This is a genomic window from Streptomyces sp. LBL (genome assembly GCF_029893585.1).
Classification (GTDB): Bacteria; Actinomycetota; Actinomycetes; order Streptomycetales; family Streptomycetaceae; genus Streptomyces.
In genome coordinates, this window is the sequence record NZ_JARXYX010000016.1 from 1 (window position 1) to 114,490 (window position 114,490).

Sequence of the window (114,490 nt, forward strand, 5' to 3'; positions counted from 1 at the left end):
TATCGAGCGGGTATGGCGCTCGGCGAAGTACGAGGACTACCCCGAGCGCGTCCACACCACCGCCGAAGCGGTCGGCACCGCAGTCGATCAGGCCCTGGAACGTCAGCGGGCACGAATCAAAGGATCAGCAGCACACTTCACCAAAGCCGCTTAGTCGGTGACCGCCTCGTGCACCAGCCGCTTGAGGTCCGGGAAGAGGGAGAGGGAGCGCTTCGGCCGCAGTTGCGTCATGAACTGCACGGTCAGATCATGGCTCGGGTCGACCCAGAACGTCGTCGTGGCCACGCCGCTCCAGCCGAACGTGCCGGGGCCGGAGGGTGCCGTGGTGCGGGACGGGTCGGTCACCACGGAGACGCTGAGTCCGAAGCCGACGCCGTCGTTGCCGGGTTCGTCGTGCGCGGGTTTGCTGCCGACGGCGCGCAGGTCGGCGCCGCCTGGAAGGTGGTTGGAGGTCATCAGTTCCACCGTCTCGGGGGCGAGGAGACGGACGCCGTCGAGTTCGCCGCGGCGGCGCAGCAACTCCATGAACCGGTGTACGTCGTGCGCCGAGGCCACCATCCCGCCGCTGCCGGACAGGAAGCGGGGCCGTTTGTGCAGCGGGAGTCCGGGGATCGGCTCGATACCGCCGCCGTCGGCGTCGCCGTACAACTCGGCAAGCCGGCCTGTCTGTTCGGCTGGGACCTGGAAGCCGGCGTCGGTCATCCCGAGTGGCCCGAAGATCCGCTCGGCGAAGAACGTGTCGAGCGGCTGCCCGGACACCACCTCGATGATCCGGCCCAGCACGTTGGAGGCGACCGAGTAGTTCCACTGCGTGCCCGGCTCGAACTGCAGCGGCAGACTCGCGTACACGGCCACCGTCTCCGCCAGGTTGGAGCCCGGCACCACCGACGACTCCAGACCGGCCTGACGGTAGAGGGCGTCGACGGGGTGGCTGTGGTAGAAGGCGAAGGTCAGGCCCGCGGTGTGGCTCATCAGATGCCGCACTCGTATCGGCCCTTCGGCCGGGCGGGTCACCATGTCGGCGCCGGAGCCGCTGACGTACACCCGGGGCTCGGCGAAGTCCGGCAGGTACCGCTCGACCGGGTCGTCCAGTGACAGCCGGCCCTCCTCGACCAGGAGCAGCGCGGCGACCGCGGTGACCGGCTTGGTCATGGAGTAGATCCGCCACAGCGTGTCCGGTTCTACCGGCAGCCCGGCAGCGATGTCCCGGCGGCCGTGCGTGGTGAGGTGGGCGACGCGTCCACCGCGGGCTACGGACAGGAGGAAACCGGGCAGCCGCCCTTCGTCCACGTAGTGGGAGACGTGCTGGTCGAGGCGGTCCAGCGCCTTCGCGTCCAGCCCGGCCTCACCAGGGTCCACCTCTTGCCGCAGCTGTGCCATCGTTCTCCTCCGTCACCGTTCGTCGAGGTGCGGTCCGGCCTACCCAGCCGGGACAACCTCAGACATCATCGTCCCGCAGGAACAGATGAACGGGACCCCGGATCCACATGATCGTCGGCAGTGTCACAGTGATCGCCGACCGTTGCCCGTCACGGTGGGAACAGCCCGAAGCACGTCCAACCGTCCCGGTGCATACTGTCCACGGGGAATGGGTGAGGCCTTGGCTCAGGTTGAACGAGGTATGACTCAGGACGCGAAGGACAACGAAGGCGCGAAGGACGCGACGGATCCTGCGCAGGACGCACTCCTCCGGCTGCTCTCCCAGGGCCACGGCGGGGTGCTGGTCACCCTCAAGAGCGATGGCCGGCCCCAGCTGTCGAACGTCAGCCACGCCTACGATCGGGACGAGCGGATCATCCGGGTCTCGATCACCGACGACCGTGCCAAGACCCGCAACCTGCGGCGCGACCCGCGCGCGTCGTACCACGTCACCAGCGCCGACCGGTGGACGTACACGGTCGCCGAGGGCACGGCCGACCTCTCGCCCGTGGCACAGGACCCGCACGACGAGACGGTGGACGAACTCGTCCGGCTCTACCGTGAGGTTCTGGGCGAGCACCCGGACTGGGACGACTACCGCGCCGCCATGGTCCGCGACCGACGGCTGGTGCTCCGGCTGAGGGTGGAGCGGGCGTACGGGATTCCCGGGAGTTCCGGCAAGGGCTGAAGGCCTGCCCGCCTGATGCTCCTATTGCCTGTCAGTGGTGCGCGGTACGGTCCTGACATGGCATCCGTCATCGATCTCACCCTTGACTGCGCGGACGCGCAGCTCCTCGCCGCGTTCTGGAAGACCGCCCTGGGATACGTCGACGAGCCGCCACTGGCTCCCTTCAAGAACCGCGAGGAGTGGTTCGCGAGCTTCGACCTGCCGGAGGACGACTCGGCGGACGACGGCGCCTGGCTCTGCGACCCCGACGGCGTCGGCCCCCGCCTGTCCGTCCTCAAGGTTCCCGAGCCCAAGACGGCCAAGAACCGACTCCTTATCGACATCCGGGTACCAGGCCACGGCAGTCCCGAGGAGCGGTGGGCGCGCATCACAGCGGAGTCCGAGCGGCTGGTGAAGGCGGGCGGTGTCGTCCTGGAGAAGTTCGACGGGCACCACATCGTGATGGCCGACCCCAGCACTTCTGACTACCAGTTCTGAGTAAATCGGCTGGTCAGGCAACACAGAAGCCCCGCACGGCACTTGGGCCGCACGGCACTTGGGCCGCACGGGGCGTTTTCATGTGCGCGGACGGGGCTTGTCCGGCGATTGCCTCAGGGCATCAGTTCTCGTCTGTCTCCAGACAGGCGGGGCACGTGGCGGCTCTCTGCCACTCGGTCACCTTGCCGCTGGCGCCGCATACCGGCTTTCCCTCGCTGAGCCTGTGAACGGTCAGCACGTCATCCCCGACCGTGCCCGTGAGTTCGGCGGTGGGCGCCAGGAAGTCTCGGTCGTCGGTCATGGTCACTGGCTGGTCTCCCTGGTGGCGTTGCGGAGGTCGTTCGGGTGGCCGGAGAAGGTGTGGGTGTGCATGTCGATCACGACTTGGCGGGCCATCGCGGGCAGGGAGGGGAGTTGGGGCCAGGAAGGTAGACGACCCCGGACTCTGTGTCGAGCCCCCCGCCGTACTCCGTCCACCAGCCCTCGGGCGAACCCGCGTACGGCCCGGCGGGATCATCTACGAGACTGATCAGCTCAGGGGCAGGTAACGCGCCCACGCGGACGTGGGCCCACTTCACGGGGGCGGTCACTGGGGGCACTCCAGGTGTCGGTACCGAACGGCCGGACTGTGTGAAGCTTGCCGAAGTTCAACTCGGCGGCACGCTTCAAGTGAATTGATCCGCTGCTGGCAGTCGGGGCACGTCTCCCCTGGGGGCGCGTAGGTCGTGTACTCGCCCTGTCTCGCGTCGGTGTCAGCCTCAGCGCGCTGGGGACTTCCGAGAAGTCTGGTTGTAGCTTTGGGCACTGCCGTCAACCTCCTACCGGTTGGTGGCCACGCCCCCGGACGTTCGCCGCGTCGCGGGGGTCTGGCCGTTCGGCACGTGGGTCGCGCCGTCTGGAAAGCTTCAGCCCGACGGGACACCTCAGGGAACCGCGAACGGGGAACCCCGCAAGCCCATTTGGGGAACCCCTCTGGAGTGCCAGTACTACCCTGGGACGAGATCACTTCCGTCCCTGCAAGGTGGTGGCGCTCATGGACGACCGCGAGACACGGCGCATCGGATACTCGCTGACAATCCCTGACACGCTGCTGCAGAGCGATGCCATGCGCGGAGCCTGCGCGACCCGTGACTTTCAGGAGGTCTTCCGTCTCGTCAACAGGCGCACGGGTTCCAGTTACGCAGTGATGGCTGCCGCAGTCGGCAAGATGACCAGCTCGCGCGTGAGTGATGTGATCCGTGGTGTACGGAGAATTCGCGGACAGGAGGTGATCGAACGTGTAGCTGACGGGTTCGGCATCCCCGGCGAAATGCTTGGGTTACCCCAACGGCCGTGGGAGGGTTCCCCGGAGAAAGTCCATCTGCCTCAACCGCCGACCTACGCTGACCCAAGTCGAGAGGCAGCGGACACGGCGTATCTCTTGCCGCAGAGCGACGAACAAGCTCTTACCGCTGCTCATTCTGATGTGCTTCTGGTCTCGGTATGGATTGAGGGGAGGAAACAGATCGTGCCCATCAGCCGACGAAGCATGGTTACTGGTGCGATTGGCGCTGCACTCCAAGCGGGAGATCTAGCGCGAATTCCTGCACCCGCTACCGAATTCAATCCAATGCCCGCATCGTTTCCGAAGCTCGACCCTACCCGCATCGAAGCAGCTATAGAACACCTCCGGGACATGTGGCACTCCCTTGTCCGGGCTGACAATCTCTTCGGTCCGCGGCACGCCCTCACGGCAGTGCGCCAACAACTATTCATCCTCGAATCGCTTCTCGCATACGCCAGAGGTGCGCAACGCTCCGAGTTGCTGAGACTCGCCGCTCAATACGCCGAGTCGGCTGCATGGTTGCATGAAGACTCGGCAGATATGTCGAACGCCACAAAGTGGACCAGTCAAGCCATGGAATGGGCAACCGAGGCCGGCGATCAATCCATGGTGACGTGGACACTTTTTCGCAGAAGTCAGCAAGCCACCACGAAGAGGAATGCAGCACAGGTTATTAGCCTTGCTCAAGCTGCCCAGCGAAACAGCTCCACCCTTACGCGGCCCATGCGAGCAGCTGCCATACAGCAGGAAGCACATGGGTATGCATTGGATGCAGACGAGGTTTCCTGTCATACCCGGCTGGACGATGCCCACGACTTTGCAGCCTCGCCGGACACAAAGGGAGATGCCCGTTCCGGGCACGGAGATTTCTGTACCGCAAGTTACATCGAGATTCAGCGCGCAAATTGCTGGCTCACCCTCGGGCGGCCCGATCTGGCCGTCCCTCTTTTTGAGACTGCGCTCGACGAGCTTCCTAACTCCTACCAGCGTGACAGGGGCCTGGCGCAAGCACGCCTGGCACTTGCGTACGCGGGAATACGAGAGTACGACTCAGCGGCAGCACAAGCCACCTCCGCACTGAGCATCGCACGCAGTTCCGGATCGTTGCGCACAATGCACGAGACAGTGTTCGCAGTTAACGCACTCGGGGAAGTTCATACATCACAGGCAGTGTCTCAACTTTTTGACGCCATCAAAGAAGAGAGGGGTTTCTGAAGTGGCGAATGTGCACGAGATGGTGGCCATGCGTCGCGCAATCGCAATCTCGGCTCAGGGGCTCGGATCGACCAGCCCGAACCCGCCTGTTGGCTGTGTCATCCTAGACAGCAAAGGGCGAACTGTTGGCGAGGGCTATCACGTACGCAAAGGCGAATCGCACGCGGAGGTCAATGCACTTAACGCTGCCGGGAAACGGGCCGAGGGCGGAACGGCCGTCGTCACACTGGAACCGTGCAATCACTACGGGCGTACACCACCCTGCCGCGAAGCCCTGATCCATGCGAACGTAGCAAGAGTGCTCATTGCCGTAATGGACCCAACGTCTCGTGGCGAAGGCGGGGCAGAACTCCTGCGGAGATCCGGAATGGAAGTTGAACGGGATTTCCTCAAAGAGGAGGCACTTCTAGTTTTGGGCCCTTGGCAAGCCTCTTTGAATGACGGCCGCCCATTCATTACGTGGATCTACGAAGCGGGTACGGATGGGCAACCTAACCCTAGTTCCATGCAAGGTGTCACGCTTCGGGAAGTGAATACGCTCCGAGGGTCGTACGATCTCGTAATTTACCAGGGAGGTGACATCGAAGAAGGAGAAGCAGGGAAGCATGGAAACGGCGTATTCCAGCTTCCGAATGAAGCGCTGAGTAACGATGCCAGTGAAATGATAAAAGATCTCAACAGTACAGGATCACGATCTATTTTGCTATCCGGCGCAGTCGATCGTTTCTCTCGGCTCGCTTCAGCAGGAATGGTTGATAAAGTAATCTCCTACCTACCGCGAACATTGCCCTCTTGGTCGCCCGGGAAGGATATTGGCAGGATTACTGCAATTCCGGACGGATATCGACTGACCGAGGTCACCCAGACGGGATCACATGTCCGTCTTGCCGGATGCAGAACTTAGCCTCGATTCTTCGGTGGGTTTGGTCGTTGAGCGGCCCGGTGGTTCGCCCGTAATGTCCCTCGCCGTGTGAGGGTGGGCCGTCGCGTGTCGCTGCGGGGTGCGCCGGGTTCCACGGGCCCGGAGGCTGCTGGCCTTCCTCCTCTCGGTGTGCGTTGGGGTGGGGCTGGTCGTCAGGTGGCGGCCGTCAGGTTGTTGATCCGCTTCCAGATGGTCGTGAATGTCTCGGCCCAGGGCCAGGTCCGTTCGATGCGCAGGTGGCGGCGGCGTGCGTGGTGGGCGAGGCGGGCGGGCAGGTGGTAGAGGCGGAAGCGCATCGTGTCCGGCTCGGCGTCGGCGAGGTCCGCGTGGTCGTGGAGGGTCAGCAGCCGCAGCCAGGCGTCGAGATCGGCGGCGAGGTTCGCGGTGAGCATCCAGCTCGCGTTCGTTTCCCAGGACGTGGACGGCAGGTTCGCCAGTCCCATCGCTTTGTTGGTGCGCACGCGGTCTTCGACCTCGGCGTGATCGCGGTGCAGGACGTCGAGGAACTGCACTTGGTGGGTGCCGGCGATGTGGCCCATGTGCCGGATGTTCGTTGCGGTGATCGAGTAGCGCCAGCCGGTCTTCTGGCATCTGGTGCGGATCATCGAGTACACCGTGACCATCCGCCCGCAGGAAGGCCCGCCCCGCACCGAGACGTTCCGGCTGGTCACCAGCCTCCTGGACCACCGCCTCGCCCCGGCCCACCAGCTGGCGGCCGCATACCACCAGCGGTGGGAGATCGAAAACGGATTCGCGGAACTGAAGAACCGCCTGCGCGGCGCCGGATTCATCCTGCGCTCCAAGGCGCCCGAGCTGGTCTGCCAGGAGATCTACGCCCTCCTCACCGTCTACCAGGCACTGTGCGCACTGCAGACACGCGCGGCAGAACACGGCGGGACCGACCCTGACCGGATCTCCTTCACCGTCACCGTGCAGATCGCCCGGCTGGCCGTCGCCGCCCAGGCCGCAGCCGACGTCACCACGCTGGACACCGCCCGCCGCGAGGTCACCACAGAACTCCTGGCCGCCCTCCTCCCACCCCGGCGCAACCGGCAGTGCCAGCGCATCAAGAAGCCGACCAAGAACACCTTCGAGGTCAGAAAACGGGACCAGCCCCGCACTCCCAGTAACGTCCGCTGCACACTCAAAGTCACCAAGCACCCCACCTGACCTGCACCGACGCACTAACTCACCGGCATTGCAGGTCGGCGGCACCTTACTGCTGTCAGGGCATCAGATCGACCAATTCCGCCGAAGAGCCGGGGTTAGTTAAGATGACAGCAAGAAAGGCCCCCGCACCCAGATCACCGCTGTCCTGGCCCGTGCCCGCCGGCACAATCGGCACAGTCGGGAGGCGAAGGCAGCCACGATCGTCGCCGCGCTGCGCGAGCGGCAGCTCGGCCTGCCCGGGCCGGTCACCGCCGCCTACGCGGCCACCGTCACCGCCCACGCGAAGCTGCTGATCGCCCTGAACGAACAGATAACCGACCTGGAAAAGCAGGTGAAGGCCCATTTTCTGAAGCACCCGTACGCTGAGATCTACCCCTCGACGCCCGGCATTGCGGAGATCACCGGCGCCCGGGTGCTTGCCGAGTTCGGAGACGACCCCACCCGCTACGCGCCCGCGAAGGCCCGCAAGAACTACGCCGGCACCAGCCCGATCACCCGGGCCTCCGGCAAGAGCCACACTGTCCAGGCCCGCTATGTCCGCAACAACCGCCTCGCCGACGCGCTGCAGACCCAGGCGTTCTGCGCCCTGCAGGCATCCCCCGGCGCTCGCCGCTACTACGACAAGCAACGCGCCCGCGAGGCCGGTTACAACCCGGCCCTGCGCCAGCTCGGCAACCGTCTCGTCGGCATCCTCCACGGATGCCTCAAAACCCGAACCCCCTACGACGAAGCGACCGCCTGGTCACATCACGTCCACGCCCCTGCCGCTTGACCTCAAAACGACATGGGGTGTCTGACGAGCACGGCGGCCTCCGCCTGACGAGCACGAGCCATCACCGCGCACCGGAGTCCCGGCGCCCTCGCGGGCAGCCGGGGACCGATGTCGGGACAGGGCTCAGGCCGACACCGTCTCCGGCTGGGACGTCGCACGTGAGCGGTGCTCGCCGAGCCGCTCCGTCGGCACCTGGTGGGTCTCTCGGGCGGAGAGCACGGCGATCACCGGGGGCACGCACAGGGCCGCCGTGAACACCGCCACCGCCAGCCAGCCGTCGCCGTCCGGGCCCGCGATCTGCGCTGCGAAGGTCACCGCGAACCCGGCCACGGCGAAGCCGATCTGCGTGCCGATCGCCATGCCGGACAGCCGGACCCGGGTCGTGAACATCTCGCCGTAGAAGGACGGCCACACACCGTTCGCGGCGCTGTAGACGACGCCGAAGGCCACGATGCCCAGGACGAGGGTCAGCGGGTAGGAGCCCGTGGAGATCGCCCAGAGGTACCCGAACATCGCCACGGCGCTGCCGGCCGCGCCGATCAGGTACACCGGCCGGCGGCCGATGCGGTCCGACAGTGTGGCCCACAGCGGGATCGCCGCGAGTGCCACCAGGTTGGCGAGCGCGCCCACCCACAGCATGGAGGAGCGGGACATGCCGACCGAGTCGCTGGTGGCGTACGACAGCGCCCACACCGTGAAGATCGTGCTGACCGAGGCGATGAGCGCGCCCGCGATCACCCGCAGCACGTCCGCCCAGTGCTCGCGCATCAGGATCACCAGCGGAAGCCGGACGACACCCTCCGACGCGGTCTGCTGGGTGAAGGCCGGGGTCTCCTCCAGGCGGCGCCGGATGACGAAGCCGACCACGGCGACCGCGACGCTCAGCCAGAACGGCACCCGCCAGCCCCAGGACAGCAGTTGATCCTCGGGCAGCGCGGCGACGGGGAGGAAGACCAGGGTGGCGAGCAGTTGCCCGCCCTGTGTGCCGCTCAGGGTGAAGCTGGTGAAGAAGCCGCGTCGGTGCGGCGGCGCGTGCTCCAGTGTCATGGAGTTGGCGCTGGCCTGCTCGCCGGCCGCGGAGATGCCCTGCAGTACCCGGCACAGGACCAGGAGGACCGGGGCGAGCGTGCCGACCTGGTCGCGGGTGGGCAGACAGCCGATGAGGAACGTCGACAGGCCCATCAGGATCAGCGTGAAGACCATGATCTTCTTGCGGCCGAGGCGGTCGCCGAAGTGCCCGAGGAACAACGCGCCCACCGGACGTGCCGCGTACGCCACGCCGAACGTGGCCAGTGACAGCAGGGTCGCCGTGGCCGGGTCGGACTCGTCGAAGAAGACGTCGGGGAAGATCAGCGCGGCGGCGCTGCCGTAGATGAAGAAGTCGTAGTACTCCAAGGCGCTGCCGATCCAGGCCGCCAGGGCGGCTTTTTTCGGCTGGCCGACGGGCGCGGCGGGGACGGGCACGGCGTGCTCCTTCGGGGGGAACTCCATCTGAGGTGGAGCGAACGGAGGGGGCGAAGGGGAGCGGAGAGGAGGGGAGCGAGGAGAAGGGGAGCGAGGAGAAGGGGAGCGAGGAGAAGGGGAGCGGAGAGGAAGGGGGGAGGGGAGCCGGGTCCCAGCTAATTAACCCACTGGATAGTTAGTGGCGGTGCGTGGGATGTTGCGCTTACGTTTCCCGGGTGTCAAGAGGTCATGCCGAAGGATCTTGCTCGCCGACCGGGAGCTCAATCCGCCGCGCGCTCCGCCGTCAGATAGGCGATCACCATGTCGCCGAGCATCGCGCGGTAGTGCTCGCGCTGCGCGGGATCGACCAGGTCACGGCCGAACAGGGCGCCGAAGGTATGCCGGTTGGCGACCCGGAAGAAGCAGAAGGAGCTGATCATCGCGTGCAGGTCGACGGCGTCCACGTCGGCCGTGAACAGCCCCGACTCCTGCCCCGACGTCAGGATCCGACGGATCACGTCGAGGGCGGGTGAGCTGATCCTGCCGAGCTCCCGGGAGGCCGCGATGTGCTCCGCCTCGTGGATGTTCTCGATGCTCACCAGCCGGATGAAGTCCGGGTGCTGCTCATGGTGGTCGAAGGTGACCTCCGCCAGCCGCCGGATGGCCGCGACCGGGTCCAGGTGCTCGACGTCCAACTCCTGCTCGGCCTCGCGGATCACGGCGTACGCCCGTTCCAGGACGGCCGTGAACAACCGCTCCTTGCCGCCGAAGTAGTAGTAGATCATCCGCTTGGTGGTGCGGGTGCGGGCGGCGATCTCGTCGACCCGGGCGCCGTCGAAGCCGGCCCGGGCGAACTCCCGCGTCGCCACGTCGAGGATCTCGGCCTGGGTGCGGGCGGCGTCACGGATCCGCCCGTTCGGTCGTGCCGGTTCTTCGACGCTGGTCATCGGGTTCCTTCGCGCGGGGTGCCAGTGCCGGTGATTGTAGAAGCAGGCCGGGTGCCGGGTTCGGGATTCGCCGGCCGGGGGCTTCCCGCGGGTCGGTGAGACTGGTATAGCTAACGTACTAGTTCGTACATTAGTGAGCCGCTCAGGAGGTTCCCGGTGCCGTCCCAGGACAAGGACTCGTATCTCTTCGGACTGATCGGTTCCGGCATCGGCCCGTCACTCAGCCCGGCGCTGCACGAGCGGGAGGCCGACCGCCAGGGCCTGCGCTGTCTGTACCGGCTCATCGACATCGACACCCTCGGCGCCCGGCCCGAGGCGGTGGGCGATCTGCTGCGGGCCGCCCGTGACCTGGGCTTCGACGGGCTCAACATCACGCATCCCTGCAAGCAGCACGTCATCCCGCACCTGGACGAGCTCGCCCCGCAGGCGGAGGCCCTCGGCGCGGTCAACACCGTCGTCTTCGCACCGGACGGCCGGGCCGTCGGTCACAACACCGACGTCACCGGTTTCGCCGCCTCCTTCGCGCGCGGTCTGCCCGACGTAGCGCTGGAGCGGGTCGTGCAGCTGGGTGCCGGCGGCGCGGGTGCGGCGGTCGCACACGCCACGCTCACTCTCGGCGCCGGGCGGGTCACCGTGGTCGACGCGCTGCCGGAGCGGGCCGCCGCGCTCGCCGACTCGCTGAACCACTGCTTCGGCGACGGCCGCGCCGCCTCCGCCGCCCCCGACCGGCTCGCGGACCTCCTGGCGCGGACCGACGGTCTCGTGCACGCCACCCCCACCGGCATGGCCGCCCACCCCGGCCTCCCCCTCCCGGCCGCATTCCTGCACCCGGGGCTGTGGATCGCCGAGGTGGTCTACCGGCCACTGGAGACCGAGTTGTTGCGCACCGCCCGCGCACTCGGCTGCGCCACGCTCGACGGCGGCGGGATGGCCGTCTTCCAGGCCGTCGACGCGTTCCGGCTGTTCACCGGCCGGGAACCCGACAGCGCCGCGATGCTCGCGGACTTCGCCGAACTGTCCGGAGCTGCGGGAGCCCACAAGCAGCCGGCGACCAAGCAGCCCGACAACGGGTCCGCCCACGAGCAGCCGGCGACCAAGCAACCCGACAACGGGTCCGCCCACAAGCAGCCGGCGACCAAGCAACCCGACAACGGGTCCGCCCACAAGCAGCCGGCGAACAAGTAGGCAGCCCGCGAACAAGTAACCCGACAAGGGGCCCGCGAACAAGCAGCCCGTGAACAAGGGGCCTTCGGAGAAACACAGGTACCGACGTGCGTACGTCCATCGCCACCGTCTCGCTCAGCGGATCCCTCACCGAGAAGCTCACGGCCGCCTCCCGGGCCGGTTTCGACGGCGTCGAGATCTTCGAGAACGACCTGCTCGCCAGCCCCCTCACCCCCGAGGAGATCCGCGCCCGCTGCGCCGACCTCGGTCTCACCATCGACCTCTACCAGCCGATGCGCGACATCGAGGCCGTGCCTCGGCACGAGTTCGCCCGCAACCTGCGGCGTGCCCGGCACAAGTTCGAGCTGATGGGCCGGCTCGGCGCCGACACCGTCCTGGTCTGCTCCAGCGTCTCCCCGCACGCCGTGGACGACGACGCCCTCGCCGCCGGCCAGCTGGGTGAACTCGCCGATCTGGCCCAGGACTTCGGCATCCGGATCGCCTACGAGGCGCTCGCCTGGGGGCGGCACGTCAGCACGTACGACCACGCCTGGCACATTGTCGAGGCGGCGGGCCACCCCTCGCTCGGCACCTGCCTGGACAGTTTCCACATCCTCTCCCGGAGCTCCGACCCCAAGGACCTCGACGGCATCGCGGACATCCCCGGCGAGAAGATCTTCTTCCTCCAGCTCGCCGACGCCCCGCTGCTCGCCATGGACGTCCTGCAGTGGAGCCGCCACTACCGCTGCTTCCCCGGCCAGGGCGGCTTCGACGTCGCCGGGCTCGTCGGCCGGGTGCTGCGCACGGGATACGACGGCCCGCTCTCCCTGGAGATCTTCAACGACGTCTTCCGGCAGGCCGAGGCCGGCCCCATCGCCGTGGACGCCCGCCGGTCCCTGCTGGTCCTCCAGGAGACGGTGGGCGTCGCCGCGCCGCCCGCGCCGGTCGTCCCCACAGGCATCGCCTTCGCCGAACTGATCACCCCGGACGCCGACCCCGTTTCCGCGGTGCTGCGCGCCCTGGGCTTCGCCCGCACCGCACGCCACCGCAGCAAGCCCGTCGACCTGTGGCAGCAGGGCGAGGCCCGCGTCCTGGTCAACACCGGCACCGCCGTACGCCGTGACGGCACTCAGCTCGCCGCCATCGGCCTGGAGTCACCGGCCCCTTCCGCCGCCGCCCGCCGCGCCGAGGCCCTGCTCGCCCCCGTCCTGCCCCGCCGCCGCGCCCCCGAGGACGCCCTGCTCGACGCGGTCGCCGCGCCCGACGGCACGGAACTGTTCTTCTGCGCCACGAACCGGCCCGAACTCCCCGACTGGCGGGCGGACTTCCAGGACCCCGAGGACATCGAGGACATCGAAGCCGCAGAGGACGCAGAGGACGCCGAGGACGCAGAGGACGTCGAGCATCCGGCCGCCGCCTCGGATGTGTCCGGCATCGACCACCTCGCCCTCACCCAGCCCTGGCACCACTTCGACGAGGCGGCCCTCTTCCACCGCAGTGTGCTCGGCCTCACGGCCCAGGAGAGCGTCGACGTCGCCGACCCCTACGGCCTGCTGCGCAGCCGTGCCGTCACCAACCTCGACGGCAGCGTACGCATCGCCCTGTCCGTCGGCGCGGCCCCCTCCGACGACACCGTCCACGCCCAGCACATCGCGCTCGCCACCGACGACGTGATCGCCACGGCCCGCCGCTTCGTCGACGCCGGCGGCCGACTGCTGCCGATCCCCGCGAACTACTACGACGACCTGGCGGCCCGGTACGAGTTCGCCGACGGCGAGTTGGCGACGTACCGCGCACTCGGCATCCTCTACGACCGGGACGCCCACGGGGTGTTCCGGCACTGCTACACCCACACCGTCGGACAGGTCTTCTTCGAACTCGTCCAGCGTGACGGCGGCTACCGGGGTTACGGCGCCCCGAACGCCCCCGTGCGGCTGGCGGCCCAGCACGCGGTCAAGCGGCTCACCGGCGGCTGACGGTCCGGGTCACGCCGGCGGAGACCGTCGTGGCCAGGATCCAGCCGGCGATGACGAGGGCGTACGACAGCGTCTGGTACCAGCCGTCCGGGGCCAACGCCGACGTGCCCACGGCGGACGGCAACCAACGGAAAGCCGACCCGGGCGTGCACCCGGGCCGGCTTCGGACACCCCTTCTACGACCGGGTGTTCCACTCCGCGATGACCGGTCGGTCGTGCTCCGTCGACAGCCGGCTGACCGTTCCGGTCGCCAACTGGAACAGTCGCCCGTCCGCCGGCGCCAGCCCCAGCCGGCGTGCCGTCAGCACCCGCAGGAAGTGGCCGTGGGCCGCCAGGATCACATCGCCGTCGGGCAGGGCCGCGTCCACCCGGGCGAGGACCCGGTCGGCACGCCGCCCCACCTGCTCGGGCGACTCTCCGGGGTGGCCGTCCGGGCCGGGCGGCACTCCGTCGTTCCACAGGAACCAGTCGGGCCGGGTGCGGTGGATGTCGACGGTGGTGACGCCCTCGTAGCCGCCGTAGTCCCACTCCTGCAGGTCGGGGTCCGGTACGACCCCGGTGATGCCCGCCAGTTCGGCGGTACGTATCGCGCGGCTCAGCGGGCTGGCCAGCGCGAGGGCGAAGGTCCGCGAGGAGAGGAGCGGAGCGAGGGACTTGGCCTGTTCCTCGCCGTGCTGGGTGAGGGGCAGGTCGGTCCAGCTGGTGTGCTGTCCCGACACGCTCCACTCCGTCTCACCATGGCGGACCAGAAGGAGATCCCCCATGGCGGGTCTACTCCTTCGCCGACTCGACGGCGTGGCCGCCGAACTGGTTGCGCAGCGCCGCGACCATCTTCATCTGCGGGGAGTCGTCCTGGCGGGACGAGAACCGGGCGAAGAGGGAGGCGGTGATGGCGGGCAGCGGCACCGCGTTGTCGATGGCGGCCTCGACGGTCCAGCGGCCCTCGCCGGAGTCCTGCGCGACCCCCCGCAGCTTCTGCAGGTGCTCGTCGTCGTCGAGAGCGTTGACGGCCAGGTCGAGCAGCCAGGAGCGGATGACGGTGCCCTCCTGCCAGGAGCGGAAGACCTCGCGCACGTCGGTGACCGAGTCCACCGCCTGCAGCAGCTCCCAGCCCTCGGCGTAGGCCTGCATCATGGCGTACTCGATGCCGTTGTGGACCATCTTGGAGAAGTGCCCGGAGCCGACCTTGCCGGCGTGGACGAAGCCGGCCGTGCCCTCGGGCTTGAGCGCGTCGAAGACCGGCTGGATCCGGTCGACGTGCTCCTTGTCGCCGCCGACCATCAGGGCGTAGCCGTTCTTCAGGCCCCACACACCGCCCGAGACGCCCGCGTCGACGAACCCGATGCCCTTGGCACCCAGCTCGGCGGCGTGCTTCTCGTCGTCGGTCCAGCGGGAGTTGCCGCCGTCGATGACCGTGTCACCGTCGGACAGCAGGTCGCCGAGTTCGTCGACGACGGACTGCGTCGGGGCACCGGCCGGGACCATCACCCAGACCGCGCGCGGGGCTTCGAGCTTGTCGACCAGTTCGGCCAGGCTGCTCACGTCGGAGACTTCGGGGTTGCGGTCGTAGCCGATGACGGTGTGGCCGGCGCGGCGGATCCGCTCGCGCATGTTGCCGCCCATCTTGCCGAGGCCGATGAGTCCCAACTGCATGTCAGTTCACTTCCTTGAGCTCGCGGTAAGCGGCCACGAGAGCGGCGGTGGAGGAGTCGAGACCGGGGACGTCCGCGCCCTCGGTGACGGCGGGTTCGACGCGCCTGGCGAGGACCTTGCCGAGCTCGACGCCCCACTGGTCGAAGGAGTCGATGTTCCAGATCGCGCCCTGGACGAACACCTTGTGCTCGTAGAGGGCGATCAGCTGGCCGAGGACCGACGGGGTGAGTTCCTTCGCCAGGATCGTGGTCGTCGGGTGGTTGCCCTTGAACGTGCGGTGCGGCACCTGTGCCTCCGCCACGCCCTCCGCGCGCACCTCGTCGGCGGTCTTGCCGAAGGCGAGCGCCTGCCCCTGCGCGAACAGGTTGGCCATCAACAGGTCGTGCTGCGCCTTGAGTTCGTCGCTCAGCTCGCCGACCGGACGGGCGAAACCGATCAGGTCGGCCGGGATGACCTTGGTGCCCTGGTGGATCAACTGGTAGTAGGCGTGCTGCCCGTTGGTGCCGGGGGTGCCCCACACCACCGGGCCGGTCTGCCACTGGACCGGGTCGCCGTCACGGTCCACCGACTTGCCGTTGGACTCCATGTCCAGCTGCTGGAGGTAGGCGGTGAACTTGGACAGGTAGTGGCTGTACGGCAGGACCGCGTGCGTCTGGGCGTCGAAGAAGTTGCCGTACCAGACGCCCAGCAGGCCCAGCAGCAGCGGGGCGTTGGCCTCGGCGGGCGCGTTGCGGACGTGCTCGTCGACGATCCGGAAACCGTCGAGCATCTCCAGGAAGCGTTCCGGGCCGATGGCGATCATCAGGGACAGACCGATCGCCGAGTCGTAGGAGTAGCGGCCGCCGACCCAGTCCCAGAACGCGAACATGTTCTCCGGGTCGATGCCGAACCCGGTGACCTTCTCGGCGTTCGTCGACAGGGCGACGAAGTGCTTCGCGACCGCCTTGTCGTCGCCGAGTCCGTCGGGGCCGTTCAGCAGCCACTCGCGCGCCGAGGTCGCGTTCGTGATCGTCTCGATGGTGGTGAACGTCTTGGAGGCGACGATGAACAGGGTCTCCGCCGGGTCCAGGTCACGCACGGCCTCGTGCAGGTCGGCGCCGTCCACGTTCGACACGAACCGGAAGGTCAACTCCCGTGCGGTGTACGCCCGCAGTGCCTCGTAGGCCATCGCCGGGCCCAGGTCGGAGCCGCCGATGCCGATGTTGACGACGTTGCGGATCCGCTTGCCGGTGTGGCCGGTCCACGCACCGGAGCGGACCCGCTGGGCGAAGTCGCTCATCTGGTCGAGGACCGCGTGGACCTTGGGCACGACGTTCTCGCCGTCGACCTCGACCACCGCGTTCGCGGGGGCGCGCAGCGCGGTGTGCAGCACCGCCCGGTCCTCGGTGATGTTGATCTTCTCGCCGCCGAACATGGCGTCCCGCAGCCCGAACACGTCGGTGGCGGTGGCCAGTTCCTGGAGCAGCGCCAGCGTCTCGTCGGTGACCAGGTTCTTCGAGTAGTCGATACGCAGGTCTCCCACGCGTACGACATACCGCTGCGCACGCTCGGGGTCCGCCGCGAACAGGTCACGCAGATGCGCGTGCCACTCGGCGCGGTGGTCCTCCAGGGCCATCCACTCCGGCCGCCGGGTGAGCTTGGGGGAAGGGGAGGGGGAGGCGGAAGGGGAGTCAGACATGGGTGGGGATCTCCTTCGTACCCTCGCCCCGCAGGGCGACGGCGTACATCTCGTCCGCGTCGAGGCGCCGCAGCTCCTCGGCGATGAGTTCGGAAGTGGTGCGGACCTTCAGCGCGAGGGTGCGCGAGGGCTGGTGCGGCAGGGTCAGCGTGGCCAGCGGGCCCTCGGGGCGGTCGATGACGATCTCGCCGCTCGCGGTGCCCAGACGCACGGCCGTGACCACCGGCCCGGCGGTGACGATCCGGTCGACGGTGACGCCGAGGCGGGCCTCCAGCCAGCGGGACAGCAGTTCGGCCGCCGGGTTCTCCTCCTCGGCCTCCACGGCCGCCGAGGTCACCTTCGCCCGGGCCTGGTCCAGGGCCGCGGCCAGCATCGAGCGCCACGGGGTCAGCCGGGTCCAGGCGAGGTCGGTGTCGCCGGGCGCGTAGGAGCGGACCCGGGTCTGCAGTACCTGGAGGGGGTTCCCGACGGCGTACAGGTCGGTGATCCGGCGCTGGGCCAGCGCGCCCAGCGGGTCCTTCGCCGGGTTCTCCGGCGCCTCCACCGGCCACCACACGACGACCGGGGCGTCCGGCAGCAGCAGCGGCAGGACGACGGAGTCGGCGTGGTCGGACACCTCGCCGTAGGTCCGCAGGATCACCGTCTCGCCGGTGCCGGCGTCGGCGCCCACCCGGACCTCGGCGTCGAGGCGGGAGCTGGTGCGGTCGCGCGGGGTGCGGGCGTGCCGCTTGATGACGACCAGGGTGCGCGAGGGGTGCTCGTGCGAGGCCTCCTCGGCCGCCTTGATCGCGTCGTAGGCGTTCTCCTCGTCCGTGACGATCACCATCGTCAGGACCATGCCCACGGCGGGTGTGCCGATGGCGCGGCGACCCTGCACCAACGCCTTGTTGATCTTGCTTGCCGTGGTGTCGGTCAGGTCGATTTTCATGGCCTGCGCCAGCTCCGTCCGTCTCGTGCGAGCATCTCGTCCGCTTCCTCGGGTCCCCAGCTGCCCGACGCGTACCGCGCCGGACTGCCGTGGTTCGCCCAGAACTCCTCGATCGGGTCGAGGATCTTCCAGGACTCTTCCACTTCCTGGTGGCGGGGGAAAAGGTTGGCGTCTCCGAGGAGGACGTCCAGGATGAGGCGCTCGTACGCCTCCGGGCTGGACTCCGTGAACGACTCGCCGTAGGCGAAGTCCATGGACACGTCCCGGATCTCCATCGAGGTGCCGGGCACCTTGGAGCCGAAGCGGACCGTCATGCCCTCGTCGGGCTGGACGCGGATGACGATCGCGTTCTGCCCGAGTTCCTCGGTGGCGGTGGAGTCGAAGGGGGAGTGCGGGGCCCGCTGGAAGACCACCGCGATCTCGGTGACCCGCCGGCCCAGCCGCTTGCCGGTGCGCAGGTAGAAGGGGATTCCCGCCCAGCGGCGGTTGTCCACCTCCAGCTTGACGGCCGCGTACGTGTCGGTCTTCGACGTGGGGTCGATGCCCTCCTCCTGGAGGTACCCGGCCACCTTCGCGCCGCCCTGCCAGCCCTCCGCGTACTGCGCCAGCACGGTGTGCTCACCGATGTTCTCGGGCAGCCGCACCGACTTCAGCACCTTGAGCTTCTCGGTGAGCAGCGACTCGGCGTCGAAGGCGATGGGCTCCTCCATGGCGGTGAGCGCCATCAGCTGGAGCAGGTGGTTCTGGATGACGTCACGGGCGGCGCCGATCCCGTCGTAGTACCCGGCCCGGCCGCCGATGCCGATGTCCTCGGCCATGGTGATCTGCACGTGGTCGACGTACGACCGGTTCCAGATCGGCTCGTACATCTGGTTGGCGAAGCGGAGCGCCAGGATGTTCTGGACGGTCTCCTTGCCGAGGTAGTGGTCGATGCGGAACACCTGGTCCGGCTCGAACACGTCGTGCAGGAGCGCGTTCAGCTCACGGGCGCTCTTCAGGTCGCGCCCGAACGGCTTCTCGATGACCGCGCGCCGCCAGGAACCCTCCGGAGCGTCGGCGAGCCCGTGCTTCTTCAGCTGCCGCACGACCTTCGGGAAGAACTTCGGCGGTACGGAGAGATAGAACGCGTAGTTGCCGCTCGTACCGCGTGAGCTGTCCAGCTCGTCGACGGCGGACCGCAGCTGCTTGAACGCGGTGTCGTCGTCGAAGTCGCCGGGGATGAACCGCATGCCCTCGGAGAGCTGCTGCCAGACCTCCTCGCGGAACTCGGTGCGCGCGTGCTCGCGGACCGAGTCGTGCACGACCTGTGCGAAGTCCTCGTCCTCCCACTCCCTGCGGGCGAACCCGAGGAGCGAGAAGCCCGGAGGCAGCATTCCGCGGTTGGCGAGGTCGTAGATGGCCGGCATCAGCTTCTTGCGGGACAGGTCGCCGGTGACGCCGAAGATGACCAGCCCCGAGGGGCCGGCGATAACGGGGAGCCGGCGGTCCTGGGGGTGGCGGAGCGGGTTGGACCAGTCGGCCGCCGGGAGGACGGGGACGGTCGCCTCCGGCCCGGTCACCTCCGGCCCGGTCTCCTGCGACCCGGTCTCCTGCGACCCGGGTTCTTCAGTGGTCTTCTTGCGGGCCTTCTTGCTCATTCCCCGTCAACCCCCTTGCTGTTCAGGGACTTCGTCACGGTGTTCAGGAGGTCCTGCCAGGCCGCCTCGAACTTGGCGACGCCCTCGTCCTCGAGCTGCTGGACGACCTTGTCGTAGGAGATCCCGAGCCGCTCCACCGCCCCGAGGTCGGCGCGGGCCTGGGCGTAGCGGCCGGTGACGGTGTCGCCGGTGATGTCGCCGTGGTCGGCGGCGGCGTTCAGCGTGGCCTCCGGCATGGTGTTGACCGTGCCCGGCGCGACCAGCTCGTCGACGTACAGCGTGTCCTTGTACGCCGGGTCCTTCACGCCGGTGGAGGCCCACAGCGGACGCTGCTTGTTGGCGCGGGCCCCGCCCAGCGCGGTCCAGCGCTCACCGGAGAAGACGCTCTCGTACGCCTGGTAGGCGAGCCGCGCGTTGGCGAGGGCGGCCTTCCCCTTCAGCGCGAGGGCCTCGTCCGTGCCCAGCAGGGTCAGCCGCTTGTCGATCTCGGCGTCGACGCGGGAGACGAAGAAGGAGGCCACCGAGTGGATCTGCGCGAGGTCCAGTCCCGCCTTCTGCGCCTTCTCCAGCCCGGCGAGGTAGGCGTCCATGACCTCGCCGTAGCGCTCCAGCGAGAAGATCAGCGTGACGTTGACGCTGATGCCGAGGCCCACGACCTCGGTGATCGCCGGGAGACCGGCCGGCGTCGCCGGGATCTTGATCATGACGTTGGGACGGTCCACCAGCCAGAAGAGCTGCTTGGCTTCGGCGATGGTGGCCGCCGTGTCGTGGGCGAGGCGCGGGTCGACCTCGATGGAGACCCGGCCGTCCCGGCCGCCGGTCGCGTCGTACACGGGCCGCAGGATGTCGGCGGCGGCGCGGACGTCGGTGGTGGTCATCATCCGGACGGCCTCGTCGACCGTGACGCCCCGCACGGCGAGGTCGCCGAGCTGCTCCTCGTACCCCTCGCCGGAGCCGATGGCGGCCTGGAAGATGCTGGGGTTGGTGGTGACGCCCACCACGTGCTTCGTCCTGACGAGTTCGGCCAGGTTGCCGGACTCGATCCGGCTGCGGGACAGGTCGTCCAGCCAGATGGAGACGCCCTCGTCGGACAGGCGCCTGAGTGTTCCCGCGGTCGCGGTTCCTTCGGTCATTGTGGTCATCTTCTTTCTGACGATCTGATCAACCGCGGGCGGCGGCCAGGGACTCCCGGGCGGCTGCGGCGACGTTCTCGGAAGTGAAGCCGTACTCGGCGAACAGGATCTTGGCGTCGGCGGAGGCGCCGAAGTGTTCGAGGGAGACGATGCGTCCCGCGTCACCCACGAACCGGTACCACGTCAGACCGATCCCGGCCTCGACCGCGACACGGGCCTTCACGGACGGCGGAAGGACGCTGTCGCGGTACTCCCGCGGCTGCTCCTCGAACCACTCCACGGACGGCATCGACACCACCCGGACACCGATCCCCTCGGCCTCCAGCTCCTCCCGCGCGCCGACGGCGAGCTGCACCTCGGAACCGGTGGCGATCAGGACGACGTCCGGGGTCTCCTTCGAGGAGTCCCGCAGGACGTAACCGCCCTTCGCCGCATCCGGGTTGGGCGCGTACGTCGGCACGCCCTGGCGGGTGAGCGCGAAACCGTGCGGGGCCGGGTCGGTGGCGTGCCGCTTGAGGATCTCGGCCCAGGCGATCGCGGTCTCGTTGGCGTCGGCGGGACGGACGATGTTCAGGCCCGGGATGGCCCGCAGCGACGCGAGGTGCTCGACCGGCTGGTGGGTGGGGCCGTCCTCGCCGAGGCCGATGGAGTCGTGCGTCCACACGTACGTCACGGGCAGCTGCATCAGCGCGGCGAGACGGACGGCGTTGCGCATGTAGTCGGAGAACACCAGGAAGGTGCCGCCGTAGATGCGGGTGTTGCCGTGCAGGGCGATGCCGTTCATCTCCGCGCCCATGGAGTGCTCGCGGATGCCGAAGTGGATGGTGCGGCCGTACGGGTCGGCCTCCGGCAGCGGGTTGCCCTTCGGCAGGAAGGAGCTGGTCTTGTCGATGGTGGTGTTGTTCGAGCCGGCCAGGTCGGCGGAGCCGCCCCACAGCTCGGGGAGGACCGCGCCGAGCGCCTGGAGCACCTTGCCGGAGGCGGCGCGAGTGGCGAGGGCCTTGCCCTCCTCGAAGACCGGCAGGGCGTCCTCCCAGCCTTCGGGCAGCTGACCGGCGACGACCCGGTCGAACAGCTTCGCCCGCTCGGGCTGGGCGCCGCGCCACTTGTCGAGCTGCTTGTCCCAGGCCGCGTGCGCCTCGGCGCCCCGGTCGAGGGTCCGACGGGTGTGGGCGAGGATCTCGTCGGCCACCTCGAAGGACCGCTCCGGGTCGAAACCGAGGACGCGCTTGGTGGCGGCGACCTCGTCCTCACCCAGCGCGGAGCCGTGCGCCGCCTCGGTGTTGCGGGCGTTCGGGGCGGGCCAGGCGATGATCGTGCGCATCGCGATGATCGAGGGGCGCTCGGTCTCGGCCTGCGCGGCTCGCAGCGCCGCGTACAGGGCGTGGACGTCGATGTCGCCGTCCTCGCCGGGCTCGATCCGCTGCACGTGCCAGCCGTAGGCCTCGTACCGCTTCAGCACGTCCTCGGAGAACGCGGTCGCGGTGTCGCCCTCGATGGAGATGTGGTTGTCGTCGTAGACGAAGACGAGGTTGCCGAGCTTCTGGTGGCCGGCCAGGGACGACGCCTCCGCGGAGATGCCCTCCTCCAGGTCGCCGTCGGAGACGATGCCCCAGATGGTGTGGTCGAAGGGCGAGCTGCCCTCGGGGGCCTCCGGGTCGAACAGACCGCGCTCGTAGCGGGCGGCCATCGCCATGCCCACCGCGTTGGCGACGCCCTGTCCGAGCGGGCCCGTGGTGGTCTCGACGCCGGCCGTGTGGCCGTACTCGGGGTGACCGGGCGTCTTCGAACCGTGGGTGCGGAACGCCTTCAGGTCGTCGAGCTCCAGCTCGTAGCCGGCGAGGTACAGCTGCGTGTAGAGGGTGAGCGAGGTGTGTCCGGGGGACAGCACGAAGCGGTCACGGCCCGTCCATTCCGGGTCGGCCGGATCGTGGCGCATCACCTTCTGAAAGATCGTGTACGCGGCCGGGGCCAGGCTCATCGCGGTGCCCGGGTGGCCGTTGCCCACCCGCTGTACGGCATCCGCCGCCAAAAGACGCGCGGTGTCGACGGCACGCCGGTCGAGTTCGGTCCATTCGAAGCTGTCCGGTGTGTGCGTGCTCATCTTCAAGAAGTCCTCGATCGGAGGGGGATGGCTGGTTTGACGTGTCCAAACTTAAAAGTCTGACTTTTACGGGGGAAGGTCGTGGTGTGTCAGTCTGTGGTGAAAGTGGGACACTCGGCGCGGGACCGAGGCGGCACGAGAAGGACATGGTGGACAGAACCATCCAAGCCGGTGACGGTGACGGCGGCGTTGACGAAATCAGAACGTTCCCCTTCCCGGTCGAGCTGAGCGTGGGCGGTGTCGGCATGCAGGTCGGCCCCATGGGAACCGGCCGCACCTGGCACGCCGACGCGCCCCTGCACCGCGTCCACCGCATCGACTTCCACGTGGTGATGCTCTTCGACGAGGGCCCCGTACACCACATGATCGACTTCGATGAGTACGAGGCGACGGCCGGCGAGCTGCTGTGGATCCGCCCGGGGCAGGTCCACCGCTTCTCGCACGCCGACGGGTACCGCGGAACCGTCCTCACCATGCAACCCGGCTTCCTGCCCCGCGCCACGGTCGAGGCCACCGGCCTGTACCGCTACGACCTGCCGCCCCTGCTGCACCCCGACAAGGCCCGGCTCGCCGGTCTCCGTTCGGCCCTCGACCAGCTCCAGCGCGAGTACGAGGACACGACGACCCTCCCGCCGATCCTGCACACGGCGATCCTGCGCCACTCGCTCACCGCGTTCCTCCTGCGACTGTCCCACCTCGCCGCAAGCTCCGCGGAGGCCGCCGGACAGCAGTCGGACTCCACCTTCACGCTCTTCCGTCAGGCGGTCGAGAAGGGCTTCGCGACCAACCACAGCGTCAGCGCCTACGCCGAAGCCCTCGGCTACTCCCGCCGCACCCTCGTCCGCGCGGTCCGCGCCGCCACCGGCGAGACCCCCAAGGGCTTCATCGACAAACGCGTCATCCTGGAGGCCAAGCGCCTCCTGGCCCACACCGACATGCCCATCGGCCGGATCGGCGCGGCGGTGGGCTTCCCGGACGCGGCGAACTTCTCCAAGTTCTTCCAACTGCACACGGAGTTGACGCCGGCGGGGTTTCGGGCGGAGGTGCGGTGACCCTGTCGGCGCGGGAAAGGGGCTCCACATGAGCGTGGAACCCCTTGAGCGGAGTGGACGTGACGGTCAGTGGCCGAAGGTGAACCCGTTCACGTTCACGAAGTCCGAGGGCTGACCGCTCGTGAAGGTGAGGTACACGTCGTGCGTCCCCGTCACCGCACTGATGTTGGCGGGGACCGTTCTCCAGGACTGCCAGCCGCCCGTGCCGGCGATCGAGAAGCTGCCGACGGGTGGGGCGGTACGGCTGTCCAGGCGGACCTCGACCAAGCCACACAGGTGAGGGCGCTGGACGCGGCCGAGAAGGTCCTCCGGGCCGCACCGTCAAACTGTCGGACTGACGCTGTGCAGGTTCCCGTATCGCGACGCCCCGACGCCCCGACGCCCGACGCCCGTCCTCACCGGTGAGAGGGATGTCCCCCGGCTCGCTGGGATCCGTTGCCCCGCGGGGCCCCGCTCTCGCCCTGGCTGCCAGCCGGCTGCCACCCCAGTGCCCGCGAGATCCCGAGCGCCGCGAGCCGTACCGCGGGGATCAGCGCCGGGACCCGGATCCCGGCCTCGGGCACCACGACGGACACGGCCGCGACCAGGGCACCGTCCGCTCCCCTCACGGGTGCGGCCACCGACACCGCGTCCGCGGTGACCTGACGGTCGCTCACCGCCACGCCGGAGCGCCGCACTCCTGCCAGCACCCGGCGCAGCTGCCCGGCGTCGGTGAGGGTGTACGGGGTGAAGGAGGCCAGTGGGGCCGCGCAGTACTCCTGCTGGAGTTCCGTGTCGCCGTACGCCAGCAGCACGAGCCCCACACCGGTGACGTGCAGTGGCCAGCGGGCGCCGACCCGGATGTGCACGCCGACCGCCGAACGCCCCGAGATCCACTCGATGTAGACGACCTCCGAGCCGTCACGCACCGCCAACTGCACGTTCTCGTGCGTGGCTTCGTACAGGTCCTCCAGGTACGGCAGTGCGGCCTGCCGCAGCGCGAGCCCGCGGGGCGCGAGGGCCGCGACCTCCCACAGGCGCAGTCCGACGTGGTAGACCCCCGACTCGTCGCGCTCCAGCGCGCCCCACTCGGTCAGGGCGCCCACGAGTCGGTGGCTGGTGGTCAGACTCAGCCCGGCCCGGCGGCTGATGTCCGTGAGGCACAGCGCGGGGTGGTCGTGGTCGAACGCGGCCAGGACGGACAGCAGCCGGTCGGGCGCGGAGCGCGCCGCCTGCGACAGGCCGGCGTCGGTGGTCATCGGCATGGCGTCACCCCAGCCCGGTCTCGGCGACTCTCCGCAACAGCGAGTGGAGCACATCGCGCTCGGCGGGGTCGAGGGGCTGGAGCAAATCGTTCGTGACCCGCAGCCCGGCCTCGTCGGTGTCGCGCAGGAAGGCGCGGCCGTCCGCGGTGAGCACGACGATGCGGCTGCGCCGGTCGTCGGGAGAGGGGCGGCGTTCGGCGAAGCCGAGCTTCTCGAGGTCGTCGACCAGGCCCACGATCGCGCTCGGGTCGTAGCCGAGGGAGGTGCTCAGCTCGCGCTGGAGGACGCCCTCGGACGTGGCGAGGAAGCGGAGCAGCGCGTAGTGGCGCAGGCGCAGGCCGGACTCCTGGAGGAAGGCGTTGAACAACTGTCCGGAGCGCAGACCCAGCCGGTACAGGAGGTAGCCGGCGTCCGCGTGCAGCCCGCGCATCCACGGCTCGTACGCGTCGATCGGGGCGGGGCCCGCGGCGGGGGGCGTCGGGTGCGGCTGGCGAGCGATGGCGGTCTCCCTGGTCGGGGCCCCGGGCGGGGGCGGTGGTGCGTGGTGCGTGGTGCGTGGTGCGTGGTGCGTGGCGAAGGGTGGGGGGTGAGTAGTACGTGGTCCTCCCAGTCTGGCGCACCGACGAGTGGGCAACAACTATTGACGTCAACAATTATTGCTCTTAGCTTCGATCTCGGAACGGACTTCGTCCCGTAGCCCGAAAGCTCCGCTCCCGTAGCCGCGTCACCCGTGTCGTAGCCGCATCACTCATGTCCGTTCGTGAAGGGACCCGCCCGTGCCCAGCATCGATCTCACCGGCAAGGCCGCCGTCGTCACCGGCAGCGGCCGGGGCCTCGGCCTCGCCTACGCCCACGCCCTCGCCGCCCACGGCGCCTCCGTGGTCGTCAACGACATCGACGAGGCCGTGGCCGAGCAGGCGGTGAAGTCCATCACCGAGGCGGGCGGCAGGGCCGTCGCCGAGGTGGTCCCGGTCGGCACCACCGAGGCCGCCGACCGGCTGGTCAGCCGCGCTGTCGAGGAGTTCGGGCGGCTCGACGTCCTGGTCACCAACGCGGGCATCCTTCGCGACAGGGTGCTGTGGAAGATGACCGACGACGACTTCGACGCGGTGATCACCACCCACCTCAAGGGCACCTTCACCTGCGCCCGTGCCGCCGCCGTGCGGATGCGCGAGCAGGGTGAGGGCGGCAGCCTGATCCTGGTCGGCTCCCCGGCCGGGCAGCGCGGCAACTTCGGGCAGACGAACTACGCCGCCGCCAAGGCCGGCATCGCTGCCATGGCCCGCACCTGGTCCATGGAACTGGGCCGCGCGGGCATCACCGTCAACGCGATCGTGCCGGTCGCCGCGACGGCGATGACCGAGACCATCCCCGCCTTCGCCCCCTACGCCGAGGCGATGAGGAACGGCGAGCCGCTGCCGGACTTCCTCCGCAAGGGCGAGGGCTTCGGCACCCCCGAGGACTGCGCGGCCCTCGTCCCCTTCCTCGCCTCCGAGGCCGCGCGCGGCATCACCGGCCAGGCCATCGGCATCGGCGGCGACAAAGTGGCACTCTGGTCGCATCCGCAGGAGATCAGCGCGGCCTACGCCGACGGCGGCTGGACCCCTGAGACCCTGGCCGACGCCTTCCCCACGTCGGTCGGCGCGGAACTCCAGACGGTCGGCATCCCAGCCCCCAAGTTCCCGGAGGCCTGACCATGACGACCCTCAACGTCGAGGACCTCGTCGCCATCGACGTCCACACCCACGCGGAGGTGTCCTCCACGGGCCGCTCCTCCCTGGACGACGACCTGCACGAGGCCTCCTCCGCCTATTTCAAGGTCGAGGGCAAGCGGAAGCCGACCCTGGAGGAGACCGCCGCCTACTACCGCGCGCGGAGGATGGCCGCCGTGATCTTCACGGTGGACGCCGAGTCCGCCACGGGCACCCCGCCGGTGCCGAACGAGGAGGTGGCGGAGGCCGCCGCCGCCAACGCGGACGTCCTGATCCCCTTCGCCTCCATCGACCCCTTCCGCGGCAAGGCGGGGGTGCGGCAGGCCCGCCGCCTGGTCGAGGAGTACGGGGTGAAGGGCTTCAAGTTCCACCCCAGCATCCAGGGCTTCTTCCCCAACGACCGCTCGGTGGCGTACGAGCTCTACGAGGTGATCGAGGAGACCGGCACCATCGCCCTCTTCCACACCGGCCAGACCGGCATCGGCGCCGGCGTGCCCGGCGGGGGCGGGATCCGGCTGAAGTACTCGAACCCCCTGCACGTGGACGACGTCGCCGCGGACTTCCCGCATCTGAAGATCATCCTTGCGCACCCGTCCTTCCCCTGGCAGGACGAGGCCCTCGCCGTCGCGACGCACAAGCCGGGCGTGCACATCGACCTGTCCGGCTGGTCACCGAAGTACTTCCCGCCGCAGCTCGTGCAGTACGCCAACACGCTGCTCAAGGACAAGGTCCTCTTCGGCTCCGACTTCCCCGTCCTCACCCCCGACCGCTGGCTCGCGGACTTCGAGAAGCTGTCGATCAAGGACGAGGTCAAGCCGAAGATCCTCAAGGAGAACGCCGCCCGCCTGCTCGGGCTGACGAAGTCATAAGGGGCCACAGATGCGCAACGAGGGACTGGGGTCGTGGCCCGCGCGCCGGGCCCGTAAGACGCCGCACCGGACCGCCCTGATCCACGGCGACACGAGCCGCACGTACGCCGAGCTGTACGAGCGCACCACCCGTCTCGCGCACGCCCTGCGCGCCCGGGGTGTCCGGCGCGGCGACCGGATCGCCTACCTCGGCCCCAACCACCCCTCCTACCTGGAGACCCTGTTCGCGGCGGGCACCCTCGGCGCGGTCTTCGTCCCCCTCAACACGCGCCTCGCCGGCCCGGAGATCGCCTACGAGCTCGCCGACTCCGGCGCCAGGACCCTTGTCTACGGCCCCTCGTTCCAGGGCCTGGTCGCCGGGCTGCCCGGCACCACGGACGTGCGGGCCTACGTCGAGGTCGGCGCGGAGTACGAGGAGGCGCTCGCCGAGGCCGCCGCCGACCCCGTCGACGAGCCGGTCGTACCCGACGACACCTGCATCATCATGTACACCTCGGGCACCACGGGCCGCCCCAAGGGCGCCATGCTCACCCACTCCAACCTGACCTGGAACGCGATCAACGTCCTCGTCGACACCGACCTGATCAGCGACGAACGCGCCCTGGTCTCCGCCCCGTTGTTCCACACGGCCGGCCTCAACATGCTCACCCTGCCGGTGCTGCTGAAGGGCGGCACCTGTGTCCTGGTCGAGGCCTTCGACCCGGAGACGACCTTCGACCTGATCGAACGGCACCGGATCACCTTCATGTTCGGGGTGCCGACCATGTTCGACCAGGTGGCCCGGCATCCGCGCTGGAAGGACGCCGACCTGTCCTCCCTGCGGATCCTCACCTGCGGCGGCTCCCCGGTGTCGACCCCGTTGATCGCCTCCTACCAGGAGCGCGGCCTGACCTTCCTCCAGGGCTACGGCATGACGGAGGCGTCCCCCGGCACGCTCTTCCTGGACGCCGAACACGCCGTGGACAAGGCGGGCTCGGCCGGGGTGCCGCACTTCTTCAGCGACGTACGGGTCGTGGGGCCGGACCTCGCTCCGGCCGGCGTCGGCGAGACCGGCGAGGTCGTGGTGCGCGGACCGCACGTCATGCCCGGCTACTGGGGCCTGGCCGAGGAGACGGCCGCCGCCTTCGCCGACGGCTGGTTCCGCAGCGGGGACGTGGCCCGGACCGACGAGGACGGTTATGTCTTCATCGTCGACCGCATCAAGGACATGATCATCTCCGGTGGGGAGAACATCTACCCCGCCGAGATCGAGGACCTGCTCCTCGCCCACCCGGACATCGTCGAGTGCGCGGTCATCGGCGTACCCGACGACAAGTGGGGCGAGGTGCCGCGCGCGGTCGTCGTACCGCGCGAGGGGGCCGCGCTGGACCCCGACGAGGTGCTGGCCGCGCTGGCCGGGCGGCTCGCCAAGTACAAGATCCCGAAGTCGGTGGTGCTCGCCGCCGAACTCCCGCGCACCGCCTCCGGGAAGCTCCTCAAGGCCCGGGTGCGCAAGCGCTACGGCACCACCTCCTGACCTTCGACTCACAGCTAGGGAAAGCCACATGGGCATCACCGTCAACGGACTCGACGAACTGAAGAAGCTCGCCGGCAGCGACCTCGGCACCAGCGAGTGGATCGAGGTCACCCAGGAGCGCATCAACACCTTCGCCGACGCCACGGGCGACCACCAGTGGATCCATGTGGACCCGGAGCGCGCGAAGGAGGGCCCCTTCGGCGCCCCGATCGCCCACGGCTACCTCACCCTCTCCCTCTTCATCCCGCTGTTCACCGAACTGTTGGACGTCCAGGGTGTGACGACGAAGGTCAACTACGGCCTGAACAAGGTGCGTTTCCCGTCCCCGGTGAAGGTCGGCTCGCGGATCCGGCTGGTCGGGAGGCTGGGGGAGGTCATGGAGGTGCCGGGCGGCGTACAGATCGCCGTGGACGGCACCATCGAGATCGAGGGCGGCGCGAAGCCGGCGGCGGTGTTGCAGAGCCTGTCCCGGTTCTACCTCTGATCCCGCGCACTGAGGGCGAGGAGCCGACGTCTCGTCAGGCGCCTGCCCGTCAGGCGCCTGCCCGTCAACACCTGCTCGTCAGGCACCCGCCACGTCGACGAAGACCGGGTTGGAGTAGAACCACGTGTCGGCCCACGGGTCACCGTCTCCGGGGACGTGTGGAATCGGGCCGTGCGGGTCGACGGAGGCGCCCAGGTAGCCCGTGCCGTTGCGGTTGCCGTCGCTGCCGCGCAGCCGGACGTAGAAGGACTCGTCCCCGGCGGTCAGCGGGATGCGCAGGGTGTACGTCCCCTTACGGCCGCTCACGTCCTTGGTCCGCACGACCTTGGTGTCGGGCGCCCGCCAGGCGTCCCGGTCGGCCACCGGCCCGCGCACCGCGCCCCGGATCACGTCCACGTGCGCCAACTCCGGCAGGATTCCCCGGGAGTTGGGCCGCGAGGCGGTCGTGACCGTGACGTTCAGCGTGAGCTTCTCGCCCTTGCGGACCCGCAGCCGGCCGCCCAGGGTGACGCCCCGTCCGTGGTCGTGGTCCCGCTTCAGCCGCACGTCGAGCCCGTCGAGCAGATGCCCGTGGTCCAGCCAGACCCGGCCCGCGCGCAGGCCCGCCATCACCGCTCGGTAGCCGTAGCGGGTGACGCCCACATGGGTGCGGCTGAACTGGCCGGGCCAGAAGTCGCTGCCGGGCTGCGGGGTGTCGGTGTTCACCGGGTCGGGCAGCTTGCCCGTGGTGTCGAAGTTCTGCCCGGCCGGCCAGTCCCCGTTCTTCCAGGTGTCGAAGACGGTCCGGTGGTTGTCGGAGTTGGTGGTGATCGAGAAGAGCCGGCCCTCGGCCAGCATCGAGTCCCACAGCCCGCCGACCGTCGCGGTCGCCCAGTCGAAGCCGCCGTACGTCACATACGCGTCCGCCGGGTAGCCCGCCCACGACTGGGCCGACGGCTTGTTCTCGTACTCGCCGCGGATCGAGGTGGAGCTGCGCCAGCCGGGCAGCGCAGCGCCCTGGGCGCCGGGGGCGCCCTCCATGCCGATCATGATCTCGGGAGCCGCGTCCCGCCAGTTGCGCATCTCGTGCGGGGAGTCGATGCCCAGGCGCAGCGGGTGGTTGGCGAGAACGAGGACGTCGTCGACGTAGCCGGTGCGGCGCTGTTCGGCGAGCCACCGGATGGCCTTGACGGCGTGGGCCTCGTTGCGGGCGGTGTCGGTCGCGCCGGCGGAACCCTCGGTGTAGCCGAGCAGCTTGCCGTCGTACGCCAGCTCGAACCGCGTGAGCAGGTCCACCTCGTGCGGTCCCGGCGCCGCGAACACCGTGCAGTGTTCGGCGGCCGGGATGTACCACTCCAGGCCCTGGAAGATCAGCTGGCGCGGGTTCGCGGCCCGGGCCTTGAGGATCTCCTGGTGCTCCAGCTTCGCCCCGTAGGAGGCGTGCCCGAAGTTGGAGTGCTCGTTGAACACCATCCAGTCGAGGCCGTAGGTGGCGGCGGCCTTGGCCTGCTGGGAGAACGTGTACTTGGCGTCGTGGCTGTAGACGGAGTGCACGTGGTGGTCGCCGACGAGGTAGGCGAGGCGGGGGTCGTCGCCGCCGAGCGGTCCGGCGTCCGCCGTTGCCGCCGACGCGGGCGTGGCCGCCGAGCCGAGAGCGAACGCCGCACCGAACAGACCCGCGCGGCGCAGGAGCCCCCGCCGGGAGACACCCTGCGCGTCGAGGTCGGAGGGGGAGACGGACGGGTCGGCCCAGGAGGGCAGCTGCTGATCGGTCATCGTGTGTCTTTCCTCGACGGAGTCAGTGGTTCATGAACGACGTGACGGACAGCGCCCGTTCGACGATCCGGACGTCACCGAGCCGTCCGTGCAGGATCTGGTCGATCTTCCCGGCGTACTCATAGCCCCCGAGCAGCCACGGCAGCCCGACAGAGGTGAGACCGACAGCGGAGGCGTGCGGATTGCGGGCGACGGGGCAGCCCTGGACGTACATCGTGGTGTGGGAGCCGTCGTTGACGACGGCGACGTGCCACCACACCTCCCGGGCCGTCTCGTCGCCCCAGTTCGTCGCGATGCCCTGCTGGTTGAGCGGGCGGGCCGCCCACTGGGGGCCGGGCCCGTCGGACAGCGAGAGCGTGGCGAGCGGCTCGTCGGGATCGTCCGCGGTCCTGCCCGCGGCGCCGCCCGTGCCGGTCCGGCCGACCACCCCCGACCAGGCGTGGTGAGCGGGGTCCCAGTCGGCCGGGAGACGGTAGAAGGCCTCGATGGTGTAACCGGTCTTGAAGGTCGCCGAGTTGAGGGGCGCTCTGTCGACCGTGCGCAGGTAGGCGCCCTTCAGCGGGGACTTGTAGCCCTGGAACTCCAGGCTGCCGTGACCGGGCTGGTCGGGGTGGTGGTCCGGCGACCAGCCCAGCGAGCCGCCGCCCACCGACACCACGGTGAGGTCGTTGCCGCGGCCGGACAGGTCACGGACCGTGCCGGACACGGGGGAGTCGAAGCGCCAGTACGCGAGCGTGCCGGGGACCAGCATCCGCGGCGCGGGGCGGGCCGGGCGCGCGGGCACCGGGTCGAAGCCGGCGAAGCGGTCGGCGAAGTCGATGTCGACGGAGAACCGGTCGGCGTCGCCGCTCAGCTCGATCTCCTGCCGTTCCAGCTCGTTGAGTCCCTTCGCGGCGCGGCCCAGGATCCAGGGGGAGACCGTCTCCACGTCGATGGTCTTCCGGTCGAGGTCGAAACGGTACAGCCGGATCATCGCCGCACCGCCGAAGTAACGGTTCTGATAGTTCGTCAGATGCAGGTGGACGTCGTTCCCCGCCGCGTTCTTGCGCGTGGCCCGGCCGGCCGGCCAGTAGTGCCCGTTGAGGGTGAGGAAGATCTGGTCGTGGTCCTCGATCAGCTGGTCCCACAGCTGCTGTCCGTACGCCGACAGGCTGTCGTCCTCGACGACCAGCTCGTGCGTGGTGAGGACGACCGGCGTCTTCGGATGCCGGGCCAGGACGTCCTTGGCCCACGCGTAGCCCTTCGCCGACAGCCGCCAGTCCAGCGCGAGCACCATCCACTCCCGCCCCGCGGCCTTGAAGAGGTGGAAGGTGTTGTAGCCGTCGGGAGAGGCCCCGCCGAAGGTCGGCCTGCCCTTGAACCGGTCCGGCCCGAAGGCGTCCAGATACGGCGTCGGGCCCCGCTGGTCGTCGGTCGACGACTTCACGTCGTGGTTGCCGGCCAGGACGCTGTAGCCGACGCCCCGCCGGTCCAGCAGCCGGAACGCCTCGCTGATCGCGGTGACTTCGGCCTGGGCGCCGTTCTCCGTCAGGTCGCCGAGGTGGGACAGGAAGACGATGTTCTCGTCCTTGCCGTGCTCCAGGAGGTACCGCAGGGACGCCTCGATCGGTGCCTTGTCGATGCTCGGCCCGTCGAAGAGGTACTGCGTGTCGGGCATGACGGCGAGCGTGAAGCGACGGCTGTCGGGATCGGGCCGCCAGCTCGCCGCGGAAGCCGGGGCTGCGGCGGAAGCCGGGGCTGCCTCTGCGGCCGTCGGCAGCGCCAGGCCGGCCGTGGCGGCGGCGCCCAGCAGCGCGGTCGCCCGGAGGAAACCGCGACGTCCGGCACCGGCCTGCGAGGCCTCGCCCTGGTCGTGTTCATGACCCTGGTCGTGCTCATGCGAAACGCACACGTGTGCTCCGTAACACTGCGGAAAGGTGGTGACAGAGGAGGTGTGGGGGATCAGAGAGCGCGCAGGGTCCAGCTCCAGCGATGGGTGCCCGGTGCGATGAGGTAGGAGGGTGAGGTGTCCGGGCCGCACGAGGCGGTGCCCAGGCCCCGGTGGGCGGCGTCGAGGTGGACGACGCAGCCTGCTCGTGGGACGAGTTCGTCGTGGTGGGTCACGGAGGTCAGGTCGTCGGCGCGGTAGCGGGTCACGGAGACCTGCCGCGGCTCGTCCAGCACGACTGTCAGCCCGGTGGCGTCCGGCGCCGACAGGGTGAAGCGCCGTACGCCGTGCCGGCCGCCGCTCTCCTGCGGACGCAGGTAGGGGGTGAACAACTCGTCCACGGGTACGCAGTGGTGGCCGACCGGCGCCCCGAAGGCGCGGTCCGGATACGACTCCCAGGGGCCCTGTCCGAACCACTCCATCAGGTCGAGCCCCGGCACCGTCTCGAACACGGAGCCGACCCGCGCCACATCGGTGAGGGTGTCGGGCAGTTCGGCCGACTCCTCGATGTGGATGCCGCCCTCGACCGCGGTGAACACCTGCGTGTGCCGGACGACACCGGACTGCGCGGCGTACTCCACGGACACGGTGACACGGCCGTCCGCCCGGCGTACGTCAACGACCTCGCGAACCGGCGTGTCGAGCCCCCAGGCCCGCCAGTTCACCGCCATCCCGCCGAGTTCGTCGTTGTCTGTGGGCGCCCGCCACAGCGACAGCGTGGGCGCCGAGTCGAGCAGGGGATGGACGAGCAGACCGTCGCCGTCGATCTTGACGGAACGATTCCGCACGGGCGGGGGAGCTTGGCGAGCGGCTGCCCTCAGTCGTACCTGAGGCAGACACACCACCGTGCCACGCGGCGCCCACAGCTCGTCGCGGGCGGTCGTCACATGCAGCGTCAGCCACGCCTCGCCGCCGTCCCCCGGCAGTTCGAACGGCAGCGGTACCGACGCCGTCTCCCCGGGACGCAGATCGGGCAGTTCGGCCGGCGCGGTCAGGGTGCCGCCGTCGGCCAGGGACAGCCGCCACTCGGCGGACAGCCAGTCCAGGCCGCGGAAGTGCTGGTGGTTGCCGATGACGATGCCCTCGTGCCGGGAGCACTCCAGCCGTACCGGCGCCGCGATCTCCCGGTGTTCGAACATCACCGGCTTGGGCGTGCGGTCGGGAAAGACCACGCCGTCCGCGATGAACGCGCCGTCGTGGATCGTCTCGCCGAAGTCGCCGCCGTAGGCCCAGCGGTGGCCGGGTGCGGCGACACCGTTCTCATGGAGTCCGGCGCCCCCTCGCCCGACCGGTCTTCCGTCGTTCACACGCTGAAGGATGCCGTGGTCCCAGAACTCCCAGATGAAGCCGCCCTGAAGTCCCGGGGTGGACTCGATGGCGGCCCAGTGGTCGGCCAGCGTGCCGTTGCTGTTGCCCATGGCGTGGGAGTACTCGCACTGGATGAGCGGCTTGGTCTGTTCCCCGGACAGCGCGTGGGCGACACAGTCCTCGATGGGCGCGTACATGGGGCAGGCGATGTCGGAGGCGAGTTCCGGGTCCGCCCAGCCGAGCTTGGCCGCCCCCTCGTACTGGATCGGCCGGGTCGGATCGTGCCGGCGCACCCAGCCCGCCGCCGCGTCGTGGTTCGCGCCGTAGTCGGACTCGTTGCCCAGCGACCAGATGATGATCGAGGGGTGGTTCTTGTCCCGCAGCACCATCCGCGCGACCCGGTCGACGAAGGCGTTCAGATAACGCGGGTCGTCGGCGATCTCGTGGGCGTGGTCGTGGGACTCGATGTCCGCCTCGTCGACGACGTAGAAGCCGAGGTCGTCGGCCAGGTCGTACAGCGCCGGGTCGTTCGGGTAGTGGGAGGTGCGGATCGCGTTGAAGCCGAAGCGCTTGAGCAGGACCAGGTCGGCGCGCATGTCGTCGTACGACACCGTGCGTCCGGTCAGCGGATGGAAGTCGTGCCGGTTGACGCCCCGGATGAACACCCGCTCGCCGTTGACCAGCAGGTCCCGGCCGACGATCTCGACGTCCCGGAAGCCGACCCGGTGGTGCGAGGCGTCGGCGACCGTGCCGTCGGCGCGGTGCAGCCGCACGGTGAGGTCGTACAGCTCGGGCGTCTCCGCGTTCCAGGTACGCACGTCCGTGACCGTGGTCTGCAGGCGGGCCTCGCCGAGGAAGTCGGAGACCCGGTCGTCCTCGGCGTTGACCCGGTCGAACTCCGTGTCCTGGGTGAGGAGGTGGCCGTCCAGCTCGCCGCTGACGTACCAGCCCTGCGGCAGCGCGCCGCCCGCGTCCCGTACCCGGCAGTCCACCCGCAGGTCGCCGTGGCGCCGGGCTCGCACGGTCACGTCCGCGAGGTGCAGCGGATCCGTCGCGTACAGCAGCACCGACCGGGTGAGACCGCCGTGCCACCACTGGTCCTGGTCCTCGATGTGCGAGGCGTCCGACCACTTCACCACGGTCAGCCGTACGGTGGCCCGCTCACCGGCGCGCACCACGTCCGTCAGGTCGAACTCGGCGGCCAGATGCGAGTCCTTGGAGATGCCGACGGGCCGCCCGTCCACCTGCACCAGCAGCACGCTCTCGGCGGCCCCGACCTGGAGCACGATCCGCCGCCCGGCCCACTCGGCGGGCACGTCCACCGCACGCTCGTACACGCCGGTCGGGGCGGCCGCGGGCGAGGCGGGCGGGAACTCGGCGAACGGCATCCGGACGTTGGTGTACTGCGGCAGGTCGTCCGTGCCCTGCATCGTCCAGACACCGGGGACGTACGACGACGACCACTCCTGGGCGAGGGGCGCGTCCGGCGTCGGCAGCAGTTGGAAGCGCCAGTCGCCGTCCAGCTTCACCGCCCCGGCACGGCGGTCCACGGCGTTCATCGGCAGCCGTCGCCAGGAGGTCACCTCGGGCGTCTCCCAGGGGCGGAGCGCGAACAGTGGGTCCGTCACTTGATGGCCCCCTTGCCGAGGTCGCCGATGATCTGTTTGGCGCCGACCGCGAACACGATCAGCAGCGGGATGAGGGCGAGCAGCGCACCGGTCATCACCATGCCGTAGTCGGTGGTGCCGTGGACGCCGTTGAGCTGGGACAGCGCGACCTGGAGGGTGACGTTGTCCGGGTTGGTCAGGGCGATCAGGGGCCAGGCGTAGTCGTTCCACTGGCCCATGAAGGTGAAGATGCCGAGGAAGGCCAGGCCCGGGCGGACCACGGGGAGCGCCACGTGCCAGTACTGACGCAGGAAGTGCGCGCCGTCGATCCGCGAGGCGTCCAGCAGTTCGTCGTGGATCGCGCTCTGCATGTACTGGCGCATCCAGAAGATGCCGAACGCGTTGGCCGCGGCCGGCACGATCAGCGCCGTCATCGAGCCGATCCAGCCGATCTTCGCCATGATCACGAACTGCGGGATGATCGCCATCTGCGTCGGCACCATGAAGATCGCCATCAGCACGACGAACAGCGCTCTGCGGCCCGGGAACTCGAACTTGGCGAAGACGAACGCGGCCAGCGAGTCGAAGAGCAGGACCAGGAAGGTCACCGCGCACGCCACCAGCAGCGAGTTGAACATCGAGCCGAAGAAGTCGACGTTGTCGAAGAGACTGCGCAGGTTCTCCAGGAAGTGCGAGCCGGGCAGCAGCTTGGGCGGGTAGGAGAAGATCTCGGTCGACGTGCGCGTCGACATGATGATGGCCCAGTAGAACGGGAAGGCGGACAGCAGCAGCCCGATGACGAGGACCGCGTGCAGTGCGATGCCCCGGCGCTGGGAACCCTGGATGCCTGTGGAGCTTTTGGTGTCCTGGACGGATGCCATGGTGTTCCGGCCTCCCTAGTCTTCGTCCCGGCGCTGCACCAGGCGCCAGTTGATGATCGAGAAGATGACGACGACGAGGAAGATGCCCCACGCCACGGCGGCGCCGTAGCCGAAGTCGTTGTTGTCGAAGGTCTGTTGGAAGAAGTAGAGGACCATCGTCCGGCCCGCGTGCCCCGGACCGCCGGAGAACGTCGATTCGTTCGAGGTGTTCTGCAGCAGCACCTGCGCCTCGGTGAAGCTCTGCAGGCCCGTGACCGTGGAGACCACCAGCACGAACAGCAGGGTCGGCCGCAGCATGGGCAGCGTGATCCGGAAGAACGTCTGCACGGGCCCGGCACCGTCCACGCGCGCCGCCTCGTACAGCTCGCTCGGGACGGTCTGCAGCCCCGCGAGGAAGATGATCGCGTTGTAGCCGACCCACTGCCAGGTCATCAGCGTGGCGATGGCGACCTTGATGCCCCACGGCGTGTTCAGCCAGGCCACCTGGTCCAGGCCGACGGCCCGCAACAGGGCGTTCACCAGGCCGAAGTTGGTGGAGAACACCGAGCCGAAGACGATCGCGATCGCCACCACCGAGGTGACGTTCGGCAGGAAGTAGGCGAACCGGTAGACGTTCTTGAAGCGGACCGCCGAGTTGAGCAGCACGGCCGTGACCATCGCCAGGAAGATCATGGGGAAGGTGGCCAGCGCCCAGATGACGATCGTGTTGCCGATCGAGCTCCAGAAGTCGCTGTCGCCCACCAGGTACTGGTACTGCGACAGTCCCGCCCACTCCATCGAGCCGAGGCCGTCCCAGCGGTGGAAGGAGAGGTAGAGGGAGAAGCCGACGGGGACCAGACCGAAGGCGAGGAACAACAGATAGAACGGTGAGATCGCGGCATACAGGTGCCAGTACTTGCGCCACCCCTTCTTCGGCCGCGTGGCGGGTGGCTCCGCCAGGACCACGGGCGGCCTCTCCAGGGCGGGGACGGTGGCCATCAGTAGCTCACCCCCAGGTGCTGCGCGATTCGTCGGCACTTGCTCATGGCGTCACTCCAGGCCTTCTTCGGGTCCTTGCCGAGGACGCCGACGTTCTTGATCTCGTCCTTGAGGGGCTGCCCGAGCGCCACGTCGAACGGGCTGTTGTAAGCGACCACGATCTTCTGCGCGGCGGGCCCGAAGACATCCGTCGTCACCTGGCCGCCGAAGAAGGGGTCGGCCTCGCGCAGTTGTTTCAGACCGTACGAGGCGGGGGTGGACGGGAAGAGGCCCGCGTCGACGTAACCCTGCGCCTGGTTGGAGGCGTTGAGCATCCACGTGATGATCTCGAAGGCCCGCTCGGGCTCCCGGCACGCCTTGGTGACCGACAGGAACGACCCGCCGTTGTTGGCGGGCCGCACGGGCATGTCGGCGACCCGCCACCTGCCCTTGGTCTTCGGCACGCCGTTCTTGAGGTCGTAGGTCGCCCAGGAGGCGCCCATCTGGCTGGGCAGCTTGCCGTCCTCGACCGCCGACAGCTGGTCCGGGGTGCCGTTGACCAGGTTGGAGACGATCCCCCGCCGCTTGGCCTCCACGGCCAGCGCCCAGGCGTGGCGTACGTGTTCCTGGTCGCCGATGAAGGCGCGGTCCTTGTCGACGTACCGCTTGCTGCCCTGCTGCACCACGTTCTCGAAGACGCTGTTGACGTCGGTGAGCAGGGAGGTCCCCGGAATGCGCTTCCGGAGCCGCTCGCCCGCCGCGAAGAACTTCTCCCAGGTGTCCAGCTCGCGGGACACGTCGGCGGGCTCGTACGGCAGCCCCGCCTTGCGGAAGACCTCGTACTGGTAGAGGTGCGCGACCGGGCCGCAGTCGATCGGGAAACCGATCATGGAGCCGTCGTCGGCGATGCCCTGTTGCCACTTCCACGGCAGGTACTGGCTCTTGTACTTGTCCGCGCCGAGCGTCCGCAGGTCCACGAACTGGTCCGCGTTGGGCAGGTAGGACGCCATGTCCTCGCCCTTGAGGCCCGCGATGTCGGGGACGTGGGCGCGGCCGGCCAGCGTGGTGATCAGCTTCGACCGGTAGTAGCCGCCGATCTTGACGGCCTTGAGGTCGACCGCGCTGTCGTAACGGGCCCTGGCCTTGCCGATGACCGTGTCACCGAGACCGCCGTCCCAGTACCACAGGACCATGTTCCGGCCGGTCGAGCCGGTCGGAACGGCACAGCCGGACGCCAGGCCGCCGAGCGCCGTGGCGGCCGTACCGGCCAGGCCCGCGCGCAGCAGACCTCTTCGTGAGAGCCGCACAGCTCCCACCGCCTTTCGCATCTGTTCATGTCGTCGCGTACGTACGCGTCGTCGCATACGTACATGTCGTCGCATACGTACGTGGTGTTCGCCTACGTGGGGGATGAGGTCAGCACTGCGGCGCGGGCGGGGTGACGGGGGCGTGTCGCACCGGGGGACCGGGGTCCGCCGGCAGCCGCTCCGCCAGGAAGCCGTACGCCCGCTTCAGTTCGGGGTCGGTCAGGGCACGCCACCAACGGTCGACGCCGTACCAGCCGGGGGCCGCGAGAGCGCCCCCGTGGTGCCCGACGGACAGGCCGGCGGCCAGGACCGCGAACCGGAGCCTCTCCTCCAGCGGCCAGCCGCCGAGTGAGGCGGCCACGAAGCTCGCACCGAAGACGTCCCCGGCGCCCGTCGCGTCCAGGACGTCGACGTCGAGGGCCGGGACCTCCGCGTACTCGCCGGTCGTCTGGTCGACGGCGACCGCGCCGTCCCCGCCCCGCGTGACCACGGCCACCGGCACCAGCTCGGAGAGCACGCCGAGTGCCGCGACCGCGCTGTCGGTGCGGGTGTAGGCCATGGCCTCGGTCTCGTTGGGGAGAAAGGCGTGGCAGAGGGCGAGCTGGTCCAGGAGGTCGCGGGACCACTCCTGGGTGGGGTCCCAGCCCACGTCCGCGTAGATCCGCGTGCCGTTCGCCGCCGCCTTCGCGAGCCACGCGCGCGGCTCGGCCTCCAGGTGGACGAGGGCGGTGCGGGCCTCGGGCGGGTCGCCCATCAGCGCGTCCTGCGAGTACGGCGGCTCCTGGCCGTGGGTGACCAGGGCCCGGTCCTGTCCGTGCGCGAGGGCGACGGTCACCGGGGTGTGCCAGCCGTCCGCGACGCGGGAGAGCGCGAGGTCGACGCCCTCCTGGCGGGCGAGGATCTCCTGGCAGTGGGCGCCGTAGAAGTCGTCACCGAAGACCGTGGCCAGGGAGGTCCGCAGGCCGAAGCGGGCGGCGGCGACCGCCAGGTTGGCGATGCCGCCCGGGCCGCAGCCCATGCCCGCCGTCCAGATCTCCTCGCCCGGCGTCGGCGGCTTCCCCAGTCCCGTGAGGACGAGATCGTAGAAGAGCAGCCCGGTCAGCAGCACCTCGGGCCGGTCGTCGTCCACGCGGACATCCTCTCGTCGTGGGAGCGCGCCGAAGCGGGGCATGCTCGTCAAGCGGGCAGCGCGCCGAGCGGGGCAGCTCGTCAAAACTCTTCATTTCGTGATCGGAATCGTGCGCCGCTCCGCGAGATTGGTCAATACCCGAGCAGAACCGAGCATGGAAATGATTGAAGATGACGAGTAGTGTTCACGTCGTGCTGGCAGAACGACGACATCAACTCATCCTGCGGGCCCTGCGCTCCGGAGGCCCCGCAGCCGTGACCGACCTCTCCGAACAACTGGGCGTGAGCCCCGCCACGGTCCGGCGCGACCTGGTGAAGCTCGAGGACGACGGGCTGCTGACGCGCGTGCACGGCGGCGCGGTCGTCGAGGAGGGCGACCAGCCCTTCGAAGAGGTCGCCGCGATGCGGGTGGGTGAGAAGGACGCCATAGCCGCGCACGCGGCGGCCATGGTCGCCGACGGTCAGTCGTTGCTGCTCGACATCGGCACCACCGCCTACCGCCTGGCCCGGCAGCTGCACGGCCGCCACCTCACCGTGATCACCAGCAACCTGGTGGTCTACGAGGAACTCGCCGACGACGAGGGTATCGAGCTGGTGCTGCTCGGCGGCATGGTCCGCCGCGAGTACCGCTCCCTGGTCGGCTTCCTCACCGAGGACAACCTGCGCCAGCTGCACGCCGACTGGCTCTTCCTCGGCACCAGTGGAGTGCGGCCCGGTGGGCAGGTGATGGACACGACGGTCGTCGAGGTCCCGGTGAAACGGGCCATGATCGACGCCAGTGACAAGGTCGTCCTGCTCGCCGACTCGGCGAAGTTCCCGGGTACGGGCATGGCGAAGGTCTGCGGTCCCGAGGACCTGGACGCGGTGGTGACGAACGGGCCGGTGAACCCGGCTACGCGGTCCTCCCTGGAGGAGGCGGGCGTCGACGTGGTGTTGGCAGGCAATCAAGGAAAGGCGGGCGCAGCGTGAAGCTGACGATTCTGGGCGGCGGCGGATTCCGGGTGCCGCTCGTGTACGGGGCGCTCCTCGGGGACCGTGGGGAGGGCCGCGTCACGCAGGTCGTGCTGCACGATCTGGACCCGCAGCGGCTGTCCGCGGTGACCCGGGTGCTCGCCGAGCAGGCCGCCGGGGTGCCCGACGCGCCCGAGGTGAGCGCCACCACCGACCTCGACGAGGCGCTGCGCGGCGCCGACTTCGTCTTCTCCGCGATCCGCGTCGGCGGCCTGGAGGGCAGGGCCGAGGACGAGCGGGTGGCGCTGGCCGAGGGTGTGCTGGGCCAGGAGACGGTCGGCGCGGGCGGCATCGCCTACGGTCTGCGGACCGTGCCGGTCGCCGTGGACATCGCCCGCCGGGTGGCCCGCCTCGCCCCCGACGCCTGGGTCATCAACTTCACCAACCCGGCCGGCCTGGTCACCGAGGCCATGTCCCGCCACCTCGGCGACCGCGTCATCGGCATCTGCGACTCGCCGGTCGGCCTCGGCCGCCGGATCGCCCGGGTGCTCGGCGCGAACCCGAAGGAGGCGTGGATCGACTACGTCGGCCTCAACCACCTCGGCTGGGTGCGCGGCCTGCACATCGCCGGCCGGGACGAGCTCCCGCGTCTGCTCGCCGACCCCGACCTGCTCGGCTCCTTCGAGGAGGGCAAGCTCTTCGGCGTCGACTGGCTCCAGTCCCTCGGCGCGATCCCGAACGAGTACCTGCACTACTACTACTTCAACCGGGAAGCGGTCCGCTCCTACCAGCAGGCCGAGAAGACCCGCGGCGCGTTCCTGGCCGGCCAGCAGGCCCGCTTCTACGAGGAGATGCGGCGCCCCGACGCCGACGCGCTGGCCGCCTGGGACCGCACCCGCGCCGAGCGGGAGGCCACCTACATGGCGGAGAACCGGGAGACCGCCGGCGCCGGTGAGCGCGACGCCGACGACCTCTCCGGCGGCTACGAGAAGGTGGCCCTCGCCCTGATGCGGGCCATCGCCCGCGACGAGCGCACCACCCTGATCCTCAACGTCCGCAACCAGAGCACCCTCTCGGTGCTCGACGCGGACGCCGTCATCGAGGTGCCCTGCCTGGTCGACGCCAACGGCGCCCACCCGGTCGCCGTCGCCCCGCTGCCCGACCACGCCACCGGCCTGGTCTGCTCCGTCAAGGCGGTCGAGCGCGAGGTGCTGGCCGCCGCCGAGTCCGGCTCCCGTAAGACGGCGGTGAAGGCGTTCGCGCTGCACCCGCTGGTCGACTCGGTCAACGTGGCCCACCGGCTGGTCGAGGGCTACACCGACGTCCACCCGGGCCTCGCGTACCTTGGGTGAACGCGTCCTGTAAGCGCTTTCCGGCCTTCGGGCCACCCCTCCCTGGCTTCCCGGTTTCCTGGAGATCCTCATGCATGACGAACGCCGCCGGATCGAGGAGCGCGTCCAGCGCGTCCACACCCAGCGCATCAGGCCCGCCATCTACGCGGCCACCGTCCCCTTCGAGGTCGAGGCCTGGCACGCGCCGGGCGAACCGGTCTCCTTCGAGGAGGCCGCGGCCGCGCGGTACGAGCCCTTCGCCATGGACACCCCCTGGGGTCCTCCCTGGGGCACCACCTGGTTCCGGATGCGCGGCCGGGTGCCCGCCGAGTGGGCCGGCCGGCGCGTCGAGGCGGTCATCGACCTCGGGTTCGTGGGCGACTGGCCGGGCAACCAGGCCGAGGCGCTGGTGCACCTGCCCGACGGACGGCCCCTGAAGGCGGTGAACCCGCTCAACCAGTACGTGCCGATCGCCAACCCGGCGGCGGGCGGGGAGCAGATCGACTACCTCGTCGAGGCCGCCTCCAACCCCGACATCCTCGCGAACAACTTCTCGGCCCCGACCCGGCTCGGCGACGTCCTCACCGCCGGCGACAAGCCGCTGTACACCTTCCAGCGGGCCGACCTCGCGATCCTCGACGAGGAGGTCTGGCACCTCGACCTGGACCTCCAGGTGCTGACCGAGCTCATGGTCCACCTCGGCGAGCACGAACCGCGCCGCCACGAGATCATGCACGCCCTCGACCGCGCCATGGACGCTCTCGACCTGGACGACGTCTCCGGCAGCGCCCCCGCCGTCCGCGAGGTGCTCGCCCCCGTCCTGGCCAAGCCCGCCCACGCCAGCGCCCACACGGTCTCCGGCGTCGGCCACGCCCATATCGACTCCGCCTGGCTGTGGCCGATCCGCGAGACCAAGCGCAAGACGTCCCGCACCTTCTCCAACGTGACGTCCCTGGCCGACGAGTACGACGACTTCATCTTCGCCTGCTCCCAGGCCCAGCAGTACGAGTGGGTCCGCGACAACTACCCGCACGTGTGGGCGCGCATCCAGGACTCGGTGAAGAAGGGCCAGTGGGCGCCGGTCGGCGGCATGTGGGTCGAGGCCGACGGCAATCTGCCCGGCGGCGAGGCCATGGCCCGCCAGCTCATCCACGGCAAGCGGTTCTTCATCGAGCACTTCGGCGTCGAGACCAAGGGTGTCTGGCTGCCGGACTCCTTCGGCTACACCGCCGCCTACCCGCAGCTCGCCAAGCTCGCCGGCAACGACTGGTTCCTCACCCAGAAGATCTCCTGGAACCAGACCAACAAGTTCCCCCACCACACCTTCTGGTGGGAGGGCATCGACGGCACCCGCATCTTCACGCACTTCCCGCCCGTCGACACCTACAACGCCCGGTTCAGCGGCGAGGAGATGGACCGCGCCGTCCGCAACTACTCGGAGAAGGGCGGCGGTTCACGCTCCCTCGCGCCCTTCGGCTGGGGCGACGGCGGCGGCGGCCCCACCCGCGAGATCATGGAACGGGCGCGCAGGCTCGCCGACCTGGAAGGCTCGGCGAAGGTCGTCGTGGAACACCCCGACGCCTTCTTCAAGGCCGCTCGGGACGAGTACCCGGACGCCCCCGTGTGGAACGGCGAGCTCTACCTGGAGCTGCACCGCGCCACCTACACCTCCCAGGCCCGCACCAAGCAGGGCAACCGGCGCAGTGAACACAAGCTCCGCGAGACCGAGTTGTGGGCGACGACCGCCGCGCTGCACGCGCCGGGCTACGCGTACCCCTACGAGAAGCTCGACCGGCTGTGGAAGACGGTCCTGCTGCACCAGTTCCACGACATCCTGCCGGGCTCGTCGATCGCCTGGGTGCACCGCGAGGCGGAGGCCGAATACGCGCGTGTCGCCCGCGAGCTGGAGGAGCTGACGGCTGAGGCGGTCGCCGCGCTGGGCGCCGGCGGCACCCGGGTGTTCAACACCAGCCCGTACGATCGTGCCGAGGTGGTCCGCACGACCGACGGCGCACCGGCGTACGTCGAGGTCCCCGCGAGCGGCAGCGCGGCCCTGACCGACGGCCGGCCCCCGCAGCCGGTGAAGGCCGAGGGGCGGGTCCTCGACAACGGCCTGATCCGGGTGGAGGTGGCCGAGGACGGCACCCTGTCGTCGGTGCTCGACCTGCGGGCGAACCGCGAAGTCCTCGCCGGCCAGGGCAATCTGCTCCGGCTGCACACCGACCTTCCCAACTACTGGGACGCCTGGGACATCGACAAGCACTACCGGAACCGCTACACGGACCTGCTGGACGCGGAGTCGGTGACGGTCGTCGAAGAGGACCCGCTGGTCGGCGCGATCCGCGTCACCCGCTCCTTCGGCAAGGGCTCGACCCTCACGCAGACCATCACCCTGCGCGCCGGCAGCCCCCGGATCGACTTCGAGACCGAGATCGACTGGCACGAGGCCGAGAAGATCCTCAAGGCCGGCTTCCCGGTGGACGTCCGGGCCGCGCACTCCTCCGCGGAGATCCAGTTCGGTCACGTCCAGCGCCCCACCCACACGAACACCACCTGGGAGGCGGCCCGCTTCGAGGTCTCCGGCCACCGCTGGGTGCACATCGCCGAACCCGGCTACGGCGTCGCGGTCATCAACGACTCGACCTACGGCCACGACGTCACCCGCACGGTCCGCGAGGACGGGGGTACGACGACCACGGTCGCCCTGAGCCTGGTCCGCGCCCCGCGCATCCCGGACCCCGAGGCCGACCAGGGCAAGCACCGCCTCACCTACTCGCTGCTGCCCGGCGCGAGCATCGAGGACGCGGTCGCCGAGGGCTACTCCCTGAACCTGCCGTTGCGGGTCGCGGACGCGGCCGGCGCTCCCGAGCCGGTCGTCTCGGTGGACGGCGAGGGCGTGACCGTCGAGGCGGTCAAGCTCGCCGACGACGAGTCCGGTGACGTGGTCGTGCGGCTCTACGAGTCCCGCGGCGGCCGTGCCCAGGGCGTCCTGCGCACCGGCTTCCCGCTGGCCGGCGCCCAGGTCACCGACCTGCTGGAGCGGCCGCTGGAGACCGCTGACGTCTCCACCGACGGGACGGTCGCGGTGACGCTGCGTCCGTTCCAGGTGCTGACGCTCCGTCTGGAACGCGGCACCACCGGCCGGTAGCACCGGCACAGCGGGGCGGCGCGCTCGCCGCGCCCGCCCCGCTTCCGCCGCGTTCCCCGCCCGCCCCGCTTCCCCGCCTTCCCCACTTCCCCCGAGTGACCTTGCTCTGTAGAGGAGTCCCGCCATGCCCATGCAGCAGTGGTTCACCGACGCCAAGTTGGGGATCTTCATCCACTGGGGCGTCTACGCCGTCGACGGCGTCCAGGAGTCCTGGTCGTTCTACGACGACATCGTCCCGCACGACCAGTACATGTCCCAGCTCGACCGCTTCACCGGCGCCCGGTACGACCCGCGCGCCTGGGCCGACCTGTTCGCCCGAGCAGGCGCCAAGTACGCCGTCCTCACCAGCCGTCACCACGACGGCGTCGCCCTGTGGGACACCGCGTACGGCGACCTCAACCTGGGCCGCGACTACCTCACCGGCTACGCCGAGGCCCTGCGCGAGAAGGATCTCAAGGTCGGTTTCTACTACTCCCACTCCGACTGGAACCACCCCGACTACGCCTCCACCCGCAAACCGGGCCGCCCGCCGGAGCAGGAGGACAACCGCTACTCCGAGGTCGCGGCCGAGGACGAGGACCTGGCTGCCTGGGAGCGGTTCATCGCCTACCGCGACGGCCAGATCCGCGAACTCTCCTCCCGCTACCGGCCCGACCTGATGTGGTTCGACGGCGAGTGGGACCGCAGCGAGGAGCAGTGGCGCATCCCCGAACTCGCCGCACTCATCCGCTCGTACTCGCCCGACGTCGTTTTCAACGCCCGCATGCTCAGCGAGGGCGACTACGCCACCCCCGAACAGGGCGCCCCCATCGAACCGCCCGCCGGGCCCTGGGAGTTGTGCCTGACGATCAACGACTCGTGGGGTTACCAGCACCACGACCAGAACCACAAGTCGCTCAGCCAACTGGTCCGCTACTTCACCGAGACCATCGGCGGGGGCGGCAACCTGCTGCTCGACGTCGGCCCGATGGAGGACGGCACCATCCCCGCGCCGCAGGTCGAGCGGCTGGAAGGCCTGGGGGAGTGGATCCGCAAGCACTCCGACGCCGTGTACGGGACGCTGCGCGGGCTGCCGGCCGGGCACCACTACGGGCCCAGCACCCTCTCCGCCGACCGCCGCACCCTCTACCTCACCCTGTACGACATCCCACGCGCCGAGATCGGCGTCCGCGGGCTGGTCACCCCGGTCCGCAGGGTCACCGTCCTCGGCACCGGCACCGAACTCGCCCACCGGGTCGTCGGCGGACTGCACGAGGCCGTCGGCGTGCTGTGGATCGACCCGCCCGCCGCGGCGGACCTCGACCCCCACGCCACCGTGCTCGCGGTCGAGTTGGACGGAGAACTGGAGCTGTACCGGGGGTCGGGCCGCTTCTGAGCCGGGTACACCCGACCTAAAGAGGCAGGGCGCTCGCCGTCGATGTCCTGACCGTCGAGTCGACGTGAGCCGGCTCGACCGGCGTCCGCTCGGCCGCCGGCGGCAACGGCTGCGGCGCAAACGACACCCCTCGCAACGGCCGCGGCCCCGACACCACCGAGTAGTCCTGCCCCAGGAACGGCGGAGTCACGTCGCCGGGATCCTCGCCGAGTGCCAGCTGCACGGCTGCCCAGGGCGCGTTGACGCCGCACAGCGACAGTTGGTGCAGCCCGCCCGCCGGACGTGTGTTGACGTCCATCAGGACCGGGGTGTCGCCGAACATCCGGAACTGGATGTTGGACAGGTAGTGCAGTCCGAAGTTCTCCGCGATCCGCCGGGCCGGCTCCAGCCACTGCTCGGACAGCGTGAACCCGCGGCGGCGGCCGTTCTTGGTGCGGCCGATGGCCATGCGGATCCGGTTGTCGGGACCAGTGAGGCAGTCCACCGACACCTCCGGCTCCTCAAGGCGCGGCATGACCAGCCAGTCCACGGGCTCGTCGGCCTCCTTCAGCGCTTCGAGCACCAGGTCGAGCGGGACGTAGGGGCTCGGGAAGCCGTTGAGGTGCGTGAGCGAGAAGGGGGCGCGCGTGATCATGCGGAAGCCGACCCCGCCCGCACCGGACGCCGGCTTGAAGCACGCCTTGTGTCCGTCCGCCTCCAGCTCCTCGACGGCGGTCACCAGTTCGTCCGCCGACCGCACCCGCCACCACGGCGGCACGGGCGCCCCCATCGCCCGGACGGCCTCGTAGGCGATCACCTTGTCGTGGAAGACGGCCACGGCCTCCGGCGGCGGCGCGAGCAGGGCCGTACCGGCCGCCTCGAAGTCGGCGCGGTGCGCCACGATCGCCGCCTGGTGCAGCCGGGGTACGAACACGTCGATGCCGCGTCGTACGCACTGGTCCAGCGCGTACTCCACGTACCCGGCCGGGGACAGACCCTCCGGCTCCAGGTCGGCGGTGTCGGCGGCGGCCAGCACGGGGGAGTCGGCGTCACCGTGTGTCGCATGGATCTCGACGGCGCGGTCGCTGGGATTTCTCCGCAGCTGATCCATGAAGAACACGTTCTCCGCGTACGTGCGGTTGAGCCAGACGCGTACGCGAGAGACCATGCAGGCCGCCTTTTCAAGATTCGCGGGCAGGGCGGAGCAAGCCCGTGCCCGGGCAGGGTGGTGGGAGGTACACCAAACCGCCCCCGTGCGAAGGGAATTTGTGGCGGTGGTGTTGAGGCGATCATACGGCTTCCCAAGGGCCTCGCGTGCAACGTGCATGTTACGGATTTTCCGATCATGTACATGGAGAGTTCCGATCATGTTCACCCTCCCGGCGGGGCAGGGCGAGGCGGGGCACACGTCTTGCGGCCGTGCCGAATTTCGGCCGTCCGGATCCGCCCTTGTCCTCGGGGTCGCGGATGTGTTCTCGTTGTCACATTCGTGAACTCGGAAGGGGCGAGAGGTGACGTCGACGGCCGGCGGTGCCGGACAGTTGCTGGCCATCAGCGACCTGCACATCGGCTACGAGGAGAACCGCGCCCTGGTCGAGCGGATGCGCCCGGAGACGGACGACGACTGGCTGCTCGTGGCCGGCGACGTCGCGGAGACCGTGGCCGACATCCACTGGGCCCTCAAGACGCTCGCGGGCCGCTTCCGCAAGGTCGTCTGGGCCCCGGGCAACCATGAACTGTGGACCCACCCCAAGGACACCGTCAGCCTGCGCGGAGTCGCCCGGTACGAGTACCTCGTCGACCTGTGCCGGGACCTCGGCGTGTCCACGCCCGAGGACTCCTACCCGATCTGGAACGGCCCCGGCGGCCCGGTCGCGGTGGCCCCGCTGTTCCTGCTGTACGACTACTCCTTCCTGCCGGCCGGCTGCTCGACCAAGGAGGAGGGACTGGCGTACGCGCACGGTACGGGAATCGTCTGCAACGACGAGTTCCTGCTGCACCCCGACCCCTATCCGACCCGCGAGGCCTGGTGCCGGGCCCGGGTCGCCGAGACGGAACGCCGGCTCACCGCGCTCCCCGACCACCTGCCCGTCGTCCTCGTCAACCACTACCCGCTGGACCGGCATCCCATGGACGTCCTGTGGCATCCCGAGTTCGCCATGTGGTGCGGCACCCGGCTGACCGCCGACTGGCACCGCAGGTTCCGCGTGGAGACCATGGTCTACGGCCATCTGCACATCCCGCGCACCACCTGGCACGAGGGCGTCCGCTTCGAGGAGGTGTCGGTGGGTTACCCCCGCGAGTGGCGCAAACGCACCGAGCCGCCCGGGCGACTGCGCCGCATCGTGCCCCGGGCGGCGGTGGCGCGGTGATCGAGGAACTGCTGCCGGCCTCCGTGGTGACCGTGGAGGCGTACGGCCATGAGGAGCCCGCGAACACGGTCCTCTACCCCGAGGAAGAGGCCGTCGTGGCACGGGCGGTCCACAAACGCCGTCGCGAGTTCGCCGTCGTACGCTCCTGCGCCCGCCGGGCCATGGAGAAGCTCGGTGTGTCGCCGCAGCCCGTGCTGCCCGGGGAGCGCGGCGCCCCGCAGTGGCCGGCCGGACTGACCGGCAGCATGACCCACTGCGACGGATTCTGCGCCGCCGCCCTGGTCCGCGTCACCGACCTGGCCTCCCTCGGTATCGACGCCGAACCGGACGGGCCGCTGCCGGAGGGCGTCCTGGACGCCGTGTCGCTGCCCGCGGAACGCGAGCGTCTGCTCCGGCTCGCCGACGATCACCCCGCACCCCACTGGGACCGGCTCCTGTTCAGCGCCAAGGAGTCCGTCTACAAGGCGTGGTTCCCCCTCACCCGGCAGTGGCTGGACTTCTCCGAGGCCGACATCGAGATCCGCGTCGACGCCGGAGAGCGGCTGCAGGGCTCCTTCCGCGCCGAACTCCTCGTCCCCGGGCCGCTGGTGGGCGCCCGGCGGCTCGGGCACTTCGACGGTCGCTGGACCATCGGGCGCGGACTGGTGGCCACGTCCGTCACCGTGCCGCACGACTGACGTAGGGCACGGCACAGCACGGCACCGCCTGTGACCTGACGCTGAGGGGGCGTACGGCACCGTACGCGGGGCCCGGCTGTGAGGCACACGACCGCCCGCGACACCTGTGAGTCGACGGCAGGGAACGCGCCTGAGAAGACCCACAGCACAGCACAGCACAGCACAGCACAGCACGGCATGGCACAGCACGGCATGGCACAGCACGGCACGCCGGGAGGCGGTTACGGCTCCGGTGGGCACCAGGTGGCCAACAGCCGGAAGAACGCCTCCTCGTTGCCGGTCAGCCCCGCCTGCGCCAGGGCCTGTTCCGCCTCGGCGAGTACGGCGGGCGACACGACGGGTGGTCGGGTCGCGTCCGGCGGGCCGGGCGCCACGTCGAACGCGGCCCGCACCGTGTGCAGCAGCCTCAGATAGGCCTGGACGGCGGCGCGTTCGCGGTCGGTCAGTACGGCGGTGGGCATCGGACGGCTCTCCCCGGGTCGTGGTCGTACGTTGCCCTTCCAGCGTGCCGCCCACCACTGACAATCCGCTCCCGCCGCCCGCAGGCCCGCCCCCTTGGCGGAGGCCGGACCTCGCTGAAACCCCCGGCTGGAACGCCGCTTAACGCTGGAGCGAAAGGCTTTCGGCCGCTTGCTCGCGGCCGGTGGAACAGGAGGCGAGTGCTCACAGCTCTCCTCCGGATCGGATCAGGACTCGGGCCGCTTGACGCTCTCCAGGAGCATGTCCAGCCACTCCGCGACCTTGTCACGGTGCTGGTCGGTGGGCAGTTGCGCGGCCCGCCAGGCGATCTGGCGGACGCCGTGGTCCTGCAACAGCCGCTCCAACGGGTCGTCGAGCGCCGCGGAGGCCTCGCGTTCGGCGAGCTTCTGCAGGAGCTCCTGCTCGGTGCGCTGGAGGGCGCCCGCGAGTGCCTCGGGGTCCTCGGCCGTGAGGAATCCGGCGTGCACCCGGAAGAAGCGCTGGATGGCGTCGCAGTGCTCCATCGTAGGACGCCGGTCGCCGTTGATGAGCGCCCCGGCCTGCTGCCGGGACATGCCCGCGCCGTCGGCGATCTCCTGCTGGGTGTACCTGCGCCCGTTGGTCTTGAGCCGGGTGCGCCGCAGCAGGTCCAGGCGCTGCAGGAACCGTGCCTGCACATCGGGCTCACCGGCGGGCCGGCCGGTCAGCAGGGCCTTGACCACGGGCTCGGTAACACCGGAGGCGACGGACAGACCGGCGATGTCGAAGACCTCCGCGTCCGGTACGCCGAGCCGGTCGGCCAGTGCGGCGACGCGGGCGATGACAGCCGACAGCACAGCCGACGCCGCGTCGCCGGGATCCTCGAAGCCGACCGACACCGACAGATCTCCTACGTCTTCTCGCACTGGCTTCTCACAGGCTTCTCACGAGCGGTTGCCGTGAACTTCCCGGAGAGTAGCCCGTTGTTCGAACTCACATCCAGGTCTCGCCACAACTGTGGCCAATTTCAGCCGTCACCCCGCATGAAATGCCACGATAGTTGACACCGCTCGCATCGGGGAAGCAGGATCAAGGGCGCCGCGTGAAGGCCGCATAGGCAAGAGGGGTGACCTCCCGATGGCATATCAGGCAGGTGGGCAGCGGTCCGTACCGCGACCCGTCCCCGAAAGTCCCGAGGCTCAGGCCTATCTCCAGGACTACGCCACTCTGCTGGAAGCGGTCAGCTTCCCGTCCGTCGTCCTCGACCACCGCTGGGACGTCGTGCTCGCGAACACCGCTTTCGCGTCACTTTTCCGCGGTGTGGGCCCTCATCCGACGGCCATGCCGGGCGACAACCTGCTCAGGTTCGTCCTGTTCCACCCTGACGCGAGCACGGTCCTCGCGGAACACGAGTCGCGCTGGTGCCTGCCGATGCTGGCGCACTTCGCCGCCGCCGTGGAGCGGCACGGCCAGGACCACGCCCTGCAGTCCATCCGCGGGGACATCGCCCAGGACCCCCTCATGGAGGCCGCCTTCCGGCAGGGCCTGCCGCACTGGATCCGTGCGGTGGGTGAGCAGGCCGTCGAGCACGACGGCGCGGTCCGCCCGCTGGTGCACCCCGACCCGCGCTGGGGCGCCACCGACTGCCGGATCGTCGACGAGACGCCCCGGACCCTGAGGGACATGGGGTACACCCGACTCACGCTGGTCCTGCGCCCCGTGCGCCGCCCGGCACCCGCGGCGCGCCGGAGGGTACGTCCCCGCCGTACGGCGAGCCACCTCAGCGTGGCGCCCGCCCCCGAAGCCTGACAGGCACCGCCGGCGTTCAGGTCGCCGACGGTGCCTCGTCAGCTTCCCTCCCCTTTCGCCGACGGCTCGGTTCACCGACTGCTCGCTTCGTCGTGAGAGCGTCGAAGTTCTCTGCCTCGTACGCCAGTTGACGGCCTCACAGGTCCAACACGAGCCGCTTCCCCCGGCACCGGGACACACAGATGAGCATGGTCTCACCGGCCTCCCGTTCCTCGTCGCTGAGCACCGAGTCCCGGTGGTCCGGGTCGCCCTCCAGCACGTCCGTCTCGCAGGTGCCGCAGGTCCCCTCGGTGCAGGAGAACAACACCTCCACGCCGGCGCCCCGCACGGCGTCGAGCACCGACATGTCCGCGGGGACGCTGAGCGTACGACCGCTGCGGGCCAACTCGACCTCGAACTCGGTGTTCTGGCCCACCTCCTGGACCTTCGGCGCGAAACGCTCGACGTGCAGTGCTCCGGCCGGGCAGCGGGCCTCCACCGCGTCCAGCAGCGGCCCGGGGCCGCAGCAGTGGACGAGGGTGCCCTCGGGCAGGCCGTCCAGTACCGAGGCGAGGTCCAGCAGCCCGGTCTCGTCCTGGGGAGCGATCGTGACGCGGTCGCCGTACCCGCTCAACTCCTCGGTGAACGCCATGGACCGGCGGGTCCGGCCGCCGTACAGCAGGCTCCACTCGGCGCCCGCCGCCTCGGCCGCGGCCAGCATCGGCAGGATCGGGGTGATGCCGATACCGCCCGCGATGAAGCGATAGCGCCGCGCGGGCCGCAGCGCGAAGTGGTTGCGCGGACCGCGCACCCGCAGCTTGTCGCCTCGTCCCAACTGCTCGTGCACATACGCGGACCCGCCGCGCCCGTCCGGTTCCCGCAGCACCGCGATCCGCCAGGCCGTCCGGTCCGCGGGATCACCGCACAGCGAGTACTGCCGCTCCAGGTCCGGCCCGAGGACCACGTCGACATGGGCGCCCGGCTCCCAGGCCGGCAGTTCCTCGCCCAGCGGGTGGCGCAGCGTCAGGGCGAGCACTCCATCGGCGGCGAACTCCCGCTCCTCGACGACGAGTTCGGAGACGAGTTCGGATTCGTACACACTCATGAGTCGATTCCTTGCGGTTGATGGCCTCGCGGTTGATGGCCTTCCGGGTGGCCGAGCATCCACTCCCACATCTCGACGGGGTCCTGGGCGGCGTGCTCGGCCCCGCAGTGACAGGTGCCGTGCAGGACGTCGGTGCCCGGCACCCAGTCGACGCGGTAGATCTCGCGCGGCCCTGCCGACGACAGCCCGGTCACGGGAGTTTCTCCACCGGCTTGTCGCCCTCCTCGACCAGCCGGGCGAGGATACGCCGGGCGGCCAGACCACCGGTGTCGATGTTGATGCTCAGCTCCTGGTAGCCGGTCCGTTCGGTGCCGAGCGTCCTCTGCAGCAGGTTGAGCGCGTCGACGTCCTGCATGACCACCGTGTGGTTGTTGCCCCGCAGGAACTCGGTGACCTCGCCGTCCTCGATCGCCCAGTCCCGCGAGACCATCCAGAAGTCGTACACCTTGCCGTCGGCGGACGGAGTGATGGCGTACGTGATCTCGGTGTGGAAGCCGTTCGGGTCGCTGCCGTCCGCCTCCGGGAGGACGCCGACCGGCGCGATCCGGCTGTGCAACAGATACAGGCACGGCGCGTGGTACTCGATGTCCTGCCAGCGGGTGATCCGGCCCTCGATGCCGGTGGACCTCGCGTAGAACGGCGGGCACTCGGCGTCGTCCATGTGCCGGCTCACCCGCACGATCCCGGCGCCCTCGTCGACCTCGGTGGTGATGGGCGTCTCGGCGACCTCGGGAGTGCCGATGTACCCGCCGTGCAGATAGGTCTCGTGGGAGAGGTCGAGGAGGTTGTCGACGAGGAGACCGTAGTCGGCGTCGATCGGCTCCATGCCGCGCACGGTCGTCCAGCCGGGGGAGTCCAGGTGCCGCGCCCGCGGGATGGTCCCCGGGTCGGCGAGGGCCGGGTCGCCGATCCACACCCACACCAGGGAGTCCTGCTCCACGACCGGGTACGAGGTGACGCGGGCCGTGCGCGGTATGCGCTTCTGCCCCGGCACGTACACGCACGTACCGGTCGTGTCGTACGTGAACCCGTGGTACCCGCACACGATCCGGTCGCCGTCGAGCCGACTCTCGGAGAGCGGATACCGGCGATGCACACAGCGGTCGTGCAGGACGACGGGCGTGCCGTCCTCCTCCGTCCGGTAGAACACGAGCGGCTCACCGAGAATCGTCCGGCCGAGCAACTCCTCACGCCCGACCTCGTGACTGTAGGCGGCGACGTACCACTGGTTCCTGGCGAAGGCGGTGGTGTGCGGCATCGTTGCGGCTCCCGTCGTTGGGTGATGGCGACATCGTCCGGAAGTGCGTCACCGGGGCACAATGCCTCTTCCGTCTCACGGAAGGGGCAGGGGAAACTGCCTGCTCAGGGCGGCGCTCGTCTGTAGAAGTGAAATGTGGGGTGCGCTGAGCCGACGACGTTGCTGAGCGTTTCCGTCGATGATTGTGTCGAGTTTTACACTTCCGTTTTGCGAGTCATGGAAGCTCTGAGTGATTTATGACCCCGACGTCTCAGCTTCCAGCCGGGTTCGGCCCCGCTCCGCAGCACGCCCGAGCGATGAGGGCCGCACTGGGCGTGACCAGGTACTGCCACAGGTAGAGGTCTCTGATCCCCCGTACCGTCCGCGAGCGGGTGATGCTCACCCTCTGGGTCGCGAAGACCGCCGAACAGACCGACCAGCAGGCAAGGGCGGTATGGAAGTCGACGGCATCCGCGTCGCGGTCTGGCCGCGCACCCCGTGCGGGTGCGCGATACGGCGCGGATGGCACGGGCACCGCGGCCGGCGACCGCGGTTCGGCGTTGCCGGCAGGCACATGCTCGCCAACGGCGGGTCAGGTCTTCTGTGCTGTCGCGTGCTGCCGGGGAGCGGCAGGATGGGGAAGCGGGATCCTCTGCGCGAGTTTTTCGCCTTCGACATCCAGATCGGGCAGGAGACGGTCCAGCCACACGGGTATCCACCAGGCCTTCTCCCGTGCGAGCGCCATGGTGGCCGGGATGAACGTCATGCGGATCACGAACGCGTCTATGAGGATGCCGGCCGCCAGCGCGAATCCCGCCTGTTTGATCATGGGCTGGGCGTTGAAGATGAATCCGGCGAAGACCGACACCATGATCGTGGCCGCGGCGATCACGACGGCGCTCGCCCGGGCGAAGCCGGAGACGGTCGCGTCGAGCGGGTCGGCGCCGTGCATGCGGGCCTCGCGCATCGAGGTGACCAGGAACATCTGGTAGTCCATGGCCAGTCCATAGAGCACGCCGGTGACGATGATGGGCAGCAGGCTCACCACAGGTGCGCTCGCGTCGAGTCCGAACAGCGCCTGCAGCCAGCCCCATTGAAAGACGGCCGTGGTGATACCGAAGGTGGCGGCGATGCTGAGCAGGAAGCCGACAGTGGCCATCACCGGGACGACGACCGAGCGGAAGACCAGGAGCAGGACGATCAGCGAGAGCCCGAGAACGGTGGCCACGTAGAGGGGCAGGACGTCCCCGAGGCGGTCGGACACGTCGATCGCGAGGGCGGTGAAGCCGGTGATGCCGATGGTGACGCCATGGGTTTCGCGGATCTCCCGGCTCTTGTCCCGCACGGAGGTGACGAGGTCCTTGGTGCCGTCGTCATTCGGTCCGTCGCCGGGAACGAGGCTGAGGACGGCCACGGTGCCGGCGGGGTTCATACCTGCCAGAGAGATCGAAGTGGCGCCCTCGGTGTCCTTCAGCTCGGAGACGACCGCGGTGAGGGCCGCGGGAGTGAGCGGCCGCCCGCTGTCGGAGGAGCGGGCGACGACCATGAGGGGGCCGTTGTGGCCGGGGCCGAAGGTGTCACTGACCGCCTCGTAGCTCTGGCGCTGTGCGGTGTCGGGGTTGTAGCTGGCGCCGGACGGCAGGCCCATCCTCATGTCGAGGGCTGGCAGCGCCAGAACCAGGGGGATCAGGAACGCCGCCGCGAGAGCGGGGTACTTGTGGCGGACCAGGCGTGATCCCCAGCGGGTGGCCCGTGTCCGTGCGGCGACGGAGGCCTGCTGCTGCGCCGTGCGTCGGGTTCCGGCCGAGCAGATGCGCTCCTTGACCAGGCCCAGGAGCGCCGGCAGCAGGGTCAGGGCGAGCAGGACGGTGATGGCGATCGTGACCGCGGCGGCGAGGGCCATCGTGCTGAGCAGGGTGATACCGACCACCAACAGCCCGGCCAGGGCGATGATGACGGTGCTGCCGGCGAAGAAGACCGCGCTGCCGGCGGTACCGATGGCGCGGCCGGTCGCCTCGTGCGCGTCCAGGCCGGCGTCCAGGATGAGCCGCCGTTGCCGGTTGACGATGAACAGGGCGTAGTCGATGCCGACGGCGAGCCCCAGCATCAGGGCCAGTACGGCGGTGAGCGAGTGGATCTCGAAGACGGTGGAGAGAGTGAAGGCGCCGCCGACGCCCACCGTGACGCCGACCAGAGCGATGACCAGGGGCAGGCCCGCCGCCACGACCGACCCCAGGGTGACCAGCAGGACGATGGCCGCCACCACGACGCCGACGATCTCACCGACGCCCACGATCTCGGGTATCTCCAGCATCGCCGCCGACGGCAGGACGTCGAGGTGGCCGCGTGCGGCCTGCTTCTCGGCGGCCTCGACGGTGCTGTCGATCGTGCCGGAGGGCAGCTCATAGGTCTGCTCGTCGAACTGGAACTGCATCAGGGCGGTGGAGCCGTCGGCCGAGACGACGACCCCGGGCACCGGTCGGCCGTCCTGCAGCAGCGGTGCCGGCACCTTGCCCCCCGTCGGTTGCCCAGCGGCTTCGGCCACCACTGCCTGGGACCGCAGCAGCGGACTCTTCTCCCCCTTCGACAGCTCCTCGGCGAGGACCTTGCGCGCGTCGATGACGTGGTCGTGGCGGTACACCGCGTCCACCGCGGCGATGAGGGCGGCGCGGCTGTCCTCGCCGTCGACCCGCGTCCCGTTCTGCACGCGGAACACCAGCATGCCCTGCCCGCCGGACGCCTCGGGAAGGGACTTCGCCAGATCGTCGATGACCTCCTGGGCGGGGGTGCCGTCGATGCGTACCTCGTTGCTCAGCTTGACGGGGTTGACCACGAGCAGAGCCACCACGGCGGACACCACCGCCAGCCAGCCGGCGATCACATACCAGGGCCTGGCATAGGCGAAATGTCCCAGCCGGTACAGCAGTACAGACATGCCCTTCTCCCTTCTCCGGCGCACCCTGCTGGGCACGCGCACCCGAACAAAATGAGAGGGTACTACCAAACCGATAGTGGACTATCGAAACGGTAGAGTGCTATCGTCCCGCAGGTGATTGAGTAGTCTGCGGTGCAGAACGGGAGGGTCAAAGATGCCGAACGCCGCACCGCGCACACACCGGCTCCGCAGGGTTGACGCCCGCTCCAGCGCGGAGCGCATCATCGCGGCCGGACGCAATGTCCTCGGCGCGGGTGAGGGCTCTTTGGAGCAGATCGCCGCCGAGGCGGGCGTGGGCATCGCCACGCTCTACCGGCACTTCCCCAACCGGGAGGCCATCGTCCGGGCCGTCCTCGACGACATCCTCGAAACAGACCTCCTCCCACTGATCAACGACGCCACGGCCTCCCGCCACCCGCGCCAGACCCTCCTGGACATCGCCACCCGGCTACTCGACCTGATCACCGAGGAGCGGGGACTGGTCACCTTCGCCGCCAACTTCGCCGACGTCGCCGTGGACGCCCTCCAGCGCTTCACCGAGTCCCTCCGCCCCCTCCTCGAGCGCGCACAGGAGCAGGGCGAGATCCGTACCGACCTCACTGCGGACGACATTCCGCACTTCATGGTCATGGGCATCGCCGGCCTCGCGCTCCCCGGCACCACACCGTCCATGCGCGCGCGCTTCATGGCCCTGCTCTTCGACTCGCTCAACCCCGCCAGCGCGTCTCCTCTCCCACCGGCACGCGCGGAAACGGACGATGACGGCCTTCGCGCCGCGATCAGCAGCGTCGTCCGGGACTGACTCCCGGAGCCGCGACCGCCCCCACGAGAGCCTGATCACCGCGAGGCAAAGGAGCCCCTCCACGACGGAGTCCGGGCTCCCGGGAGTGAGGGGAGGGCGTGTCCGGTGCAGCCTCGTGCGTGTCGGATCCCTGGGTCAGAACGACCCGGCTCGGCCGATGACCAGCGCCGCCCTGTGCCGGGACCCGTGCGCTGTTCGGCGTGGTCTTCGGGCCCTTGGAGCTCTGCGTTCCAGCCCAGGCACTTCTATGACATCGAACCTTGAGCGAAGCACTCTTCAGGGCCCGTATGCCGCCTCAGTTGCGGGGCTGGGAGTCCAGGAACCGGTGGAGGGATGCCGTCATGCTCGCCACGAACGCGTCACGGGTCCGGTCGGAGACCAGGTCCAGGGACAGGTACGGGTTGAGGTCCTCCAGCTCTACGAGGAGTAGCTCGCCTTCCTGGGTGCGGCAGGCATCCACGCGCTGGATGCCGTGGTCGAGGGTGTTCCAGTCGATGAAGGGCCGGGCGAAGGCCAGGTCGGCGTCGGTGGGCTCGTAGGGCTCAAGGACCCAGCGCCGCTCGGGGTCGGGGGCGTGAAGGGCGTACTGGAAGGCGTCGTCGACGTAGTAGAAGGACACCTCGTAGCGGAAGTCGATGCGCGGCTGGACCAGGATGTCGCCGTAGGCCAGGTCGCTCAGCTGCTCTCGGGGCACGAAGGTCAGGCCGATGGAGTCCGCGCCCGCTTTCGGTTTGACCGCGTACTGGCCTGCCTCGGGCAGCAGGTGCAGGTCCTCGGGCCGGTCGATGGTGGGAATGACCGGGTATCCGGCGGCGGTCAGGTCCAGCAGGTACTGCTTGCCGGCCATGTCGCCGCGGCCGGACAGCGGGTTGTAGACCCGGATGCCACGGACCATGGCCTGCTCCCGGAAGGCGTCGTACTCCTTCTGGTAGTGCAGCACGGGCCCGCTGTTGCGGACCACGACCACGTCGAAGGCGTCCATCAGGGCGGCGGCATCCAGCGGGTGGCACAGGGCGATGTCGAAGCCGTCGCGCAGTCGGGAGGTCAGGAAGATGTCCTCGTCGCAGTAGCGTCGCCCCCGGGCCAGGTAGGCGAGGTCGGTCACGAACAGGACTCTGCGGCGCTCGGGCATCGTGCATCTCCTTAGACGGTGACCCAAACCTACCTATCCCGCGGAACACGGCCTCGGGCAGCCGCGTGGTCGCGGGACGCCAGCACGCCTTACAGCCGTACACCACGCCGTAAGAAAGGTGCCGCCGGTGTCGGCGACGGCCTGGACATGGAGGGCCGAGCGGTATCCGCTGACCGGCAGCGGCGCGTCGACATTCTCGTGGGTCAAGGTCCGTCGGGCGTCGGCCGGGGCCACAAGTTGTTCCCGGTAGGTGTTGCCGTCCGTGCCGGTCAGGACGCGGATCGCGCCGGGCGTGAACTTGCTCTCGCCTTCGACGATGGCACTGTCCTGGATGGCCGGGTGCCAGTCGGGCGGCCCGTTGAACCGTCGTACGACAGCCCATATGTCATCTGCGGAGCTGGTGAACACGGAACTCCAGTAGGCCTCAGCCATGACTTCTCCTGGGGGACTGAGGGGAGGCGGGCATCAGCTCGTCTCCCCTGCGTGAGTTACCAGTTCTGGCGGGTCGGGGAAATGACCAGGTCATTGACGGTGACATCGGCCGGCTGGTCGAGGGCGTAGACCACGGCATCCGCGATGCTGGCGGGCGTGATGGCGACGGCGTTCAGCTCCTGGGCAGCCTTGCGGCCGACCGGATCCGTGACCTTGTCCGCCCAGCCCGTGTCGATCACCCCCGGGCTGATCGTGGACGCCTTGATGCCCTCACGGACACCCAGCTCCTTGCGCATCGACTCGGTGACCGCCTGCACGAAGAATTTCGTCGCGCTGTACACACCCGCACCGTCACCGACCTGGTGGCCGGCCACCGAGTCCATGTTGAGGATGTGACCCGAGCCGTTGGCCAGCATCACCGGCAGAACCGCGTGGGTGGCGTTGAGATAGCCCCGGATGTTCACGTCGATCATCCGGTTCCAGTCGTCCAGCGCCCGGTCCTTCCAGTACGAGAACAGCATCAGGCCCGCGTTGTTCACGAGGATGTCGATGGTCCCGTACGTCTCGACCGCGAAATCAGCCAAGGCCTGAACGGAGTCGATGTCCGTGACATCGGTGGTCTTGGCCGCGGCGGTGCCGCCGGCCTGGTGGATGTCGGCGACCACCTGCTCCAGGCCGGCCTGGTCGCGTGCGGCGGCGACGACCTTGGCGCCGCGGGCGGCGAGTGCCTGGGCAGAGACGGCACCGATGCCGGAGGAGGCGCCGGTGATGACGACGACCTTGTCTTCGATGTAGTTCATGAGGGTTTCCTGAGGGTGAAAGGTGGCGGCGGCAGTGCGGGTCCGGGGTGGGAGGCAGCACCCGCCCGTTGGTGACCGGAGCTGCGCGGGCCCGGGGCCCGCACGGCGCTCAGCCCTTCTTGCTCTTGCTGCGACGCACGACGGCGTAGCCGTACTGCTCGGGCCAGCGCGGCTCCTCGCCGAGCTCCGCGGCTGCGCGGTGGGCCCAGGAGGGCTCGCGCAGCAGCTGACGGCCGAGCATCACGGCGTCGGCCTGGCCGGTGGCGACGATCTCCTCGGCCTGGGCGGGCTCGAGGATGAGGCCGATGGCGGCGGTGGGGATGCCGGCGGCCTCGCGGGCCTGGGCGGCGAAGGGCACCTGGTAGTTGGGACCCGCGACGATCTTGGCGTCGCGGACCATGCCGCCGGTGGACACGTCGAGAAGATCGACGCCATGGGCCGTCAGTTCCTTGGCGAGGCGAACAGTGTCCTCCCCGGTCCAGCCCTCGCGCTCGTCCTCGGGGTTCTCCGTCAGCCAGTCGGTAGCCGAGGTACGGAAGAAGACCGGCAGCTCGGCGGGCCACACGGCGCGCACCGCGTCGACGACCTCCAGGGCGAAGCGGATCCGGTTCTCGAAGCTGCCGCCATAAGCGTCGGTGCGGTGGTTGGAGACCGGGGAGAGGAAGGAGTTGATGAGGTAGCCGTGGGCGCCGTGCACCTCGGCGACCTGGAAGCCGGCGGCCAGGGCGCGCTTGGCCGAGGCGGCGAAGTCACGGACCAGCTGCTGGATCTCATCGACGGTCAGTTCGTGCGGGACGGGCAGGCCCTGGTAGGGCTCCGGGCTGGGCGCCACGGTCTGCCAGCCGCCCTCGGCCTCTGACAAGTACCGGTCGGACAGCCAGGGCTTGTCCACCGACGCCTTGCGGCCGGCGTGGGCGAGCTGGATGGCCGGGACGGCGCCGTACGCCTTGATGGCCTGGGTGATCCTGGCGAACGCCTCCTGCTGACGGTCGTTCCACAGGCCCAGGTCCCAGGGGCTGATCCGTCCGTCGGGGCGGACCCCGGTGGCCTCGGCCATGACCAGGCCCGCGCCACCGGCGGCGCGCGAGGCCAGGTGGGTGAGGTGGAAGTCGGTCGGCGCGCCGGTCTCCGGGCCGGTGGGGGCGGCGGAGTACATGCACATCGGCGACATCCACACCCGGTTGGGTATCTGGAGGGAGCGCAGCTTGAGGGGGGTGAACAGAGTGCTCACGGTGTTTCTCTTTCAGGTGGGGCATCGCCGGCCGGGACAACGCCGTCGAGGGGGAGATGAGGGGAGACGCGGAGTGGGCGGGTCAGTGGGCGGCGTGGGCTGCCACGGCGTCCGCGATGGGAGTGCTGCCGCCGATGACCTCGACGGTCCGGCCGGTCAGCCGCGATTCGTCGAGCAGTGCCAGCAGGACGGCGGCGACATCGGCCCGGGAGATGGGGCCCGGGCCGGTCCGCTCGGCGAGCGTGACCCGGCCGGTGCCGGGGGTGTCGTCGAGCAAGCCGGGGCGGACGATCGTCGCCTGGAGCGCGGTCCGGGACCGGACGGCGCTCTCGGCCGCGATCTTGGCCCGCAGATAGGTGCGGAAGACCGGGCCGAGGCTGGTGTCGTCGACGGCCCGCAGATCGGCGCCCATGGCGGAGAGCAGCAGGTAGCGTCCGACACCGGCGCTCTCGGTGGCGTCCGCCAGCAGGATCGCCGCGCCGCGGTCCACGCTGTCCTTACGGCCCACCGAACTCCCGGGGCCCGCTCCGGCGGCGAACACCACCGCGTCGGCACCCGTCAGATGCCGGGCGACCTCGTCACTGGTGGCCTTCTCCAGATCCACGAGCCGGGCCTGGGCCCCGGCCTTCTCCAGCGCCTCGGCCTGGGCCGGGTTGCGGATGAGGCCGGTGACCGCACCGCCGCGCCGGAACAGGAGCTGTTCCAGGAGAAGGGCGATCTTGCCGTGCCCTCCGGCGATCACGACCTTCACGATCAGGCCGGCAGGCGGGTGTCGAGGACGAAGTTGACCTCGATGAGCTGGCCCGGGAAGAACAGCGAGGCGACGCCGATGGTGGAGCTGGTGGGGCGGTGGTCGCCGAAGTAGGCCAGGTTCGCCGCGGCCATCGCCATGTTGTACTTCGGCAGGTCCACGATGAACTGGGTCTCGGAGACGACCTGGTTGCGGGTGGCGCCGTAGTGGGCGAGCACCTTCTCGAAGTTGGCGTAGGACTGCTTCAGCTGGGCGTCGAAGTCGCCCGGGTAGAGGAAGTTGCCCTGCTCGTCGTGCGAGAGCTGTCCGGAGACGTAGATCGTGTCGCCGACCTTGATGGCCTGGGCGAACCCGAACTCCTTCTCGCCGGAGACGTCGTGGCTGTAGGAATCGATGGCGGTCATGGTGCTTCTCCTTGCTGATGGTGCTGTGGTTGAGATGCGGGTGTGAGCTCAGGCGGCCGTGAGGCGGGTGACGGCGTCCGCGACAGGGGTGTCACCGGAGGTGAGCTCGACGATCACGCGGCTGAGGGCCGGAGCGTGCAGGGCGGCGTCGAGGAACGCGGCGACGTCGTCGCGGTGCACGTCGCCGTACTCGACGGCAGGACCGGCGGTGACGTGGCCGGTGCCGGGGGTGTCCAGAAGGGTTCCGGGACGGACGATCAGCCAGTTCAGGTTGGTGCGTGTCAGATAGACGTCGGCGGTCTTCTTGACCTTGATGTAGTGCTCGAAGCCCTCACTACGTGTCCCGTCGCGCAGCGCGTCGGGGAACACCGAGACGAGGACGAACCGCGCCACCCCGGCGAGCGCGGCCGCGTCGGCGGCCTTTTGAAGGCCGCGGCCGTCGATGAGGGTCGTCTTGTCCTGACCGGTGCCGTGTGCGCCGGCCGAGAAGACCACGGCGTCATGGCCGCGCATCCTGCCGGCCAGGTCGTCGACCGAGTCGGCGATGAGATCACCGACCACCGGAGTCCCGCCGGCCGCCTGTACGGTCTCGCCCTGAGCGGGCCGGCGGTGCATGCCGGTCACGAGGTCACGGCGTTGGGTGAGGAGTTGAGTGAGGCGGCGGCCGACTCCTCCGGCGGCGCCGATCTGGAACACCTTCATGAACTCGTCCCGTCTTTCGCGTGTGGGGGTGGGTGGTGTCGGCCGCCGGTCAGACGGCGAACACCTGGGAGTCGTCGGCGAACGCCTTGAACTCCAGCGCGTTGCCGGCCGGGTCGAGGAGGAACATCGTCCACTGCTCGCCCTTCTGGCCCGCGAAGCGCACGTACGGCTCGATGACGAACTCGGTGCCCGCCGCCCGCAGCCGCTCGGCAAGCTGCTGGAAGGCCGGGATCGTCAGGACCAGACCGAAGTGCGGCACGGGTACGTCGTGGCCGTCGACCGGATTGTGTATGCGCTGCGCGCGCTCCGGCGCGAGGTGCGTGACGAACTGGTGGCCGTGCAGATTCCAGTCCACCCACGTGTCCGCACTGCGGCCCTGCTCCAGGCCCAGGACGTCGCCGTAGAAGCGGCGCGCGGCAGCCAGGTCGTCGACCGGCACGGCCAGGTGGAAGCGGGGGATCGGGGAGTCGAGAACGGTCATGGCACTGCCTTCCTGCCGGGGAGCGGAGTGGCCCGTGGGCGATCCTGCTCAACTTGTCCTAATGTTGACATCACGACAACGTCTGAATGTTAACATTAGGCCATTGGTGGAGGAGGTGCAATTCGGGCATGAGTGATCAGGGCAAGGTGGCCCCGGCTCGCCGCCGGGGTCTGGCTGACGAGGTTGCGGACCGTATCCGCGAGGCCATCTTCAACGGGGCCTACGCCCCGGGCGAGCAGCTGCGCGAGGTGGAGCTGTCCGGCGAGATGGATGTCAGCCGCGGCCCGGTGCGCGAGGCGCTGCGGCTGCTGGAGCGCGAGGGCCTGGTGCACTGTGCGTGGCACCGGGGCACGACGGTGACGACGCTGTCCGCCGAGGACGTGGCTGAGCTCGACAGCCTGCGCGGCGCACTGGAGGACCTCGCCGTACGGCAGGTGATCGCCCACGCCTCGGACGAGGATCTCGCGTCCATCGCGAAGACGGCCGACATGATGGAGCGAGCCGGCGACGCACACGAAATGGTGCGCCTGGACATCGCCTTCCACGACGCGGTGTTCGCCGCCGCAGGACACCAGCGCCTCGCCGACGCCTGGGACGGCATACGGTGCCAGGTCCACCTGTTCCTGCTGACCCGGATCGGCCGCAGCACTGCCGGCTACCTCGACTGCATCCCGCGCGAGCACCACGGACTCGTCACCGCGCTGCGCGCCCGGGACACCAGCACCGCCCTCGACCTCTTCGCAGCACACCGCCGCCACGCCGTCGACGTGGTCGCCGTAACCACCGCCTGAGTGTCGGCAAACGATCGAATGACGACAGGCGCGACGGACGTCCAATGAACCCGTGCAATCCAGAGGTTCGCGGCGGCTCGAATCCCATCAGATCCGATGGTGATTGCTGACAGGGTTTGACGACAGATAGGGTCCGATCCTCCGTACGGAAGGGGCTCCGCGGTGGCAAACCTGGTCTACAAGCGGGTCTCGACCGACCAGCAGTCGACCGCCCGGCAGAACCTCGTCCTGGACGAGGCCGGGATCGAGAACCCGATCCCGTTCGAGGAGGAGGCCGGCACTTCCAGCCGCCTCCACCCGCTTGAGCGCCCGAAGTTCGGCGAGCTGCTGGCGTACGCGCGGCCGGGCGACACCGTGCACATCTCGGAAATGTTCCGCCTGGTGCGCGGCACCGGGCACATCCTCGATGTGCTCGACGTCCTGCACAAGGGCCGTCTCGCCCTGCGTATCCACGACGGCGCGTTCTCCGCGATGGACCTCACCGCCCGCCACCCGCGCACTGGCGAGCTGCTGTCCACGGTGAAGTTCATGGTGCAGACCCTCGCGGCCGCCGGCGAACTCCAGCGCGACCTCCAGCGGGAGCTGACGTACGACGGGCTGCGGGCCGCCGAGGCCAAGGGCAACAAGGGCGGACGCCGCCCGGCCATCCCAGCAGAGAAGACCGACGCCGTGCGCACCGCGTACTTGGACGGACAGTCCATCGCCAGCCTCGCCCGCGTCCACGACGTCAGCCGCGGAGCCATCCGTACTGCCGTCGCCGACCTCCTGCCCGAGCACACCGCCGTCGACCTGGGCGCCCCGGCCCCGGAGCTGCTGGTCGTCCTCGACATGCCGGGCAAGGTCGCGGACTTCCTCCGCGCGGCCGACCTGGAGCCCGCCGAGCGCGCCACGCTCGACCAGGGCGTGACCGTACGGCGCGGTCAGGGCTACACGCTGCGCGTGAGCGCCGTGCCCTCGGTCCACCGCGCACTCCTCGCTCACTGCCAGCCCCTCGACGGCACCCAGGGCGCCCCGGCGATCCCGGCACAGCGCAAGGCCCGCCGCGAGTACGAGAACCGCGTCAACACCCTCTGGGCACCTACAGCGGGACTGTGATCAATCTCGGCGAACCACGGTTCGATTGCCCCGGGGCCGATCCAAAAACTACTGGCGGGTTACTTGGCACCTTGTTCGCCGCTCGTTAACGGCACCCCGCATTGGACTGGCCGGTCGTCCTCACGACACTCACCGACCTGTTGGTCGCGACGAAACAGCGCTACGGCAACTGCCCAGCCGGGGGTGTGAGCTGTGGCTCCCCGCGGCCCCGTGCGCACGCGTCGGGCCGGGGCGGCATGAGGGGGGCGCCCCCCGCCGTGGGCGCTGACAACGCGACCGTCCACGTCGGTTTCGGCGCGCTTTGTGACGCCGTCATGAAGGTCCGAGCGTCCGGTCTCACCTGGTGGTCACGTGCGTTGACATCATTTTCGGGACATGCCTAACGTGCGACGCAGACCGAGATGTTCCAGGGCCGAAGAGACGATGGTGACAGCGATGCACGCAGCTGACGGGACGGCCGCAGGGCGGCGCCTCGGCCGCGTCCTGCTGTGCGCGGACCGCTCTGTCGACCTGCTGCGTGTCAACAGCGCACTGTGTACGGTCGCTTGCAGCGCCCTCTGCCAAGGCTGACGGCTTTCTGAGTCTCTGACGACCACCGCTGTCGCGGTGTCCCCGCTCCCCGCCCAGCCCTCGTTCCGCGGCTAACCGTGCGTCGACTCGTGCCGACGCCGTTCCCGCGTGGCGCGGTGCTGCCGCCTCCCGCAGCTTCGGGTGTCCCAAACCGCTGGAGCCCTCCATGAGTGAATCTCCCGGCATCGCTGTGTCCTCCGGATCAGCACCGCCCGCCGAGGCGATCCCCCGCCCCGACCTCCCCGCCGCGCCGAAGCCCCTGGTGGCGCAGCGAGTCCTTCCGCTCCGGCATCCCGGCCGCTGGATCATCACCGTCGTCGTGCTCGTGCTGGTCGCTCAGATCACCCACGGGCTGGCGACCAACCCCTTCTTCCAGTGGGACCGGTTCCAGTACTGGTTCCTGCGCCCGACGATCCTCGACGGCTTGCTCGTCACCCTCGAAGTAGCGCTGTACAGCGCCGTGTTGGGCCTGCTGGGCGGCATTCTGCTCGCCCTGGCCCGACTCTCCAGGAGCCCCGTACTGCGGGCGGTGAGCTGGATCTACATCTGGCTGTTCCGCTCGGTGCCGCTCATCGTCGTCCTGCTCTTCCTCTACAACTTCAGCGCGCTGTACAAGACGCTGAGCCTCGGTGTCCCCTTCGGTCCCGCCTTCTTCACCTTCGATGAGTCCCGTCTCGCCACCGACATGGTCGTCGCAGTGGTCGGACTGAGCCTCAACGAGGCGGCGTACGCGGCGGAAGTGGTCCGCGGCGGCATCCTCTCCGTCGACCAGGGCCAGCACGAGGCGGCCGCCGCCCTCGGCCTGCCGAAGCGGTACCAGTTCGCGAGGATCGTCTTCCCGCAGGCGCTGCGCTCCATCACGCCGAACTACGTCAACCAGCTGATCGGCCTGATCAAGGGCACCTCACTGGTCTTCTACGTGTCCCTGCTCGACCTGTTCGGCTCCGTGCAGAGCATGGGCAGCACCTACCCCGGCGACATCGTGCCACTGCTGCTGGTCGCCACCATCTGGTACCTGATCCTCACCAGCCTGGTGTCCGTCGTCCAGTTCTACGTCGAGCGGTACTACTCGCGGGGCGCACTCCGCATCCCGTCGCCGACCCCACTGCAGAAGCTGCGGACCGGCTTCGGCGACGTGCGGGCCCGAGTCCGGAGGGAGACGGCGATATGACCGCCAAGGCGACTGAGACGCCACAGACGGCCGGGACGACACATGCGGAGACGACACATGCCGGGACGACACAGGCCGACACCAAAGTGACGGCCGGGAGGACACAGTCGGTATCGGTGGCGGAGACCAGCGCGACGCACGAGATACGTCCCGCCGCGGTCGAGGTGCACGACGTGCACAAGTGGTACGGCGCTCATCACGTCCTGGACGGTGTGGAGTTGACCGTGCGGCCCGGAGAGGTCACGGTCGTCCTCGGGCCGTCCGGCTCCGGCAAGTCCACGCTCCTCAGGGTGATCAACCACCTGGAGAAGCCCGAGATCGGCCATGTCAGCCTGAACGGCGAGCTGATCGGCGTACGCAGGCACGGCGAGCGTCTCAAGGAGTTGAGCGAGCGGGTCATCCTGGCCCAGCGCGCGCGGATCGGCTTCGTGTTCCAGAACTTCAACCTCTTCCCGCACCTGACCGTGCTGGACAACGTGGCGGCGGCTCCGGTGGCGACCGGCAGGCTGACCAAGCCCGAGGCCCAGGAGTCGGCACGGGACCTGCTCGCCCGCGTAGGACTCGGCGACAAGACCACCGCCTACCCCCGGCAGTTGTCCGGGGGCCAACAGCAGCGCGTGGCCATCGCCCGTGCCCTCGCCCTACGACCCGGCGTCATCCTCTTCGACGAGCCGACGTCCGCCCTCGACCCCGAACTGGTCGGCGAGGTGCTCGCCGTCATCAAGGACCTGGCCGGCAGCGGCACCACCCTTGTCATCGTCACCCACGAGGTCGGTTTCGCCCGTGAGATCGCCGACCAGGTGGTCTTCATGGACGGCGGCCGGATCGTCGAACAGGGCCCGCCCGCCGAGGTGCTGGACCACCCGAAACAGGAGCGGACCAGGGACTTCCTGAGCAAGGTCCTCTGACCCCGCCGCGCCCTCCGCGGAACGACTCCGAGCGCTCCTCGCCAAGCCCGGGGCCCGCCGGGACCGCCCACACACCCGCACCGCACAACCGACAAGGACACCCATGCGTACCCTCAGCCTCCGCAGCAGATTCCTCCGCGGTGTCACCGCGTCCGCAGCCGTCGCCTCGCTCGCCGCAGGACTCGCCGCGTGCGGGGGCGACAGCGAAGCCGCGACCAGGACCGGCAGTGCGCCGGCCGGGACGGTCACCGTCGGCGCACTCTCCAACGGTGCCGCCAAGGAGACCGAGCTGAAGGTTCCCGAAGTGAAGTCGATCAGCGCCGAGTTGCCCCAGGAGGTCGCCAAGAGCGGCCGGTTGGTGCTCGGTGTCGGCGCGCTGCCCGCCGGGTTCCCGCCGCTGGCGTATGTGGGCCAGGACCAGAAGACCCTCACCGGTGCCGAACCCGACCTCGGCAGACTGGTCGCCGCGGTTCTCGGGCTGAAGCCGGAGGTGAAGAACTCGACGTGGGAGAACCTGTTCGTCGGGATCGACAGCGGCAAGGTCGACGTGGCGTTCTCGAACGTCACTGACACCGAGGAGCGCAAGAAGAAGTACGAGTTCGCCTCCTACCGGCAGGACAACCTCGCCTTCGAGGTGCCGGAGAAGAGCACCTGGAACTTCGCCGGCGACTACAGGAACCTGGCCGGCAAGACTGTCGCGGTGGGCGCCGGCACCAACCAGGAGAAGATCCTGCTGGAGTGGAAGGCGAAGCTGGCGAAGGAGGGCAAGAAGCTCACCGTCAAGTACTTCCAGGACAACAACAGCGTCTACCTGGCGCTGTCCAGCGGGAGGATCGAAGCCTACTTCGGTCCCAACCCCGGTATCTCGTACCACATCACCCAGGTTGCCAAGACGCCCAACCCGACGCGCAACGCGGGCAAGTTCTCCGGTGCGGGTGACACGCTCCAGGGCCTCATCGCGGCCACCGCGAAGAAGGACAGCGGGCTGGCCAAACCGGTCGCGGACGCGATCAACCACCTGATCGAGGACGGCCAGTACGCCAAGTGGCTCGCCGCCTGGAACCTCTCCAACGAGGCCGTCAAAACCTCCCAGGTCAACCCGCCCGGGCTGCCGCTCGACAACTCCTGATCCGTCGCCCACCCCGGGGACTCCGCCGCTTGAAACGTGGGGGAGTCCCGGGCCCCGCCCGCTGTGAAACGTGGGGGAGTCCCGGCCCCGCCCGCTGTGAAACGTGGGGGAGTCCCGGTCCCTGCCCCGCCGTGACACGCGGCGAAGTCCCGGCCCCCGCCCCGCCGTGTTCCAGATACGGAGAGTCCGCACCGCCATGTCCCTCAGCGTCCACCACGCCCCGTCCCCGAGCCCGACGGAACCGCACATCCTGGACAATGCCGCCTGGGCGGCGCTGACGGGCCCGCACGCTCATCTCGCCGAGCGCGTCGGCCGGGCCGCCCGCTACCCGACGGACGTCTCCCCGTTCACCGCCCTGGAAGACCCCGCCGATCCCCGCGCCTGGGACGACCTGGCCGCGCTGGTGGGGCCCGGCACCGTCACCCCGGTCACCGCGGTCCAGACCGTGCCCGGCGGCTGGGAGACCGAGCAGAGCGGCGAGGGCGTCCAGATGGTCGACACCGCGCTGTACGCCGAACCCGCACCCGAAGCGGTACGGCTCGGACCCACCGACGTACCCGAGATCCTCGGCCTGATCGCCCTCACCCGGCCGGGCCCCTTCCTGCCCCGTACCGTCGAGCTCGGCACCTACCTCGGCATCCGGGACCGCGGGCGGCTGATCGCCCTGGCCGGCGAACGCCTCCGCCCACCGGGCTGGACCGAGATCAGCGCCGTCTGCACCCACCCGGACCACCGCGGGCGCGGTCTGGCCACCCGGCTGGTCCGCGCGGTCGCCGCGGGCATCAGGGAACGCGGCGACACCCCCTTCCTCCACGCGTCCGCGAGCAACACCGACGCGATCCGGCTCTACGAGTCGATCGGGTTCACCCTGCGCCGCCGTTCGCGGTTCGTGCTGGTGCGCACGCCGGGCGGGCAGCCGGAAACGCACGTCCGGGACGAACACGAAGCCGGCCGGCTGGAAGAAAAGAAATAGCCGTGCTGTTGAGCTTGCTGACGAGTGAGTGGCGCCCCTTCGGGGCCCGCGAGCGCGTGGCCGACAAGGACCCCGGGGTCGCCGGGCCGGAAGGGCGGAGGTGAGGCACATGCGTCCCGTGTCCCGCCACCGCGCCGTGCAACCCGCCCCGCCCCGTCACCTGCACCTGTACTCCCGGCCGCACATCGACCTGCTGCGCGTGGCCGCCGCGCTCTGTTGCTCCTGACGGTGTGTCCCCGCGGCCGCACCCTCCCCACGAGGGTCGGCTCTCTCGTACATGACTGATCTCGTACACGACTGATCAGGAAGGCCCCACTCCCGTGTCCTCCTCACCCTCCCCGCTGCACCTCGCCGTCGCCCTCGACGGCGCCGGCTGGCACCCGGCCGCCTGGCGCGAGCCCGTCGCCCGCCCCCGAGAACTGCTCACTGCCGCCTACTGGGCCGACCTCGTCGCCGAGGCCGAGCGCGGTCTGTTCGACTTCGTGACCATCGAGGACGCGCTCGGCCTGCAGTCCTCGCACTACGGCGAGTTGGACGGACGCGCCGACCAGGTCCGCGGACGCCTGGACGCCGTCCTCATCGCCGCGCGGGTCGCCCCGCTGACCCGCCACATAGGTGTGGTGCCGACGGTGGTGGCCACCCACACGGAGCCGTTCCACATCTCCAAGGCGATCGCCACCCTCGACTATGTGAGCTCCGGACGTGCCGGCCTGCGCGTACAGATCACCCCCCGCCCGCACGAGGCCGCGCACTTCGGCCGCCGCACGTTCCCGCCGCTGAGCCTGGAGTCGCTCCGGACGTCGGCCGGACAGGAACAGCTCACCCACCTCTTCGACGAGGCCGCCGATTACGTCGAGGTGGTGCGCCGCCTCTGGGACAGCTGGGAGGACGACGCCGAGATCCGGGATGTCGCCACCGGCCGTTTCGTCGACCGGGACAAGCTGCACTACATCGACTTCGAGGGCAGGCACTTCAGTGTCAAGGGTCCCTCGATCACGCCTCGCCCGCCGCAGGGCCAGCCGCTCGTGACTGCCCTGGCCCACCAGAGCGTCCCGTACCGGCTGGTGGCTCGCCAGGCCGACGTCGGCTATGTCACCCCGCACGACGCCGGCCAGGCCCGTGCGATCGTCGCCGAGATCCGCGCCGAGCAGGAGGCGGCCGGCCGCGCCGACGAAACCGTGCACGTCTTCGGCGACCTGGTGGTCTTCCTCGACGACGATCCCGCCGAGGCCGCGGCCCGCCGAGAGCGCCTGGACGCCCTCGCGGGAGAGCCGTACACCAGCGACGCCCGGATCTTCACCGGCACTCCCGCCCAACTCGCCGACCTGCTGCAGGAGTTCGGGCAGGCGGGGCTGTCCGGGTTCCGGCTGCGGCCCGCCGTCGCCGGGCACGACCTGCCGGCGATCACCCGGGGCCTGGTTCCCGAACTCCAGCGGCGCGGCGCCTTCCGGCGTGCCTACGAGGCGGACACCCTGCGCGGCCTGCTGGGCCTCACCCGCCCCGCCAACCGTTACGCCACCGCCCCCACCGCTGCCGCCACCCCCACTGCCACCCCTGCCGCCACCACCGCCGCAGCCACCCCCACCGCGTGAGCCGGAAGGACCGCCTCCCCATGAGCAAGCCGCTGAAGCAGATCCATCTGGCCGCCCACTTCCCGGGCGTCAACAACACCACGGTGTGGAGCGACCCCCAGGCCGGCAGCCACATCGAGTTCAGCTCGTTCGCCCACTTCGCGCGGACCGCCGAACGCGCCAAGTTCGACTTCCTGTTCCTCGCGGAAGGGCTGCGGTTGCGCGAACAGGGCGGAAAAATCTATGACTTGGACGTGGTCGGCCGCCCCGACACCTTCACGATCCTCGCCGCGCTCGCCGCCGTCACCGAACACCTCGGTCTGACCGGCACCATCAACTCCACCTTCAACGAGCCCTACGAGGTGGCCCGCCAGTTCGCCAGCCTCGACCACCTCTCCGGCGGACGCGCCGCCTGGAACGTCGTCACCTCCTGGGACGCCTTCACCGGTGAGAACTTCCGCCGCGGCGGCTTCCTCCCGCAGAACGAGCGCTACTCCCGCGCGCAGGAGTTCCTGACCACCGCCAACGAACTCTTCGACTCCTGGCAGGGCGACGAGATCCTCGCCGACCAGGCGAGCGGCACCTTTCTGCGCGACGCGAAGGCCGGCGCCTTCGTCCACACCGGACAGCATTTCGACATCCACGGGCACTTCAACGTCCCGCGCTCCCCGCAGGGCCGCCCGGTGATCTTCCAGGCCGGTGACTCCGACGAGGGCCGCGAGTTCGCCGCGTCCAGCGCCGACGCCATCTTCAGCCGCTACGCCACCCTCAAGGAGGGCCAGGCCTTCTACACGGACGTCAAGAAGCGCCTCGCCGCGTACGGCCGCCGCCACGACCAGCTGAAGATCCTGCCCGCCGCGACCTTCGTCCTCGGCGACACCGACGCCGAGGCCGAGGAACACGCCCACGAGGTGCGCCGCCAGCAGGTCAGCGGGGCCACCGCCCTCAAGCACCTGGAGTTCGTCTGGAACCGGGACCTGTCCGCCTACGACCCGGACGGTCCCCTCCCCGACATCGACCCCGACCTCGGCGAACACACCATCGCCCGGGGCCGCGCCCAGGTCCGGATGTACCGCGACCCCCTGGCCACCGCCCGCGAATGGCGGGAACTCGCCGCCGCCAACAAATGGTCCATCCGTGACCTGGTCATCGAGACCGGCAACCGCCAGAGCTTCGTCGGCTCCCCGGCCACCATCGCGAAGACCATCAACGACTACGTCCAGGCCGACGCCGCCGACGGCTTCATCCTCGCCCCGCACATCACCCCCACCGGCCTCGACACCTTCACCGACCAGGTCGTCCCCCTCCTCCAGGAACAGGGCGTGTACCGCACGGAGTACGAGGGACCGACCCTGCGCGACCACCTCGGCCTGGCCCACCCCGACGACGTACGCGACGAGCGCGCGGCGTCATGAAGTTCCTCGCCATCACCCTGATCGTGCACGCGGGGGGGTACGCGCCGGGTCAGAGGCTCTGGCCGCCGGACACGTCGATGATCGCGCCGGTCGCCCACTGGAAGGCATCGGAGAGGATGGCGGGGACCACCGCGGTGATGTCGTCGGTCGTGGCGATCCGTCCCTGGGCTATGGTCTGGGCGGCGAGCTTCTGCACGTCGGGCGAGCGCATGATGCCTCCGCCGAAGTCGGTCACGACCGCGCCGCCCATGAGGGTGTTGACCCGGATGGACCGCTCGGCGAGTTCGACGGCCTGGTAGCGGGTCAGGACCTCGATCGCGCCTTTGGTGGCGGCATAGGCGGACATCCCGGGTACGACGCCCCGGGTCAGAGCGGTCGACACATTGAGCACGCGGCCGCCCTCGTTGATCAGGGGCAGCAGCGCCTGAGTGAGGAAGAACGGCGCCTTGAGATTGATCTGGACCAGTTCGTCGAACTGGTCGGGCGTGGTCACCGCGTACGGCGCGTAGGTGCCGATGCCGGCGTTGTTGACCAGGTAGTCGAAGGTCTCCACGCCGAACCGCTCCCGCAGCGTGCTCCGCACGGCGGTGACGAACTGCGGGAACGTGTCGATCCGGGTGACGTCGAGCCGGCAGAAGACGAAGTCCGGCTCGGTGGCCTCGGTAGCTGCGCGCTCACTGGTGAGATAGGTGCCCAGCACCGCGACACCCGACCGCGTCAGGTGGCGCGCCATACCCAGGCCGAGCCCGCGCCCAGCGCCGGTGACCAGGGCGATCTTCCGGTCCGCCATGAGAGTCCTTCCATCGGTGGGATCGATCCCCGCCACGATGAAGGAAGCGCCTCGCCCGGGCGAGGCGTTGTCCGCTGAACGGACAACCGCCGGATCACAGCGCGGAAAGCCTGCGTTCCAGTGCGACGGCGGCCCGGTGGACGGGCGCCGCAAGCCTGTCCGCGGGCCGCTGCGCTGCGGTGGCGATCTGCAACGACGCCCGCCGCCCACCGGGCAGGCCGACCGGCACGGCGTAGCAGGTCAGTCCCGCGAACACGTCCTGGTCGTCGACCGCGGCGCCGAACGGCCGCCGCCGCGCCGCAGGCATCGCGCTGGGGGCCAGGACCATCGCGGCGGCCGTCGAGGCGGGCATCTGCGCACCGCTGCGCGCGTCGATCGGCAGCGCGTCCCGGCCCGGGACCATCTCCAGCGCGACGAACGAGCCCTCCGACGGTACGACCAGGGACACCGCGGCGCCCGTCTGTTCCCGCAGACGCTGGATGACCTTCGAAGCGGTCTCCCGTAGACCGGCCAACGGCTCCACCTGCCGCGCCAGATCCAGCAGCGACGCCGACAGGGCCCAGTGGCCGTCAGTCCACTCCACCGCGCCGGATTGGCGTAGCTGGCCGAGCAGCCGGTGCACCGTCGGACGAGGCAGCCCGGTCAACTGTGCGAGACGCGCCACCTGATGCTTCCGGCCGGCCTCGGGAAGAGCCCGCAGCACCCGGAAGGCACCGTCGACGACACCGCGCGGTTCCCGCTCAGCCATCACACACCCTGCTTCCACCACAACCACCACCGCGGACAAGGACAAAGGTATGCGTTGCGACCTGGCCTGCATGGTCAGGGTGAACGCAGCCGGACATCGCCGTGCGTCGACAGCCTGCTGTCCTCGATCGAACGCCAGAAGAAGACGATCTTCGCCTCCGCATGACCACCGACGCCTCCCCGAAGGGCCCGGAGGCGGCCGCCGTGTCGCCTCCGGGGCCCCCGCCTGCCAAGAAGAAGGTCCCGCCAGCGGCAAGCTGTACGACTCCGCGCTCGGCCTCGTCCTCATCCACGTGGCCTTCCAGTCCGGCTTCTGCGCCTTCGCGCTCAGCAACTACGTGCGCTCGCTGCCGCACGAACTCACCGAGGCCGCGCTCGTCGACGGTGCCTCGGTGTGGCGGATGTACTGGCAGATCGTGCTGCCGCTGTGCAAGCCCGCGATGGCCGCCCTGGCGACCCTTCTCTCCATCTGGATCTACAACGACTTCTTCTGGGCGATCGTGCTGATCTCCACCGGCGAGAACATGCCGATCACCTCGGCCCTGAACAACCTTTCCGGCCAGTACTTCACCGACCCCAACCTGGTCGCCGCCGGCGCCCTGCTCACCGCGATCCCCACCCTCATCGTGTACTTCGTGCTGCAGCGCCAGTTCGTCAGTGGCCTGACCCTGGGCGCCAACAAGGGCTGACAGCTCCCGACGCACCCCGCGTCCCCTACCTGTGGTCGGAGCGTCTACGAAAGACGTGTCGCCGGGAGAGGAAGGTCGAGGCGGGCCGCAAGCTCGGCATAGGCGATACCGAACGTTTCGAGCACGGTGGCGCCCTCCGGGCCGACGCGGAACGTCGCGAGGTCGGTGTAGACGCGGTCGACGCAGCCCAGCCCGGTCAGCGGATAGGTGCAGTGCGGCACAAGCTTGGGTGTGCCGTCCTTCGTGAAGAGGGTCATCATCACGAAGACCTTCTTGGCGCCGATCGCCAGGTCCATCGCACCCCCGACGGCGGGGATCGCGTCGGGCGCTCCGGTGTGCCAGTTGGCCAGGTCACCGGTGGCCGAGACCTGGAACGCCCCCAGCACACAGGTGTCGAGATGGCCGCCACGCATCATCGCGAAGGAGTCGGCGTGATGGAAGTAGGCCGCTCCCGGCAGTTCGGTGACCGGGATCTTGCCCGCGTTGGTGAGATCGGGGTCCACCTGGCCGGGCCCTGCCGCGGGGCCCATGTTGAGCATGCCGTTCTCGGTGTGCAGGACCACCCCCGACCCCTCGGGGAGGTGGTCGGCGACCAGGGTCGGCAGGCCGATGCCCAGATTGACGTAGGAGCCGTGTTCGATGTCGCGGGCCACCCTGGCGGCCATCTCGTCCTTGCCGAGCGGCCCTCGGCCGAGGTTCTCCACCGGCGGCGTGGTCGTGTTCATGCGGCGGGCACCCCCGTCCGCACGATGCGGTCGACATAGATGCTCGGCGTCACCACGGCCTCCGGGTCGATCGCACCGACGTCGACGATCTCGCTGACCTGTGCCACGACCGTGGTGGCGGCGGTGGCCATGACGGGCCCGAAGTTGCGGGCGGTCTTGCGGTACACGAGGTTGCCCATCCGATCCGCCCGGTGGGCGCCGATCAACGCGAGGTCGCCCTTGATGGGGTACTCCAGGACGTAGGTACGGCCGGCTATCTCCCGGGTCTCCCTGCCCTCGGCGAGCGGCGTACCGACGCCCGTGGGGGAGAAGAAGGCCCCGATGCCGGCACCGGCGGCACGCATCCGTTCGGCGAGGGTGCCCTGCGGCACCACCTCCAGCTCGATCCGCCCTGCGCGGTAGAGCCGGTCGAAGACCCACGAGTCGGACTGGCGGGGGAAGGAGCACACGATCCTGCGCACCCGCCCCTTGCCCAGCAGCGCGGCCAGCCCCGTGTCGCCGTTGCCGGCGTTGTTCGACACCACGGTCAGTCCGGTCGCGCCCTGCCGGATGAGCGCGTCGATCAACTCGACCGGCATGCCAGCCATGCCGAACCCTCCGACGAGTACGGTCGCGCCGTCCTCGACCCCGGACACGGCCTCGTCGGCATCGCTGCACACGTGAACGGTCATCGGGTCCTCCCCGTCATGTTCTCCAGGACGACGGCCAAGGCCTGTCCGACACCGATACAGATCGCGGCGACGCCCCACCGCTCTCCCGACTCGTGCAGCCGCGCGGCGAGCGTGCCGAGGATCCGGCCTCCCGAGGCGCCGAGCGGATGGCCGATCGCGATCGCCCCGCCCTTGGCGTTCACCACGGCCGGATCGATCTTCCAGGCGTCCACGCAGGCCAACGACTGGACGGCGAAGGCCTCGTTGAGTTCGACCGCCGCCACGTCCGCCCAGGAGATCCCGGCCCGCTTCAGGGCCCGCTCGGCCGCCTCGACCGGCGCGAACCCGAACATCTGCGGATCCAGCGCCGACACCCCGCGGCCGGCGATCCGGGCCAGCGGGGGCAGGCCGATGCGCTGCGACGCCGTCTCCGAGCCGATCAGCACGGCGGACGCGCCGTCGTTCAGCGGCGAGGCGTTCCCGGCGGTGATGACGCCGTCGGGGCGGAACGACGGCTTGAGACCCGCCAGCTTCCCCGCCGTGGATCCGGGTCGGATGCCCTCGTCGCGAGAGAGCCGGACCTCCCCGTTCTGCACGACCGACACCACCAGGTCGTCGTAGAAGCCCGCATCCCAGGCCTCGTCCGCGAGGTTGTGCGAGCGGGCGGCGAACTCGTCCTGCCGATCCCTGGGGATGGTGAACCGTTCGGCCAACTGCTCGTTCGACTCCCCCAGGGAGACGGTCCACTCCTTCGGCATGCGGTCATTGACCAGCCGCCAGCCGAGAGTCGTCGACACGGCGGTCACATGGCCGGCCGGGAAGGCGCGTGACGGCTTCGGCAGGACCCAGGGAGCACGGGTCATCGACTCCACGCCGCCGGTGAGGACGATGTCGGCGTCACCGCTCTCGACGGCACGCGAGGCGATGATCGCCGCGTCGAGCGAGGAGCCGCAGAGACGGTTGACGGTCGTGGCCGGCACCGAGGTCGGCAGGCCCGCCAGGAGGACGGCCATCCTGCCCACGTTGCGGTTGTCCTCGCCCGCGCCGTTGGCGTTGCCCCACACCACGTCGTCGATCAGGGCGGGATCGAGAGCCGGCGCCTTGGCCAGGGCTCCTGTGACGGCGACGGCCGCGAGGTCGTCGGGCCGGACGTCGGCGAGCGCTCCACCGAACCGCCCGAACGGCGTTCTGACTGCGGCGTAAACGAAACTGGCAACCATGGGAACCACCGTAGGTTCCTCAGATTCATCTCGTCCAATACTCAGTTCCGCATAATCCATCACTTTCACATATAAGCTGTGGTCATGGAGATCCGGCAGGTCCGCTACTTCCTCGCCCTCGCCGAGGAGTGCCACTTCGGCCGCGCCGCCCAACGCCTGCACGTGGCCCAGTCAGCCCTCTCCCAGCAGATCAAGCAGCTGGAGCGCGGGCTCGGCACGACGCTCTTCCATCGGTCCACGCGGCACGTCGAACTCACCGAGGCCGGCCGTCACCTGGTCGGGTACGCACGGTCGATCCTCGCCGAGGTGGAACGGGCGCAGGAGCAGATGGCCCAGCTCGCCACCGGCCTGGCCGGCCGCGTGTCCATCGGGTTCGTCGGGACCGCCACCTACGACATCCTGCCGAGGATCGCCCGTACGGTCCGGGCACAGCTGCCCGGAATCTCCCTGGAGCTGCGGGGTGAGTTGCTCAATCCCGAACTGGTCGACGGCCTGCTCGGCGGCACCTACGACCTCGCGCTGCTGCGCGCCGGCACACCGATGGACGCCGCCGTCACCGTCACCCACCTCCGGTCCGAACGACTCATGGCCGTCCTGCCCACCGGCCATCCGCTGGCCGGCCGGGACAAGATCGCCCTCGCGGCACTTGCCGACGAGCCCTTCGTCGTCCACCCTTCCCGCGACCGTTCCTCCATGCACGGCCGGGTCCTCGCAGCGTGCGCCCGTGCCGGCTTCCAGCCCTCCACCCTGATCGAGGTCGGCGAGACCGCGACTCTCGTGGTGCTGGTCGCCGCGGGCAACGCCGTCGCCCTGGTGCCGGAGTCCCTGCGGAGTCTGCGCCTCGATGGCGTGACCTACCTGCCGCTCACCGAGAGCGAGACCGTCGACCTGGCACTGGCACGCCGCGCGGGCCACAACGCACCCGCGACGGAACAGGTCGCAGCGGTGGTCGAGAGCTGCGTCAAACACTGAGCGTGCCCCGGGTGGGCGACGGTGCGTGGAGCACCTCGGCAGGGGCGGACAGGGCGCGGAGGCCGATCGTTGAAAAACACCGGTGCCGGGCCGCTCGTCATGCCGGTCAGTCGACGACCTGACAAGGTTCTCCTCACCTCCCTGCCACCGGCCGAGGTCGCCGACCTGTACGACGGTCATGCCGACGTCGACCTGCCGTGTCCCCTGCTCACACGTGGGCGGCTGGGACTCGCCTGGCCCGGTGCATGGATGAAATAGCCTTGCACGGCATGCCCGTTGCTGATCTCAGGGAGTTCTCATGTCCACCACGCAGCAGGCCCCCGACATCCTCTCGCCCGAGTTCGCTGCGGATCCCTACCCGGCCTATCGGGTGATGCGTGAGCGTGCCCCTCTCATCTGGCACCAGGCCACCCAGAGCTACATCATCTCGCGCTACGAGGACGTGGAGCGCGTCTTCAAGGACAAGGACGGCGAGTTCACCACCGACAACTACACCTGGCAGATCGAGCCCGTACACGGCAAGACGATTCTCCAGCTCAGCGGGCGGGAGCACGCCGTGCGACGCGCGCTGGTCGCCCCGGCCTTCCGCGGCGGCGACCTGCGGGAGAAGTTCCTCCCTGTGGTCGAGCGCAACTCACGTGAGCTCATAGACGCTTTCCGGCCCACCGGATCCGCCGACCTGGTGACCGACTACGCGACCCGCTTCCCCGTCAATGTGATCGCGGACATGCTGGGCCTCAGCAAGGCCGACCACTCCCGGTTCCACCGCTGGTACACCTCGGTCATCGCCTTCCTCGGCAACCTCTCGGGCGACCCGGAGGTGACCGCGGCCGGCGAGCGGACCCGGGTGGAGTTCGCCGAGTACATGGTGCCGATCATCCGGGAGCGCCGTGACAACCTCGGCGACGACCTGCTGTCCACGCTGTGCGCCGCCGAGGTCGACGGCGTGAAGATGAGCGACGAGGACATCAAGGCCTTCTGCAGCCTGCTGCTCGCCGCGGGTGGCGAGACCACCGACAAGGCGATCGCCGGCATCTTCGCGAACCTCCTGTCGCACCCGGAGCAGTTGGCGGCCGTACGGGAGGACCGCGGCCTGATCGCCCGCGCCTTCGCCGAGACGCTGCGCTACACACCGCCCGTCCACATGATCATGCGGCAGTCGGCGACCGAGGTCGCCCTCAGTGGCGGAACAGTACCGGCAGGAGCCACCGTCACCTGCCTGATCGGCGCCGCCAACCGGGACGGCAACCGCTACCTGGACCCGGACCGCTTCGACATTTTCCGCGACGACCTGACGACGGCGACCGCCTTCTCGGCTGCCGCCGACCACCTTGCCTTCGCGCTCGGCCGGCACTTCTGCGTCGGAGCCCTGCTCGCCAAGGCGGAGGTCGAGATCGGTGTCGGGCAACTCCTCGACGCCATGCCCGACATGCGGCTCGCCGACGGCTTCGATCCCGTGGAACAGGGCGTCTTCACCCGAGGCCCGCAGTCCCTGCCGGTGCGGTTCACGCCCGTCGCGGGCTGACCCGCCGCCGGCAGGGCGGCGCGCGTCGGTCCACCGGCAGGGCCGTACCCCCCAACCTGCCATCGCCGGCCCACCGGACGCGAAGGCGGGTACGGCCGCGCGAAGGCAGGCACGGCCGCGCGAAGGCGCGCGCCTGCCCGTGCGGTGTGCTACCGCACGACTGGCGTGAACTGCACCGGCAGCGCGGTCAGCCCGCGCATCCAGACGGAGGGGCGCCAGGTCAGCTCCTGCGGCTCCACCGCCAGGACCAGGTCGGGGAGCCGCTCCAGCAGGGTCTCGACCGCTGTACGGGCGATGACATCAGCGAGCAGCGGGGCCGGGTAGGGGCAGCGGTGCTCGCCGTTGCTGAACGACAGGTGCGCGGCGTTCTCCGCGCCGACGTGCCCTTCGGGCCAGATCTGCGGGTCGGTGTTGGCTGCGGCAAGCCCCAGCACGAGGCAGTCGCCGGCCTGGATCTGCCGTCCGCCGAGCTGGGTGTCGCGCACAGCCCAGCGGCCGATGAAGTTCTGCGTCGGCGTATCGAGCCACAGCACCTCGTTCAACGCCTCGCCCACGCTGAGCCGGCCGCCCGAGACGTTCAGGGCGAAGCGTTCGTCGGTGAGCAGCAGTCGGAGAGTGTTGCAGATCCAGTTGGCCGTCGGCTGCTGTGCCGCGGCGATGACGGAGATCAGGTCCTGGATGACCTCCTCGTCGGTCAGCCCGGCCGGATGCAGCAGCATCCGGGAGGTGACGTCCGGTCCGGGTTTCTCCCGTTTCTCCTTCACCAGCTGCTGGATCCGCTCTCCCACCCGCGCGTACGCGGCCACCGGATCGTCGTCGTCACCCGCCCCGTCGAGAGAGATCCGCAGGTCGTCCACGAGTTGTTGGGTGTCCGTACCGGCGTGCGGCATCCCGCACATCTGGACCGCGGCCCGCATCGCCAGGGCGTGCGCGTACGCGCTCATCAGTTCGGCCTGACCGCTGCCCGCGAACGAGGTGATGAGCCGGTCGGCGATCTGCTCGCAGTCCCGGCCCAGTTCGAACTGATCGACGCCCTCCAGTGCCTCAGTGATCACCCCGGCCCGCCGCTGGTGCTCGGCGCCCTCGGTGAACAGCACCGACGGCTGGTATCCGACGAACGGCAGCAGCGGCCAGTCCGCGGGGATGTTCTCCCACTGGTTCCAGCGCCGCGAGTCGCGCGCGAAGAGCTCGTCGTGGGCCGTCACGTAGCTGACCTCGGAGTAGCCGAGGACGAGCCAGGCGGGAATGTCCCCGTCGAGCAGCACGGGCGCCACCGTGCCGTTCTCCCTGCGCAGAGTGCGGTACAGCTGCGACGGTGCCTGCTGGTACTCCAGACCGGCCAGTGGCACCGCGCCCGCGTGGGCGGGGCAGCCAGGTGCGGCCGCGTGCGGCCGTTGTGCCGCTCCGGTATCGGTCACGCTGTCATCTCCCGGGTCTTGGCCAGTTCGTGCAGGTGGTCCACGAGGGTGATCAGAACGTCCTTGCCCGACGACCTGGCCCGCGCGTCACAGTCGATCAGCGGCACATGCCCGGGCAGGGCGAGGGCCTGGCGGACCTCCTCCAGGGAGTACCGGGAGCGATCGTCGTCGAAGCGGTTGACGGCCACCACGAACGGCATCTTGTGGTGTTCCAGCCGGTCTATCGCGTACCAGGATTCGTCCATCCGGCGCGTGTCGACCAGGACGACCGCGCCGAGGGTGCCGGAGAAGAGCCGATCCCACAGGAACCAGAAGCGCTCCTGCCCCGGAGCGCCGAAGAGGTAGAGGACCATGCGCTCGTTGAGGCTGATCCGCCCGAAGTCGAACGCGACCGTGGTGGTGGTCTTCGTCGCCACCGCGTTCGTCTCGTCGACGCCGAGCCCGGCCTCGGTCATCACCTCTTCGGTGTTGAGCGGGCGGATGTCGCTGACCGAGCGGACCAGGGTCGTCTTGCCGACCCCGAAGCCGCCCACGATGACGATCTTCAGGCCTGTTTCGGCAGTGTCGGCCAGGGGCGTCGGGCGGGAAGGCAGCTCAGATATGGCGGAGCCCATGGAGCACCTCCTGGAGTAGGGCGGAGTCGGGGAGCGAGGCGACGGACTGCGCCGCGCGCGGGTGGCGGGCGGTGATGTTGCCCATGGCGAGGAGGTCACCGAGCAGGATGCGCACCACCGTGATCGGCAGCTTCATGCCTGCGGCGATCTCGACCACGGCCGTCGGATGCCGGCACAGGTCGAGGATCCGGGCGTGCTCCGACTGCATCCCGGCGGCGGGTTCGCACTCACTGACCACGAGGGTGACCAGATCGAACGGGTCGTCGGCACGACTGCGCCCGCCCGTGACGGTGTAAAGCCGGTCGGGATCACCGATGTCGACGGGCCGGCGCATCACGACGAGGCGCTTGCCTGAGCGCCCGGGCGGGGCTCGGCGTGCAAATGCTCGCCGATCTGTTCGACCAGTTCGGTCATCTGGTGGCCCACCACCCCGGGGTCGGCGTTCTCCGCGGCGACGACCGCCAGATGCGCCCCTTCGCCGGCCTCGACGATGAAGAGCAGGCCGCCATGGAACTCCGTCATGGAGTGACGGACACCGCCGGTTCCGTCTCCGAACTCCATGGACGCGCCGTGAGCGAGGGCCTGGATTCCCGAGCACATCGCCGCCAACTGGTCGGCCTGGTCCACCGTCAGGTGTTCGGTCCAGCAGAGCTTCAGGCCGTCCCGGGACAGCACCAGGGCGTGACGGGTGCCGGGGGTGCGCTCCAGGAGGCTGTTGAGGAGCCAGGTGAGGCTGTTGTCTGTGGTCTGCATGGTGGGTGATGGGACGGTAAGGCCCGGCTGTCGGGTTACCGGCCCGTTCCTCCAATCCTCAGGAAGTCGAGCGGGGCGTGGGCGCCGGGGCCCCGAGCGCCGTACGGGAGAGGCGTGGGCCTACGGGCGGGCCGGCGGCTCGGGTGCGTGGTCGATTTCGGGACGGGCCCACGATCCGGTGTCGCCGGTGTCGCCGGTGTCGGACCGGCGTCCGCGATGGAATGCGCCGAAGAGTGAACCCGCGTCGCGCCTCGCCGTAGCTCCCTGCGCCTGCGCCTGCGCCTGCGCCTGCGTCGCGTCGGTCTGCGTGGCGTCGTCCGTCTGTGTCGCGTCCGTCTGTGTCGCGTCCGCCTGTGTCGCGTCCGCCTGTGTCTTGTCCTGTGCGGTGGCATCGGCCGCGACCCTGCGCCGCTGCCGTTCGCTCTGAGCCTCGTCCATGGTCCGGCCGGGAGCGCGCACGGGCAAACCGTTCGGGGTGGAGTCCGCGAGACGGTGGTGTGCCTGCTGCTTCGGGAGGTCCGCCCCGGTAGCGGGCCGCACCGCAGCGACGGGCGGTACGGCCGCCGCGGGCTGGGCGGCGTCGCCGGGCGCGGGCGCCGCGACTGCGGGACGGGGCGCGGTCTGCGGGCGCACGGTATGCCGCGGCGCGACGTCGTGCTGTTGGGCGAGCAGTTCCGGGGGCAGGAGCACGACGACGCCGGTTCCGCCGCGCGACGAAGGCCGGTAGTTGACGTTGATGCCGTATTTGACGGCCAGCCTCCCGACCACGGCCAGACCGAGCCGCGTGCCCTGCAGCGAGGCGAGGTCCGTCATCCGCCCGGTCACCGACTCCTCGGCACGCCGCATCGCAGCGTCGGACATTTTCAGGCCGCTGTCCTCGATCGTGACGACGATTCCCGCGCTGCGCTCCTCGAGGTACACGTGGACCTCGTCGATCGGCGGCGAGAAGTTGGCGGCGTTGTCCATCAGTTCAGCGAGCAGATGCATGGCGCCTTCCGCGGCGTACCCGGAGATCGCGGCGTTCGTCGAACAGTGCAGCCGTACCCGCCGGTATGCGGCGATCCGGCCGACCGCGCCTCGCAGGATGCTCTCCATCACGATCGGCTTGTTCCACGCGCGGCTGGAACGGCCGCCCATGAGCAGCGCCAGCCGGTCGGTCATCAGGCCCAGCTGCGAGGTGCTGTGATCGAGTTTCAGCAGATCACCAAAGACCTCTTCGCCGTGCCGCTCCTGCATCTCCCGCAGGTCGGCGAGCATGCTGACAGCCTTGGCCTGTACCCGGCTCAAGGCCTTCGCCGAGGCGGCCTGGGCGGCGGCGGCCCGCCGTTCGCTGTGGGCGAGTTCACGAATGAACGATTCGGCGGGGACACGTAGCAACGAGACCTGAGGCAAATCAAGTTCAGCGAAGACAGTGTCGCCGGAGCTGCCTTCCCGGAGCTGCGTGATCGCAGCGGGCAAGGTCTCCTTCGTCAGCCGTTCCGATTCAGCGGCGGCCTGGGTCAGTTCGTGCTGGGCTTGCCGCCGTTCGTTGTCCAGCGCCACGGCACTCGTCACGTCCTGCTCCACCGCGGAAGCGAAAGCATGCATGATCTTCCGCAACTGCGGATCGGACGGCTGCGGCACGTTCGTCAGCGCGCCACTCGCACTCTCTCCCTCCCGCAGCCGCATAGTGACCGCGGGCAAGGTCACGTTCATCAGATGCGCGGTCTCGGCCACCTGCTGCGCCAACTGCTTCCGAAGCACGTCGGCTTCGGCTGCCTGAGCCGCGGCAGACCGGTGGGAGCGACGGATCAGCGACGTACTGACAACGACAGTGACCGCCACGCACAACCAGGCGCTCAGAGCCACGGTCACGGTCCAGGTGCCGGCGGAAGCGGGCGCAGCCGCGACCGCCGCACCAGCCGTCGCGGCGCTCACGAGCAGCACGGCCAGGGGGGCGACCGGAGGGGCGTGAGACGCCTTTGCTGACCTGTAGTGGCTGAGCGGTGAAGGCACTGACATGCAGCAGTCCTCAGTCCTTTGCAGCAGGAAAACGGAGCGACCGACACACGACGCTCCAGGCAGAAGGGGATCACCAAGAGGAAGGTGATCGTCCGGTAGGCATGGGCTTCATGCTAGTCACCCGTCTACGTTTCGCGATCTGGCTAGCCGGCAAGTCTGCTCAGAACACAACGTCGTCGTGAACCCGCCGCACTGGCGGCACGATGTGGTATCGCGAACAAATAGCCCTTCCATGCCCCTGATCGCCGTGAATGTCCGTCTGTACGTCCTTGTGAACTCGTCAACGGGCAGTGGAATGTGCCGTTTTTCCGTGTCGGCAACGGCAGAGGGATTGATTCCGGCCAACTTCCCGGACAACACGCCCGGTGGGACGCGGGACGACAGTACCGCATGAGGGAGTTGGCGCTGCGCTGGGACGGGGCTCTGCGAAGCGAGAGGGCGTTCGGAGCGTCAGCGGCATGCGGCGGCGCTTCACGCTGGGCTTATCCCAAGCAAAGGCGGCCCGGCAGTGACTCACATCGGGGTGGCCCTCGGAGGGCGGTTCGTGAGCGTCTCTAGAACTCTGTGTGTGCCTGTGGTTTCCAGGCTTTTCGGGCGCGGCGTGGCCGTGTGCGGTCGCTGTCCGGTGGTCCGAACCTCGGGGTGAGGGGGTGGACTGCGGTGGCGTGCAGGTGGTGGAAGCCGGTCCGCTCGGCGGCGCGGGTGCGCCGCCGACAGGTTCTGCGTGAGAGCCGCACCCGGCTGGATCGAAGAAGGTCTTCTTCGGGCCGGTGGGGTGCGGGTACTCCATGACCTGGCACCGGCCCGGATACGGGGGCTGGTGTCGTGGTGTCATGCCCCGCCGGACGCTGGACTGCCCCCGTGGTGGGGGTGGTGGCGGGGACCGTACGCACATCGGGCATACGGCGGGAAGTCTTCTGTCCGGGGGCCTGTTCGGCGGCGCGCCGAGTACCTCGGCCACGAGGGGAGGCGGGCCTGGTGGGGGTGGGGTGTCCCTTGCCCCGAGTGGTCTGCGGCCCGGCCTGGCGGGGCGGGGCCGTCTCTGTGCGGCGTTGGCGGCGCAGGCGGCGGGTGGTCTTCTTCGGGCGCCGGACCAGTGTCACCGTGGCGTCCACTGTGGTGCGGATGGTGCGGGCGCCGGTGGTGCGGGCGCCGGTGGCGCGGTCGGTGGTGGTGTGGGTTTGTGCGAGCAGGCCGCGGGAGACGATCCGGCGGGCGGCGGCATGATCACGGTCCATCGACAATCCGCAGCCGGTGCAGTGTGCCCACTTCCAGCCGCGCTCGGACAGCCGGTCGGGGGCCGGATGGTGGGTCAGCTGGTTCAGGCAGCCGGGGCACAGTCTGGAGGTGCCCCGGGCGGGGACGGTGACGACCGTGATGGCCGCTTTCGCGGCCAGGTGCCGCAGCGCCTCGGCCACCGTGCCGCGGACCTGCCCGGACAGGCGGGCGTTGCCGCGCCGGTGGCCGCGGGCTTCCAGGGTGGTCAGGTCTTCCAGGTAGATGACGCTCGCGCCGAGCGCCACGGCCTGGTCGACGGCCCAGCGGGCCGCCGCCCAGGCCAGCGCGTTGTTCAGGTGCCGGATCCGGGCACACACCCGCCCGTGCTCGTCTTCCAGTACCCGCGCCCGGTCGAGGTGTTCGCCCCAGGCCAGGTGCGGGGAGCCGAGCCCGTCCGCGAGTGCCCGGTAGTGATCGCGTTTGGCGGCAAGGCTTTCGCGCACGCCGCGCAGCCGGTGCAGGGCGGCGCTCACCGTGGTGGCGTCGAAGACCAGGGGACGCCCGTCGGTGACCACCCGCCTGGTCTGGCCTTTTCCGGTCAGGCGGCCGAGTGTGCCGGTGAGCAGGGTGTTGACGCCCCAGTCGAAGCCGAGGGCCACCATATGCCCGGTCGCTTTGGTGACGGGGGCGGGCCGGGAGTGCGGCAGGTCGACGGCGATCCGGCCCGTGCGGGTGGGACGCAGGGTCGGGGCGTGCAGCACCGCATCCGGCGCGATGGTGCCGGGCAGCCGGATATCGATCACATGCCACGCCCAGTCACGGCCCGTGGCCGGGGCCGCGCACAGAGGGAGTTTCACCCGGAGCCGGGCAGTGACCGCATCCACCCGGGCCAGGGTGACCTGCTGGCGGTCCATCGCCGCCAGCAACACCAGCGGGGCCACCTGCGGCGGTCCCTCCAGGACGCACAGCCCGGCGGGCAACTGCCCGTGCCCGGCCACATACGCACGCACCTGCCGGGTGCGGTTGCGGATTTCGGCACTGCTCACCCCAGCGGGCAGCAGCTTTCGCAACGCCGCCCATTCCGCCTCGGTGCGACGGCGCGGATCGGCGGGCCAGGTGGCCAGGACCGCGGCCACGATGCCGCGGCGGTGCAGGGCCAGGCGCAGGGTGCGGGCCGCGTACTCCTCCACACCCCGGCGCACCCGGTCCGGCACATACACTCCCGCCGGGGGCGGGACAGTCTGCGGCCAGTTCAGGCGGCGCAGTGCCATCCACCCCTTGGACGGCAGGACTTCACCGCGCTCGTCCACCCCGGCGGCCAGCATGTCGAAGGAGTTCTCGTCCCACCGGGCGGCCACCAGAGCGCCGGTCAGTGTCTGGCTCAACTCGGCAAGGAAACCCACCCGTTCCAGCAGGACACGCTGCCCGACCAGCTCACCCGTGCCCTCCAGCACACCGGAGAAAGCGGTACACGTCGCCGTCGCCACCAGCCTAGCCATGACCTTCACCCGCAACCCCGGCTCCGGCTCCGGCTCCGAGGACAGGATGCTCCATGAGGCCCCCGGCTTCGGCCAGAAGCCGCCGACGCGCCTCGCGTGAGCGCATCCCGTACATGCGGCCGGAGAAGGTGGCCACCAGCGACATGAAATCGTCCAGCAACTCCTCCATTCCCCCGGCCGCTCCCTTGGCATGCAACACCTCGACCGTGACGCGGTGATGGGCCAGGACCTGGATCAGCCAGCCCGCGCCGAAGCGGGCCAGCCGGTCGCCGTGAGTGACCCGCACATGGGTGAACTCCCCCTTCGCGGCCCGCTTCAACAGCCGGTCGAGCCCGGCCGTGACTCCCGCAGCCCCGAGGCACGGTCCTTGAAGACCGCGACCACCACCCCCGAAGCGGATGCCCGCAGCTCGGCCTCCTGCGCGGCCAGCGACGACTCCTGCCCACCGCTGCCCGGAACCCGCACATACAGCGCCTCACGCCGCCCTGCCACACCCGGACAACCCGTCAGAGCGTCCAACGCCTCGCTGGAGAAGCGCCGTTCACGCCCCACCCACACCACCGGAACCCTGCCCTCGTTCGCCCACAGCCGCAGCGTGCCAGGGTGCACACCCACCCGCCGCGCAGCCACCGCCAACCGAAGAAGTTCCATGCCGAGAAAACCTACGGCCCCACGCGCACCCACCACCCCACACCCGGCACGAACGTCACACCATCGCAGGAGTCAGGGCAGAATCACCCACAGATCCACACGCGTTCTGCTACGCAGCATCCACAAGGAGCCCAAAGCGAAACCCCCAACAGTTGAAGACCCTTTGAGGGGCAAGCTCGGCATCTCGTACGCCGCCGGCTGCCGTCCGGAGCGGGAGGACGCTCGTCACGGTGGTCGAGCCGATACCTCAGTTGAGCGGTCGGTCAGGGGTCAGCCGTTCAGGGCCGGGATCACCGTCAACCCGTGCCGCCGTGCGACGCCCTGCCGCGAAGCGTGGTTCCCCGGACCCGGCGCAGCGACGCGGCCGAGGTGATGGCGGCAGACACCGTGCCGACAATCTCGATGACGAGGTGGTCCTGGGGCTTTCTTGCTGTGTGACACGCCTTATGCGCGATAGCCGCAGGTGGCAAGGGCATCCAAGATGGCAGTGTCTCTTGCCGGCCACCGGCATCGCTTCCGTGGGCAGTTGGGACCGCCGGTCGCTGGCTGCCGACGCCGTGTCAGGTCACCAACCGGTGGACGCTCGACACCGGTTCCCTCCTGAGGTCTTCACCGGCCAGGGCCGACGGAACGGTCTACGTCGCCTTCTGCGACGGCCACCTGTGGGCGGTGCGTGCCCGAACCGCCCGGCAAAGGTGCGACCGCATTTCCCGGGGCCGGAACGCCCGGCAGGCTTCGGGCCGCCGACATGCAGGCGTAGCCCGTCCGGCGTAGTCTCAGGGGAGAAAGACCTGGTCCGGAGCGGTTCCCCTTCGTGCCCTCCGGACGGCGCCGTCACTGAGTGATGCGCCCGGTCCCGCCACCGCGCGTATGCGCGGCGCGAGCCGGCACGCACATACGCCTGTACACATGCCACACATACGCGTGCTGATGCGTCTCGCACACATGCCGCTTACGCCCCGCTTCCGCCCGCACGTGCGCCTGCGCGTACGCCCGTAGATACGAGCCGCTGCGACAGTAACGGCGCAGGAGGGCGAGCCGCGGGAAGAAAGCAAGGACGGCGGGCGTGGTGATGCTATGGCGGCAGCCGATCGCGTAACCGAAAGAAGGCGCGTGCCCGAAGGAAGTCGCGTGCCCGAAGGAAGGAGTCTGTCATGGCCGAACTGTGGATGCCCGGCGCCATCAAGGAGGACCTCGGTAACCATGCCCCGTGCGACCCGGAGTTTCCGGCGAAGGCGATCGCGCACATCACCGCGGACCTCAAGGCGACCGCCGCCGCACCCCGGGACCTGGTGCCCTTCACCACTCTGAAGCGATTTTTCACCGGGGGTGGGAAGCAGGTGGCACCGCATATCCTTTGGGATCCCTTCTCCGGAGCGTTCGCCCAGTTCTTCCCCGCCACCTCGCGCAGCCTCGCCCTTCTCGACGGACCCGGCGGCACCCGAACCAACCGGGCGGGAGAGGTTGTCATTCAGATCGAAGCCCTGTTCTTCCCGCATTGCCGCGTCGACGGCAGGGTTTTCGCGAATCTGTCAGAGACCCCGTGTGAGGGCTGGAGCAAACTCAACGCCTGGGTGCGCTCGTGGGGTGTGCCGAACACTTGGCCCATGGGCCCTCCGACCGGTTTCACCTCCCATCGCGACGCGAGCACGTGGCGGTCGCACAAGGGCTGGTACGCGCATGCCCACGTCCCGGAGAACGACCATGTCGATCCCGGATCGTGGCCGATGTTCGTGGATGGGCGGCAGCCGGACGCCAGGTCGGGGGACCGGCCGGCCGGTCGGCCTGAGCAGGAGCCGTTCCCGGGTGCGTCCTTCTTCCACCCCGGCCACAAATCGCCCGTCATCGCCGCGATGCACCGTCGGCTCGTCGCGGAGCACTGCAACCGGTACCAGTCCAGTACCGACACCGACGTGTGGGGCTCGGGCGATGTGAAGTCCTTCGCGGCCTGGCAGGAGAAGCTCGGGTTCTCGGACGGCGACGCGGACGGCATTCCCGGCAGAACCAGCTGGGACAGGCTGCACGTCCCCAACGTCTGATTCATCAACGTCTGACTCCCCAACGTCTGACTCCCCAACGTCTGATTCACCAACGCTGGTTGACGCCGAAGGAACTGGCTGCGAGGTCCCTCGGCCTACTCCATTTGCAGGCGGCTTCCGGCGAGCGCATGGTGGAGACAGGGGCCCCGGGCCTGAAGCGCCTGGTGGGCACAGGGCCCCGAAGACCCGCTTGACGGAGGCAGGTTGCCTCTGCCTCCGCCTCTCCGTATGGGACCAGGAGGCATGATGGTTTTCCTGTCCAACGTCCGCTTCGGTAAGCGCAATGACGACGTGAAGGTCATTCAGCGCGCCCTGATCGACCTGGGGTTCAGAATCCCGACAGGAGCGACCGGACTCTTCGACGGTGAGACGAGGTCCGCGTATGCCGCCTGGCAGCGCAAACTGGGCTTCGTGGGCGCGGATGCCGACGGGTTCCCCGGTTGTTCCTCCCTGACAGACCTCGGCCCCAGAGCGCACTTCAGGGTGCAGTGTCGGCATCCAGGTGGTATCGCCAAGAGCTCAGTTCGGTTCGCGAAGAACTCCGGAATCCGCCAGGACGCGGATACAGTGCGCGCCTTTGCCGAAAAAGCGTGCGCCAAGACGGGCGCGCCGCCGAGCTGGGTCACCGGGGTCGGTAATGACGCGAGCCTGCTCACCCTGATACGGCGGGAGTCATCCTTCGGATCCAACGCGGTGAACGTGAAGGACAAGAATGCCACGGGACCGGTTCAGTCGGACGGCGCCAAGCTCAACTGCTCACGCGGTTACACCCAGGTGATTCCTGAAACGTTCGCCGTGAATCACCAGGAGGGTACCTCTGATCTGATCTATGACCCTGTCGCGAACATAGCGGCGGCGATCAACTACATCTGGGGGAAGTACGGCGACATCTCCCGTGTCCAACAGGCGAATCCGCACCTCCCTCCACACCCTTACTGAGCCCTCCGTGTCCCCCCACCCCTACTGAGCCCCCCGCACCTCTACTGAGGAGGAATCATGCCGGCGCTTGAGTCGTTCCCTGGAGCGGAATTCTTCCACAACGGACGACGCAGTCCGATGGTCAAGGCGATGGGACGGCGACTCGTCGAGGAAGGATGCGGGCGTTATCAGTCGGGTCCGGGTCCGGAGTGGACGGACGTGGACCGTCAGTCCTTCGCCGCCTGGCAGCACAAACTCGGCTTCTCGGGCAGCGATGCCGATGGCATCCCCGGAAGGCAGTCCTGGGACCGACTCCACGTGCCGAAGACCGGCGGTCAGACCCACGGCGGTCAGACCCACGGCGGTCAGGCTCATGGTGGCCAGGCCCACGTCTCCTCGCCTGTGCCCGGGCACGGGGTCACGACCGCCTATCACAAGAAGGGGCCGCACTGGAGCCTCGGCTACCACACCGGCGCAGACTACGCCGCCGCACGGGGCACGTCCTGTGTCGCGGTAACCGGCGGCTCAGTCCGTTCCGGGGAGGACCGTAGCTTTGGTCACTACCTCGTCCTCACCTCCGGAGGTTCCGACTACTACTACTGCCACCTCTCCAAGCGGCTCGTCACCAAGGGCTCGGTGCGGGCCGGGCAGGAGATCGCCCTGGTCGGCGACACCGGAAATGCCACGGGCCCGCACCTGCACTTCGAGAAGCGTCCGGCCGGCAAGGGGTTCGGCTCCGACGAGGATCCCAGGTGGTAATCGGCAGCCAGGTCCTCAGAAGGTGAGGGAGGAATGCGATCATGACAACGCATAAGGCAGTGGGCGGCACTCAGTTGCACACCGAAGCGGAGCAGCTCAGGTGGGAGATCAACATTCCCGGGCACGCGCCGCGCGTCGATTCGCCCGAGTACAAGAAGTCACGCAAGCGCATGCACAACATGCTGGCCACGGTCGAGGAACCGTTCTTCGGCCCGGAGCCCGTGGAGGACCATCACGGCGGCGGGCTGTGGCTGAAGGACAACGACGGATGGTTCATGGTGCGCAACCTCGCCGGTATCGAGTGGTCCGCGCAGTTCTGCGCCGACCCGGCGAAGGTCGACCTGCTGCGCCAGAACGCTCGTCGCGTTTACGCGGCGTTCCCGCAGGCCGTCGAGGAACTGGGTATACGGGAACTGCTGGACACCCCCATCACGGACGCCGACTCCGTGGCCCGGTGGACCGACTCCATCTGCAACGCCAGCGTCCCCCTGCCCCACCACGAGCACAGCGCCAGGCTGCCCAAGGGCGGAGGCGTACATCACTATCCGACGCCGATCACCGACATCGACCTGATCAAGTTCGGGGACTTCGAACTGTGGGTCACCGACGAGCGCGGTGAGAACGTCGCCGTCGCTCCGGTGGACCGTCGCGGATCAGGGGACGCCCGCGTCCACGTCCTGTACGCCGCGCAGGACTCCACCCTGCGTGCGCCCCTGCTCGAAGCACAGGCCGAGGGCCGCCCCCTCCTTCTCGAACCGGCCCACCCGGTCGCGCAAGCGGCCTACAGGAACCAGTAGTTCTCCGACGGCTAAGAGGAGGCTGAGCACATCGTCGCCCTGGCCGGTTCGGTGTCCCGCGCCGCGCAACCGGCCCCGCCGCAAGCCGCGGAGAAGAACTGAAGAAGGCCAAAGAGCCCGCTTCGATGAGCGAGGAGGCCCGAGAAGTCATGTCCGAACGGGAAAAGCTTCCGATCGTTTACGTCCGGGGATACGCCGGCGACACCGCGGGCATCAACAAGGCTGTCGAGGATCCTTTCTACGGCTTCAACGAGGGGTCCACGCACGTACGCGTGGAGTCAGACGACAAGCCCGGCTTCTACCAGTTCGAGAGTCCGCTGCTGCGACTTCATCTGGACGAGGGGTACAAGATCCTGGTCGAGGGCGGCCAGGAGGCGTACCTCGAAGCCCATAAGGACATCGCACCCGACAGCATCTGGGTGGAACGCTTCTACGACCCGTCCGCGAGCACCTGGGGAAACGGGCCCGAGGAATTCCGGATCGAGCACGCCGCCGAGCACCTTCTGGGCTTCATCGAGAAAATCAAGGACAGAACCCATGCGCCTCGCGTCCATCTGGTCGCGCATTCGATGGGTGGGCTCGTCTGCCGCTGTCTCCTGCAGAAGATCCTCCCCGACCGGAATCTGATTCCGGCGGATTACGTGGACAAGTTGTTCACGTACGGGACACCGCACGGGGGTATCGCCTTCGACGTCGGATTCGGCCTCGTGGAGAAACTGCGCGACGCGACCGGCGTCAACGGCGCCGACATCTTCGGCCCGCGCCGCATGTACCAGTACCTCACTCCGCAGGCGGATGCGGATCCTGACGGCCCCTCCGCCGGCTGGGACGCACGAGCCATCCCCGACCACGACGGAGCTCTGCGCCCGGAGAAGGTCTTCTGCCTGGTGGGCACCGACCCGACGGACTACGACGTGGCACACGGCCTGTCCTCCGCTGCCGTCGGGGTCCGCAGCGACGGTCTGGTTCAGATCGAGAACGCCTACGTCCCGGGCGCCCACACGTCGTACGTGCACCGCAGTCACAGCGGCGCCTACGGCCTGGTCAACTCCGAGGAGGGTTACCAGAACCTGCGCCGCTTCCTTTTCGGCGACCACAGGGTCGACGCCGCCCTGCTCGGTCACCGGCTGCCCGAACGAGACGGGGTCACCTGGCAGGCCGAGGTGCGGCTGTCCGTACGCGGCCTGCCGGTCGTGATGCACGAGAGGCTCGCCTCTCACTGGTGCCCGATCCAGCTGTCCGACGGCCGGGCCGATGGCACGCGTGACGACGCCGATGACACGCGCGCCGACGCCGACGGCGCGGTGCCGCTGACAACCGTGTTCCTGCACAGTGACCTGGCCCTGCCGGCGACGTCGCAGACCATGCGCTACGCGCTCCACCTGCGGATCGTCTCCCTGCGCGAGGAGCACGGCTTCCTGAGCTTCGGAGACCACCTCGAACAGACGGCGGACTTTGACGACATCCTGGTCGTCGACATCGGCTCCGGCCCCGCAGGCCCCGAGATCTCGGCTTCCTGGAACTCGCTCATCCCGGGCGCCATCGCGGAGTTCACGCCCATCGGAACACGTCTGCGCGACGAGGACTCCGGGGACGGTGTGTGGTCGACCACCGTCGCACTTCCCGGGACCGCCGCGCCGATCCTCGGCAGCGAGGCCGCCGTACGCCTGACCGCCACATCGTGGGACTGACGAGAGACCACCGGAGGTGTCAGATGACTGCGATCGACGAGAAGTGGGCTCAGATCCCATGGATCGGCGCACCGTTCGACGCGGGTGCCGGCAGCGGCGAAGGAGCCGAACCCGACGGGCGTGGGCGCTCGCGTGATTTCGAGAACGGGACGATCTACTCGACGCCCCAGGCGGGCACGCACGAGGTCCACGGTTCCAGCACGGCCAGGTGACGTGGACCCCCGCCGCAGGCGCCGTAGCGGACCACAGCCAGCCCATCGACGACGGCTGAGGCGGCCACCGTCGGGTCCTGCACGGCAGCCCCGTTGTCCTCCACCGCCGCGCACACGGGTGCGACTCCCTGTTGCCGAGCTCGCCCGGCTCAGCCGCGCTGCCCTGCCCCGTGCAGAAGTGTGTCGATGACGAGCGTGGCCAGTGCGTCCGAGTCCTGTGCGGCAGGTTCCTGGTTCGCGCCACGCCTGTTGATGGCTTCGTTGTACGGAGGTCACCCCTGAGCCCGCGCCGCAGAGCCGGGCAGGGCGGTGGGTGTGCATGGCGGGGTCTACCCGACCCTGCTCGACTCGGCGGGCGGTGCGGCTGTCCATTCGCCACTGCCGCGGGGCATGGGATACACCTCGCTCGATCTGACCGTGAAGTTCCTCCGACGGGTCATGGTCGACGTCGGAGTTGAGTTCGGCGTGCGTCGGCAGGTACGACGTCCACGTGTGGTACGCGATCGTGCCGGCCGCCGTGATGCCGCAGATGCGGAGGGACTCCCGGGAGGTGGCGGCGCACTGCCTCGAACAGGCCGGGGCGGGCCGTACCGCTTCGAACGGGCCGGAGCAGGGCGTACCGCGTCGAACTGGCCGGGGCGCGGCGCCCGGCGTTGCTCGGCGCTCCTCGTCTCCCGCGCGCCCTGCCGGATTTCAGAAGCCCACCAGACTGAGGACTGCCGCAGCGGTCGTACGGGCAGTTTCGTCGGGGTGGACGGCGACGTATGTGTCTCTGCCATGATCGCGACCAACCCTCGCTCGGGCACTCCCGCACCTCCCGTACCGGCGACTTTCACATCAGCGCCACCAGACCCTTCCCTGACGTTTGGTGCTCTTGGAACACTCGCACCACACGCATGCCGTCATGTTCCGGCCATCCTCACCTCTGGATGAGAGGCACCACCCATGCCCGAAGTCAATCGGCGCAGATTCCTCCAACTCGGAGGCGCGACCACAGCGTTCACCGCGCTGTCGAACAGCATTCAGCGCGCGGCCGCGCTCCCGGCGAACCACCGCACGGGGAGCATCGAGGACGTCGAGCACATCGTCGTCCTCATGCAGGAGAACCGTTCTTTCGACCACTACTTCGGTTCGCTGCGCGGCGTTCGTGGCTTCGGTGATCCGCGTCCGGTGACCCTCCCGAACGGCAGGACGGTCTGGCACCAGTCCGACGGCACCAAGGACGTCCTGCCCTTCCACCCCGATGCCGACGACTTGGGCATGGCCTTCCTCCAGGACCTCCCGCACGGCTGGAACGACGGACACGCCGCCTTCAACGGGGGCAGGTACGACAAGTGGGTGCCGACCAAGTCGTCGACGACGATGGCGTATCTCACCCGCGACGACATCCCGTTCCACTACGCACTCGCCGACTCGTTCACCATCTGCGACGCCTACCACTGCTCGTTCATCGGCTCCACCGACCCGAACCGCTACTACATGTGGACGGGCTACACCGGCAACGACGGCCAGGGTGGCGGCCCGGTCCTCGGCAACGACGAGGTCGGCTACGGCTGGACGACCTACCCCGAGCGCCTGGAGAAGGCCGGCGTCTCCTGGAAGATCTACCAGGACGTCGGCGACGGCCTCGACGCCAACGGTTCCTGGGGCTGGATCAACGACGCCTACCGGGGCAACTACGGCGACAACTCGCTGCTCTACTTCAACCAGTACCGGAACGCCAAGCCGGGCGACCCGCTGTACGACAAGGCCCGCACGGGCACCGACCACACCAAGGGCGAGGGCTACTTCGACCAGCTCAAGGCCGATGTCAAGGGCGGCAGACTGCCGCAGATCTCCTGGATCGCCGCCCCCGAGGCCTTCACCGAACACCCCAACTGGCCCGCCAACTACGGTGCCTGGTACATCGCCCAGGTCCTGGACGCGCTCACCGCCGATCCGAAGGTGTGGGCGAAGACGGCCCTGTTCATCACCTACGACGAGAACGACGGCTTCTTCGACCACCTGGTCCCGCCGTTCCCGCCGGCTTCGGCCGCGCAGGGCAAGTCGACGGTCGATCCCGGACCGGACCTCTTCACGGGCGACAGCGGTCATGTCGCCGGTCCGTACGGGCTCGGTCAGCGGGTGCCGATGCTCGTCGTCTCGCCCTGGAGCAAGGGCGGGTTCGTCTCCTCCGAGACGCTCGACCACACCTCGATCATCCGCTTCATGGAACGCCGCTTCGGCGTGCACGAGCCGAACATCTCGCCCTGGCGGCGGGCTGTCTGCGGTGACCTGACCTCCGCGTTCGACTTCTCCCGCAAGGACACCGCGCCGGTCGCCCTGCCGGACACCGACGGTTACGCACCGCCGGACCGTCAGCGCCACCCCGACTACGTGCCGGTCCCGCCGGCCAACCCGGTCCTCCCCAGGCAGGAGCGCGGACTGCGCCTCGCCCGCCCGCTCCGGTACGCGCCGCGCGTGGACGGTTCGGTGGACGCGGCGAACGGGAAGTTCACTCTCGCCTTCGCCTCCGGAGCCAACGCCGGTGCCGCGTTCCTGGTCACCTCCGGCAACCGCACCGACGGCCCCTGGAGCTACACCACCGAGGCCGGCAAGAGCGTCTCGGACACCTGGAACTCGGCGTACTCGAAGGGATCGTACGACCTGACGGTGCACGGTCCCAACGGCTTCCTGCGCGTCTTCAAGGGGCCGAACAAGACCGCCGGCCCCGAGGTCACCGCACGGCACACCGGTGACGACATCGAGCTGACCTTCACCAACAAGGGCCGCGGCACGGTCCGGTTGAAGGTCGCCGACGGATACGGTCACCGGGCCAGGACCTTCACCGTGCGGGCCGGCGCCACCGTGAAGCACACCTTCGAGCTCGCGGCGAGCAGACGCTGGTACGACCTCACCGTCACCTCCGAGGCCGACCCGGCCTTTGTCCGGCGGTTCGCAGGCCATGTCGAGAACGGGCGTCCCGGGGTCAGCGACCCGGCCCTCACCACGGAGTAGAGCCCCCGTCGGGGTCCCGGGGCGGTGTGCCCCGGGACCACGCGGACTCGTGCGGACTCGTGCGGACTGGAGCGGACTGGAGCGGACTCGGCCGAGCCCGCCCCGGTCACAGTGGCGCGAGGTGCCCCGGCTCCTTCCGCCGGGGTACCAGTGCCGGTTCGTTCGCCGCCGTGACCAGTGCCGGTTCGGTCGTCGCGGTCGTGGCTTCCAGTGCCAGCACGGCCGCTACCGGGTGGTCATCGTCAGCCATAGTCGCTACTGGGTAGTGGTCGACGGCAGCCATAGCCGCTTCTGGGTAGTGGTCGTCGTCCGACATGGCTGCTACCGGGTGGTGGTCGTCGTCCGTGGTGGTGTGCGGTGTCGCGCGGGTGAGCAGGACCACGCCCCAGGACGCGAGGCCCGTTCCCGCCAGCGCGAGGAGAATGCCTGCCGTGCCGCCCTGCAGGCGCTCGCCGAGCAGGGCCAGCCCGATCGCCGCCGCGGCTGTCGGGTTGGCCAGGGTCACCACCGCGAGCGGTGCGCCGAGGCCGCCCCGGTAGGCCGTCTGGGACAGCAGCAGTCCGGCGGTCGCGAAGGCCGCGACGAGCAGCGCCACCCCGATCACCTGCACGCTGAGCAGCGAGCCGGAGCGGTCTGTCGCGGTCACCGTGACGGTCTGGGTGAGGGCCGAGGCCACTCCGGAGGCGAAGCCGGACGCGGTCGCGTGCCGCAGTCCCGGCCGGCCGCCCGGCCGCGCCAGCAGGCCGATCAGCGTCGCCGTGACCCCCGCGACCGCCAGCGCGTCGGGCGTGCTCAGCACGTCCTCCGGGGCGGCTCCGGACGCGGTGACCAGGATCGCTGCCAGTCCGGCCAGGGTGAACGCGGTGCCCCGCCACTCCACCGCGCTGACCCGGCGGCCCGCGATCCGCGCGCCCAGGGGCACCGCCGCGACCAGGGTGAGCGCGCCGAGCGGCTGGACCACGGTCAGCGGACCGTACTTGAGGGCGACGACGTGCAGCAGCGCGGCCGACGCGTTCAGCCCGACCGACCACCACCAGGCACCCGAGCCCAGCAGCCGCAACAGGCCCGAGCCCGGGTCGCGGGAGGCGAGACGTTCCTGGGCGACCGCCGCGGACGCGTAGGCGACGGCCGAGAACAGGGACAGGACGACGGCGAGCAGGGTGGCGTTCATCGGCCCGCTCCGACCAGGACGTTCTCGTCGGCTCCGGCCAGGACGTTCTCGTCGGCCGGTACGAGCTTCTCCCGCGAGCGTCCGGCCGTGGTCACCGTCCGGTGCGGGAGGTGGATCACCGCGAGGGCGAGGCCCAGCACGGCGCCCGCCACGATCGCGTCGAGCCAGTAGTGGTTCGCTGTTCCGACGATCACCAGCAGGGTCACCAGGGGGTGCAGCAGCCACAGCCAGCGCTTGCGCGACCGGGTCGCCACGATCAGGCCGATCGCCACCATCAGGGCCCAGCCGAAGTGCAACGAGGGCATCGCCGCGAACTGGTTCGAGAGGTGGTCGGTCCGAGGTGGGCCGTACACCGAAGGGCCGTACACCCGCGCGGTGTCCAGCAGACCGGCCTCGGCCAGCATGCGCGGCGGGGCCAGCGGGAACACCAGGTGCACGACCAGCGCGGTGGCGGTGAGCGCGGCCAGGACCCGGCGGGCCCACACGTAGTGGGCAGGGCGCCGCAGATAGAGCCAGACCAGGAAGCCCACGGTGACCGGGAAGTGGACCGTCGCGTAGTAGGTGTTCGCGATGTGGACGAGCGTGTCGCTGTGCAGCAGCAGGGACTGGACCGAGCCCTCGTCGGGCAGATGGACGGCCAGCTCCCAGTCCCACACGCGGTGGGCGTTGCGGAGCGCCTCGGCGGTGTGGCCCGTCGCCAGTTGCCGGCCGAACTTGTAGACGAGGAAGAGCCCTGCGACGAGCAGGAGCTCACGGACGAGCGGCGGGCGCGCTATCGCGCCTGGTTCCGCTTCTGAAGGCTCGGTGCGGGCATTCATCCCCCGGCCCTTTCGCTTACGTGGTGCGTGTGCTGGTGACGGACTGACGGGTGACTCGTCCGACAGCCGGAACTCATCGGTACGGGTGCGTACCGATACGACAGTGTACCGATACGTCAGTGTACCGATACGGTCGGGTACCGGTACACTGGTGTATCGATTGACGTACGCCACACTTGGACGACACTGGACGCGGGCCTTGAGGCCGCCGGACCGAGCGAGGAGAGCACATGACGTCGCAGGCCGCGGAGGGGTCGGAGGCGGTCGCCGCCTCGCGCCGCTCCAAGATCACGCCCGAGCGTGAGCGGGAGTTCTTCGACGCCGTGCTCGAACAGATCCGCGAATGCGGCTATGACTCCGTGAGTATGGAGGCCGTCGCCGCCAGCACGCGCTGCAGCAAGTCGACGCTCTACCGGCAGTGGCGGACCAAGCCGCAGTTCGTGGCGGCGGCCCTGCGTGCGAACCGGAAGGTGCGTTTCACCGGCATCGACACCGGCTCGCTCGCCGAGGATCTGCGTGAGGCCGCCCGGGCCTCGGGTGCCTGGTCGACGAAGGACACCAAACTGGTCCAGGCGCTCGGCCATGCCGTCACGCAGGACGACGAACTCGCCTGTGCGCTCCGCGAGGCGCTCGTCGAGCCGGAGATCGCCGCGCTGCAGGAGATCCTGCGCCGCGGCGTCGAACGCGGCGAGGTCGCCGCCGGCCATCCGGCGCTGGAGTACATCCCGGCGCAGATGTTCGGCGTCCCGCGCGCCAGGCCCGTCCTGGAGGGGAAGTACGCGGACCCGGACTACCTGGTCCGGTTCGTGGAGGCCGCGGTGCTGCCCGCACTCGGCCTGACCTGAGACCCGGGTCACCGTCCACGGGATGACTGGACGGTGACCTGTTCGCGCCGCACCGTGGGGACGGGGGCGGCGCACCCCCGGGCCGGGTGGGGCTCCTCTTGAGCGGAGAGGAGCCCCACCCGGCCGCTTCGTTCTCCGGCCGGTCAGACGTTCTGGCCGCTGCCGCCGCCCTTCGACACCTTGATGCCCTTGGTGATGTCGTCGAGGACGGACTGCTGATCGTCGTCGACGCCGAGGCGGACGACGACCATCTGCTGGGGTTTCGCGGGCGAGGGGAAGGCCAGCGACTGGACGTACCCGTCGGAACCCTTGCTGGTGACCGCCTGCCAGCGGACCAGGTAGCCCTTCTGCCCGGCCACGGTCACCGCCTTGGACTCCAGCACGTCGTGCGAGGTGATCTTGCCGTAGCCCTTGCCGTAGGACTCCTCGGCATTGGTCGGGATGTCCGCCTTCGCCACCTCCTCGGCCGTGGCCCCCTTGGTTCCGAGGGCCAGTGCGGGCGCCGAGTACGCGCCGCCCTTCGTGCACTTCTGGGTGGGGGCGCCCGGGCAGTCGTAGGAGTTGTTCGAGGAGACCTGCGCGCCTACCGAGATCTCCTGGCCGTACCAGCCGTCCGGGATCGGCAGGCTGATTCCGTCGACCGCGTCGGTCACCGAACCGCTCTCGATCTTCGGTGCCTCGGACTGTCCGGGCGCCGGTGACCGCTCCGGATCCGGCGACTGGCCGCCCGACCCACCCGAACCACCGGACCCACCTGAACCACCCGAACCGCCGGACCCGCCCGACCCGCCGCCGAACGGCCCGCCCTGGCCGTCCTGGCCACCCGGGCCCGGCCGCGAGTCGGCCGTGCCGACGTTGCCGCCGTCACCGTCGGACAGCGCGTACACGCCCACGCCTATGCAGGCGAGGACCACGACGGCGGCGCCCACGGCTGTACCGGTGCGCAGCCCGCGTCGCGGACGGGCCGGTGGCTCGGCGGGGTAGGCGGGGTAGCCGGGATGCGCGGGATACGGTCCGGCCTCCGGCGCCTGCGTCGGGGGACCCCATGCGGCGGCCGATCCCGCGGGGCGGGTCTGGTCCGTCCACGCCTTACCGTCCCACCAGCGGTCGGTGGCGGGAGCGTCATCTGTCTGCCCGGGGTCGGGATACCAGCCGGGAGGAGTCACCTGCGTCATGCCCCCACCGTATGAGTACTCGGTGAAAGGGGCATGAGAGGGAGCCGGTCCGCCTGCCCAGGCCCGGTCAATCCGGGACGAGTCGTACCGGCCGTTCCGCTGCGGGTGGCGGCAGCCGCGGCTCCTCGCGGCCCGTTCCGGCTCGTCCCGTCCCGTCCCGCCGCGTCCCGGAGCCGTGGAGCCGGGCACGCACGCGTGCCGGGCGCCGGTGCTCGCCGGCTCGCTGTTCGGTTACCCGGCGTCCCGTGCACGGCCGGGAAGCCCACCACGGCGAAGGCGTCGCCTCCGCGACCCACGCGGGCCGCAGGACGCTACCCGATCCACGCGGGCCGCCCGAGCCGCAGGGCGCCGCCCGATCCGCGTGTCGATTCGGCATCGCGATGATCTTCTCCCGCCCGCCCGACGGGCGTTCCTGACTGATGGTCAGGTTTGATGGCGGCTGGTGGCGGGCACTGCGCGTCGACCGCCCGTATCGCAGGTCACCCACCATGGCAACAGGTAACCGGACCGGCCGCGTGTCGGCAGCCGGGCGGCTACTCTCGAGTTCTGTACGCCGTTCGGGCGACTATTCGGGCGACTATGGGGAGGTGGCGGGATGACGGAGGTACGGCCCACAGCGGCTGCCTCGGCCTCCCTGTGGGAGCGGGACGCCGAAGTCGACGCCGTCGTACGGGCGATCGAGGCCCTGGGCACGGACCGCTCCTCCGCGGGCACCCTGCTGGTGATCCGGGGCGAGGCAGGCTTCGGCAAGACCGCCCTGCTCGCCGAGACCCGTCGCATCGCCGAACGCCACGGTTGCAGAGTGTGGTCGGCCCGCGGCGGCCAGACCCTCAGGTCCGTCCCCTTCAACGTCGTACGGCAGTTGCTGCAGCCCGCACTGGTGTCGCTGATGCCGGAGGAGGCACGCGAGTACCTCGGCGACTGCTACGACAACGCCGGCCCCGCGCTCGGCCTCACCGAGCCCGGCGAGCGGCAGGCAGACCCGCAGGGCGTCACCGAGGGACTGGTCGCCGTGGTGCGCCGGCTGACCCGGCGGGACTGGCCGCTGGTGCTGCTGATCGACGACGCCCACTGGGCCGACCAGGAGACCCTGCGCTGGCTCGCCGCCTTCACCGAACGCCTCCACGACCTGTCCGTGCTGGTCGTGGTGGCCCGCCGCCCCGCCGAGGTGAGCGGCGAGAGCGCCCGGCTCCTCGACACGGTCGCCGCCACCGCGGGCCACCCCGCCACCACCCTGAGCGCCCTCACCCCGCAGGGCACATCCGGCCTCACCCGCGCCACCCTTGGCGAACACGCCGACCCCCCGTTCTGCCGCGAGGTGTGGGCCGTCACCGACGGCAATCCGTACGAGACCGTCGAACTCCTCGCCAAGGTGCGCGACAGCGGCCTGGAGCCCACGGAGGGCGCGGCGGGCCAACTGCGCGCCCTGAACCGCGCGGCCCGCGGCGGCGGCCTCGTCGCTCGCCTGGAGGAACTCGGCATCGACGCCACCCGGTTCGCCTGGGCGGCCGCCGTCCTCGGCACCGGCATCGCCGTCGACATGGTCGCCAAGCTCGCCACCCTGAGCCGCGACGAGGCGGTGCACTGCGCCGAACTGCTGCGCAGCGCCCGCTACCTGACCTCCCCCGACCCGGCCGACGCCCAAGCGGACGGCGGCGACCTCGAGTTCGTCCACCCGCTGATCGCGACCGCCGTCTACGAGTCCATACCCCCCGCCCTGTGCACCGCGATGCACGGCATCGCCGCCCAGGTCGTCACCGACTCCGGACGCGGCGCCGCGGCCGCCTCCCGGCACCTCCTCCGGGTCCACCCGGACGACGACGAGGAACTCGTCGAGCAGCTGCGCGAGGCCGCTCGCGACCACCTCGCCGTCGGCGCCCCCGACGCGGCCCGCCGCTGTCTCGAACGCGCCCTGCTGGAGCCCCCGCCGCCCGAGACCCACGCTCAGGTGCTCTACGAACTCGGCCGCGCCACCCTGCTGACCGCGCCCGCCCGGACCATCGACCACCTGCGGGCCGCGCTCGCCATGCCGGGCCTCGACGGCACCGAACGCCTCGACGCCGTCATCCGCCTCTCCCAGGTCCTCGTGCACAACGACCAGTTGGAGGAGGCCCTCCGTACCGTCGAGACGGAGGTCGCCCGGCACGGACCCGGTCCCGCCCGGATGCGGCTGCAGGCCGTGCAGTACATGTGGGAGGGCTTGCACGCGGACGAGACGACCTCCCCGGGACGTTCCGAGCGCCTGGCCGGGCTGGCCCGGACCTGCACCGGCCGGGACAACTCCGAGCGCGTGCTGCTCATCCTGCGCGGCTTCGACGCCATGACCCACGGCGAGAACGCCGAGGAGATCGTCGAAGCGTGCGACCGCGCCCTCGTCAACGGCCGCCTGGCGCCGGGACTCGGTTGGACCGACAACGAGTGGGGCGTCGAACTCCCCCTGATGCTGGCCTCTTCGTACGCCTACACCGACCGGCTCGACCGCGCGGAAAGCCTGTTCACGGAGGCCCTGCGCGCCTACGGCTCGGCCGGCTGGGGCGGCGGCCACCTCGCACTCGCCCACGCCTACGTCGGCCTCGGACACCGCAGGCGCGGCCGGCTCAGGGAGGCGGAGACGTCCCTGCGCGAGTCGCTGCGCATAGCCGAACGCGTCGGCCGCGGACTGCCCCTGTACTGGTCGGCGACCTGCAACCTCGTCGACACCCTGCTCGCCCGCGGCCACATCGACGAGGCCTGGTCCGTCGCCGAGCAGTACGGCTTCGCCCCGCCGTACCCGTCCACCATCGTGCTGCCCGATCCCCGCTCGGTCCGCGGCCGTCTCCTCCTCGCGGTCGGCCGCACCAAGGACGGCGTCAACGAACTGGAGGCCGCCGCGAAGGCCGCCGCCGCGCGCGGCCACCACAACCCGGTGCTGGTCCCGTGGGCCGTCGACCTCGCCCGCGCCCTCGCCGTGGACGACCCGGGCCGCGCGGCCCGGCTCGCCACCGACGCCCGCCGCCAGGCCGAGCGCTTCGGCACGGACACCGCCATCGGTGAGGCCCTGCGCTGCGCCGCCGCCCTGGAGACCGGCCAGCGCGCGGTCCGGCTGGCCGCACAGGCGGTCACCTACCTGGAGGCCTCGCCCTGCCAGCACGAACACGCGGCGGCCCGCATCGAGTACGGCATCCTGTCCCGCTCGGCCACCGAACTGGACCGGGGCCTGGCGCTGGCCCGTTCCTGCGGGGCCGACGGACTGGCGGCGCAGGCGAGCGCGGCGCTGGAAGCGGGGCTGGGGCCGTGGTAGCCCGCGCCCGGGCCGCTGCCGCGTCAGGCCGCGTCCGGGCCGCTGCCGCGTCAGGCCGCGTCCGGGCCGCTGCCGTGGTGGCCCGCGCCCGGGCCGCTGCCGCGTCAGGCCGCGTCCAGGCCGCTGCCGTGTTGCTCACGCCCGGGCCGCTGCCGCGGTCAGGTGGTGAGCAACCGGTGGGAGCGAGGTGCTCCTGATCCCGCCACCGTCAGGCTCACACGGCGGTTCCGTCCTCCTCCGCCAGGACCCGCTGGGCGGTCGCGAAGGCCGAGTTGGCCGCCGGGACCCCGCAGTACACGGCCGTCTGCAGCAGCACCGCGCCGATCTCCTGGGGCGTGAGCCCGTTGCGTCGGGCCGCCCGGACGTGCATGGCCAGTTCGTCGTAGTGGCCGTGCGCGACCAGCGCCGTCAGAGTGATCATGCTGCGTTCGCGGCGGCTGAGCGTCGGGTCGGTCCAGATCTCGCCCCACGCGTAGCGCGAGATGAAGTCCTGGAAGCGTGCGGTGAACGGGGTCTGCCGGGCCTGCGCCCGGTCCACGTGGGTGTCGCCGAGCACCTCGCGCCGCACCTCCATGCCCCGCGGGGCGGGCTTGCCGAGGTGCGCCCGCAGGGCAGTCAGCACCGCCTCCGGGCACTGCGCGACCGCGAGATGCGAGGCACCCGGCAGCTCGACGAGCGTGGCGCCCGGGACCGCGTCCGCGATCTCCCTGAGATGCGCGGGCGGGGTCGCCGGGTCCTGCCGGCCCGCGATCAGCAGCGTCGGCGCGGACACCCCTTCCAGCCGGTCCCGCAGGTCGTACGCGGCCAGCGCGTCGCAACAGGCGGCGTACCCCTCGGGGTCGGCGTCCCGGAGATCCCGTACCAGCTCCGGCACCGTGAACCCGGAGGTGAACCAGCGGGCGTCGGTGTTCTCCACGAGCCAGCCCAGGCCTTCGCGCCGGACCCGCTCGGCCCGTTCCTCCCACGGCTTCGAGCCGTTGAAGTGGGCCGAGGAGCAGATCATCGCCAGCGACGACACCCGCTCCGGGTGGTGCACGGCCAGCTGCAGCCCGACCGCGCCGCCCAAGGACACGCCCGCGTACGCGAACCGGTCGATGCCGAGCGAGTCGGCGAGCGCCAGCACCAGGTCGGCGAGGTCACCGACGCTCGCCCCGGGCCCGATCAGATCGGCCGCGGAGCCGCCATGTCCGGGCAGGTCCCAGCGGACCACCCGGTGGGTGACGGACAGCTCGGGCGCGACCTGGTCCCACAGGGCGTACGACGTACCCAGCGAGGGCCCGAGCAGCAGCGGGGGAGCGGTGGCGGGCCCCTCGGTACGGTGGTTGAGCAGGTTCTCGGTCAACGTCGCTCCAGAGCACGGTCGGTGAGAAAGGCTGAGGCGCCCGTGTAGTGGGCGGGGTCGGTGAGCTCGTCGAGGTCGACATCCTGCAACCCCGGCTCTTCGGCGAGGAGTTCGCGCAGGGTCCGGCCCTCGGTGTACGTACGCCGCGCCAGCTCCGTGAGCAGCTCCCGGGCGCGGGCCCTGCCGAGCACCGGCGTCAGCTCGGCGGACAGTCGCTCGGCGACGATCAACCCGTGGGTGAGACCGAGGTGTTCGCGCATGGCGTCGGCTTGCACCCGTAGGCCCTCGGCCAGTTCGGCGGCGTCGCGGGCCGCGCCGCCGACCAGCCTCAGCAGATCCCGCAGCGGTTCCCACTCCGCGTGCCAGGCCCCGGCCGGCCGCTCGTCCTCGGCCGGCATCGACCCGTACAGCGTCGCCGCGAGCTGCGGGGCCCGGCGGGCCGCGGCCACGATCAGCGTGGAACGCACTGGGTTCGCCTTGTGCGGCATGGCCGACGAGCCGCCGCCGCTGCCCTCCGCGACCTCGGCGATCTCGGTGCGGGAGAGGGTGAGCACGTCCACGGCGACCTTGGCCAGCGCCCCGGCCGTGAAGGCCAGACAGCCGGCGAGGTCGGCGACCGGAGTGCGCAGGGTGTGCCAGGGCAACAGCGGTGCCCGGAGCCCGAGTTCACGGGCATACGCCGCGGGCAGCGCGGTCGCGTCCTCGGCGCCGTAGGTGAGAAAGGCCGCCAACGTCCCGGCCGCGCCCCCCAGTTGGGCGGGCAGGAGGTCCCGTACGGCTTGGACGCGGTCCCGGGCGTCCAGGACCAGCGACCGCCACCCGGCCGCCTTGAGCCCGAAGGACGTGGGGACGGCGTGCTGGGTGAGCGTCCGTCCCGGCATCGCCGTGTCCCGGTGCTCGGCGGCGAGCCGGGCCAGGGCCCGCTCGGTGCGGCCGAGGTCGTCGAGGACCAGGGCCAGGGTGCGCCCGGCGACCAGTATCGTCGCCGTGTCCATGATGTCCTGGCTGGTGGCGCCCCGGTGGACATACGGGCCGTACTCCTCGCCGACCGCCTTCGTCAGGTCGGCCACCAACGGGATGACGGGGTTTCCGCCGCCCCGCGCGCGCTCCGCGAGCGACCGTACGTCGAAGCGGGAGGCGTCGGCCGCCCCGGTCACCGCCGTCGCGGCCGCGGCGGGGGCGAGCCCGAACGGGACCTGGGCACGGGTCAGCGCGGCCTCCGCGTCGAGCAACGCCTGCAGAAAGGCGCTGTCGCTCGTCGTGGAGGCGGCGGGGGAGCCTGCCCACCCGGGGGCGAGCAGGCCGGTGTCCGTGGGGGCAGATGTCACTGGAACTCCAGGAAGACCGTCTCGCCTTCGCCCTGAAGGCGGATGTCGAAACGGTACGTGCCGTTGCCCCCGTCCGTCGCGATCAGCGTGTCGCGGCGGGCGGGCTCCAGCCGGGCCAGCAGCGGGTCCGCGGCGAGCGCCGCCTCGTCGCCCGGCAGATAGACCCGGGTGAACAGGTGGACCAGCAGACCGCGGGCGAACACGCACACGCTGAGGTAGGGCGCGCTCAGCCCGCGCGCGCCGGGCCGCAGGGTACGCGCGTACCAGTGGCCGTTGGCGTCGGTCTGGATGCGGCCCCAGCCGGTGAACTCCACGCCGTTGCGGCCCAGGTAGCCGCCGGTGGCCGGGTCGCGCCGGATCGATCCGTCGGTGCTCGGTATGTTGCCGTCCGGGTCCGGCCCCCACAGCTCCACGAAGGCGTCCGGCAGCGGCTTGCCCTCGCCGTCGAGGACGTACCCCTGGACGGTGATGGTGTCCGGGTGGCCGACGGGTGCGATGTCACCGCCGCCGGGGAAGGGCAGCGCGTACCCGTAGAAGGGGCCGACGGTGTGCGACGGGGTGGGCAGCACGTGCTCCGGGCTGCTCGTGTCGGTCTTCGTCATGACAGGTCAGCGTCCTTCTTCGAGCCAGGTGGCGTGCGGGCCGTCCAGCACGACGTCCCAGTGGTAGCCGAGCGAGAACTCCGGGACGGACAGACTGTGGTCGTAGGTGGCGACCAGGCGCTGCCGTGCGGCGTCGTCCGTCACGGACTGCAGGATCGGGTCGTACGGGAACAGCGGGTCGTTCGGGAAGTACATCTGCGTCACCAGCCGCTGGGTGAACGCCGAGCCGAAGAGCGAGAAGTGGATGTGCGCGGGACGCCAGGCGTTGACGTGGTTGCGCCAGGGGTACGGGCCCGGCTGCACGGTGGTGAAGCGGTAGAAGCCGGTGTCGTCGGTGAGGGTGCGGCCGACACCGGTGAAGTTGGGGTCGAGCGGGGCGTCGTGCTGCTCGCGCCGGTGCGCGTAACGGCCCGCCGAGTTCGCCTGCCAGATCTCGACCAGCTGTCCGCGGATCGGGCGGCCGCCCCGGTCCAGCAGCCGGCCGGAGACGGTGACGCGCTCGCCGATCGGCTCGCCGTGGTGCTGCCGGGTGAGGTCGTTGTCGATCTCGGTGATGTCCCGCTCCCCGAAGGCGGGGGAAACCAGCTCCACCAGCTCCGGGTCCTTGCTGACGTCGATGGCGACCGGCGGCTGCCGCGGATGGCGCAGGACGGAGGAGCGGTACGGGGCGTAGTCCCGCCGCGGGTGGTGCTCGACGGGGGCACCCTCGGCGACCCGCTTCTCGTACGCGGCGTGCTCGGCCGCGATCTCCTGGTCGATGTCGTGCTGGGTGAGAGTCATGGGGGTTCCTAACGCTTCCCGACGCTTCCTGGCGTTCGGGGGCGAGGGCGGGGGCGGGTGCGGGGGCGAGGGTGGGGCACTCGCCGACGCCGATGCGGAGGGTGGAGCAATGAGTCAGGGCGCCGATAGTCAGGGCACTGATTATTTCAGCTGGGTGTGCTTCACGCTGTCACCGGCGGGCCGAGGCGTCAAGGCCCCAGAGAAAGGCGAGGTCAGTTCGAGTGAGTACCCCGGAGACAGTCGCGAGGCTGCAGAGTATCGTTCAGTGCACCAACGAATATGATCCTCGGGAGCGCACATGGCCGCGGTGGACCTCTCCACCCACCCCGGGCACCTGGCCCGGCGGCTGCAGCAGGCGCACTACCTGTTGTGGAACACGATGGTCTCGGAGGAGATCACCTCGCCACAGTTCGCGGTCATGAACGCGCTCGTCGCCGAGCCCGGTCTCGACCAGCGCACGGTGGGCGAGCGGGTGGGGCTCGACCGGTCCACCATCGCCGAGGTGACCAGCCGGCTCGGTCGGCGAGGACTGCTGGACAAGGTGCGCGACCCGCAGGACGGACGCCGTTTCCTGCTGCGTCTGACCGACGACGGGATGCGTACCCACGGCAAGCTGGCCGTGCGCACGGCCAGGATGAACCAGGTGTTCCTGGGCCCGCTCTCGGCCGCGGAGCAGACCGTCTTCTTCGAGCTCATCCGGCGGGTCGCGGACGCGGCGGAACAACTGCGTCATCCCGCGGAGCAGCTCCGTAATTCCGAGGAACCCCTGGTCGCCCCGTCCTGACGGGCGTCACGCCTTGGTGAACACCACCCACACCTGGCCCTCGGCGAAGTGCACCGGCGTACCGTCCGTCGTCGTGAACTCCGTGCCGTCGGTGGCCGTGGGACGTTTCCAGTCCACGTCGTAGGACCGCCCGCCGCGCAGCACCTCCGCCGTCCCCGAGCCGACCGTCTCGGTGTACGGGGTGTTGTTGCCGAGGAAGTCGTGGAAGGCGGATGCGCGCACCTTCACGTGCTGCACGACGACCGTCGCCGGGGCCATCCGCATCCCGTCGGTGGTCACGGCCGGTGTGCCGTCCATCGAGACCAGCCAGCGGCCCCGGTCCGCCGACCAGGTGAAGGTGAAGCGGGCCGCCGGGTAGCGCACGGTCCGCGAGGTCTCCGGCTCGCCGCCCGCCGGAGCGGAACCGTAGCGGAAGCCGGTGGTCAGCGCGTCGGCGCCCGGTGCGTGGGCCAGCAGTTTGTTCGGGCGCAGATAGAGGTTGTGCGGGGTCGGCTTGTCAGCGGCCCGCTGGTAGGCGTCGGGCACCTTCCCGGGGGTCTCCCCGTCCAGCGGCGCCTTGTTGATCAGCGGCAGCAGCTTGCCCTGCGCCCCGGAGAAGGCGAGCGTCGGCCGCTCGAACTGGCGCAGCAGCTCCAGGTCCGACTCGCGCGCGCTGCGCACCGGTCCGACGGCCTTCGGCAGCTTGGTCGCGTACACCGCCATCAGCCGGCTCAGCCCGCCCTCGACCTGCTCGGCGTACACGATGTCCGCGGCGTTCAGGCCGGTCTGCGGCCGGGCCGCGGGCGCGTTGTCGATCTTCACCGCGAGCACGGAGGCGTCGTCGGCGCTGTTCTCCCGCGGGCTCTCGCTCTCGTTCTGCTCCGATGTCGTCGGCTGTCCGTGGCGGTCTTCGGCAGGGCCGCCCCCGTCCGTGCAGCCCGCCGCGAGCGACACCGTCACCGTGGCGGCCAACAGTGCGACCGCCGCAGCGGCACGCCGCACGCGCGTCTTCTGTCCCATGCCCACCGTGGTCACAAGCCACTCCCGTCGCGGAGAGGACCCCCTGAGTCCTGAGTCACTTCCGGACGCCGAAGACTTCGGCGAGGTCGTAATGGACCGGCTCGTCCAGCTGCGCGTAGGTGCAGCTCTCGGGGGTCCGGTCCGGGCGCCAGCGGCGGAAGCGGGCCGTGTGCCGGAAGCGGGCGCCGTTCTCCATGTGGTCGTACGCCACCTCGGCCACCCGCTCCGGCCGCAGCGGCACCCAGGAGAGGTCCTTCTTGCCGGACCAGCGGCTGGGCGCACCGGGCAGCCGGGCCGTCTCGTGCGCGGCCTCGTCGGACCAGGCCGCCCACGGATGGCCCGTGACCTGGTCCATGCGCAGCGGCTCCAACTCCTCGACCAGCTCGGCCCGGCGTTTCATGGGGAAGGCGGCGGACACGCCCACGTGCTGGAGCGCGGCCCGGTCGTCGTACAGACCCAGCAGCAGTGAACCGACCACGGGGCCGCTCTTGTGCAGGCGGTAGCCCGCGACGACCACGTCCGCCGTCCGCTCGTGCTTGATCTTGAACATGGCGCGCTCGTCCTGGAGATAGCGCACGGTCAACGGCTTGGCCACGACCCCGTCCAGGCCGGCCCCCTCGTACTCCTGGAACCACTGCTGGGCCACCGCGACATCGGTCGTCGCCGGTGCCACGTGGACGGGCGGCGTCACCCCGGACAGGGCCGTGGTGAGCAGCGCCCGGCGGTCGCTCAGCGGGACGTCCAGCAGTGACTCGTCCGCCAGCGCCAGCAGGTCGAAGGCGACGAACGACGACGGTGTCCGCTCGGCCAGCATCCGCACCCGGGAGTCCGCCGGGTGGATCCGCTCGGTCAGCGCGTCGAAGTCAAGCCGCCCCTCCCGCGCGATGACGATCTCCCCGTCCAGCACACAACGCTCGGGCACCCGCTCCTTCAGCGCCGCCACCAGCTCCGGAAAATACCTGGTCAGCGGCTTTCCGGTACGGCTGCCCAGCTCGACCTCGACTCCGTCGCGAAACACGATCGCCCGGAACCCGTCCCACTTGGCCTCGTACTGCATGCCCGGCGGAATCCTCGCCACCGACTTGGCGAGCATGGGCTTCACGGGCGGCATCACCGGCAGATCCATGCTCCGATTCTGCTCTGGAATGTCGGCAACCGCCCGGTGTGCGAGGTCTGCGCGGTACGCCTACCGTGGCTCGCATGGGTGCAGCGGTGGAACTGGAGGCGGGCGGCCGGAGCGTGCGGCTGTCCAGCCCGGACAAGGTCTTCTTCCCGGAGCGCGGCTTCACCAAGCTGGACCTCGCCCGCTACTACCAGGCCGTCGGCCCCGGCATCCTGCGTGCCCTGCGCGACCGGCCCACCACCCTGGAGCGCTACCCGGACGGTGTGACCGGCGAGTCCTTCTTCCAGAAGCGGGCGCCGAAGAACATGCCCGACTGGATCCCGACCGCCCACATCACCTTCCCCAGCGGCCGCAGCGCGGACGAGATGTGCCCCACCGAGGAGGCCGCGGTGCTGTGGGCCGCCCAGTTCGGCACGCTCACCTTCCACCCCTGGCCGGTACGCCGCGAGGACGTCGACAGCCCCGACGAACTGCGCATCGACCTCGACCCGCAGCCCGGCACCGACTACGCCGACGCCGTCCGAGCCGCCCATGAACTGCGGTCCGTCCTCGACGAGTTCGGCGGTCTGCGGGGCTGGCCCAAGACCTCCGGCGGCCGGGGCCTGCACGTCTTCGTGCCGATCGAGCCGCGCTGGACCTTCACCCAGGTCCGGCGCGCCGCCATCGCGGTCGGCCGGGAGATGGAACGCCGGATGCCGGACCACGTGACGATCAGGTGGTGGAAGGAGGAGCGGGGCGAGCGCATCTTCGTCGACTACAACCAGACGGCCCGGGACCGCACCATCGCCTCCGCGTACTCCGTACGACCGCGTCCGCACGCCCCCGTCTCGGCGCCCCTGCGCTGGGAGGAGGTCGACGACGCTCGCCCCCAGGACTTCGACATCGCGACCATGCCCGCGCGCTTCGCCGAACTCGGCGACGTGCACGCGGACATGGACGATCACCGCTTCTCCCTGGACGCGCTGCTGGAGCTGGCACGCCGTGACGAGCACGATCACGGGCTCGGCGACCTGCCGTATCCGCCCGAGTATCCCAAGATGCCGGGAGAGCCGACGCGGGTCCAGCCGAGCCGGGCGAAGACGGCCGCGAAGAAGACGGCCGCGAAGAAGACGGCCGCGAAGAAGACGGTGAAGAAGACCGCGGAGGAACCCGCGAACAATGCCGCGGAGGACCACGCGAACAAAGCCACGAAGAAGGCGGTGCCTCCGGCGGCGCAACCGCCGCAGGCACCGCCTTCCGAACCTACAGTTCCTTGATCCGGATGTCG

100 protein-coding genes and 8 pseudogenes (1 of these 108 cut by a window edge) are annotated in these 114,490 nt (G+C 69.8%); 46 read left to right on the top strand and 62 right to left on the bottom strand.

The window, feature by feature from the left end:
• Positions 1–150: 150 nt before the first annotated feature.
• Entirely contained in the window at positions 151–1,380 is a 1,230-nt protein-coding gene (locus M2271_RS20145; RefSeq protein ID WP_280888662.1) for a serine hydrolase domain-containing protein, read from the bottom strand.
• Between the two features lie 241 nt (positions 1,381–1,621).
• Between M2271_RS20145 and M2271_RS20150 the strand changes: the two genes are divergently transcribed.
• Both M2271_RS20150 and M2271_RS20155 read left to right on the top strand, forming a co-directional pair.
• Entirely contained in the window at positions 1,622–2,107 is a 486-nt protein-coding gene (locus M2271_RS20150) for a PPOX class F420-dependent oxidoreductase (protein ID WP_280888663.1), read from the top strand.
• Positions 2,108–2,164: 57 nt separating this feature from the next.
• Entirely contained in the window at positions 2,165–2,584 is a 420-nt protein-coding gene (locus M2271_RS20155) for a VOC family protein (RefSeq protein ID WP_280888664.1), read from the top strand.
• A 121-nt stretch (positions 2,585–2,705) separates the two neighbouring features.
• Here the strand turns inward: M2271_RS20155 and M2271_RS20160 are convergent, their stop codons facing one another.
• Positions 2,706–2,885: a hypothetical protein gene (locus M2271_RS20160; RefSeq protein ID WP_280888665.1), complete on the bottom strand. Its 180-nt coding sequence runs from the start codon at positions 2,883–2,885 to the stop codon at positions 2,706–2,708.
• A gap of 732 nt (positions 2,886–3,617) precedes the next feature.
• Between M2271_RS20160 and M2271_RS20165 the strand changes: the two genes are divergently transcribed.
• Complete coding sequence (locus M2271_RS20165; RefSeq protein ID WP_280888666.1) at positions 3,618–5,123, top strand: hypothetical protein; 1,506 nt, start codon at positions 3,618–3,620, stop codon at positions 5,121–5,123.
• A gap of 28 nt (positions 5,124–5,151) precedes the next feature.
• Complete coding sequence (gene ribD, locus M2271_RS20170; RefSeq protein WP_280888667.1) at positions 5,152–6,027, top strand: bifunctional diaminohydroxyphosphoribosylaminopyrimidine deaminase/5-amino-6-(5-phosphoribosylamino)uracil reductase RibD; 876 nt, start codon at positions 5,152–5,154, stop codon at positions 6,025–6,027.
• Between the two features lie 170 nt (positions 6,028–6,197).
• On the opposite strand, the gene M2271_RS20175 is transcribed toward ribD, so the two are convergent.
• Entirely contained in the window at positions 6,198–6,650 is a 453-nt protein-coding gene (locus tag M2271_RS20175) for a transposase (protein ID WP_280888668.1), read from the bottom strand.
• A gap of 10 nt (positions 6,651–6,660) precedes the next feature.
• On the opposite strand from M2271_RS20175, the gene M2271_RS20180 reads away from it, so the two are divergent.
• Together M2271_RS20180 and M2271_RS20185 are read left to right on the top strand one after the other, a co-directional pair.
• On the top strand, positions 6,661–7,215 hold the full coding sequence (locus M2271_RS20180; RefSeq protein ID WP_280888669.1) for a transposase: 555 nt from the start codon (positions 6,661–6,663) through the stop codon (positions 7,213–7,215).
• A 208-nt stretch (positions 7,216–7,423) separates the two neighbouring features.
• Positions 7,424–7,987: pseudogene (locus M2271_RS20185) on the top strand (transposase); the annotation flags it as partial.
• A 123-nt stretch (positions 7,988–8,110) separates the two neighbouring features.
• On the opposite strand, the gene M2271_RS20190 reads toward M2271_RS20185, so the two are convergent.
• Together M2271_RS20190 and M2271_RS20195 are read right to left on the bottom strand one after the other, a co-directional pair.
• Entirely contained in the window at positions 8,111–9,451 is a 1,341-nt protein-coding gene (locus tag M2271_RS20190; RefSeq protein WP_280888670.1) for an MFS transporter, read from the bottom strand.
• Positions 9,452–9,711: 260 nt separating this feature from the next.
• Positions 9,712–10,377: a TetR/AcrR family transcriptional regulator gene (locus M2271_RS20195; protein WP_280888671.1), complete on the bottom strand. Its 666-nt coding sequence runs from the start codon at positions 10,375–10,377 to the stop codon at positions 9,712–9,714.
• A 156-nt stretch (positions 10,378–10,533) separates the two neighbouring features.
• Here M2271_RS20195 and M2271_RS20200 point away from each other — a divergent pair.
• Positions 10,534–11,412, top strand: a pseudogene (locus tag M2271_RS20200) (shikimate dehydrogenase); the annotation flags it as partial.
• Between the two features lie 236 nt (positions 11,413–11,648).
• The gene (locus M2271_RS20205; protein WP_280888672.1) at positions 11,649–13,517 is read left to right on the top strand and encodes a sugar phosphate isomerase/epimerase and 4-hydroxyphenylpyruvate domain-containing protein; all 1,869 of its coding nucleotides are present in this window, start codon (positions 11,649–11,651) and stop codon (positions 13,515–13,517) included.
• Here M2271_RS20205 and M2271_RS20210 read toward each other — a convergent pair.
• From M2271_RS20210 to tkt, 8 genes are read right to left on the bottom strand one after another with little or no spacing between them, the layout of a single operon-like run.
• A complete protein-coding gene (locus M2271_RS20210) occupies positions 13,504–13,641 on the bottom strand; it encodes a hypothetical protein (protein ID WP_280888829.1) in 138 nt (45 codons plus the stop codon). The genes M2271_RS20205 and M2271_RS20210 overlap by 14 nt on opposite strands.
• A 52-nt stretch (positions 13,642–13,693) precedes the next feature.
• Positions 13,694–14,281, bottom strand: a complete 588-nt coding sequence (locus tag M2271_RS20215; protein ID WP_280888673.1) for a histidine phosphatase family protein — start codon at positions 14,279–14,281, stop codon at positions 13,694–13,696.
• Between the two features lie 7 nt (positions 14,282–14,288).
• Entirely contained in the window at positions 14,289–15,170 is an 882-nt protein-coding gene (gnd, locus tag M2271_RS20220) for a phosphogluconate dehydrogenase (NAD(+)-dependent, decarboxylating) (protein ID WP_280888674.1), read from the bottom strand.
• A 1-nt stretch (position 15,171) separates the two neighbouring features.
• Positions 15,172–16,848, bottom strand: a complete 1,677-nt coding sequence (gene pgi / locus M2271_RS20225; RefSeq protein WP_280888675.1) for a glucose-6-phosphate isomerase — start codon at positions 16,846–16,848, stop codon at positions 15,172–15,174.
• Complete coding sequence (gene opcA / locus M2271_RS20230; RefSeq protein ID WP_280888676.1) at positions 16,841–17,776, bottom strand: glucose-6-phosphate dehydrogenase assembly protein OpcA; 936 nt, start codon at positions 17,774–17,776, stop codon at positions 16,841–16,843. Before opcA ends, pgi begins: the two co-directional genes overlap by 8 nt.
• Positions 17,773–19,413, bottom strand: coding sequence for a glucose-6-phosphate dehydrogenase (zwf, locus tag M2271_RS20235; RefSeq protein ID WP_280888677.1), 1,641 nt, complete (start codon positions 19,411–19,413; stop codon positions 17,773–17,775). Before zwf ends, opcA begins: the two co-directional genes overlap by 4 nt.
• On the bottom strand, positions 19,410–20,555 hold the full coding sequence (gene tal / locus M2271_RS20240; protein ID WP_280888678.1) for a transaldolase: 1,146 nt from the start codon (positions 20,553–20,555) through the stop codon (positions 19,410–19,412). Before tal ends, zwf begins: the two co-directional genes overlap by 4 nt.
• A gap of 19 nt (positions 20,556–20,574) precedes the next feature.
• A complete protein-coding gene (gene tkt, locus M2271_RS20245) occupies positions 20,575–22,650 on the bottom strand; it encodes a transketolase (RefSeq protein ID WP_280888679.1) in 2,076 nt (691 codons plus the stop codon).
• A gap of 146 nt (positions 22,651–22,796) precedes the next feature.
• Between tkt and M2271_RS20250 the strand changes: the two genes are divergently transcribed.
• Positions 22,797–23,702 (top strand): AraC family transcriptional regulator, encoded by a 906-nt coding sequence (locus M2271_RS20250; RefSeq protein ID WP_280888680.1) that lies wholly within the window; start codon positions 22,797–22,799, stop codon positions 23,700–23,702.
• 66 nt (positions 23,703–23,768) lie between these two features.
• Here the strand turns inward: M2271_RS20250 and M2271_RS20255 are convergent.
• From M2271_RS20255 to M2271_RS20265, 3 genes and pseudogenes are all read right to left on the bottom strand, one after another.
• Positions 23,769–23,972: pseudogene (locus M2271_RS20255) on the bottom strand (carbohydrate-binding protein); the annotation flags it as partial.
• Positions 23,973–24,097: 125 nt separating this feature from the next.
• The gene (locus tag M2271_RS20260; protein ID WP_280888681.1) at positions 24,098–24,946 is read right to left on the bottom strand and encodes an IclR family transcriptional regulator; all 849 of its coding nucleotides are present in this window, start codon (positions 24,944–24,946) and stop codon (positions 24,098–24,100) included.
• A gap of 4 nt (positions 24,947–24,950) precedes the next feature.
• On the bottom strand, positions 24,951–25,376 hold the full coding sequence (locus tag M2271_RS20265) for a MarR family transcriptional regulator (RefSeq protein WP_280888682.1): 426 nt from the start codon (positions 25,374–25,376) through the stop codon (positions 24,951–24,953).
• Positions 25,377–25,722: 346 nt separating this feature from the next.
• Between M2271_RS20265 and M2271_RS20270 the strand changes: the two genes are divergently transcribed.
• Genes M2271_RS20270 through M2271_RS20285 form a run of 4 tightly spaced genes read left to right on the top strand, consistent with a single transcriptional unit; the run spans position 25,723 to position 29,527 of the window.
• Positions 25,723–26,640: an SDR family oxidoreductase gene (locus M2271_RS20270; RefSeq protein WP_280888683.1), complete on the top strand. Its 918-nt coding sequence runs from the start codon at positions 25,723–25,725 to the stop codon at positions 26,638–26,640.
• 2 nt (positions 26,641–26,642) lie between these two features.
• Positions 26,643–27,527 carry an amidohydrolase family protein gene (locus tag M2271_RS20275; RefSeq protein WP_280888684.1) on the top strand — a complete coding sequence of 295 codons (885 nt, stop codon included), beginning with the start codon at positions 26,643–26,645 and terminating at the stop codon, positions 27,525–27,527.
• A gap of 10 nt (positions 27,528–27,537) precedes the next feature.
• Complete coding sequence (locus M2271_RS20280) at positions 27,538–29,043, top strand: long-chain fatty acid--CoA ligase (protein ID WP_280888685.1); 1,506 nt, start codon at positions 27,538–27,540, stop codon at positions 29,041–29,043.
• Positions 29,044–29,071: 28 nt separating this feature from the next.
• Entirely contained in the window at positions 29,072–29,527 is a 456-nt protein-coding gene (locus M2271_RS20285; RefSeq protein WP_280888686.1) for a MaoC family dehydratase, read from the top strand.
• A 78-nt stretch (positions 29,528–29,605) separates the two neighbouring features.
• On the opposite strand, the gene M2271_RS20290 is transcribed toward M2271_RS20285, so the two are convergent.
• The 7 genes from M2271_RS20290 to M2271_RS20320 all read right to left on the bottom strand — a co-directional run bounded on the left by M2271_RS20290 (position 29,606) and on the right by M2271_RS20320 (position 40,398).
• Positions 29,606–31,282, bottom strand: a complete 1,677-nt coding sequence (locus M2271_RS20290; RefSeq protein WP_280888687.1) for a histidinol-phosphatase — start codon at positions 31,280–31,282, stop codon at positions 29,606–29,608.
• A gap of 22 nt (positions 31,283–31,304) precedes the next feature.
• Entirely contained in the window at positions 31,305–33,173 is a 1,869-nt protein-coding gene (locus tag M2271_RS20295) for a LamG-like jellyroll fold domain-containing protein (protein ID WP_280888688.1), read from the bottom strand.
• Positions 33,174–33,223: 50 nt separating this feature from the next.
• On the bottom strand, positions 33,224–36,145 hold the full coding sequence (locus M2271_RS20300; protein ID WP_280888689.1) for a glycoside hydrolase family 2 TIM barrel-domain containing protein: 2,922 nt from the start codon (positions 36,143–36,145) through the stop codon (positions 33,224–33,226).
• Complete coding sequence (locus M2271_RS20305; protein ID WP_280888690.1) at positions 36,142–37,005, bottom strand: carbohydrate ABC transporter permease; 864 nt, start codon at positions 37,003–37,005, stop codon at positions 36,142–36,144. The genes M2271_RS20300 and M2271_RS20305 overlap by 4 nt, the downstream gene beginning before the upstream one ends.
• A 15-nt stretch (positions 37,006–37,020) precedes the next feature.
• The gene (locus tag M2271_RS20310) at positions 37,021–37,983 is read right to left on the bottom strand and encodes a sugar ABC transporter permease (RefSeq protein WP_280888691.1); all 963 of its coding nucleotides are present in this window, start codon (positions 37,981–37,983) and stop codon (positions 37,021–37,023) included.
• A complete protein-coding gene (locus M2271_RS20315; protein WP_280888692.1) occupies positions 37,983–39,269 on the bottom strand; it encodes an extracellular solute-binding protein in 1,287 nt (428 codons plus the stop codon). Before M2271_RS20315 ends, M2271_RS20310 begins: the two co-directional genes overlap by 1 nt.
• Positions 39,270–39,378: 109 nt before the next feature.
• Entirely contained in the window at positions 39,379–40,398 is a 1,020-nt protein-coding gene (locus M2271_RS20320; protein ID WP_280888693.1) for a carbohydrate kinase family protein, read from the bottom strand.
• A 191-nt stretch (positions 40,399–40,589) separates the two neighbouring features.
• On the opposite strand from M2271_RS20320, the gene M2271_RS20325 reads away from it, so the two are divergent.
• The 4 genes from M2271_RS20325 (at position 40,590) to M2271_RS20340 (ending at position 47,202) form a co-directional block, all read left to right on the top strand.
• A complete protein-coding gene (locus M2271_RS20325) occupies positions 40,590–41,366 on the top strand; it encodes a DeoR/GlpR family DNA-binding transcription regulator (RefSeq protein ID WP_280888694.1) in 777 nt (258 codons plus the stop codon).
• On the top strand, positions 41,363–42,700 hold the full coding sequence (locus M2271_RS20330) for a 6-phospho-beta-glucosidase (protein WP_280888695.1): 1,338 nt from the start codon (positions 41,363–41,365) through the stop codon (positions 42,698–42,700). The genes M2271_RS20325 and M2271_RS20330 overlap by 4 nt, the downstream gene beginning before the upstream one ends.
• A gap of 70 nt (positions 42,701–42,770) precedes the next feature.
• Positions 42,771–45,827, top strand: coding sequence for a glycoside hydrolase family 38 C-terminal domain-containing protein (locus M2271_RS20335; RefSeq protein WP_280888696.1), 3,057 nt, complete (start codon positions 42,771–42,773; stop codon positions 45,825–45,827).
• Between the two features lie 124 nt (positions 45,828–45,951).
• Complete coding sequence (locus M2271_RS20340; RefSeq protein WP_280888697.1) at positions 45,952–47,202, top strand: alpha-L-fucosidase; 1,251 nt, start codon at positions 45,952–45,954, stop codon at positions 47,200–47,202.
• A gap of 16 nt (positions 47,203–47,218) precedes the next feature.
• Here M2271_RS20340 and M2271_RS20345 read toward each other — a convergent pair whose 3' ends face one another.
• Positions 47,219–48,349, bottom strand: a complete 1,131-nt coding sequence (locus M2271_RS20345) for an ATP-grasp domain-containing protein (protein WP_280888698.1) — start codon at positions 48,347–48,349, stop codon at positions 47,219–47,221.
• Between the two features lie 343 nt (positions 48,350–48,692).
• Here M2271_RS20345 and M2271_RS20350 point away from each other — a divergent pair, with 343 nt between their 5' ends.
• Both M2271_RS20350 and M2271_RS20355 read left to right on the top strand, forming a co-directional pair.
• Positions 48,693–49,553, top strand: coding sequence for a metallophosphoesterase (locus M2271_RS20350; protein WP_280888699.1), 861 nt, complete (start codon positions 48,693–48,695; stop codon positions 49,551–49,553).
• Complete coding sequence (locus M2271_RS20355; RefSeq protein ID WP_280888700.1) at positions 49,550–50,230, top strand: 4'-phosphopantetheinyl transferase superfamily protein; 681 nt, start codon at positions 49,550–49,552, stop codon at positions 50,228–50,230. The genes M2271_RS20350 and M2271_RS20355 overlap by 4 nt, the downstream gene beginning before the upstream one ends.
• Positions 50,231–50,451: 221 nt before the next feature.
• On the opposite strand, the gene M2271_RS20360 is transcribed toward M2271_RS20355, so the two are convergent.
• Both M2271_RS20360 and M2271_RS20365 read right to left on the bottom strand, forming a co-directional pair.
• Positions 50,452–50,691 carry a hypothetical protein gene (locus M2271_RS20360; protein ID WP_280888701.1) on the bottom strand — a complete coding sequence of 80 codons (240 nt, stop codon included), beginning with the start codon at positions 50,689–50,691 and terminating at the stop codon, positions 50,452–50,454.
• 225 nt (positions 50,692–50,916) lie between these two features.
• Positions 50,917–51,567: a helix-turn-helix transcriptional regulator gene (locus tag M2271_RS20365; RefSeq protein ID WP_280888702.1), complete on the bottom strand. Its 651-nt coding sequence runs from the start codon at positions 51,565–51,567 to the stop codon at positions 50,917–50,919.
• 238 nt (positions 51,568–51,805) lie between these two features.
• Between M2271_RS20365 and M2271_RS20370 the strand changes: the two genes are divergently transcribed.
• Positions 51,806–52,477: a hypothetical protein gene (locus M2271_RS20370; RefSeq protein WP_280888703.1), complete on the top strand. Its 672-nt coding sequence runs from the start codon at positions 51,806–51,808 to the stop codon at positions 52,475–52,477.
• A gap of 136 nt (positions 52,478–52,613) precedes the next feature.
• Here the strand turns inward: M2271_RS20370 and M2271_RS20375 are convergent, their stop codons facing one another.
• The 4 genes from M2271_RS20375 to M2271_RS20390 all read right to left on the bottom strand — a co-directional run bounded on the left by M2271_RS20375 (position 52,614) and on the right by M2271_RS20390 (position 57,733).
• Positions 52,614–53,561, bottom strand: coding sequence for a PDR/VanB family oxidoreductase (locus M2271_RS20375; protein WP_280888704.1), 948 nt, complete (start codon positions 53,559–53,561; stop codon positions 52,614–52,616).
• Positions 53,558–53,755: a hypothetical protein gene (locus M2271_RS20380; protein ID WP_280888705.1), complete on the bottom strand. Its 198-nt coding sequence runs from the start codon at positions 53,753–53,755 to the stop codon at positions 53,558–53,560. The genes M2271_RS20375 and M2271_RS20380 overlap by 4 nt, the downstream gene beginning before the upstream one ends.
• Positions 53,752–54,819: an aromatic ring-hydroxylating dioxygenase subunit alpha gene (locus M2271_RS20385; RefSeq protein ID WP_280888706.1), complete on the bottom strand. Its 1,068-nt coding sequence runs from the start codon at positions 54,817–54,819 to the stop codon at positions 53,752–53,754. The genes M2271_RS20380 and M2271_RS20385 overlap by 4 nt, the downstream gene beginning before the upstream one ends.
• Before the next feature lie 571 nt (positions 54,820–55,390).
• Positions 55,391–57,733 (bottom strand): MMPL family transporter, encoded by a 2,343-nt coding sequence (locus M2271_RS20390; RefSeq protein ID WP_280888707.1) that lies wholly within the window; start codon positions 57,731–57,733, stop codon positions 55,391–55,393.
• Between the two features lie 154 nt (positions 57,734–57,887).
• Between M2271_RS20390 and M2271_RS20395 the strand changes: the two genes are divergently transcribed.
• Positions 57,888–58,535, top strand: coding sequence for a helix-turn-helix domain-containing protein (locus M2271_RS20395; protein ID WP_280888708.1), 648 nt, complete (start codon positions 57,888–57,890; stop codon positions 58,533–58,535).
• 295 nt (positions 58,536–58,830) lie between these two features.
• Here M2271_RS20395 and M2271_RS20400 read toward each other — a convergent pair whose 3' ends face one another.
• The 8 genes from M2271_RS20400 to M2271_RS20435 form a co-directional block, all read right to left on the bottom strand.
• Positions 58,831–59,667 carry a hypothetical protein gene (locus M2271_RS20400; RefSeq protein WP_280888709.1) on the bottom strand — a complete coding sequence of 279 codons (837 nt, stop codon included), beginning with the start codon at positions 59,665–59,667 and terminating at the stop codon, positions 58,831–58,833.
• Positions 59,668–59,700: 33 nt separating this feature from the next.
• Entirely contained in the window at positions 59,701–60,099 is a 399-nt protein-coding gene (locus M2271_RS20405) for an SRPBCC family protein (protein ID WP_280888710.1), read from the bottom strand.
• Positions 60,100–60,155: 56 nt separating this feature from the next.
• Positions 60,156–60,899 (bottom strand): SDR family oxidoreductase, encoded by a 744-nt coding sequence (locus M2271_RS20410; protein ID WP_280888711.1) that lies wholly within the window; start codon positions 60,897–60,899, stop codon positions 60,156–60,158.
• 109 nt (positions 60,900–61,008) lie between these two features.
• Positions 61,009–62,130 carry an NADH:flavin oxidoreductase/NADH oxidase gene (locus tag M2271_RS20415; protein WP_280888712.1) on the bottom strand — a complete coding sequence of 374 codons (1,122 nt, stop codon included), beginning with the start codon at positions 62,128–62,130 and terminating at the stop codon, positions 61,009–61,011.
• Between the two features lie 82 nt (positions 62,131–62,212).
• Complete coding sequence (locus M2271_RS20420) at positions 62,213–62,881, bottom strand: SDR family oxidoreductase (protein WP_280888713.1); 669 nt, start codon at positions 62,879–62,881, stop codon at positions 62,213–62,215.
• A gap of 2 nt (positions 62,882–62,883) precedes the next feature.
• Entirely contained in the window at positions 62,884–63,285 is a 402-nt protein-coding gene (locus tag M2271_RS20425; protein ID WP_280888714.1) for a RidA family protein, read from the bottom strand.
• 48 nt (positions 63,286–63,333) lie between these two features.
• A complete protein-coding gene (locus M2271_RS20430) occupies positions 63,334–63,987 on the bottom strand; it encodes an NAD(P)H-binding protein (RefSeq protein ID WP_280888715.1) in 654 nt (217 codons plus the stop codon).
• Positions 63,988–64,036: 49 nt separating this feature from the next.
• Complete coding sequence (locus tag M2271_RS20435; RefSeq protein WP_280888716.1) at positions 64,037–64,468, bottom strand: VOC family protein; 432 nt, start codon at positions 64,466–64,468, stop codon at positions 64,037–64,039.
• Positions 64,469–64,596: 128 nt separating this feature from the next.
• Here M2271_RS20435 and M2271_RS20440 point away from each other — a divergent pair, with 128 nt between their 5' ends.
• The 9 genes from M2271_RS20440 to M2271_RS20475 all read left to right on the top strand — a co-directional run bounded on the left by M2271_RS20440 (position 64,597) and on the right by M2271_RS20475 (position 74,091).
• Complete coding sequence (locus M2271_RS20440; protein ID WP_280888717.1) at positions 64,597–65,259, top strand: GntR family transcriptional regulator; 663 nt, start codon at positions 64,597–64,599, stop codon at positions 65,257–65,259.
• 162 nt (positions 65,260–65,421) lie between these two features.
• Positions 65,422–66,354, top strand: a complete 933-nt coding sequence (locus M2271_RS20445; RefSeq protein WP_280888718.1) for a recombinase family protein — start codon at positions 65,422–65,424, stop codon at positions 66,352–66,354.
• A 736-nt stretch (positions 66,355–67,090) separates the two neighbouring features.
• Positions 67,091–68,095: an amino acid ABC transporter permease gene (locus M2271_RS20450; RefSeq protein ID WP_280888719.1), complete on the top strand. Its 1,005-nt coding sequence runs from the start codon at positions 67,091–67,093 to the stop codon at positions 68,093–68,095.
• Between the two features lie 143 nt (positions 68,096–68,238).
• Entirely contained in the window at positions 68,239–69,003 is a 765-nt protein-coding gene (locus M2271_RS20455) for an amino acid ABC transporter ATP-binding protein (RefSeq protein WP_280888819.1), read from the top strand.
• A 103-nt stretch (positions 69,004–69,106) separates the two neighbouring features.
• Positions 69,107–70,132, top strand: a complete 1,026-nt coding sequence (locus M2271_RS20460) for an ABC transporter substrate-binding protein (protein WP_280888720.1) — start codon at positions 69,107–69,109, stop codon at positions 70,130–70,132.
• A gap of 196 nt (positions 70,133–70,328) precedes the next feature.
• Positions 70,329–71,105 (top strand): GNAT family N-acetyltransferase, encoded by a 777-nt coding sequence (locus M2271_RS20465; protein ID WP_280888721.1) that lies wholly within the window; start codon positions 70,329–70,331, stop codon positions 71,103–71,105.
• A gap of 109 nt (positions 71,106–71,214) precedes the next feature.
• Entirely contained in the window at positions 71,215–71,331 is a 117-nt protein-coding gene (locus M2271_RS42540; RefSeq protein ID WP_348539180.1) for a putative leader peptide, read from the top strand.
• Positions 71,332–71,425: 94 nt separating this feature from the next.
• Positions 71,426–72,697, top strand: coding sequence for an LLM class flavin-dependent oxidoreductase (locus M2271_RS20470; protein WP_280888722.1), 1,272 nt, complete (start codon positions 71,426–71,428; stop codon positions 72,695–72,697).
• 20 nt (positions 72,698–72,717) lie between these two features.
• The gene (locus tag M2271_RS20475) at positions 72,718–74,091 is read left to right on the top strand and encodes an NtaA/DmoA family FMN-dependent monooxygenase (protein ID WP_280888723.1); all 1,374 of its coding nucleotides are present in this window, start codon (positions 72,718–72,720) and stop codon (positions 74,089–74,091) included.
• 49 nt (positions 74,092–74,140) lie between these two features.
• Here M2271_RS20475 and M2271_RS20480 read toward each other — a convergent pair whose 3' ends face one another.
• Positions 74,141–74,881, bottom strand: a complete 741-nt coding sequence (locus M2271_RS20480; RefSeq protein WP_280888724.1) for an SDR family oxidoreductase — start codon at positions 74,879–74,881, stop codon at positions 74,141–74,143.
• A 94-nt stretch (positions 74,882–74,975) separates the two neighbouring features.
• Positions 74,976–75,629, bottom strand: coding sequence for a helix-turn-helix domain-containing protein (locus tag M2271_RS20485; RefSeq protein WP_280888725.1), 654 nt, complete (start codon positions 75,627–75,629; stop codon positions 74,976–74,978).
• Between the two features lie 247 nt (positions 75,630–75,876).
• Here M2271_RS20485 and M2271_RS20490 point away from each other — a divergent pair.
• Positions 75,877–76,317: pseudogene (locus M2271_RS20490) on the top strand (carbohydrate ABC transporter permease); the annotation flags it as partial.
• 44 nt (positions 76,318–76,361) lie between these two features.
• On the opposite strand, the gene M2271_RS20495 reads toward M2271_RS20490, so the two are convergent.
• The 3 genes from M2271_RS20495 to M2271_RS20505 are packed head-to-tail and all read right to left on the bottom strand — an operon-like array spanning position 76,362 to position 78,912.
• A complete protein-coding gene (locus tag M2271_RS20495; RefSeq protein WP_280888726.1) occupies positions 76,362–77,042 on the bottom strand; it encodes a 3-oxoacid CoA-transferase subunit B in 681 nt (226 codons plus the stop codon).
• Positions 77,039–77,713, bottom strand: coding sequence for a 3-oxoacid CoA-transferase subunit A (locus M2271_RS20500; protein WP_280888727.1), 675 nt, complete (start codon positions 77,711–77,713; stop codon positions 77,039–77,041). The genes M2271_RS20495 and M2271_RS20500 overlap by 4 nt, the downstream gene beginning before the upstream one ends.
• Complete coding sequence (locus tag M2271_RS20505) at positions 77,710–78,912, bottom strand: thiolase family protein (protein WP_280888728.1); 1,203 nt, start codon at positions 78,910–78,912, stop codon at positions 77,710–77,712. The genes M2271_RS20500 and M2271_RS20505 overlap by 4 nt, the downstream gene beginning before the upstream one ends.
• Before the next feature lie 84 nt (positions 78,913–78,996).
• Here M2271_RS20505 and M2271_RS20510 point away from each other — a divergent pair, with 84 nt between their 5' ends.
• Both M2271_RS20510 and M2271_RS20515 read left to right on the top strand, forming a co-directional pair.
• Complete coding sequence (locus tag M2271_RS20510) at positions 78,997–79,884, top strand: LysR family transcriptional regulator (protein WP_280888729.1); 888 nt, start codon at positions 78,997–78,999, stop codon at positions 79,882–79,884.
• Between the two features lie 298 nt (positions 79,885–80,182).
• The gene (locus tag M2271_RS20515; RefSeq protein ID WP_280888730.1) at positions 80,183–81,409 is read left to right on the top strand and encodes a cytochrome P450; all 1,227 of its coding nucleotides are present in this window, start codon (positions 80,183–80,185) and stop codon (positions 81,407–81,409) included.
• Positions 81,410–81,558: 149 nt separating this feature from the next.
• Here M2271_RS20515 and M2271_RS20520 read toward each other — a convergent pair whose 3' ends face one another.
• From M2271_RS20520 to M2271_RS20555, 8 genes are all read right to left on the bottom strand, one after another.
• Positions 81,559–82,827 carry a cytochrome P450 gene (locus M2271_RS20520; protein ID WP_280888731.1) on the bottom strand — a complete coding sequence of 423 codons (1,269 nt, stop codon included), beginning with the start codon at positions 82,825–82,827 and terminating at the stop codon, positions 81,559–81,561.
• Positions 82,824–83,441: an ATP/GTP-binding protein gene (locus M2271_RS20525; RefSeq protein WP_280888732.1), complete on the bottom strand. Its 618-nt coding sequence runs from the start codon at positions 83,439–83,441 to the stop codon at positions 82,824–82,826. The genes M2271_RS20520 and M2271_RS20525 overlap by 4 nt, the downstream gene beginning before the upstream one ends.
• Complete coding sequence (locus M2271_RS20530; RefSeq protein WP_280888733.1) at positions 83,422–83,778, bottom strand: DUF742 domain-containing protein; 357 nt, start codon at positions 83,776–83,778, stop codon at positions 83,422–83,424. Before M2271_RS20530 ends, M2271_RS20525 begins: the two co-directional genes overlap by 20 nt.
• Positions 83,775–84,194, bottom strand: a complete 420-nt coding sequence (locus M2271_RS20535) for a roadblock/LC7 domain-containing protein (RefSeq protein WP_280888734.1) — start codon at positions 84,192–84,194, stop codon at positions 83,775–83,777. Before M2271_RS20535 ends, M2271_RS20530 begins: the two co-directional genes overlap by 4 nt.
• A 120-nt stretch (positions 84,195–84,314) precedes the next feature.
• On the bottom strand, positions 84,315–86,195 hold the full coding sequence (locus tag M2271_RS20540; protein ID WP_280888735.1) for an ATP-binding protein: 1,881 nt from the start codon (positions 86,193–86,195) through the stop codon (positions 84,315–84,317).
• Between the two features lie 554 nt (positions 86,196–86,749).
• On the bottom strand, positions 86,750–88,912 hold the full coding sequence (locus M2271_RS20545) for a zinc ribbon domain-containing protein (protein ID WP_280888736.1): 2,163 nt from the start codon (positions 88,910–88,912) through the stop codon (positions 86,750–86,752).
• Positions 88,905–89,198, bottom strand: coding sequence for a hypothetical protein (locus M2271_RS20550; protein ID WP_280888737.1), 294 nt, complete (start codon positions 89,196–89,198; stop codon positions 88,905–88,907). The genes M2271_RS20545 and M2271_RS20550 overlap by 8 nt, the downstream gene beginning before the upstream one ends.
• 29 nt (positions 89,199–89,227) lie before the next feature.
• A complete protein-coding gene (locus M2271_RS20555) occupies positions 89,228–89,563 on the bottom strand; it encodes a helix-turn-helix domain-containing protein (protein ID WP_280888738.1) in 336 nt (111 codons plus the stop codon).
• A 1,154-nt stretch (positions 89,564–90,717) separates the two neighbouring features.
• On the opposite strand from M2271_RS20555, the gene M2271_RS20560 reads away from it, so the two are divergent.
• From M2271_RS20560 to M2271_RS20595, 8 genes and pseudogenes are all read left to right on the top strand, one after another.
• Complete coding sequence (locus M2271_RS20560) at positions 90,718–91,602, top strand: peptidoglycan-binding protein (protein ID WP_280888739.1); 885 nt, start codon at positions 90,718–90,720, stop codon at positions 91,600–91,602.
• Positions 91,603–91,845: 243 nt separating this feature from the next.
• Positions 91,846–92,541 (top strand): transglycosylase SLT domain-containing protein, encoded by a 696-nt coding sequence (locus M2271_RS20565; RefSeq protein ID WP_280888740.1) that lies wholly within the window; start codon positions 91,846–91,848, stop codon positions 92,539–92,541.
• Between the two features lie 69 nt (positions 92,542–92,610).
• Positions 92,611–92,844, top strand: a pseudogene (locus M2271_RS20570) (peptidoglycan-binding protein); the annotation flags it as partial.
• Positions 92,845–92,994: 150 nt separating this feature from the next.
• Positions 92,995–93,279 (top strand): annotated as a pseudogene (locus M2271_RS20575) (M23 family metallopeptidase); the annotation flags it as partial.
• Positions 93,280–93,320: 41 nt separating this feature from the next.
• A complete protein-coding gene (locus tag M2271_RS20580) occupies positions 93,321–94,076 on the top strand; it encodes a DUF6424 family protein (RefSeq protein WP_280888741.1) in 756 nt (251 codons plus the stop codon).
• A gap of 149 nt (positions 94,077–94,225) precedes the next feature.
• The gene (locus tag M2271_RS20585) at positions 94,226–95,767 is read left to right on the top strand and encodes a hypothetical protein (RefSeq protein ID WP_280888742.1); all 1,542 of its coding nucleotides are present in this window, start codon (positions 94,226–94,228) and stop codon (positions 95,765–95,767) included.
• A gap of 23 nt (positions 95,768–95,790) precedes the next feature.
• The gene (locus M2271_RS20590) at positions 95,791–95,979 is read left to right on the top strand and encodes a hypothetical protein (RefSeq protein WP_280888743.1); all 189 of its coding nucleotides are present in this window, start codon (positions 95,791–95,793) and stop codon (positions 95,977–95,979) included.
• 315 nt (positions 95,980–96,294) lie between these two features.
• Positions 96,295–96,432: pseudogene (locus tag M2271_RS20595) on the top strand (PaaI family thioesterase); the annotation flags it as partial.
• On the opposite strand, the pseudogene M2271_RS20600 reads toward M2271_RS20595, so the two are convergent.
• Positions 96,421–96,671: pseudogene (locus M2271_RS20600) on the bottom strand (hypothetical protein); the annotation flags it as partial. The pseudogenes M2271_RS20595 and M2271_RS20600 overlap by 12 nt on opposite strands.
• A 253-nt stretch (positions 96,672–96,924) precedes the next feature.
• Between M2271_RS20600 and M2271_RS20605 the strand changes: the two are divergent.
• The gene (locus tag M2271_RS20605) at positions 96,925–98,976 is read left to right on the top strand and encodes a phospholipase C, phosphocholine-specific (protein ID WP_280888744.1); all 2,052 of its coding nucleotides are present in this window, start codon (positions 96,925–96,927) and stop codon (positions 98,974–98,976) included.
• 106 nt (positions 98,977–99,082) lie between these two features.
• Here the strand turns inward: M2271_RS20605 and M2271_RS20610 are convergent, their stop codons facing one another.
• Positions 99,083–100,147 (bottom strand): hypothetical protein, encoded by a 1,065-nt coding sequence (locus tag M2271_RS20610; RefSeq protein WP_280888745.1) that lies wholly within the window; start codon positions 100,145–100,147, stop codon positions 99,083–99,085.
• Positions 100,144–100,965 (bottom strand): phosphatase PAP2 family protein, encoded by an 822-nt coding sequence (locus M2271_RS20615; RefSeq protein ID WP_280888746.1) that lies wholly within the window; start codon positions 100,963–100,965, stop codon positions 100,144–100,146. The genes M2271_RS20610 and M2271_RS20615 overlap by 4 nt, the downstream gene beginning before the upstream one ends.
• A gap of 230 nt (positions 100,966–101,195) precedes the next feature.
• On the opposite strand from M2271_RS20615, the gene M2271_RS20620 reads away from it, so the two are divergent.
• The gene (locus M2271_RS20620) at positions 101,196–101,810 is read left to right on the top strand and encodes a TetR/AcrR family transcriptional regulator (protein WP_280888747.1); all 615 of its coding nucleotides are present in this window, start codon (positions 101,196–101,198) and stop codon (positions 101,808–101,810) included.
• 143 nt (positions 101,811–101,953) lie between these two features.
• Here M2271_RS20620 and M2271_RS20625 read toward each other — a convergent pair whose 3' ends face one another.
• The gene (locus M2271_RS20625; protein WP_280888748.1) at positions 101,954–102,985 is read right to left on the bottom strand and encodes a DUF2510 domain-containing protein; all 1,032 of its coding nucleotides are present in this window, start codon (positions 102,983–102,985) and stop codon (positions 101,954–101,956) included.
• A 595-nt stretch (positions 102,986–103,580) separates the two neighbouring features.
• Between M2271_RS20625 and M2271_RS20630 the strand changes: the two genes are divergently transcribed.
• Complete coding sequence (locus M2271_RS20630; RefSeq protein WP_280888749.1) at positions 103,581–106,265, top strand: AAA family ATPase; 2,685 nt, start codon at positions 103,581–103,583, stop codon at positions 106,263–106,265.
• A 214-nt stretch (positions 106,266–106,479) separates the two neighbouring features.
• Here M2271_RS20630 and pcaD read toward each other — a convergent pair whose 3' ends face one another.
• Genes pcaD through pcaH form a run of 4 tightly spaced genes read right to left on the bottom strand, consistent with a single transcriptional unit; the run spans position 106,480 to position 110,317 of the window.
• Positions 106,480–107,607 carry a 3-oxoadipate enol-lactonase gene (pcaD, locus tag M2271_RS20635; protein WP_280888750.1) on the bottom strand — a complete coding sequence of 376 codons (1,128 nt, stop codon included), beginning with the start codon at positions 107,605–107,607 and terminating at the stop codon, positions 106,480–106,482.
• A complete protein-coding gene (gene pcaB / locus M2271_RS20640) occupies positions 107,604–108,935 on the bottom strand; it encodes a 3-carboxy-cis,cis-muconate cycloisomerase (protein WP_280888751.1) in 1,332 nt (443 codons plus the stop codon). The genes pcaD and pcaB overlap by 4 nt, the downstream gene beginning before the upstream one ends.
• Positions 108,932–109,537 (bottom strand): protocatechuate 3,4-dioxygenase subunit alpha, encoded by a 606-nt coding sequence (gene pcaG, locus M2271_RS20645; protein WP_280888752.1) that lies wholly within the window; start codon positions 109,535–109,537, stop codon positions 108,932–108,934. The genes pcaB and pcaG overlap by 4 nt, the downstream gene beginning before the upstream one ends.
• Positions 109,538–109,543: 6 nt before the next feature.
• On the bottom strand, positions 109,544–110,317 hold the full coding sequence (pcaH, locus tag M2271_RS20650) for a protocatechuate 3,4-dioxygenase subunit beta (RefSeq protein WP_280888753.1): 774 nt from the start codon (positions 110,315–110,317) through the stop codon (positions 109,544–109,546).
• Positions 110,318–110,615: 298 nt separating this feature from the next.
• Here pcaH and M2271_RS20655 point away from each other — a divergent pair, with 298 nt between their 5' ends.
• Positions 110,616–111,101 carry a MarR family transcriptional regulator gene (locus M2271_RS20655; RefSeq protein WP_280888754.1) on the top strand — a complete coding sequence of 162 codons (486 nt, stop codon included), beginning with the start codon at positions 110,616–110,618 and terminating at the stop codon, positions 111,099–111,101.
• Between the two features lie 6 nt (positions 111,102–111,107).
• On the opposite strand, the gene M2271_RS20660 is transcribed toward M2271_RS20655, so the two are convergent.
• Together M2271_RS20660 and M2271_RS20665 are read right to left on the bottom strand one after the other, a co-directional pair.
• Complete coding sequence (locus M2271_RS20660; protein WP_280888755.1) at positions 111,108–112,100, bottom strand: DUF3048 domain-containing protein; 993 nt, start codon at positions 112,098–112,100, stop codon at positions 111,108–111,110.
• A gap of 55 nt (positions 112,101–112,155) precedes the next feature.
• Complete coding sequence (locus tag M2271_RS20665; protein ID WP_280888756.1) at positions 112,156–113,226, bottom strand: ATP-dependent DNA ligase; 1,071 nt, start codon at positions 113,224–113,226, stop codon at positions 112,156–112,158.
• Between the two features lie 74 nt (positions 113,227–113,300).
• Between M2271_RS20665 and ligD the strand changes: the two genes are divergently transcribed.
• Positions 113,301–114,479, top strand: a complete 1,179-nt coding sequence (gene ligD / locus M2271_RS20670) for a non-homologous end-joining DNA ligase (protein ID WP_280888757.1) — start codon at positions 113,301–113,303, stop codon at positions 114,477–114,479.
• Here ligD and M2271_RS20675 read toward each other — a convergent pair.
• A protein-coding gene (locus tag M2271_RS20675; protein ID WP_280888821.1) for a family 16 glycoside hydrolase crosses the window boundary here: on the bottom strand, positions 114,466–114,490 show its 3' portion. The gene runs 2,129 nt beyond the window's last position; the window shows 25 of its 2,154 coding nt (coding positions 2,130–2,154); the start codon falls outside the window, past its right edge — the gene reads right to left on this strand; its stop codon occupies positions 114,466–114,468. The genes ligD and M2271_RS20675 overlap by 14 nt on opposite strands.

Excerpts from the sequence above, each read along its gene's own strand:
- ligD (WP_280888757.1), top strand. The coding sequence starts at position 113,301 with ATGGGTGCAGCGGTGGAACTGGAGGCGGGCGGCCGGAGCGTGCGGCTG.
- M2271_RS20585 (WP_280888742.1), top strand. The coding sequence starts at position 94,226 with ATGTCCGAACGGGAAAAGCTTCCGATCGTTTACGTCCGGGGATACGCC.
- opcA (WP_280888676.1), bottom strand. The coding sequence starts at position 17,776 with ATGAAAATCGACCTGACCGACACCACGGCAAGCAAGATCAACAAGGCG.
- M2271_RS20335 (WP_280888696.1), top strand. The coding sequence starts at position 42,771 with ATGCATGACGAACGCCGCCGGATCGAGGAGCGCGTCCAGCGCGTCCAC.
- M2271_RS20175 (WP_280888668.1), bottom strand. The coding sequence starts at position 6,650 with ATGATCCGCACCAGATGCCAGAAGACCGGCTGGCGCTACTCGATCACC.
- tkt (WP_280888679.1), bottom strand. The coding sequence starts at position 22,650 with ATGAGCACGCACACACCGGACAGCTTCGAATGGACCGAACTCGACCGG.
- M2271_RS20290 (WP_280888687.1), bottom strand. The coding sequence starts at position 31,282 with ATGACCGATCAGCAGCTGCCCTCCTGGGCCGACCCGTCCGTCTCCCCC.
- M2271_RS20425 (WP_280888714.1), bottom strand. The coding sequence starts at position 63,285 with ATGACCGCCATCGATTCCTACAGCCACGACGTCTCCGGCGAGAAGGAG.
- M2271_RS20440 (WP_280888717.1), top strand. The coding sequence starts at position 64,597 with ATGAGTGATCAGGGCAAGGTGGCCCCGGCTCGCCGCCGGGGTCTGGCT.
- gnd (WP_280888674.1), bottom strand. The coding sequence starts at position 15,170 with ATGCAGTTGGGACTCATCGGCCTCGGCAAGATGGGCGGCAACATGCGC.
- M2271_RS20340 (WP_280888697.1), top strand. The coding sequence starts at position 45,952 with ATGCCCATGCAGCAGTGGTTCACCGACGCCAAGTTGGGGATCTTCATC.
- M2271_RS20195 (WP_280888671.1), bottom strand. The coding sequence starts at position 10,377 with ATGACCAGCGTCGAAGAACCGGCACGACCGAACGGGCGGATCCGTGAC.
- M2271_RS20510 (WP_280888729.1), top strand. The coding sequence starts at position 78,997 with ATGGAGATCCGGCAGGTCCGCTACTTCCTCGCCCTCGCCGAGGAGTGC.
- M2271_RS20610 (WP_280888745.1), bottom strand. The coding sequence starts at position 100,147 with ATGAACGCCACCCTGCTCGCCGTCGTCCTGTCCCTGTTCTCGGCCGTC.
- ribD (WP_280888667.1), top strand. The coding sequence starts at position 5,152 with ATGCGTCGCGCAATCGCAATCTCGGCTCAGGGGCTCGGATCGACCAGC.
- M2271_RS20555 (WP_280888738.1), bottom strand. The coding sequence starts at position 89,563 with ATGGAACTTCTTCGGTTGGCGGTGGCTGCGCGGCGGGTGGGTGTGCAC.
- M2271_RS20370 (WP_280888703.1), top strand. The coding sequence starts at position 51,806 with ATGGCATATCAGGCAGGTGGGCAGCGGTCCGTACCGCGACCCGTCCCC.
- M2271_RS20360 (WP_280888701.1), bottom strand. The coding sequence starts at position 50,691 with ATGCCCACCGCCGTACTGACCGACCGCGAACGCGCCGCCGTCCAGGCC.
- pgi (WP_280888675.1), bottom strand. The coding sequence starts at position 16,848 with ATGTCTGACTCCCCTTCCGCCTCCCCCTCCCCTTCCCCCAAGCTCACC.
- M2271_RS20540 (WP_280888735.1), bottom strand. The coding sequence starts at position 86,195 with ATGTCAGTGCCTTCACCGCTCAGCCACTACAGGTCAGCAAAGGCGTCT.
- M2271_RS20625 (WP_280888748.1), bottom strand. The coding sequence starts at position 102,985 with ATGACGCAGGTGACTCCTCCCGGCTGGTATCCCGACCCCGGGCAGACA.
- M2271_RS20385 (WP_280888706.1), bottom strand. The coding sequence starts at position 54,819 with ATGCCGCACACCACCGCCTTCGCCAGGAACCAGTGGTACGTCGCCGCC.
- M2271_RS20345 (WP_280888698.1), bottom strand. The coding sequence starts at position 48,349 with ATGGTCTCTCGCGTACGCGTCTGGCTCAACCGCACGTACGCGGAGAAC.
- M2271_RS20280 (WP_280888685.1), top strand. The coding sequence starts at position 27,538 with ATGCGCAACGAGGGACTGGGGTCGTGGCCCGCGCGCCGGGCCCGTAAG.
- M2271_RS20475 (WP_280888723.1), top strand. The coding sequence starts at position 72,718 with ATGAGCAAGCCGCTGAAGCAGATCCATCTGGCCGCCCACTTCCCGGGC.
- M2271_RS20560 (WP_280888739.1), top strand. The coding sequence starts at position 90,718 with ATGGCCGAACTGTGGATGCCCGGCGCCATCAAGGAGGACCTCGGTAAC.
- M2271_RS20160 (WP_280888665.1), bottom strand. The coding sequence starts at position 2,885 with ATGACCGACGACCGAGACTTCCTGGCGCCCACCGCCGAACTCACGGGC.
- M2271_RS20605 (WP_280888744.1), top strand. The coding sequence starts at position 96,925 with ATGCCCGAAGTCAATCGGCGCAGATTCCTCCAACTCGGAGGCGCGACC.
- M2271_RS20265 (WP_280888682.1), bottom strand. The coding sequence starts at position 25,376 with ATGCGCGGGCTGCACGCGGACGCCGGCTACCTCCTGTACCGGCTGGGT.
- M2271_RS20435 (WP_280888716.1), bottom strand. The coding sequence starts at position 64,468 with ATGACCGTTCTCGACTCCCCGATCCCCCGCTTCCACCTGGCCGTGCCG.
- M2271_RS20655 (WP_280888754.1), top strand. The coding sequence starts at position 110,616 with ATGGCCGCGGTGGACCTCTCCACCCACCCCGGGCACCTGGCCCGGCGG.
- M2271_RS20665 (WP_280888756.1), bottom strand. The coding sequence starts at position 113,226 with ATGGATCTGCCGGTGATGCCGCCCGTGAAGCCCATGCTCGCCAAGTCG.
- M2271_RS20580 (WP_280888741.1), top strand. The coding sequence starts at position 93,321 with ATGACAACGCATAAGGCAGTGGGCGGCACTCAGTTGCACACCGAAGCG.
- M2271_RS20545 (WP_280888736.1), bottom strand. The coding sequence starts at position 88,912 with ATGGCTAGGCTGGTGGCGACGGCGACGTGTACCGCTTTCTCCGGTGTG.
- M2271_RS20480 (WP_280888724.1), bottom strand. The coding sequence starts at position 74,881 with ATGGCGGACCGGAAGATCGCCCTGGTCACCGGCGCTGGGCGCGGGCTC.
- M2271_RS20465 (WP_280888721.1), top strand. The coding sequence starts at position 70,329 with ATGTCCCTCAGCGTCCACCACGCCCCGTCCCCGAGCCCGACGGAACCG.
- tal (WP_280888678.1), bottom strand. The coding sequence starts at position 20,555 with ATGACCACAATGACCGAAGGAACCGCGACCGCGGGAACACTCAGGCGC.
- M2271_RS20430 (WP_280888715.1), bottom strand. The coding sequence starts at position 63,987 with ATGAAGGTGTTCCAGATCGGCGCCGCCGGAGGAGTCGGCCGCCGCCTC.
- M2271_RS20495 (WP_280888726.1), bottom strand. The coding sequence starts at position 77,042 with ATGAACACGACCACGCCGCCGGTGGAGAACCTCGGCCGAGGGCCGCTC.
- pcaG (WP_280888752.1), bottom strand. The coding sequence starts at position 109,537 with ATGACGAAGACCGACACGAGCAGCCCGGAGCACGTGCTGCCCACCCCG.
- M2271_RS20400 (WP_280888709.1), bottom strand. The coding sequence starts at position 59,667 with ATGCCCGAGCGCCGCAGAGTCCTGTTCGTGACCGACCTCGCCTACCTG.
- M2271_RS20390 (WP_280888707.1), bottom strand. The coding sequence starts at position 57,733 with ATGTCTGTACTGCTGTACCGGCTGGGACATTTCGCCTATGCCAGGCCC.
- M2271_RS20260 (WP_280888681.1), bottom strand. The coding sequence starts at position 24,946 with ATGCCGATGACCACCGACGCCGGCCTGTCGCAGGCGGCGCGCTCCGCG.
- M2271_RS20660 (WP_280888755.1), bottom strand. The coding sequence starts at position 112,100 with ATGGGACAGAAGACGCGCGTGCGGCGTGCCGCTGCGGCGGTCGCACTG.
- M2271_RS20450 (WP_280888719.1), top strand. The coding sequence starts at position 67,091 with ATGAGTGAATCTCCCGGCATCGCTGTGTCCTCCGGATCAGCACCGCCC.
- M2271_RS20630 (WP_280888749.1), top strand. The coding sequence starts at position 103,581 with ATGACGGAGGTACGGCCCACAGCGGCTGCCTCGGCCTCCCTGTGGGAG.
- M2271_RS20515 (WP_280888730.1), top strand. The coding sequence starts at position 80,183 with ATGTCCACCACGCAGCAGGCCCCCGACATCCTCTCGCCCGAGTTCGCT.
- M2271_RS20150 (WP_280888663.1), top strand. The coding sequence starts at position 1,622 with ATGACTCAGGACGCGAAGGACAACGAAGGCGCGAAGGACGCGACGGAT.
- M2271_RS20165 (WP_280888666.1), top strand. The coding sequence starts at position 3,618 with ATGGACGACCGCGAGACACGGCGCATCGGATACTCGCTGACAATCCCT.
- M2271_RS20410 (WP_280888711.1), bottom strand. The coding sequence starts at position 60,899 with ATGAACTACATCGAAGACAAGGTCGTCGTCATCACCGGCGCCTCCTCC.
- M2271_RS20500 (WP_280888727.1), bottom strand. The coding sequence starts at position 77,713 with ATGACCGTTCACGTGTGCAGCGATGCCGACGAGGCCGTGTCCGGGGTC.
- M2271_RS20375 (WP_280888704.1), bottom strand. The coding sequence starts at position 53,561 with ATGAGTGTGTACGAATCCGAACTCGTCTCCGAACTCGTCGTCGAGGAG.
- M2271_RS20620 (WP_280888747.1), top strand. The coding sequence starts at position 101,196 with ATGACGTCGCAGGCCGCGGAGGGGTCGGAGGCGGTCGCCGCCTCGCGC.
- M2271_RS20305 (WP_280888690.1), bottom strand. The coding sequence starts at position 37,005 with ATGGCATCCGTCCAGGACACCAAAAGCTCCACAGGCATCCAGGGTTCC.
- M2271_RS20250 (WP_280888680.1), top strand. The coding sequence starts at position 22,797 with ATGGTGGACAGAACCATCCAAGCCGGTGACGGTGACGGCGGCGTTGAC.
- M2271_RS20215 (WP_280888673.1), bottom strand. The coding sequence starts at position 14,281 with ATGGGGGATCTCCTTCTGGTCCGCCATGGTGAGACGGAGTGGAGCGTG.
- M2271_RS20395 (WP_280888708.1), top strand. The coding sequence starts at position 57,888 with ATGCCGAACGCCGCACCGCGCACACACCGGCTCCGCAGGGTTGACGCC.
- M2271_RS20615 (WP_280888746.1), bottom strand. The coding sequence starts at position 100,965 with ATGAATGCCCGCACCGAGCCTTCAGAAGCGGAACCAGGCGCGATAGCG.
- M2271_RS20460 (WP_280888720.1), top strand. The coding sequence starts at position 69,107 with ATGCGTACCCTCAGCCTCCGCAGCAGATTCCTCCGCGGTGTCACCGCG.
- pcaH (WP_280888753.1), bottom strand. The coding sequence starts at position 110,317 with ATGACTCTCACCCAGCACGACATCGACCAGGAGATCGCGGCCGAGCAC.
- M2271_RS20155 (WP_280888664.1), top strand. The coding sequence starts at position 2,165 with ATGGCATCCGTCATCGATCTCACCCTTGACTGCGCGGACGCGCAGCTC.
- M2271_RS20310 (WP_280888691.1), bottom strand. The coding sequence starts at position 37,983 with ATGGCCACCGTCCCCGCCCTGGAGAGGCCGCCCGTGGTCCTGGCGGAG.
- M2271_RS42540 (WP_348539180.1), top strand. The coding sequence starts at position 71,215 with ATGCGTCCCGTGTCCCGCCACCGCGCCGTGCAACCCGCCCCGCCCCGT.
- zwf (WP_280888677.1), bottom strand. The coding sequence starts at position 19,413 with ATGAGCAAGAAGGCCCGCAAGAAGACCACTGAAGAACCCGGGTCGCAG.
- M2271_RS20275 (WP_280888684.1), top strand. The coding sequence starts at position 26,643 with ATGACGACCCTCAACGTCGAGGACCTCGTCGCCATCGACGTCCACACC.
- M2271_RS20535 (WP_280888734.1), bottom strand. The coding sequence starts at position 84,194 with ATGCAGACCACAGACAACAGCCTCACCTGGCTCCTCAACAGCCTCCTG.
- M2271_RS20145 (WP_280888662.1), bottom strand. The coding sequence starts at position 1,380 with ATGGCACAGCTGCGGCAAGAGGTGGACCCTGGTGAGGCCGGGCTGGAC.
- M2271_RS20285 (WP_280888686.1), top strand. The coding sequence starts at position 29,072 with ATGGGCATCACCGTCAACGGACTCGACGAACTGAAGAAGCTCGCCGGC.
- M2271_RS20590 (WP_280888743.1), top strand. The coding sequence starts at position 95,791 with ATGACTGCGATCGACGAGAAGTGGGCTCAGATCCCATGGATCGGCGCA.
- M2271_RS20565 (WP_280888740.1), top strand. The coding sequence starts at position 91,846 with ATGATGGTTTTCCTGTCCAACGTCCGCTTCGGTAAGCGCAATGACGAC.
- M2271_RS20505 (WP_280888728.1), bottom strand. The coding sequence starts at position 78,912 with ATGGTTGCCAGTTTCGTTTACGCCGCAGTCAGAACGCCGTTCGGGCGG.
- M2271_RS20485 (WP_280888725.1), bottom strand. The coding sequence starts at position 75,629 with ATGGCTGAGCGGGAACCGCGCGGTGTCGTCGACGGTGCCTTCCGGGTG.
- M2271_RS20525 (WP_280888732.1), bottom strand. The coding sequence starts at position 83,441 with ATGGGCTCCGCCATATCTGAGCTGCCTTCCCGCCCGACGCCCCTGGCC.
- M2271_RS20405 (WP_280888710.1), bottom strand. The coding sequence starts at position 60,099 with ATGGCTGAGGCCTACTGGAGTTCCGTGTTCACCAGCTCCGCAGATGAC.